This is a genomic window from Mesorhizobium sp. M1348 (genome assembly GCF_040317925.1).
Taxonomy (GTDB): Bacteria; Pseudomonadota; Alphaproteobacteria; order Rhizobiales; family Rhizobiaceae; genus Mesorhizobium.
In genome coordinates, this window is sequence record NZ_JAMYLH010000001.1 from 654709 (window position 1) to 765987 (window position 111279).

The window sequence follows — 111279 nt, forward strand, 5'->3', positions numbered from 1 at the left end:
TGTAGCCCGCCGAAGCCGCGAGCGTGCCCACCTCGGCCACCACCGGCTTGTCGGCGGCGAGCTTGCGCACTGCCTCATAGATCGACTCGCCACCGACGGTGGTGCCGCCGGGTGAATCGATCGACAGGATCACAGCCTTGACGCGCGGCGACTGACGGATGGCCTCCAGCCGCTTGATCAGTTCTTCGTCTTCGGTGATGGTACCTTCGATCTTGACCTTGGCGATGTGGTCGACAGCCGCGCCGGTGAAGTCGTCACCATAGATCCACGCCGAAAAGGCGATCAGCCCGGCTGCGGCGACGATGATCGCCGCAACACGCCAGAATGTCAGCTTGCGGCGCAAGCGGCGGCGGTCGATCAGGTCGTCGGCTCTCAATGCCATGGTCAGCCTCGTAGTCGGTGGGAGCAGATGCTTTTAAAGCAACCATTGGCGCCCGGCTACCGTTTCCTGACGGCCTTGCGCCAAAGGCCGTTAGGCATTCGCGGCAAGCCTCAACCTGTCACGTTCCACAGGCTCTAACACTGTGCCCCCATATCTGGTATGAGGTACAGGCTGCGCTGGGGCCATTTTCATAGTACAGGGGCGGCTGTCACATTTTTGCGGTTTTCCTCGGCTTGTGCTTGCTTGAGGGCGCCGGCACCCCACCTATAGGGCGGCCTGGCGGGCAGGGGTTTAGAAGAAGCAGTCATGTTAGCGGGACCAATCGAACCGACCAACACCGAGACGGAGTTGGCTCCCAAGGCCGCAGGCCGGGCGCGGGTCGACGCGTTTGACATTGCGCAGCGTCATTCGCGCCGGGTCCGGATCCTCAAGCTGGCCGTGCCGCTGGTCGCTGCCGTGATCGCGGTCGCGTTTCCGGTCTATTCCTATCTCATGGCTCCCGTTGCAATCGAGGTGCAGGCCGACGGCGGCGCTTTTGCCGATGGCAAGCTGGTGATGGCCAACCCCAAGCTCAACGGCTTCACCAAACAGAACCTGCCCTATTCGATGACAGCCCTGCGCGCCATACAGGATGTCAGCAAACAGGGCATCATCGATCTGGAAGGCATCAAGGCCAAGCTGCCGATTGCGGCCGACAACACGGCCGCCATCGATGCCACGCACGGCACCTACGATCGCGACGGCAACACGCTCAGCCTGACCAGCGACGTGACCGTGTCGACCACGGATGGTGTGGTGGCAAAATTCAAATCAGTCTATCTCGACATGGGCGAAGGCACTATGAAGACAAGCGAGCCCGTCGATGTCAGCCGCGGCGGGTCGCGGATCAGGGCGGATTCGATGTCGGTCCAGGACAATGGCAAGGTCCTGGTTTTCGAGAACAAGGTGCGCGTCGACATCGATCCCGCCAGTTTGAAGGCGGCAGAGGCAAAGAGCGGAGAGACCAATGCGGTTCAGTAGTTCGGCACGGCGCCTCGCCGCGATTTCGGCGTTGACGCTTGGGTTGCCCTTGGGGCTGACCTTCGGGACGGCGCCGTCGCTGGCCCAATCCAGTGCCACCAGCCAAATGTCCGGCCTCAGGCTGTCGGGCGACAAGCCTATCCAGATCGAAAGCGACAAGCTCGAGGTGCGCCAGGCGGAAAGCGTCGCCGTCTTCACCGGCAACGTCAACGTCGTCCAGGGTCCAACCGTGCTCAAGGCCGGCAAAATGACGGTCTATTACGTCAGGGATGCAGGCGCCGCTAAAGGCGCCCAGCCCGCGGGTGCCGCGGCAATGACCGGATCCGCCAACATCGACCATCTCGAGGTCGACGATAAGGTCTACATCAAATCGGACAATCAGGTTGCCACTGGCGACCGCGGCACCTTCGACATGAAGACCGAAGTGCTGGTGCTTTCGGGCAGCAAGGTCGTGCTCTCGCAAGGCGACAACGTGCTTGTCGGCTGCAAGCTTACCGTGCAGATGAAGAGCGGCCTTGCCCAGGTCGACGCTTGCGGCGGCCGCGTCATGATGTCGATCACGCCGCCTGCGAAGTCTGGAGCAGCGAAACCCTGATGACCGGCATATCGTCGCTGCTGGCGCGTCTTCCAGGGCGCGCCGCCAGCAAACTTGCGGCACCGGCCAGGATCACCGTCGAAGCGGCAAAGTTCAAGGGAACCTTGATCGCCAAAGGGCTGACCAAAAGCTACAAGGGCCGCAAAGTCGTCAGCGGCGTGACGCTGGGCGTGCGCGCCGGCGAGGCGGTTGGGCTGCTCGGCCCCAACGGCGCCGGCAAGACGACCTGTTTCTACATGGTGACCGGCCTGGTGCCGGTCGATGAAGGCACGATCGAAATTGACGGTTTCGACGTCACGTCGATGCCGATGTATCGCCGCGCTCGTCTCGGCATCGGCTATCTGCCGCAGGAAGCCTCGATTTTTCGCGGCCTGAATGTCGAGCAAAACATCCGGGCCGTGCTCGAAGTGGTCGAAAAGAGCCGCAAGGAGCGTGAGCGCCTGCTCGACGAATTGCTCGAGGAATTCCATATTAGCCATCTGCGCAAGGCTCCGTCGCTGTCGCTCTCCGGCGGTGAGCGGCGACGCCTCGAAATTGCTCGTGCGTTGGCAACCCGCCCTGCCTACATGCTGCTCGACGAACCTTTCGCCGGCATCGATCCGATCGCCGTCGCCGACATCCAGCAGCTCGTGCGCCACTTGACGGCACGTGGCATCGGCGTGCTGATCACCGACCATAATGTCCGCGAGACGCTTGGCCTGATCGACCGCGCCTACATCATCCATGCCGGCCAGGTGCTGACCCATGGGCGTGCCGACGAAGTGGTGGCAAATGCCGATGTGCGGCGGCTTTATCTCGGCGAGGGATTTACGCTCTAAGTGCGAAATTCCGGTTCGAGCGGGATTTCCGGCGTAGTCCAGCAGCTTTTTCTTCAATTTTCTGCCTGAAAACGCGCCGGCAGGCGAGTTTTACCGCTCCTCGCCTTGACAAGCAAAAGCCGGGCCAGTTTCTATGCTGGCCTGGAAAATTCCTTCCAGCAGTGCGGGTGCGTAGACGGAGCGTTTGAAACCGAACCATGGCGTTGGCGGCAAAACTACAGCTACGACAGTCGCAGTCGCTGGTGATGACGCCGCAGCTGATGCAGTCGATCCGCCTGCTGCAGTTCACCCATCTCGAGCTGGAACGCTTCATCGACGACGAGATCGAACGCAATCCCCTGCTGGAACGCGCCGAACCGCAGGAGGACGCCGCCAGCGACCAGGCGCAGAAGGGCGACGCTGCACCGGAACCGGCTGCCGACGGCGACTGGTTCGAAGCGGAGACGGCGTGGAGCGCCGAGGCGATCTCGGAAAAGCTCGATACGTCGCTGGAAAACCTGTTTCCCGACGATCCTGGTACGAGCGAGCGGCTCGGGCCCGACCTGACGGCGCAATGGAAATCGGCGTCCGGCAACGGTTCCACCTCTTCCTCCGACGGCTTCGACGTCGCGGATATGGCGGCGGCTGCCATCACGCTGCGCGACCATGTCGGCGAGCAGGTGGCGCTCGCCTTTGCCGATCCGGCGACGCGCCTGATCGCTAGCGAGCTTGCCGACGGCCTCGACGAGGCCGGCTACATGCGTGCCGACATGGCCGAGATCGCGGCCCGCCTCGGCGCGGACGCCACGGCGGTGGCAAAGGTCCTGGCGGTCTGCCAGACATTCGAGCCGGCCGGCATCTTCGCCCGCGACCTCGCCGAATGCCTGTTGCTGCAGCTTGCCGTGCGCGACCGGCTCGATCCGGCGATGAAGGCGCTGATCGCCAATCTCGAACTTCTGGCACGTCGCGATTTCCAGACGCTGAAGCGGATTTGCGGTGTCGACGAGGAGGATCTGCTCGACATGCTGGCTGAGATCCGGGCGCTCGACCCGCGGCCGGGAATGGCGTTTTCGCGCGGTGCCAGCGATGCGATCGTGGCCGACGTTGAGGTGCGCGCAGCCAATGACGGCAGCTGGACGGTCGAACTCAATGCCGAGACGCTGCCGCGTGTACTGGTCGATCACATCTATTTCGCCCAGGTCACGCCGCATGCGAAAAACCAGGCCGAAAAGGATTTCCTCGCCGAATGCCTGCAGAACGCCAACTGGCTCACGCGCAGCCTCGACCAGCGGGCGAAGACCATTCTCAAGGTGGCCTCCGAGATCGTGCGCCAGCAGGACGCTTTTCTCGTCCACGGCGTGCGGCACCTGAAGCCGCTCAACCTGCGCACGGTGGCGGACGCCATCGGCATGCACGAATCAACGGTCAGCCGGGTCACGGCAAACAAATACATGCTGACGCCGCGCGGTGTGTTCGAGCTGCGCTATTTCTTCACCGCCTCGATCGCTTCGTCTGGTGGCGGCGATGCGCATTCGTCGGAAGCGGTGCGCGACCGCATAAAGCAGTTGATCGACGAGGAGAAAGCCGTCGATGTGCTTTCCGACGATGCCATCGTGGACATGCTGCGGGAAAGCGGCGTCGACATCGCCAGGCGCACGGTGGCCAAATACCGGGAAGGCATGAACATACCCTCTTCGGTGCAGCGGCGGCGCGAAAAACGCGCTTTGGCCAGCGCCGGCCGTTGAGCTCCGGCGGAATTTCCACGGCTTTCGCCCTTCATTGACAAGCGGCAACGAAGTGGCTAGAAGCCCGCCCGCATGAGACGGGCTGGCGAGTGGATTTGAGTTCGCTGATGCCCGCACGAGAGATGGTCCGTCACGACGTAGGCCACGGGACGGCCAAGAAGGCGGCTTGTGATCAACCGGAAAGTTCGGATCTAAAATCGGCGCAAGTGACGCCGCAAAAGCTTGTGCGCACGGACCACGAGTATAAACTCGGGACAGTTTGAAGCCTGAGCAAGGAAGGTCAGTTTTCAGATGACACTGCGCATATCGGGAAAACACATGGATATCGGCGATGCGTTCCGTACGCGCATCAACGACCGTGTCGGCGAAGTGATCGGGAAATATTTCGATCGGGGCTTTTCAGGGCAAATCGTAGTCGTCAAATCGGGGTCGCGCTACACGGCCGATTGCATGATCCGGCTGGATTCCGGTGCTTCGCTGCAGGCGACCGGCGATGCCCAGGATCCAACGCTTGCCTTCGATACCGCGGCAGACCGTCTGGAAACACGCCTCAGGCGCTACAAGCGCCGGCTGAAGTCGCACAATTCAGGCAACAGCAACGGCGAGCTCACCGACGTCGCCTATACGGTGATGGCGCCGCTTGCCGACGACGAGGAGGACATACCGGAGAATTTCGCGCCGGCCATCGTCGCCGAATCGACCATGACGCTGCGGACCATGTCGGTGGCGTCAGCAGTGATCGAACTCGACACCAAGGACAGCCCGGTCCTGGTCTTCCGCAATGCCGGAAACGACCATCTCAACATCGTCTATCGCCGGCCGGACGGGAATATTGGCTGGATTGACCCGTCCACGGCCAAGGTCGCGCAGGGGTAAAAACCAGCCGCACGCGAGCGTGGGGACTGGCGACGGCAGGCGAACAAGGGATTTCAAGCATGGATCTGAGCGATCTCGTCAGCGTTCCGGCAATCATGCCGACGTTGAAGGCGAACTCCAAAAAGCAGCTGCTGCAACTGCTGTCCGAAAGGGCGGCGGCGATTTCCGGCATTCCGGAGCGAGAGGTGTTCGACACCATCCTGCAACGCGAGCGGCTCGGCTCGACCGGCGTCGGCAACGGCATCGCCATTCCGCACGGCAAGCTGGCCGGGGTGAAGCGGATCGCCGGCGTTTTTGCCCGGCTGGAGACACCGGTGGACTTCGAGGCCCTCGATGATCAGCCGGTCGACCTGGTGTTTCTGCTTTTGGCTCCCGAAGGTGCCGGCGCCGACCACCTCAAGGCGCTGTCGCGCATCGCGCGGGTGCTGCGCGATGCCGACACGGTTGCCAAGATCAGGGGCACGCGCGACGCCGTGGCCATCCATGCGCTGCTGTCGGACACGCAGGCCTCGCACGCCGCCTGAGGTTTTGATTAAATCCATTGAAGGGCCGCCGTGAGCGGCCCTGTCCGTTGCCAACCAGATCGCTGCGCCGTATTTGTCAGTGGATAGCGACGTTAGTGGATAGCGACCGGGGTCAGATCGTTTTCCAGCGCGCCAGCCAGTGCCCGGTCGCGAGCGTCCGAAAGCAGGATCGGCTGGCCATTGGCGGCAAACAGGGCCCACAGTTCCAGCCCGGGGGCGATTTCGCCGAGACCCGGGAAACGGCCGCGCAGATCGTCGCTCGACACTTTCCTGAGATAGGCGACCGAACCTTCGCCGAGATGGGCGAATTCGCCGCTGGTCATAATGATATTTTCGTTAGTTCTGGTCATTTCAAGCCTCCTTGCCGCGAGACGCCGCTCAAGGCCATCCCGCATGAGAGCTATCGGCAAAAATCAGTCTTTCACCGATATGTTTATTTTTCGTACCAGCCGTTCGGATTCCGGCCGATCGAGATCGATCGACAGAAGGCCGTTCTTCAATTCCGCCGCAATCACCCGCATGCCGTCGGCCAGCACGAAGCAGCGCTGGAACTGGCGCGCGGCGATGCCGCGGTGGAGGAATTCGCGCTCGGTGTCGTCGTTCTGACGGCCGCGCACGACCAACTGGTTCTCCTCCGTTGTGACATCGAGATCGCTTTCCGCGAAACCGGCGACAGCGAGCGTGATACGCAGCCTTTCGGTTTTGCCGTCGGCACCGCTGAGGCGCTCGATGTTGTAGGGAGGATAGCTGTCACCGGACTTTGCCAACCGCTCCAGCGTCTTTTCCATGGAATCGAAACCGAGGAGAAGCGGGCTGGAAAAAGGCGTCATTCGGCTCATGTTACAGTGTCCTCTCAAGAGCGACATAAAGTGGAAAAACCCGGATGGCATTTTTCCCGATGGTCTTGATATGGTCCGCCGCCCGGCAGACTTCAAGCCGTCACACGTCCCGCCCAAAAAGACTTGCCAAAACAAGGAATTGAAATGCCCCAATCCCGCAGGATCATCATCGACACTGACCCCGGCCAGGACGATGCCGTCGCCATATTGCTGGCGCTGGGCAGCGCCGAGCTGGAGATCGTCGGCATCACCGCGGTGGCCGGCAACGTGCCGTTGAAACTTACCGAAAAAAACGCCCGCAAGATCTGCGAGCTGGCCGGCCGGCCGGACGTCAAGGTCTATGCAGGCGCCATCCGGCCGCTGGCGCGCGAACTGGTCACCGCCGAGGAAGTGCATGGCAAGACCGGCCTCAACGGACCACAACTGCCCGAACCAAAGATGAAGCTGCAGGACGAGTATGCGGTCGATTTCATCGTCGAGACGCTGATGAGGGAGGAGAGCGGCACGATCACGCTTTGCGCGCTCGGGCCGCTCACCAACGTTGCGCTGGCGCTGATCCGCGAGCCGAAAATCGCGCCGCGCATCAAGGAGATCGTGCTGATGGGCGGCGGCTTCTTCGAGGGCGGCAATGTCACGCCGACCGCCGAATTCAACATCTATGTCGACCCGCATGCCGCCGATGTCGTGTTCAAATCGGGCATTCCGATCGTGATGATGCCGCTCGACGTCACCCACAAGGCGCTGACCACCGCCAAGCGCACGAAGGCCTTCCGCAAGCTCGGCACCAGGGTCGGCACGGCCACCGCGGACATGCTGGAATTCTTCGAACGTTTCGACGAGGAAAAATACGGCACCGATGGCGGCCCGCTGCACGATCCTTGCGTCATCGCCTATCTGTTGAAGCCGAAGCTGTTCAAGGGCCGCAACTGCAATGTCAGCGTGGAAACCGCCTCGGAGCTCACCATGGGCATGACGGTTATCGACTGGTGGGGAGTGACCAAGCGGCCGAAGAACGCGATGGTGATGCGTGACATCGACCATGATGCGTTTTTCGAGCTGTTGCTGGAAAGGCTGGGGCGGCTTTAGGGCCGTCTTTCATTCCCGAAGCAGACGATACGTTTCGGTTTCGTTCACGCGACGCTGTCGCTCAATCAAAACTTGCGAGCCGATGGCGCGCGGCGCGCTCGGGTCGCCATATACGAACACCAAGAGATTATTTTCTTCGAGGCGGATTCCGTAGAGATAGCGGAATCCGTCACCGACCGCACCTTCGGGATTTGGGGAAGCGTTGAGGACGTTAACCACAGTGCCTGGCACGCGCTCCACATCGATGATGGGGCTGCTCCGCCTTGCAATCAGTGCGCCGATTGCCAAAATGCAGACGCCCACCACAAGGCTGGTGGTGATGATGCCCCGGAGGTTTTCCCGCAGTATCAGCAAGGTGAAGGCCAGCCGCGCTCTTGTCATGGTTCAATTTGCAAACCGGTAAAAGACGAAGCCATTGTCGCGCGTTACCCGCTCGATGCCGACGCGCGAGTCGATCAGATGCGGGAGGTCGTCGTAAACCAGGACCGTCGAACCGTTCTCAAGGACCAGCAGATATTGGATATTCTGCCCTTTACCCTGTCCACTTTTGATCGTTGCATCGACCGGGTCGACCGACCGGATCGGACTTGCGTCATTCGCCCATTTGTTCAGAACCGACGGAACCATCGCCGCGAACAAAGCGATGAACAGAATCACGCCAAACGCGTTCCTTTTCAAATCCGCATTAGTCCACGGCATAGACATGAATCCCCACTGTTGATTCATGTGGTGGCCTGAAGGCCGACTTTCAATCGGCCTTCCTATTCCAGGATGTTGCTGTTGGCGTCGCCGGACTCGCGGCCGTTACTTCGCCTTGGAAAACGCCAGCCAAAGGCCGCCGCCGACCAGGAAGCTGCCGCTGATTCGCGACAGCAGCCTGACGCGGCCGGCCGACAGCAGGCGTCCGGCGCGGCCGGCGGCCAGCGCGTAGGTCGAATCCGAGACGGCGGCGAAGATCATGGCGGTGAGACCCATGACGCCGATCTGTAATGCGTAATTGCCTTCAGGCGCGATGAACTGCGGAAAGAAGGCGCCGAAGAACACCAGCGTCTTCGGATTGCTGATCGCCACCAGCAGCCCCTGCAAAAAGAAGCCGCCGCGCGGTCTTTTTGCCGATCCGTCGGCGTTCAGCTTGCCTTTCGAGCGAAACATCTGCACGCCCATCCAGATCAGGTAGGCAGCGCCAATCAGCCGGACCCATTCGAACCAGTGGCCCATGCCGGCGATCAGCGATGTCAGCCCGATGCCGACGATGGCGATCATGATGGCCAGTCCGGCCTGGGTGCCGGCGACATCGGCGAGCCCGGCGCGCGAGCCGTGGCGGATGCTGTTGGCGATGATCAGCGTCACCGTCGGCCCCGGCACCAGGATGATGACGATGCAGGCGACGACATAGGTGGCGTAGAGTTCCAGCGACATTTTTTCCCTCCGCAGAATGCCGCTCGTGCGGCGCGCTGTTGCGATCAATGCATGGCGATGAGTTGCGTGCAAGTCGGCGAGGCGCCGACAATGCGGAGCTGATGTCAGCAGGCGCCGGCCTGCCACGGCAGTGTTGCCTCATAGGCGGCAGCCGCCATCAGCACCGAGAGGTCACCGCGCGGCCGCCCGATCAATTGCATGCCCATTGGCCTGCCCCTGGCGTCGAAGCCCACCGGCACGTTGACCGCCGGGCAGCCGCCCAGCGTGGCGAGCGCTGAGACCTGCATCCAGCGATGATAGCTGTCCATGGCACGCCCCGCCACTTCCCTTGGCCAGTGGGTGACGACATCGAAGGGAAAGACCTGTGCGGCTGGCAGCGCAATCAGGTCGAAACGCTCGAAGAGCGATAGCAGCATTCGATGCCAGGACGAGCGCCTCACCGTTGCGGCGTGGATCTGTGGCGCGGTGAGGCGCAGTGCATGTTCCACCTCCCACACGGCCTCCGGCTTCAGCAGACTGCGTTTCAAGGGATCGTCGTAATGCGCCTTGAGCGCACAACCGCTGCTCGCCTGGCGAAGCGTTACAAAGGCCTGCCACAGCGCTTCGAAGTCGAATTCCGGCATCAGCGGCTCGGCCTCGAAGGATACATCCGCGAATCGACCGAGTGCGGCCTCGCAAAGCTGTAGAATGCCTGCTTCAACCGGCAGGTGGCCGTCAAGATCGCCGAGCCAGGCGATGCGCCCGCCGGCCGCCGGTGCTTCCAGCCCTTCGAGGAACGAGCCTGGCCTATCATGCGACAGCGGCGCGCGAGGATGATAGCCGGCCTGAACGTCGAGCAGCAACGCCATGTCGCGCACGTTGCGTCCCATCGGCCCTTCGACGCCCATCTGCGCCTGAAACACATCAAGGTCAGGGCCAGCCGGCACCAATCCCTGCGATGGGCGGAAGCCATAGACATTGTTGTAGGCAGCGGGATTACGCAGCGAACCGCCAAAATCGCTGCCATCGGCAACGGGAACCATGTCGAGCGCCAGCGCGACGGCCGCGCCGCCGCTCGAGCCGCCGGCGGTCAGCGCCGGGTCGAACGCGTTGAGCGTCTGTCCGAACACGGTGTTGTAGGTGTTGGAGCCAAGTCCGAATTCGGGAACGTTGGTCTTGCCGATGATGATGGCGCCGGCTTTGCGGACGCGCTCGACGAAGAAGTCGTCTTCCTCAGGCACGAAATCGGCGAAGATCGGCGAGCCGAAGGTGGTTCTCAGGCCTTTTGTCAGCGCAAGGTCCTTAATCGCGATCGGCAGGCCGAACAGCGATCCGGTATCTCCTCCTCGCGCCAGATGGGTGTCAGCGCTGTCGGCCTCGTGCAGGATGTCGGCACGCTCACGCAATGAAACGATAGCGTTGACCAGCGGGTTCACCGCCTCGATCCTGTCGAGGAATACCGCGATCACTTCGCACACCGAAAGTTGCCGGCGCCTGATCTTCTCGGCAAGCTCCACGGCAGACAGGCGGCAGATGTCGCCGGGGGGCGGCACCGCATGCTTCGTGGTCGGGCGCACGGCTGTCATCCCGCTTTAGCCTGCAGATTTCTGCAAGGCGGCATCGACGTCCCTGGCCAGCGGGATGGCCGGCTGTGCACCGGCTTTCAGGCAGGCCAGCGAACCGGCTGCGGCAGCGCGGGCAAGCGCCTGGTCGAGCGGCAGGCCGGCTGCCAGCCCGGCAGCAAAATAGCCGCAGAACGTGTCCCCGGCGCCGACCGTGTCGAGCGGGGTGATCTGCAGCGCCGGAACCATCAGAAGATCGTCCGGCATTGCCGCCAGAACGCCGTCCGGGCCAAGCGTGACGACGATGGTGCGGCCGGTTCTCGCGGCATAGTCGCGCATCCGTGCCGGGCGGTCGCGGCCGCTCAATGACAGCGCCTCGCCATAGAGGTCGAACTCGGTTTCGTTGGCGACGAGATAGTCGGCCTTGCCGAGGAAGCCGGCCGCGTCACTATGGAAAGGTGCGGTGTTGAGCACGGTGATCGCGCCGGCCGTCCTTGCCGCGTCGAGTGCTGCCTCGACGGTCTGCAGCGGGATCTCCAGTTGCAGCAGCACGACGTCGCCGTTTTTCAGGAAAGCTTTGGAAAGGTCACCCGGCACGACCGAATCATTGGCGCCCGCCACAACGGCGATCACGTTCTCGCCGTCGGCGCCGACCATGATCAGCGCAGTACCGGTCGAGGCAAAGCTCTCGCCGACGCCGGACAGGTCGATCTTGCCGTCGCGCAGCAGCGCCAGAGCGTCGCTGGCGAAGCTGTCCTTGCCGACTGCGCCGACCATGCGCACCTTGGCGCCGGCGCGGGCGGCGGCCAGCGCCTGGTTGGCGCCTTTGCCGCCGGGGGCAGTGGCGAAACCGGAGCCGCGCACGGTCTCGCCGGGACCGGGCAAGCGGTCGACACTGGCGATGAGGTCGAGATTGATGGAGCCGATGACGACGATCAAGAAGTGCCTCCCGCTAGCGCATATCACTCTAATTGCGCGGGAAGCTACTCCGTAAGATCGCTGCTTGTCACCCTAGCGGTCCTTGCATCGCTCCTGTCGTTCCATTCGTTGGCTATTCAAGAAGAGACCTGTCCCGCCTCCCAGCCGAGGATGGCGCGTTTGCGCGTCAGGCCCCAATGGTAGCCGGTGAGCGCGCCGGACTTGCCGAGAGCCCGGTGGCACGGCACGACGAAGGACATCGGATTGGCACCGACCGCGGCACCGACAGCCCGGCTGGCGCTCGGTGCGCCGATGCGCGCGGCGATCGAGGAATAGGTGCAGGCCTGGCCCATCGGAATACGCAGCAAGGCCTCCCAGACACGGACCTGGAAGTCAGTGCCGATCATGACGACGCGCAGCGGCTGGTCGGCGCGCCACAGCGACGGATCGAAGATGCGCGCGGCATAGGGCGCCGTCGCCGCCATGTCCTCGACATAGGTCGCATTCGGCCAGCGGCTGGACATGTCGGCAAAGGCCGCACGCTCGCCGCCGGGGTCGTTGAAGGCGAGGCCGGCAAGGCCGCGGTCCGTCACCATGATCAGCGCGATGCCGAAAGGCGAGATATGATAGCCGTAGCGGATGGTGAGCCCGGCGCCGCGGGTCTTGTAGTCGCCCGGCGACATCGCTTCGTGGGTGACGAACAGATCGTGCAGCCGGCCTGGGCCGGACATGCCGAGTTCGAACGAGGTTTCAAGCAGCGGCATGCCGGCATCGAGCAGTTTGCGCGCATGATCGAGGGTGACGGCCTGCAGAAAAGCCTTGGGCGACAGGCCGGCCCAGCGGGTGAACAGCTTCTGCAGCCCGGTCGGCGTATCGCCGACCTCCTCGGCCAGCACTTCCAACGAAGGCTGGTCGCGATAGTCGAGGCTGATCTTTTCGATGGCACGACGGACGATTTCGTAGTCGCCGCCTTCAGGCGTGATGTCTTTCTGAAGGATTGCTGTCGTTTTGAGAGGCATTTGGGCGTTCATGGCAGTATCTCCTTGAGTGCGAATATCGTCTTTCGCGGCGCCGATCACCACCCGAAACTTGCTTTCCCGCGGCATGTACCCAGATAGAGCTGGCTTTGAATGGGAGGACAATCATGGCCGGCGAGAAGGTGCAGCTGACCAAGGAAAAAGAAACGCTGCTGATCACCGTTTATGGCAAGGCGCTGGAAAGCCGGCTTCCCAACTCGCTGCTGAAAGACCGCTTCGCGGACGAGGCGGTTCGCCGCATCGACTACGACTTCTCGCGGCTCAAGGTCGACAACAATCTCGGCGTCGGTCTGGCGATCCGGGCCAAGACGCTGGACGACTGGGTTTCGGTTTTTCTGGCGAACAACCCGAACGCCATTGTCCTGCATCTCGGCTGCGGGCTGGACACGCGAATATTCCGCATCGATCCGCCGCCCGGCGTGGACTGGTTCGACGTCGATTATGCCGAAGTCATCGAGCTCAGGCGCAAGCTCTATCCGATGCGCGAGCATTATCACCTGATCGGATCATCCGTCACCGAGCCTGGCTGGCTGGACGAAGTGCCCGGCGATCGCCCGGCGATGGTCGTGGCGGAGGGCCTGACACCCTACCTTGCCGCTGACGAGGGCCCAAGGCTGGTTTCGCGGCTTGTGTCGCATCTGGCCAGCGGCGAACTTGTCTGCGATGCCTACAGCGACCTGGGTCTAAAGCTCGTGCGCCTCAACCCGTCGTGCCGCGCCACTGGCGCCGAACTCCACTGGGCCATCAACGATCCGCGCGACTTGGAACGGTCAGTGCCCGGCCTGCGGTTGGTCGAGGAAACCATGGCTTACAAACCCGAACATGCCGCCCGTGTGAGCTGGTTCGCCGGACTGGTCTTTCGCCTCTGGAGCCACATTCCGGCTCTTCGGAGGGTCGGCAGGCTATTGAGATTTCGGTTCTGATCGTCAGCGCGCCTTGGCGGTCGCCAGAGCGCGCGAAAATGCGGCGGCAAAACTCTCGCGGTCGTCGGGGTTGAGAAAGCCGCCGATCGAGACGGTTTTTCCTTGCGCCTCGACCGCCATTCTGGTGATGCCGATCTCGGCGTGGCGGGCGATCGAAAAGCGTGCCCAGAATGGATTGAAGCGATGTGCTTCCGATTTGCCTGACGGGGCAGTCTTGCGGATGTCGAGGCTGGTGCGCGACACCGACACCTCCTCGCGAGCCCGGGCGGCACGATAATTGGCGCGGAAGGCGATATAGACGGCAATAACGTCGAGGCCGAAGAAGCCGAACACCGGCCAGGCGCCGCGCGACAGAAAAAACGCTCCGGTCACCAGCCACCCGAACAGCAGGGCGCCCATCAGGATGGCAAAGCCGGTTTTACCCAGCGACCGGTGCGGTGTCAGCAGCGCCTGGAAGAATGGCTCGTCGGCCTGAAATGAGGCGTTTGTGTCGCTCATTGCAGAATATTATAGGAAGGCAATGACAAGCCCCAAGCCCAAAAACTCTTCGGCGCTAAAAAAAGACCTGTTGCCCGGCCGCCGCGACGGCTCGAACGTCAAGCCGCGTCCGCGGCCGGCAAGATCCCGGGCGCTTTACAGCCTCGCCGAGGTGCATGAGATTTTCCGGCGCTTTTCCGTTCAGCGGCCGGAGCCGAAAGGCGAGCTCGAACATATCAACGCCTTCACGCTGTTGGTGGCGGTGGTGCTTTCGGCGCAAGCGACGGATGCCGGCGTCAACAAGGCGACGCGGGCGCTGTTCAAAATCGCCGACACGCCGCAGAAAATGCTGGCGCTGGGCGAGACCAGGCTCGGCGACCATATCCGCACCATCGGGCTGTGGCGCAACAAGGCCAAGAACGTCATCGCGCTGTCCGAGGCGCTGATCCGTGACCATGGCGGCGAGGTGCCTGAGGATCGCGATCAACTGGTCGAGCTGCCGGGTGTCGGCCGCAAGACCGCCAATGTCGTGCTGAACGTAGCCTTCGGGCAGCATACGATGGCGGTCGACACGCACATCTTCCGCATCGGAAACAGGCTCGGGCTGGCGCCGGGCAAGACGCCGGAACAGGTGGAGCACGGGTTCCTGAAGATCATTCCGGACGAATATATGCGGCATGCCCATCATTGGCTGATCCTGCACGGCCGCTATGTCTGCAAGGCGCGCAAGCCGGATTGCCCAGCCTGCGTCATCGCCGATATCTGCAAGGCCAAGGAAAAGACGACCAGCGTGCCTGCACCGCTGGTCGAGATCGCGCCGCTCGGGTCAGTAGAAGCGGCTGCTGAATCAGTGCCCGCCAAGTGACTCTGAAGTTCCTCCTATGTGGCGCCGTCCACGTTCAGGAACTCTCTTCGACGAACACCTCCTCGCGCTTCTTCCTGACCGCGGGGAGAAACACGATGACGAGCACCGCAAGCGCGATGAGGAGCAGGCTGGCGCTGATCGGCCGCGTCACGAAGGTGCTCGGATCGCCGCGCGAGAGAATCATGGCGCGGCGCAGGTTTTCCTCGAGCAGCGGGCCGAGCACGAAGCCGAGCAGCAGCGGCGCAGGTTCGCAGCGCAGCTTGGTCAGGAGGTAGCCAAGCAAGCCGAAGAAGGCGACGGCATAGAGGTCGTAGACGTTGGTGTTGACGCTGTAAACGCCGATCGAGCAGAACGCCATGATGATCGGGAAGAGCACATAGTAGGGGATCGTAAGAAGTTTCACCCAAAGCCCGATCAGCGGCAGGTTCAAGACAATCAACATCAGATTGCCGATCCACATCGAGGTGATGATACCCCAAAACAGCGCAGGCTGTTCGATGGCGACATTGGGGCCGGGCACGATGCCCTGGATGATCATCGCGCCGATCATCAGCGCCATTACCGGGTTGGCCGGAATGCCGAGCGTCAGCATCGGGATGAAGGAGGTCTGCGCGCCGGCATTGTTGGCCGATTCCGGCCCGGCGACCCCTTCGATGGCGCCCTTGCCGAATTCGCCCGGATTGTTCGAGACACGTTTTTCGACGGTGTATGAGGCAAAGGCGGCAAGGATCGCGCCGCCTCCCGGCAGGATGCCGAGCGCCGAACCGATGATCGTTCCGCGCACGATTGGAGCCGCCATGCGCCGAAAATCGTCGCGGGTCGGCATAAGGCCGGAGATCTTTCGAATCAGCACGGAACGCTCATGCTCGTTTTCGAGGTTGCGCAGTATCTCGGCGACGCCGAAGACGCCGACCGCCACTGCGACGAAATTCAGCCCGTCGGCATATTCGCGGATGCCGAGCGTGAAGCGGGGCGTACCGGTGTAAATATCCGTGCCGACAAGTCCCAGCAGCAGGCCGAGCACGACCATGGCCAGCGCCTTGACGATCGAGCCGTGGGCGAGCGCGACGGACGAGACCAGGCCGACGATCATCAGCGAAAAATATTCGGCCGCGCCGAATCTCAGTGCTATCGCCGTCAGCGGTGGGGCAAAGATGGCGACGAGGAAGGTCGACACCGTGCCGGCAAAGAACGAGCCTATCGCCGCGGTCGCCAGAGCTGCTCCGGCGCGGCCGTTCCTGGCCATCTGGTAGCCGTCGATTGCGGTGACTGCCGACGAGGATTCGCCGGGCATGTTGATGAGAATGGCGGTCGTCGAGCCGCCATACTGCGCGCCGTAATAGATGCCGGCGAGCATGATGAGAGAGGAAACCGGGTCGCCGATCTGGAAGGTGATCGGCAACAGCATGGCGATGGTAGCGGTGGCGCCGATGCCGGGCAGGACGCCAATCAGCGTGCCGAGAAGGACGCCGATCAGGCAGAAACCGAGGTTTGCCAAAGATGTGGCTGTCGAAAAGCCGAGTGCGAGGTTGTTGAGGAGTTCCATTTCATCTCCTCACAACGATAGTGGCAGCCATGGGCCGAAACGCCGGAACGGCAGGCCGAGTGCGTAGCTGAAGACGACGAATGCGAACAGCGTCAGGCCGGCTGACAGGACGAGTGCGGTCAGCGGCTTCATACGGCCGCTACCGAACGATGCGATCAGCGCCGTCAGGAAGATCGACGGGATGAAACCGAGGCCGCGCACCGTCAGGCCGAAGAAGATCGGAGCAGGCAGGATGAAAAGCATGCCGCGCCACGCAATGTAACCGATCGGCTCGCTCTCGAAACGCACTGCTTGGACGAGGATGGCGGCGCCAAGCAGGATCAGCACGATCGCCAGCACCAGCGGGAAATAGCCCGGCCCCATGCGAAAGGCGGTGCCGATTTCGAGGCCCAGCGACTGCAGCGCGAAAAAGGCGCCAATAAAGATCAACAGCGCGGCGCATATGCCGTTGGTTCTGTCGATTGCGAAAGGTTTCATGGCGTCCTCCCGGCATGCCTCACGGGCGTGCCGATGCCGATGTAAAAAACGGGGCGCTGGCGGCGCCCCGTTAAAATCTTTAGTCGGCGTACTGGCCGGCCGCTTCGATGATCGGCTTCCAGCGCATGATCTCACTTTCCAGCTTGGCCTTGAGCGCGCCCGGCGTGGCATCGGCCCCGGGCGACGGCTTGGTGCCCAGTTCGGCAAATCGGGCGACGACGTTCTCGTCCGTCAGCGCCACCTGCAGAGATTTCGACAGGCGTCCGGTGATCTCGGCCGGGGTGCCCTTGGGTGCATAGATGCCGTGCCAGATGCCGACCTGCACCTGGGGAAGGCCGGCTTCTATCGTCGTCGGCACGTCCGGCAGCACGTCTAGGCGTTGTGGCGAGGTTACGGCATAGGCCTTGATCGTGCCGCCCTGGATCTGCTTGGTGGTATTGGTCGTCTGGTCGCACATGATATCGACCTGGCCGCCGAGAAGATCGGTCATGGCCGGGCCGGTGCCCTTGTAGGGCACGGTGACCAGCGGCGTGCCGATGGCGCTCATGAACAGCATGCCGCACAGATGCGAGGCCGCGCCGATCCCGGCATTGGCGACGGTGACGGTGTCCTTGTTGGCCTTGGCGTAGTCGACCAGTCCCTTCAGATCGGTCGGCTCGAGGTCCTTGCGGGCGACAATGGTCATCGGCACCTCGGTGACGAGGCCGACATATTCGAACGCGTTCAGCGTGTCGTAGGCGAGATTCCTATATAGCGTCGCACTGGTCGCCATGCCGATGTGATGGAGGAGCAGCGTGTAGCCGTCAGGCTCGGCATTCGCGACGCGGCCGGCGCCCAGTGTGCCGCCGGCGCCGCCGACATTCTCGACGATAACCTGCTGGCCGAGGTCCTTCGACATGGCTTCCGCGACAAGACGCGTGACGGTGTCGGTCGGACCGCCGGCCGAAAACGGCACGACAATGGTGATGGTGCGTTCGGGGTAGGTCTGCGCGCCAGCGGCCGACGGATAAAGCATGGCGGCCGCAGCGACAGCCAGCGCGGCGATGAATTTTCGCATCGTGTTTCCTCCCAGAATATGATTACCAACCGCTGCGCGGATTCCTCTAGAACCGACTGTAGATGGAGCAATAACTAGCGCAACCCGACAAATGACAATCGGGCTCAAACGGCAAACTGCACGTTTGTCCGCGCAAATGAGTGGGAAGGTTGGGCCATGCGATGCCCTTCCTCCAACCTATTCTAGTAGCCGTAGCCGCGCGCCATCGCCGCCGCGAACATCGGGATCAATAGGAAGATCAAGGCCTCGGTGCGGACATAGGTGCGAACGGACGCTAGCTCCGCCCCAGGCACCTGGAAGGCCGGATTGGCGACTACCTGCCTATTCCAGGACAGGAAACGGATGGTCGGGACAGTCGACAACAGGCCGACAATGGCGAAAGCGGCCATCTTTGCCCAGAACATCCAATTGTAGACGTAGAATTCCCAGCCCTTGAGACCATAGATGACGCGGCCGATGCCGACGATGATGATCAGCATCGCAATGATGCCGTAGTGGCGGTCGATGCCGACAAGCCGCTTCAGCGTCGCGGCGGACAAGTCGCTGCGGATTAGGACGAATTCGGCGCCGATGATGCCTGCTAGCGAAAACACCAGCAGATGATGGAAGATGGCAAGCACAAGGTCGGTGGTGTCCATGCTGTTTTCCCTGTGTCGGACGGCAGCGCCGAAACCGAACGCGCCTGAACCAGATACTGGTGAAAAACTAACACCGCTTGGCAGGATTCACATCAGCTGGAAGATGATCTACACAGCCTTGTCTCTTGTTTTGCGCAACGGATTTGGATTTCCCGTCTCGTGCATGTCGCTGTCCCAACTTTTGCAAGACCTGCATTGGGCACCGGCAACACAACCGAGACATGACCATGGCCAGTCCGCAGACAATTGTCGCTCCAGTGATTGAGACCTCGCGCACGGTCCTGCGGCCGCATCGGCTGGACGATTTCGACGCCTATGTCGCTATGTGGGCCGATCCTGTCATCACCCGCTTTATCGGCGGCAAGCCGCGCACGCGGGAGGAAAGCTGGATGCGCGTCCTGCGCCATGCCGGCCTGTGGTCGCTTCTGGGCTACGGCTTCTGGGCGATCGAGGAAAGGGCGACCGGCCGCTTCATCGGCGAGGCCGGCTTTCACGACCTGAAACGCGACATGACGCCGTCCATCGAGGGCATTCCTGAGGCCGGATGGGCTCTGGTTTCGGGCGTGCATGGCCAGGGGTTGGCCAGCGAAGTCGTCGCACGGGTGCTTGCCTGGGGCGACGAGACGTTCGGCGCCGCGAAAACCGTCTGCATCATCGATCCGGAAAACACCGGCTCGCTGAACGTCGCGGCAAAATGCGGTTATGGCGAAGTGCTGCGAACCGTCTATCAAGACAAGCCGACCATTCTGCTCGAGCGGCAACCCTGACGGATGCTGTCAGGCCTCTGCCTGCCACGTTGTCGTCGGGCGTCGAGTTCGCCAGCCTGAAAATCGCACAGGCCAATTGTGCCGCATGCAGCGTGTTCTGTCTTTGACAGGAGGACGCAAACTCTGCATGAATTTTATCGAGCGGGTCTGAAGTCAGGCCACGTTTCTGGCAGGCACCGGAGGAGGTGTCGCGATTTGGAGGAATCCCATGCTGAACAGACGCCGATTCTTGATGAGCACCGCGGCAGCAGGTGCTGCCGGACTCGCGGTATCGCATTTTGTCCCCGCCTTCGCGCAGGACGCGCCCCAGCTGCAGATTTTCGTGCCGGCGGCGCCGGGCGGCGGCTGGGACCAGACGGCGCGTGCCATGGACCAGGTGCTGCGCAGCGAAAAGCTGATTTCCGGCTCGCAGATCACCAATGTCGGCGGCGCCGGCGGTACAGTCGGCCTGCCGCAATTCGTCAACCAGTGGAACGGCAAGGGCAATGCGCTGATGGTGGCCGGCATGGTCATGGTCGGCGCCATTATCGCCAACAAGGCGGCTAACAACCTTACCGAAGTCACGCCGATCGCCCGCCTCACCGGCGAGTTCGAGGCGCTTGTCGTGCCGGCCGCCTCGCCGTTCAAGACGGCCGCGGACTTTGTCGCTGCTCTCAAGGCTGACCCGACGCAGGTTCCGGTCGCTGGCGGTTCGGCCGGCGGCTCGGACCACATCTTGTTCGGCCTCATCGCCAAGACCGTCGGTGTTCCGGCCACCAATCTCTCCTATGTGCCGTTTGCCGGCGGCGGCGAGGCGCTGTCGGCGCTGCTCGGCAACCAGGTCGCGGCCGGCATCTCCGGCTATGGCGAGTTCGCCGAACAGGTCAAGGCGGGTGCGCTGCGGCTACTGGCCATCTCCGCGGACAAACGCCAGGAGGGGATCGATGCGCCGACGATGAAGGAAGCCGGCATCGATGTCGAGCTGTTCAACTGGCGCGGCGTCTTCGCACCGCCCGGCGTCTCGGACGCCGACAAGGCAGCAATGATCAAGCTGATCGAGACCATGGCCAAGAGCGACGCCTGGGCGACCGAATGCAAGAACCGCAACTGGACGCAGATCCTGCTCACCGGTGACGACTATGCGAAATTCGTCGCCGAAGACACGGCCCGCATCGGGACGATCCTCAAGGACCTCGGCCTGGCGTGATGCTCTCGGCAAGGGGCGGCCTGCGCCGGCCCTTGCCGACTTTCGCCAGCCGCATGGACATACGCGGCGCCGGAGGTGAAACTACGCCGAGATCGGCCGAGTGAGACCGGTCCAAGGAGAACCGGCCCCAAGGGACCGACATTGGGAGGACGATCATGAGCACCAGCGACCAGCAGGCGCCGCCGCGCCTTGCAGTGCCCGAACTGCTGATCGGCGTTGGGCTCCTCGCCTGTGCGGGTGCGGTTGCCTGGCAGACGCTGGCAATCCCGGTGTCGCCGCTCTATTCCAAGGTCGGTCCGACCGTCTTTCCCTACATCACCATGACCGGGATGGTGATCCTGTCGCTGCTGCTCATCATTGCCGCCTTGCGGGGCGGATGGCAGCCGGAGGACGAAAAGGAGACGCCGACCGACTGGAAGGCGATGGGCATCGTCGCCCTCGGACTGATCGCCAACCTCGTGCTGATCCAGCCGCTCGGCTTTACCGCCGCATCTGTCATCATGTTCGTTCTCATCTGCCACGGTTTCGGCAGCCGGCGTCCGCTGCGTGACGTGCTGCTCGGTCTGATCCTGGCGCTGGCCGCCTATTTCGGCTTTGCCAGGGCACTCGGCGTCAATATCGGCGCCGGCTTCATCGAAAACCAGCTGAACGCGATCGTCGATTCGGTCGTTGCCATGCTGAGGGGCTGACGCCATGGAAACGCTCGGCCATCTCGCGCACGGATTTTCGGTCGCCTTCTCGCCGATCAATCTCATATGGTGCCTGGTCGGCACCACGCTGGGGACTGCGATCGGCGTGCTGCCCGGCCTCGGGCCGGCACTGACCATCGCGCTGCTGTTGCCGATAACCTATCAGGTGGCGCCGGAGGCGTCGTTCATCCTGTTTGCCGGCATCTATTACGGCGCCATGTATGGCGGCTCGACGACATCGATCCTGCTCAACACGCCTGGCGAAAGCGCCACTATCGTCACCGCGCTGGAAGGCAACCGGATGGCCCGCTCCGGCCGCGGCGGTGCGGCCTTGGCAACCTCGGCGATCGGCTCCTTCGTCGCTGGCACGCTGGGCACTATCGGCGTTGCCTTCCTGGCGCCGATCGTCGTCAAATTCGCGCTGGCTTTCGGTCCGGCCGAATATTTCTCGCTGATGGTGCTGGCCTTCATCACGGTTTCGGCGGTGCTCGGCTCGTCGTCGGTGCGCGGCCTGACCAGCCTGTTCGTCGGCTTCGTCGTCGGCATGATAGGCGTCGATCTGCAGACGGGGCAGCCGCGCTTCACCTTCGGCATGAGCGAATTGTTGGACGGCGTCGACGTCATCGTCGTCGCGGTTGGCCTGTTCGCCGTTGGCGAGACGCTTTACATGGCCTCGCGCCGCTATGCCGGCAAGGACGACATCGTGCCGTTGAAAGGGTCGCTCTATATGACCGCGGCTGAATGGTCGCGCTCCTGGAGGCCATGGCTGCGCGGCTCCCTGATCGGCTTCCCGATCGGCGCCATGCCGGCCGGCGGCGCCGAAATCCCGACCTTCCTCTCCTATGCCATCGAGAAGAAACTCTCCAGACACAAGGAGGAGTTCGGCACGGTCGGCGCCATCGAGGGCGTTGCCGGGCCGGAAGCGGCCAATAATGCATCCGCGGCCGGCGTGCTGGTGCCGATGCTGACGCTCGGCCTGCCGACCTCGGCGACGGCCGCGATCATGCTGTCGGCATTCCAGAGCTACGGTATCAATCCGGGGCCGCTGCTGCTGACGACGCAGGCCGACCTGGTGTGGGGGCTGATCGCCAGCCTGTTCATCGCCAACGTCATCCTCGTCGTCCTCAACCTGCCGCTGATCGGGCTTTGGGTGCGATTGCTGAAGATCCCGGCGCCGCACCTCTATGCCGGCATCCTGGTGTTCGCCACGGTCGGCACCTACGGCATCTCGCAATCGCCGATCGACCTCGTCATCCTCTATCTGCTCGGTGCAGCCGGCTTCCTGATGCGGCGTTTCGATTTCCCGACCGCGCCGGTCATCATCGGCATGATTCTCGGGCCGCTTGCCGAAACGCAGTTCCGCCGCGCGATGACCATCTCGAACGGCGATTGGACGGTGTTCTACAAGCATCCGCTGTCGCTGACGCTGCTGACGCTGGCCTTCATCGGGTTGGTCGGACCGCATATCTGGGCCTACATCGAGCACAGGCGCATGCGCGGACCGGAGCACGTGCCGGGCGATGCCTGAGCTGTTCGTGACGTCATGACAGACCTGCTTTCCGGCATCCGCATCCTTGACCTGACCAATGTGCTGGCCGGCCCCTATTGCGCCTACCAGCTGGCGTTGCTCGGGGCCGACGTCATCAAGGTCGAGACGCCGCAAGGCGGTGATCTGGCGCGCCAGCTCGGCGCCTCTCCGGAGCTCAACCGGGCGGGCATGGGCGCTTCGTTCCTGGCGCAGAATGCCGGCAAACGCTCGGTGGCGCTCGATCTCAAGCAGGAGGCCGACCGCGAACGCTTTCTCGATCTGGTCGCTTCGGCCGACGCGCTGGTCGAGAATTTCCGCCCCGGCGTAATGGACCGGCTGGGGCTTGGCCATGCCAGGCTGAAAGAGGTCCGGCCAAGCCTTGTCTATTGTGCGATATCGGGCTTCGGCCAGACCGGGCCGATGCGCGACAATCCAGCCTACGACCAGATCATCCAGGGTCTTTCCGGCATTATGAGCATCACCGGTACACCGGAAACGGCGCCGCTGCGTGTCGGCTATCCCGTCGCCGATACGCTTGGCGGGCTGGTCGGGGCATTCGCCATTACCGCCGCATTGGTCAAGCAGAAGACGACAGGCGAGGGCGCGTTCCTCGACGTCTCGATGCTCGAATGCACGCTTTCTGCGCTCGGCTGGCCGGTGTCGAACTATCTGACGGCGGACGTCGAGCCGCAGCCGATGGGCAATGAAAACATGACGGCCGCACCGTCTGGCGCGTTTCGCACCGGCGACGGCTTGCTCAACATCGCCGCCAACAAGCAAGAGCAGTTCGTCACACTGTGCCGGTTGATCGGTCGACCGGAGCTGGCGTCGGATGTCCGCTTTGCCGAGCGCGAAACGCGCAAGCAGAACCGCATTGCATTGAAAGCGCTGATCGAGGATGCCTTGGCGAGCGGCTCGGCCGCCGCCTGGGAGGAGACGTTCAATCGCGCCGGCGTGCCGGCAGGCCGGGTACTGACAATCCCGCAGGTCCTGCAAGAGCGACAGGTGATCGAGCGCGGCATGACGGCGCGCTTCCCGGCTGTGTCCGGCATGGACAGGCCGCTGACCGTGGTGCGCGGCGGCTTCATGGTCGATGGCGAGGCACCTTTGCCGAGCAGGCCGCCGCCGGGGCTGGGCGAGCATATGGACGAGGTTTTTGCCAACCTGCCGCCACGCGCCAAGAAAAGAGCGAAGGCATGAGCGGCACGGAAAGAAGACATGAGCGACACGGAAAACAAGACTGGCCGCGCGCGCGGCGAGGAATGGTGGCAGACCGGCATCATCGAGATGCGGCCCGGCGTCATCCGGCTGCGCGGCTATGAAATCCAGAATCTGATCGGCCGCGTCAGCTTTCCGGCAATGATCTGGCTGATGCTGCGCGGCGAACTGCCAAGCGAGGAGCAGGCGGCGCTGCTTGGCATCGCGCTGGGTGCCGCCGTCGACCACGGGCCGCAGGCGCCGTCCATCGCCATCGCCCGCATGGCGATCACGTGCGGTGTCGGCATCAACAGCGCCATGGCGTCGGCCGTCAACGTGCTTGGCGACGTGCATGGAGGCGCCGGCGAACAGGCGCTCTCCTTTTACGGAGACATCGCCGCCGAACTGGACGCCGGCGTGCCGCTCGCGGACGCGGTGTCGGCGCGGGTTGATCGTGTCCTTGCTGGGGAAGACGGCTATGTGCCGGGGCTGGGCCACCGCTTCCACCCGGTCGACCCGCGGGCGCCGCGCCTCATCGAACTGACCCGCGACTTTGCCGCGCGCGGCGTCGTCAGCGGGCGCTTCGCCGACATCGCCGAGATGGTCGAGGCGGAAGTTGCGCGGCGCAAGGGCAAAAAAATCCCGCTCAATATAGACGGTGCGACGGCCATCATCTACGGCGAGCTCGGCTTCCCGCCGCCGCTGACGCGCGGCCTTTTCGTGCTGTCGCGCTCGGTCGGCATCCTCGCACATGCGTGGGAACAGTCGCAGGAAAGCGACCGCAACAAAGGGCCACTGCCGCGCGAATGGCTGTGGGCCTATACCGGCACGCCGGCGCGGCCTCTGCCCGAGGAAGACGATGGCAGTCAGTGAGGCATCGGTTCAAGAGACGGCGGCGGGCGCTGGAACCAATTCCATCCCGACACACACAGTCGGGGCAGGCCCCCATCTTTTATCGAGTGTGATCTTTTCCGAACGCCGGATTCTGCTTTTTGGGATTGTGCTCCAGTTCGGCAATCCTGATGTTCCTCACTAGCGTCGAAAGATCCGGCTCGTCGATCAGCAACGCCGCGTCGGTCGGCGTCAGCCATGCCCGCTGCCGTCTCTCGGCTTCTTGCCAATTGGCAAGTTCCTCGGTTACTTCCAGCAAATAGACGACGACGTCGACGCGAACGAACCGGTTCGCCAGCCGCTTCCAGTAGTGATAGGTACCGGCCGGCTGTTTCAGTGTCTTGCCGAGAACACCGGCTTCTTCCTGTGCTTCGATGGTGGCTGCCTTGCGGCCGCTCTTGCCCTTCATCGGCCAGCCCTTCGGTACGATGAAGCGCCTCGTCGTTCGCGATGTGACCAGCATCACCTCGACATCGCCATGCTCGTTCAGCCGAAAGGGAATCGCCGCGACCTGGCGAACCCCGTCGCCCTTCCTTGCCTTGCGTACGACCTTCTTCTTGCTGGCTGCCATTCGATAATCCAGTCGAAGCGGTGCCCAGACGGCAAGGGCAGCGTTGCAAAGTCGGCCGCCCTCAATGGGGCGCAAGCGGAGCGGTTTCCCCAGTATATAAGTCGGCTAAATAAATGAAAGGGGCCGGTCGTCAGCGGCAGGTGCTGACAAAGCCGCTCCCCGACGGCAGCAACTGGCAAGTTGGCCTCATCTGCGGCACCTCCTGCCGTTGCGGTATTGGGATTTGGCGATCCTGGGCACGGTACTGCTGTTGCTGCTGCTGGTATTGCTGCCGCCGCAGCCTGTTCTCCAACATCTGCAACTGGTCTTGCTGGATCAACACGTTGCGATCGGCGGGGCTGACGACCTGTGCCGATGCAGCAGGATTTACGCCCCACAGCAGCGCCGCAGTCAGCATTGCCGACCCAAAAAACTGCAGTAGGAGAAGCCGTGGCATCCGTTCATTCCCGCACAAAACCGTTCTTCCCTTAATATAGGGCTTTTGTCGAACGACGCCATGGCCGCCGCTGATTTGAAGCGGATTGGAAGAGGCATTTCGGCTTCGGACGCCCGTCGCGTCAATCGACTTCGCGCAGCCGGTATCCGACGCCGGTCTCGGTGGTGATATAGCGGGGCTGGTCGGGCGTTTTTTCGATCTTTTGCCTGATCTGCCGGACGTAGACTCTGAGATATTGAACGTCGGTGGAATCGCCCCAGACCTGCTTCAGCAGGAACTGGTGGGTGAGAACCTTGCCGGCGTGCTGCACCAAGGTGCGAAGAATGTCGTATTCCTTCGGCGAGAGCTTTATCTCCCTGTCCTCGACCTTGACGATGCGCTTCACCAGATCGACGGAGAGGTCGCCGGTTTCGAACACCGGTCTCTCACCCTGCTTCTGGAACTTGTGGCGAAGCGCTACGCGGATGCGTGCGACAAGCTCGTTCATACCGAACGGCTTGGTGATATAATCGTCGGCGCCGAGTTCGAGGGCCGAGACGATGCCGGCCTCGTCGGTGCGGCTGGATAGGATGACCACGGGAATATCGAGGCCGTCGTCGCGCCATTTGCGCAGCAAATCATGACCGCTCATGCCGGGCAGGCCGAGATCGAGCAGGATCAGGTCCGGTTTTTCCGCCTCCATGAGTTCGATCGCCACGTTGGCGTTCGGCGCCTCGCTGATCGCATAGCCCTGGCTGCCGAGCCCGACGCGAAGCAGTTTTCGGATCGGCGGTTCGTCGTCGACCACCAATATCCTGACGTCCAGGCTCGTCATGCCAGATCGTCCATATTCTGATGGCCTGCATCGGGTTCGCCGAGGTTGGGCAGCTCTGCCGGCACCACCTGCATCCAGATGGTGAAAACCGCACCAGAGCGGTCGGTTCTGTTTGCCGCCGAGAGAGTCCCGCCCATCGCTTCGATGAAGCCACGGCAAATCGACAATCCGAGCCCGGTGCCGGCACGCACCTGGTCACCCTTGCGCACACGGTAGAATGTATCGAAAACGCGCTCCAGATCGGCTGGCGGAATGCCTGGTCCCTCATCCATGATCTGCAGGATGACGAAGCCGTTGTCCGTCCAGGCCTGCAGGCGGATCGTCGAGCCTAGCGGCGCGTATTTTGCAGCATTGTCGAGGAGGTTGAACAGCACCTGTTCAAACAGAACGGGGTCGAGCCGCAACATCGGCAGATCCGATGGAATATCGATCTCGGTCTTGTGCTCGCCGACGATTTTGCGGGCCCGATGCAGGGCTGAGCCGACAATGTCGCCGACATAGTGGAACGCATAATTCGGCTCCATCGTGCCGGATTCTATCTTGGTCATGTCGAGCAGGTTGGCGATGAAGCGGTTCAGCCTTTCCGATTCATCAAGCACGGTCGACAGCAGTTCCGCCCGGTCCTCCTCGGGAAGTGCGGCCTCGAATTCCCTGAGTGTTCCGGCCGCGCCCATGATGGCGGCAAGCGGCGTCTTCAAATCGTGGGAAATGGAGGTGAGCAAGGCCGAGCGCAGACGGTCTGCCTCGGCCGCAAGCTTGGCCCGGTCAACATCGGCGACGAGCTGGATACGCTCGATGGCGACCGCCGCCTGGTCGGCGAGCGCATCGAGCAGACGCTGTTGCTCGGGTGTTAGCAGCGGACCTTGCTTGTCGTTGTCGAGGCCGACAACGCCCACCGCCGTGCGTCCGGTCCGCAGGGGCAGATAGAGGCGTTTTGCTCCGGGCAGGGTGTCGGCGCCGCGCCCGGCGGCGCGGTTATGTTCCCACGCCCAGCGGGCTGCTGCGATGTCGGCCTCGGCCAGCGTGTCGTCGGGTGGGTAGCCGGCTTTGACCGCGATTGTGCCGTCCTCGGGCAAAAGCAGCACCACGCGCAGCTTCAGCATCAAGGCGATCTGGAAGGCAGTGGCCCATAGCACGTCGTCCAGGGTACCGGCGCCGGCGAGCTTCTTTGAAAACTGATAGATGTCTTCCGTGGCGCGCGCCCGTGAGCTGGCGGCAATCGCCTGACGCTGCACCCGCGCCGTCAGATTGCTGGCGATAACGGCGACAACAAGGAACACGGCAAGCGCAACGATGCTCTCCGGATCCCTGATCGTCAATGTGTAGCGCGGCTCTAGGAAAAAGTAGTTGAATGCAAGGGCGCTGACGACACAGGCGTACAACGCTGGCCAGAGCCCGCCCGTTACAGCCGATGTGAGCACCGCCAGCAGAAAGACAATGGCCAGATTGCGAACGTCGAGAAACTGGTCGAGAACAGTGCTGAAGGCGAGGGAGCCCATGACATAGGCTGTGGCTAGCAGGTAGGGCCTAACCTGAAACTGCTTCTGCTCGGTTGCCGCGCTGACATTTTTCGAGGGTGCGTCGGTGCCCTGGTCGGTTCCCGAAATTACATGGACGCTGATGTTGCCGGCGTCGCGGATGAGATCATAGGTGAGCGAGCCTTCGATCAATTCGCGCCAGCGCGATCGGGTCGGCCTGCCGATCACGATATGGGTGAAGTTGTTCGCCGTCGCGTGGCGAACGATGTCTTGCGCGACATTCTGACCCGGAATGGTCGTCACCTCGGCACCGAGCTGCTCGGCAAGGCGCAGCTGCGTCGCCAGCCGATCCTTGTCCTCCTCGGGCATGGCGGCTGAGCGAGGGGTGTCCACATGAAGCGCCGTCCAGGGGGCGCGGAGCCGGTCGGCCAGCCTGCGTGCATAGCGGATGCGAGCCGCTCCGCCCGGACGTGCGTCGACGCAGACGAGAACCCTTTCTCCGGCCGCCCACGGTCCCGGGATCGCGTGGGCCTGCATATGGTTGAGCAACTGCTCGTCGACACGCTGGGCGGTGCGGCGGAGCGCCAACTCCCTGAGAGCCGTCAGATTGCCCGGCGAGAAGTAGTTCTCGATGGCGCGCTGGGCGGTGTTGGAGAAGTAGACCTTGCCTTCCTCCAGCCGCTTGATCAGGTCGTCGGGGGTGAGGTCGATGATCTCGATGTCGTCGGCCTGGTCGATGATCGAGTCTGGAACCGTCTCGCGCACCCTGACGCGCGTGATCTGCGCCACGACGTCGTTCAGGCTTTCGACGTGCTGGATGTTCAGTGTCGTGTAGACATCGATGCCGTGCGTCAAGATTTCCTGGACGTCGAGATAGCGCTTGGGGTGACGGCTGCCGGCGACGTTGGTGTGGGCGAGTTCGTCGACCAGAACCAGCGCCGGGTGCCGGGCGAGGATGGCGTCGAGATCCATCTCCTCGAGGATCCGCCCCTTATAATCGATCTCAAGGCGAGGAATGACCTCGTAGCCTTCGACCAGCGTCTGGGTTTCCTTGCGGCCGTGCGTCTCGACGATGCCGATCACCACGTCGACCCCGTCGGCCAGCCTGGCGCGGCCCGACATCAACATCTCGTAGGTCTTGCCGACACCGGGGGCGGCGCCGAGAAATATCCTCAGGCGACCGCGCTCCTCCCGCTCGGCATGCGCGAGCAGCGCGTCGGGAGACGGCCTGGTTTCGGCGGTGCGGCTGTCGTCTGGCATAAGGGTCAATCATGAACGGCGCCGGCTTCGGTGTCGATCCCGGCGCCGCCTTTCATTGTTTCATCGCATCGTCCAGCGCAAGGTTGAGGGCCAGCACATTGACCACCGGCTCGCCGATGAAACCCAACTCGCGATCCTCGACTTGGCTGTCGACAACCGATTTGATCCGGGATTCATTGACGCCCCTGGCCTTGGCCACCCTGGCAACCTGAAAATAGGCCGCATCGGGGCTGATATGCGGATCGAGCCCGCTGCCGGACGTGGTGACCAGATCCATCGGCACCGGCTGGTTCGGGTTTTCTGCTCTCAACTTTTCGGCGTCGCTCTTGATACGGTCGATGAGCTTCGGGTTGGTTGGGCCGAGATTCGAGCCGCCCGAGGCGGCGGCATTGTAGCCGTCGCCGGCAGCCGACGGGCGGCCATGGAAATAGCGGTCGCTGGCGAAAGCCTGGCCGATCAGCTCGGAACCGACGAGCTTGCCGTCCTTCTCGATCAGGCTGCCATTGGCCTGGCGCGAAAACAGCGCCTGGGCAATGCCGGTCATGCCGATCGGATAGACCAAACCCGTCAGAACGGTGAAGAAGACGATCATGACGATCGCGGGCCTGATTTGATTGAGCATCGACGTGGTTCCTTATGCGAGACCGAGAGCAGTGATAGCCATGTCGATCACCTTGATGCCGACGAAGGGGACGACGACGCCGCCGAGACCATAGACAATGAGATTGCGGCTGAGCAGCGCACCGGCGCCGACCGCGCGGTATTTGACGCCCCTTAGCGACAGCGGGATCAGCGCGATGATGATCAGCGCGTTGAAGATGATGGCCGAGAGGATAGCGCTCTGCGGCGTCGCCAGATGCATGACGTTGAGCGCTTGCAGCGGCCCGGCGGTCTGGCCCGGGGCGATGTAGAAGACGGCGAATATTGCCGGGATGATGGCAAAATACTTGGCCACGTCGTTGGCGATGGAGAAGGTGGTCAGCGAACCACGCGTCATCAGCAGCGCCTTGCCGATTTCGACGATCTCGATCAGCTTGGTCGGATCGCTGTCAAGATCGACCATGTTGCCGGCCTCGCGCGCCGCGACCGTGCCGGTGTTCATGGCAACGCCGACATCGGCCTGCGCAAGGGCCGGCGCATCGTTGGTGCCATCGCCGCACATCGCGACCAGCTTGCCTTTGGCCTGCTCGTCGCGGATCAGCTTCAACTTGTCCTCGGGCGTCGCCTGGGCAAGGAAGTCGTCGACGCCGGCTTCCGCCGCGATCGCCGCCGCGGTCATCGGATTATCACCGGTGATCATCACCGTGCGGATGCCCATGCGGCGCAATTCGGCAAAGCGTTCTGCGATGCCGCCCTTGACGATGTCCTTCAGATGGACGACGCCGAGCAGGCGCCCGTCGCGCTCGACCGCCAGTGGGGTGCCACCCGATTTGGCGATCTCGGCGGCGATCCCCTGGAGGTCGCGGACGGTGTCGCTGCCGGGGCGCGTACTGCCTGTGGCAACGGTCGAGAGGTTGACGTGGGCAAGCACCGCATCGACTGCGCCCTTGCGGACCGAGGAGCCTTCCAGATCGACGCCGCTCATGCGGGTTTGCGCGGTGAAGGGCACGAACGTCGCGTGCAGGCTTGCCATGTCGCGGGCGCGGATGGCGTATTTTTCCTTCGCCAGGACGACGATCGAGCGGCCTTCCGGCGTTTCGTCGGCAAGCGAGGCAAGCTGGGCCGCGTCGGCCAGTTCCTGTTCGGTGACGCCCTTGACCGGACGAAATGCCGTCGCCTGACGGTTGCCCAGCGTGATGGTTCCGGTCTTGTCGAGCAGCAGCGTGTCGACATCGCCGGCCGCCTCGACGGCGCGGCCCGACATGGCGAGTACGTTGAAGCGCACCAGGCGGTCCATGCCGGCAATGCCGATGGCCGACAGCAGGGCGCCAATTGTGGTCGGGATCAGGGTAACGAACAGGGCGACCAGCACGGTCACCGAGATATAGCCGCCCGAATACGAGGCGAAGCTCGGGATCGTCGCCGTCGCCAGCACGAAGATCAGCGTCATGCCGACGAGCAGGATGTTAAGCGCGATCTCGTTGGGTGTCTTCTGGCGCTCGGCGCCCTCGACCAACGAGATCATGCGGTCGAGGAACGTATGGCCGGCAGCCGCAGTGATGCGCACGCGGATCCAGTCGGACAAGACCTGCGTGCCGCCGGTCACCGCCGAACGATCGCCTCCGGATTCGCGAATGACCGGTGCGGATTCGCCGGTGATGGCCGCCTCGTTGACTGAAGCCACGCCTTCGACCACCTCGCCGTCCGAGGGGATGATGTCGCCGGCTTCGACCAGCACGATGTCGCCGACCTTCAGGCTGGTGCCGGGCACCAGTTTGAACTTGCTGCGGTCGCCACCGTTCAACAGCTTGGCCTGCGTCTCGGTGCGCGCCCGGCGCAGCGAGTCTGCCTGCGCCTTGCCGCGGCCTTCGGCCACCGCTTCGGCGAAATTGGCGAAGAGCACGGTGAACCACAGCCAGATGATGATCTGCAGCGTGAAGCCAAGATCGCCGCCGCCGGTAACGAGATCCTTGACGAACAGCACGGTGGTGAGCGCCGAGACGACGGCGACGACGAACATCACCGGGTTCCGCATCAAGGTGCGCGGGTTCAGTTTTCTGAAGGAACCGCCGATAGCGGGCCACAGAATGCGGGTATCCATGATGCTCACGGATTTCGACGGGCTCATTTGGTGGCTCCAGTGTCGATGTTGTTGACCGGTCGATCGTGTGCCGAACGAAGGTGCGGCGGCCCGTAAGCCAGCAGCCAGATCATGATCAAGGCTGCCGCAATAGCGAGGAATGTGGACAGCGTCGGGAAAGGAGGGGGCGTTTTCTCCCCCTCCGGCTCGGGGCGATGCCGGACCTTTCGAGGTATGATCTTGAACCAGGGCATCGCCGTTTCAGAATGTCTGACCGTGAATCATCGCCAGGTGCTCGACGATCGGTCCGACCGCCAGGGCAGGGAAGAAGGTCAGGCCACCGACGATCAGGATGACACCGGCCAGCAGTCCGACGAACAGCGGACCGTCCGTCGGGAAGGTGCCGGCGGAGGCAGGGACGGTCTTCTTCGCAACCAGCGAGCCAGCAATCGCCAACGCCGGAATGATGACCAGGAAGCGGCCCATCAGCATGCCGATGCCGAGCGTTATGTTGTACCAGGGCGTGTTGCCGCTGAGACCGCCAAAGGCGGAGCCATTGTTCGCCGCGGCCGAGGTGTAGGCATAGAGAACCTCGGAGAAGCCGTGTGGACCGGCGTTGGCGATGGAAGCAACGCCGGTCGGCAGCACCACCGCGATAGCGGTGAAGATCAGCATTGCCAGCGGCAGGCAGAGCACGGCCAGTATAGCCATCTTGACCTCCTTGGCCTCGATCTTCTTGCCGAGATATTCGGGCGTGCGTCCGACCATCAACCCGGCGACGAAAACGGCAATGACGATGAACATCAGGATACCGTAGAAGCCGGCGCCGACGCCGCCGACAATGACCTCGCCGAGCTGCATGTTGATGATGGGGATCATGCCGCCGAGTGCGGTGAAGCTGTCATGCATGGCATTGACCGCGCCGCAGGACGCGGCCGTGGTGATGACGGCAAACAGTGCCGACAGGGCGATGCCGAAGCGGCTCTCCTTGCCCTCCATGTTGCCGCCGTCGATGCCGAGGGCATGGACCAGAGGATTGCCGGCGGCCTCGGCCCAGTAGCAGACGGCAACGCCGGCGATGAACAGCACGCCCATAGCCGACAGAATTGCCCAGCCCTGGCGCTGGTTGCCGACCATGCGGCCGAAGACATTGGTCAGCGCCGCGCCGAGGGCAAAGATCGTCACCATCTGGATCAGGTTGGAGATTGCATCGGGATTTTCGAAGGGATGCGCTGCATTGGCGTTGAAGAAACCGCCGCCATTGGTGCCGAGCATCTTGATGGCGATCTGCGATGCGACCGGCCCGACCGCGATGGTCTGTTGCGCGCCTTCGAGCGTGGTCGCGTTGACGTAGGCAGCGAGCGTCTGTGGCATGCCGAGATAGACATAGACGAGCGTCAGGACGATGCAGAACGGCAAAAGCAGATAGAGCGTGCAGCGGGTCATATCGACCCAGAAATTGCCGATGGATTTGCCTGAGGCCCTGGCAAAGCCGCGGATCAGTGCGACCGCAATGGCGATGCCGGTCGCCGCCGACAGAAAATTCTGCACGGTCAAGCCGGCCATCTGCACGAGATAGGACATCGTGCTTTCGCCGCCGTAGTTCTGCCAGTTGGTGTTGGTCATGAAGCTGGCGGCGGTGTTGAAGGCCAGCCCAGGTTCGACGGCGGTCATGCCGGCCGGATTGTAGGGCAGGCCGCCTTGCAGCCGTTGCAGCAAATAGAGCACCAGGAAGCCGGCCAGGTTAAAGAACAGCAGGGCCGCCGCATAGGAGGTCCAGTGCTGCTCCTCGCGCTCGCTGGTCCCTGATATGCGGTAGAGCCCGCGCTCGAGCGGGGCCAGAATTGACGATAGGAATGTGCGCTCGCCGCTGAAAACGCGATGCATGTAGCCGCCGAGCGGCTTGGCCAGCAAAACTACGATCCCGCAATAGACGAGGATCTGCAGCCATCCGTTGATTGTCATGGGGTTGGCTCCTTGCCAGCGGAGATCAGAAGCGTTCCGGGCGAACGAGGGCGTATGTCAGGTAAGCGAGAAGAAACAAGGTCACGGCGCCGCCGAGGATATAGTCGAAAAGCATGTTACGATCCCTAAACTTACGGCTTGTCGCAGGCTTTGATGTAGCCAAAGCATAGAGCAAAGAACGCGATTCCAATCCCGACAACAACGATGTCCATCGTGCATTTTCCTTATAATGGTGTTTGTTCTTTTCAACTTGGACAAAACTATCCGAGCCTGTCGCCGCATCACATCGGCGGCCGGATACATCGCTTCGGCGAATATGGATCAAAGTGCCATAAAGGTTCGAGACGGGACGCGGAGCAAAGAAATCAAAATCCCATAAGGATTTCGCCGCCTCGGCGCTGGCCACAGCTTCAGGAGGGAGGTGCGCACCGGCGCGCGAAGCTGCCGGGGATCAGTCCGCGCGGGTGTAGATCACCGCGTAGTCGTCCGCATAGGCCCGCTTCCAGCCCAGTTCCTCGAAGAACGGAATGCGGCTGTCGTCGGCGGTCAACAATGCCCAGCCTACCGTATATTTCTCGAGTTGGGCTTTCAGGATCGGCTTGCCCCGGCTGTGCCCAGTCTGCTCATCCGTTTCCGTAAAGCCATTCAGGAAGAGCTGATCCGCGCGGCCGTCGATAAACGTCCTGATGCCATGGAAAATCAGCGTGCCGCCGAAATTGTAGGAGTTCAGCAGATTGCCCGACAGTTTATGGGTTTGGGCGAATGCCAGCGCGTCCCTCGCCGAGGTCTTCTGGCTCGGCACCACCGGATACGCCATGAACGCCGCAGCCGCCAAAACCACCAAAACGGCAATTCCAGCGCAAATCCTGGAAAATTGCCGTGCGAAAAAATGTTCAAGTCCGTCGCGCTTTTCAGCCGCCCATTTTGCGGCTGAAAGCGCTGGATATTGTTGCGCGACCTCGACGGCAAGGACGACCGGGACAAGAAGAAAGAACAGGTACATGAACCGTATGTGGGTGAGATAGACGTGCAACGTGAAGACAAGGAACAGCGCCTTGGCCCAGCCAATGCGCAATCTCGACACGAGCAGCCCGAAAAACGCCACCAGCAGGGCCACCTCCTGGAGGGTATGCCGCGAGGCGTCGAACGGCTGCCACTCCGCAATGTAAGGCACCGCCTCATTGCCATAGGCCACGGTGAATGTGGCGAGTATGGCCTTGACGCCATAGGGATTGAGCAGGCTGATCAGCGGGCAAAGCAGCCCGAAAGCGATCCACTTGGCCAGCAGCCGGGGGTTCGACAAGCGCGTGCGCATGACGAGGTCGAGGCCGGCGAAGGCGGCGATGACGAAACCGAAGGTGAAGGTGGCGTGGAGATTGGCCCACAGGCAAAGCAGCGCCAGCAGCCATAAAGGCGGCGCTTTCTCGTTGCGTGCGGCTTCGAAAAGACCGGCGGTCCAGACGACGATAATGGGCAAGGTAAAGATGTGCGGCCGGGCGACATAGATCGGCCCGATCAACAGCGCGAGCACCAGCGTCAGTCCTATCGCCAGCGTCGGCTTCAACCACGCGCTGAGATACCACGACGTCAAGAAGACCGTCAGCGCGATTACTGCAGTCGCCAGCAGTACCACGCCGTTCCAGCCGCCGGCTTCAAAGGCAATTGCAAGGAGAACCTGGCTAAGCCATTCCTTGGCGATCCATGGCTGGCCGGCAAAAGTGTAGGAATAGATGTCGACGGTGGGGAATGTGCGGCTTGCCAGCATATCCATGCCGACCTTGATGTGCCACCAGCTATCGGGATCCTGCAGGAGGGAGGTGGCAAAGGCGAGGAGCGCCGCCGCCATCACGACGGCCGCCAACAGGCAAAACACCAGCCTCACATGCCGTATGTCGTCTATCGACGGCCTCGCCTCACCAGATATCCCGCGCATGTGGCATCCCTGAGCCGCGATAGCGGTAGGGATAGGCCGAATTTGTTAGAAAACCGATAAGCTGCAGGATTGCGGCCACAATCCTGTGCCGCGCGTCCAACCGGCTCGGCGCGTTCAGCCCTCGGCCTTGAAGTTCTTGGCTTCCTTCTCGACCTTCGGGCTGTCCTTGCCGTGCTTGCGCATCAGATCCTTCGCCTGCTTCGGCGAAACGTCGGTGGTTTCAGCCAGACGCAGAGCCTCCTTTTCGTCCGCATCGCGCGTCTTGCGGTCGGCCATTGCGGTTTTCTTGTCAGCCATTACGACGCTCTTATGCTCTCGGCGATTTCGTTCAGCACCTTGCGATCGGTGCCGTGGCGCTTGATCAGCGTGCGTGCCTGATCCGGGGTAATGCCCGCTTCCTCGGCGAAGTGACGTACCTCGTAGTCTTCGCCGCCCGCCACTCGTGAGCGGTCGCGACTGTCGGTCTTGGTTTTGTCGTCGGCCATGACAGCTCTCCTCATCTCGACGAGGGCATAACGGGCAAGATTTCAGCGAGTTCCTTCGAGCGTGTCGCCCAATTACCGCGTTCGGGCATGACCCGGCATGAGCAGCGGTTTTGCTCAAAGCAAGGGCTTGGTGCCAGGCCGACCTTCACGCACAAACAGGCTGGCCTCTTTGGCGGCGCTGCCAACCGCCCGCCACTGCTCCTGGGCGCAGCCTGATATTCGTTCCGGTTTGCTAATGGGAGCGATGGTCGAACACGACGCCCATGGTCCTACCAACGGCCGTCATGACGATAAGCTCGACCAGATCGTCGTCACTGTTGCCGCAGGCCGGGGCCGTCCTGCGAACGATGTCCAGCATCGCCCTCGTCGATATGGTGTCGCCGGCACCGAACCGTGAAAGCGCAGATGAAACAAGCTCTTGGGCCGTCAAGTCGGCGACAGTCACCCTCTGCACCACGTTCATTGGCTTCCTCCCACCATGAACCCTCTCCCGGGAGAATGATACGCCGAACGTCGGGTTTCGCCAGCGAAATGGTGGTCCTACCAGCACGTGGTCGGCGACCGAAATCGTCGGTTTTGCGTGAGGCAATCCGGGCGCGAGGCGCCAGTGCTTTTGTGCCATGCGACTTCGACAAAGACCGATCCCGGCGGCCGGGATCGGTCTCAATTTTATTTACTTTGCAGTCTGATACTTGGCAGTGTGGTCTGCTCGGTTGCGGCCGAAGCCAGCGCAGCAAGAACCACGGTTCGGGCAGGACTGGAACGGTTCGTCGTTTCACGGAAACGCCGAACCGGTCTGTCTTTTTTGTTTGACGCAATTCCGGACGGAAAACCGTTCACACGTTTTCCCGGAATTGCTTGTCTTATGACTCTAGGCGGCCAGGTCGCTCGGAAGCTTGCCGCCATTCTCGGCCAGCTTTTTCATCAGTGCATCATGCAGCCACAGATTCATCGTTACGGTGTCGTTCATGTCGCCGGTGTAGTTCAGCTCGTGGGCAAGCTCCTTGCGGGCGCCGAGGCTGCTGTCGATATTCAGAGCCTTCATCAGGTCGACGATCGAATTCTTCCAGTTGAGCTTTTGCCCCTTCGCGGCCACCGCCTTGTCGAGAATGGCAGCGATGTCCGGGGCAGAGGACGGCGCGGCCGGCGCGGCCGGAGCCGGGGTTGCAGCCGGGCCGGGTCGGGTAGGCGCCGTCGGCTGGGTGGCCGTGTTCGAAGCAGGCGCGGGAGACGGTTGCGCCGTCGGCGCTTCGGCCGCAACCGCGTTTCCGAAAATCGCACCTTTGATACTGTCGAAAATGCCCATTGCTATCTCCTGTGTTGGCTTGACGGTGTGTTGCCTTGACGGTCGGTGAGGCGACCGTTGCCGAATGCCGCATTGAACGCCATGGTTGTACCTGACCACGAACGCAACGCAGGGGCAACTCCAAACTGGCTGAAAGGTAAAGGCTTGGTTGCGTTAGAAAATCGATCGAGACGGCAGCAGTTCGGGCTAGATACAGCTCGAGAGACCGTCAAGTGCAATGGATGGCGGCCTAAATGAAGGCTCTCAGCATGCATCCAGCTAAATTAGAAGTTGCAAATAAATCTGCGGATGCCGAGCGGTTCCGTACGAGTAAGATCAGTGTCAGTGGCCAATGGAGGCATTGGAGCGGTACCTGGAGGGAGACGCTCTTGATGATGAAAGCAGAAAGATCGTCTAGGTTTCGTATTCGCATCGTTGAGGGGAGCGAACCATGATCCCGGTTGTCGGAGCTGAGATGAGCATGCGCGCGGCAGGCAAGCGGCTTGGCATCGTCACGCGCCTGCGTCACCGGCGGACCGGCTGATGGCGCCCGTCAAGATCGACCCCGCCAAGGTGCGCGAGTTCAGGGATGCCGAAAGCTTCCATGCCTGGCTTGGCGAGCATCACGTCAGCGAGGACGAAGTCTGGATCAAGATACATAAGCTCGATTCGGGGCAGCCGTCGATTACGCCGAAGCAAGCCATCGACGTGGCGTTGTGCTGGGGCTGGATCGATGCGGTGCGCAAGGCGTTGGACGGCAAAAGCTACCTGCAGCGCTACACCCCGCGCGGCAGGAAGAGCACCTGGAGCCAGATCAATGTCGACAATGTCGCCCGGCTGATCGAGGAGGGCCGGATGACCGAGCTCGGGCTGAAACAGGTCGAGGCAGCCAAGGCCGATGGCCGCTGGGCGCGCGCTTACAAGAGCGGCAAGGAGATGAAGATCCCCGACGATCTCCAGGCGGCAATAGACGCCGAGCCCAGGGCGAAAGAGATGCTGGCAAAGCTCAGCGGGCAAAACCGCTTCGCACTCGCCTTCCGCATCCACAACATGAAAACCGAAGCGGGACGCAAGAAGAAGATCGCGGCGTTCGTGGAGATGCTGAAGCGCGGCGAGACCATCTATCCGCAGGGCAGAAAGTGACATCTGACGAGGCGTGCCGGCGCTGCGTCTTGTGCTTGTCCCTGTCGGCGAGCCCCGAATGCTGCCGGATCGCTGCTCAGGCGCACCTTCGATCCTGGCGATGTCGCCGACGATTTGTTTTCGACGAGCGTCGCCCGGCACTTCGACACCAGCTCTCATTCGTTTAGTTGATGCAGGAAAAAAGTCCCGTCCTCACAGTCGGCATAGTATATTAGCAGGCGCTGTTATGAGGTTTTTGCCCGTTCAGGAGCCGACTGGCACGTGGGCCGTGTTTGATGCGACCGTGGACGTGCCTGCGGATTTCGCTGGCAGTTGCCTTATCGGCTTGCCGCGGGAGCGGGCGGAGTGGCTCGCAGCAAGAGCCAATCGAGATGCTGCAAAAGGCACTTCGATTTGCCGGTTGTCAGCTGCCGGACCGGCACAAGTTCTTAGACTTAGACCGTTAGGAGAGATTTCGATGATGCACGAACAGGTAATGGAAGCTGCGTTGGCAGCCAGAAATCAGGAAGTGGATATTTGTGGTGTCTTCGACATCACCAACAAAACCGATGCGCCAATTGGCTCTCGCCGATTGGGCGAGGCTATCCACTTTGTCGCCAATGCACCTATCGTTGGCTATGATGTTCACGCCGCCGTCATCAGGTATGGGCCACTCGGAACCCCCAGCCTCAGAGCAACAGATTGCGCACAGCTGTGGGAGAAGTTTGGCGAGGCCTTGCTGCAACACTGACGGGCAGACCTTCGGCGCGTATGACACCACCATCTTGCAGGACACTTCGCTAGCGAGAACGACGTGGAAGCCTGGCGGGTGATGTTGCAATTAAATTAGCCTGAGCGCATATTTTTTACCGGCTGGACTCGCAACCGGCCAGGCCCGGCGGCCGGCCGCCAACGGGCTGTCAGGCCGGGGACAAATGGCTCCGCAGGCCCGACGGTCCCCTTGGCAGGTCGCTGGAACCAAAGCATGATGCGGCGGCAAAAACGGTTTGGGGGAATGACATGCCTAAGGTTTCGGAACTCTTTTTCAAGACAGCCATCGTCTTTCTAATTCTGGGAATTGCAGCTGGCCTGCAGATGGCAATTTCAGGAGATCACGGCGCGTTTCCGGCTCACGCGCACATCAACCTGCTGGGGTGGGTCACCAGTGCAATATTCGGCGGCTACTATGCGCTGAACCCGGCAAAGGCTGCCCGCAGGACGGCGATGATCCACTACGGCGTGTACAATCTCGGCCTGGTGGTGATGCTGCCGGCGCTTTACCTGATGCTGCAGGGAAATCCGGCGCTCGAGCCGATCGTCGCCACCGGCTCGATGATTGTCGCTGCCGCCGTGCTGATCTTTGCCTTCGTGGTTTTCTCCAGCGAAACAGAGCGCTCAGTCTCGGGAATACAAGCGGTTCCGCGCTAGACGGGTCGGCGATGGTGCCGAGCCTGTCAAAGCCCGTGCTCTGGTGGAGAGCGCGGGCCAGTCGGGTTGTGGGCTGAACTGGGTGGGAGCCCGGAGATATCGACGTGGCGAAGAGAGCGGGACACCTAGAAGGAGAAGAGGGCGCTTGTGAAGGCTGTGAAGCTGTCACCATCTTATTGATCGACAGTCGGTGCAGTAAGTAACGGAGGCTCCACTAATTTTCGCCAAACAACCTCGGTTTTTTCGAAACTCTGCAACTGCACTTTGAGTATCGCTGTGCCTTCTAAGAAGGCCACAATTGAGGTCTCCCTCGCAAACGAATCAATAAGGCTGACAGTGGCTTGGTCTTTTGGCCGTCGAGTGAGTGTTCCCTCGAAAGCGTTCCCAAATTGTCGGATTCGGAGTTCGATTATCTCGGTTCGCTGTCTCGGATATGTCGAAAACAGCCCAGCGAGGGTATTCCCGGTCAGGGCATTTCCAGTTGCTTCACGCTCGAATTCTTCGGTTGCTTCGTAGGACCCGTCAGACCTTTTGCAAACGTTCAGAACCCCATCAGCAGTTTCCCACTTGCCTACAATGTCGGAATCGTCTGACTGCAGTGCCGCGCAACCGAGTTCCAGCAGGAAGACTTGCCTCGTTTTGGCAATGGCGCGGGCTTGTGTCACCTTATCCTCCTGTTCTCTGGAAGCTGAATCTAAGGAGCTTAAGGCGTCTACTACATTAGTATGGTGATCGGGCATTGCTACAGCAGCTTGAAGCCGCTTACGAGCCTCACCGAAGAACCCGCCTTGAATTAAGCCAAAGGCTAGGTTTGCATCCGCCAACGTTTCTCCCTTTGATGAGGCCTCTTCATAAGCGGCTACTGCTTCACCCGTAATTTTCAATGTGGAATAGGCCACTCCCAAGTTGTTCCAAGCCATCCCCGTTCTTTCTCGCACAGGAATGCTCTCATAGTGCATCAAAGCCAGCTCTGTGTCGCTTTGGCCATAGCTATGGGCTAAATCGAATCGAAGTGAAGTGTCGTCGGGAGTCTCTTTTAAGCGAACCTCATCTATCGCGTTCGCTATTTGTTTGAGGCTATTGGCGCTGGCTAAGCTTCGCAATGTACGCCTTAACAAGGCGTTCTTTGTGGGCTCTTCTCGTGAGAGCGCAAGAAGTTTTGACTTAATTCCAGCATAGTCTAACTCTTCACTTACTCCATCGAGTGTAACAAGACTGCTGACGGCGGCTGAGGCCTGTTCAATGCTCGCGGCGCAGTCAAGTGCCTTCGCATGAGCACTCACTGCACCTATGGTATCTCCATAGTATGCAAGAACGTCTCCGAGCATGTCATAGAGGCGGGAGTTGTTCGGGAAGGTTGCCACCTTTGCCTGGATGGTCTCTAAGGCTCCTGATTTTCCGACCCTCATGTTGAGATACGCTCGCCAACTGTCCCATACTGCTAAAGCTTCCTCCGAATCTGCCAATTTGCAGGCTCGAAATGCACTATCGATCTCGGATTGTTGGGTCTCGTCTTCGTGGAAGACGGCGAGCATAAAGGCATCTTCATACTGCCACAGCTGCCAGTCGTCCGCCGGCTCAAAAGTCCTTAGCAGCTTGTCGGCGTCAGCGTCCGCTGGAACCTTCTCCGGCGCCTTTTCCGCTTCGACACGACCCGCATTCTCGGGGGCAGGCCGTCTGCCTCCCACCCGGATGGCTTCAAGGATCGAGTGCGTTGCTGGCCCAAGTGCGGCGGCTAGATTGTCATCTGTTCTGGACGGTTCGTAGTCTACGGGCGTAATCCCTATTAAGTCTGACGGAAAGTTTATCTCTATCCCCCGAGGTCTAACAATAAACGTACGCTTTCGTGTTAATCGGCCGATAAATAGCCCTAGCTCAAATAGAACGTTATCTCGGACGGTTTTCCTGGTTTCACCACGCATCACGGTAACATCATCGGGAATAAACACGAAGACTGCAAAGTCTGCTCTGTCTAGATGCCTTTCTAGCGCCTCCAGTGGATATTCGGAGTGCCCAAACGCGCTCTCTGTCCAGACTATTGTCTCCGCGTCGTAGCTCAGACCGGCAGCTATTGCCTTGGCTGGTCGCAAATTTTCGCTAGATGAACCTATGAAGATAAAAGGCTTGTTCACTCTTTGACTCTTCTATCCCGTTCCAAAGCTTCGTTGGCTCGTGATACCAAAAGATGGATGCCGCGACTCTTGCGGATCGGGAACCCGTATGCCAACCGCAACTCTTCAGCCAGCTTTATGGCGGCTGCGGCGTGACTGACAATGAAGTCATCGGTTCTCACCTCTATGAAGCCAGCATCAATCACATCCTTGCTAATGCTCTGGCGGATCGCAACCTCCCTCCTAAAATTCATTGATTGTTCGGCAAGAGATTTTCGCAAAGACTGCCAAGCGGTAGGATCGTCGGGATAGGCCGGAAGGTTCGGGGGCATCAGGGCTCCGGGTGACATCTTGTATATGTCCTGCCGGACCAGCACTCCTGCGCACTGATCCCCGTATTCCTCGAGAATTACTGCAATGCAAAGCGCTAAATGTTCAGCCTTGCGCCGGCGCTCCATATATTCTCGATAGCCGCCAAACATCCCGTTAATGGCAGCAGTCCCCAAGCCTGCACTCAGGAAAATCTGGACAATGGCAATCCAATTCCAGTGCGTCAGGTCCCAATTCATGCGCGTGCTGCTTTGCAGTTTGAGAGTATGGAACGGGATGCAAAATGAAATTTGGGTCTCACATATCAGACGCCGCCTCGCGAGACCCTTCGCCCATGCCCCTCCAGGCATTTCGTTTTGCCGTCCTAATGCCCGCCCGGCGACGACTTAGTGCCCTTCCGCCCGCAGTCACGCCCGATCAAGCGTTCGCACTGCCACTGCCACCAAGCTGACCGCCACGATAGGCCCGACGTCTCCGATAGTGAAGCCAGCGACGAGCTCCAGGCTATTGGCGGTCGAGACCGCCTATACTCAGAAGTCCTCGAAAGAGCGCCGTACCCATTCCGCTTGCGTGGCTGTTGATGCTGGCACCGGCCTCCATAATGCTAACCGCGAACGGCGGGGACCGTTGAAGAAATGATAGGAAAACCAGTGCCACCCTGCCTTGCGCAATTCTTCCTACGCGATGATCAACAGGTCTCCAAATTCCTTAGGGGTGATAGTCAATTCCCCAGCTTAAAGTAAATTGTTTTGGGGAAGGGCGCCAGCCAAATAGCTTAAGCAAAAAAATGGTCAAATGTCTTACAAAATATTCGTGTTGCTGGCGGAGAGAGCGGGATTCGAACCCGCGTTACGGTCTCCCGTAAACACACTTTCCAGGCGTGCGCCTTCAACCACTCGGCCACCTCTCCGTCTTTAGCATTTTCGCTGCGGCCGGTTTCGCCGCGCGGGTTGGGGAGATGCATCTCCCTTGGGGATTCCGGACCGGAATTCCGGCCGTGGGCGCCGTCAACCAGCGGATACCCTTTCCCCGCACCTGAGCCGTCAAAGCAACAGGCGCGGGGCTCATCTAGTCGATCCGGTGCCGAATGCCAAGACATAACGACAGTCTATTCGCTTTGCCGGATACGGATGCTCACCCCATGTTACCGGAGCACCCGTTGGGAGCCTATCGAAAGGGGCGGCGGAGGTGTGCTCGCCGTCCGGCGCGCCGCCGGTTCCGGCGAACCGGCGGTCGCGGGTTCAACTTCGCGTGTCGCGATTGCAGGCGAAGCAAGTAGATCCTATCTAACAGTCCGATACGACATTCTGATAATCTCCTGGGGAGGAAGGGTCTGGATGTTCCGCTTCATCTTTCGTCTCGCTGCAATGGTCGCGCTGTCGGTTTCGGTCATCATGGCCGTGCTCGATGCGACCCGGTCGGTGGCGGCTTCGGCGCTGGTGATGACCCCGCTTAATACCAGCTGGCTCGCGGTCTCGCCGGATACGCGCAGCGCCTTCGAAAGCTTCGTCCGCGACAAGGTCAATCCGCTGCTGTGGGATGGCACCATCGCCTGGGTGCTCAGCCAGCCCGGCTTCGCCGTGTTCGCGGTGCTGGCGTTCATTCTTTACGCCATCGGCTACAGGCGGCAGCGCCCCAGCGGGCGGTTCGCCGCGACCTGAAATTCCAGCCTGACCCGGTGTTCCCGTAGCGGGGAGGCTCAACCAAGAAGAAAAGGAAACCGCACTATGTTTCTCAGCGACATGCTGAACAAGAAGCTCAACCTGCCGAAGCCCTCCGAGGCGCTGCCCGGCCGCGACCGGCCGATCCCGACGGCATCGAAGCACTTTGTCTCGAACAGGCCGCTCAAGGGTCCCTATCCCGAAGGGCTGGAGACGGCGATGTTCGGCCTGGGCTGTTTCTGGGGCGCCGAGCGCCTGTTCTGGCAGGTCGAGGGCGTCTGGGTCACGGCGGCCGGCTATGCCGGCGGCGTCACGCCCAACCCGACCTACCAGGAAACCTGCACCGGGCTCACCGGCCATGCCGAAGTCGTGCTCGTCGTCTACGACCCCAAGATCGTGTCTTATGCCGAGCTCTTGAAGCTGTTCTGGGAAAGCCACGACCCGACGCAAGGCATGCGCCAGGGCAATGATGTCGGCACCACTTACCGCTCGGCGATCTATACGTTCAACGACGCGCAACACCAGGCTGCGATCGCCTCGCGCGACGCCTACGAGGCTTCGCTGCGCGGTGCCGGACGCGGCAAGATCACCACCGAGATCGCGCCGGCGCCGGAATTCTATTTCGCCGAGGAAGACCACCAGCAATATCTGGCGAAGAACCCCTACGGCTATTGCGGCCTGCAGGGAACCGGCGTCTCCTGCGCCATTCCGGCCGCCGTATCCGCCTGATTTTATGACCCTGACGCAAGGAATATGCTGTGACGCCGCGATGCGGCGCCACGCTTTTCCAAAGGGTCAAAATTCCACGTGAATTTTGTTTCGGGCCGTGCCAGATTGGCCCGAAGCGGGAGGACGACACTCCTGCCTGACGCCGCGTGCCTGCCGGAGAACCGGGCCGGCATGCGGTGCATAATGGACAAATAACCGACAGGGGTGTGGATCACATGAAACGTATCGTTCTCGGCCTTATGGCCGCAGCTGCAATGGTTCTTCCGGCCTTCGCCGCGGACATTCAACCCGCGCTTCTCTATGATCTCGGCGGCAAGTTCGACAAGTCGTTCAACGAGGCGTCCTTCCACGGCGCCGAAAAGTTCAAGACCGAGACCGGCATCCCCTATGTGGAATTCGAGGTCAGCAACGCCACCCAGCGCGAGCAGGCGCTGCGCCGTTTCGCCGAGGACGGCCGCAATCCGATCGTCATGGCGGGCTTCTCCTGGTCGGATGCGCTTGACAAGATTGCCACCGAGTTCCCCGACACCAAATTCGCCATCATCGACATGGTCGTGGACAAGCCCAATGTCCGCTCCCTGGTCTATAAGGAGCAGGAAGGCTCGTACCTCGTCGGCGTGATGGCGGCGATGGCTTCCAAGACCAAGAAGGTCGGCTTCGTCGGCGGCATGGACATTCCGCTGATCCGCAGGTTTGGCTGCGGCTATGTCGGCGGCGCCAAGGCGGCCGGCGCCACCGACGTCATCCAGAACATGACCGGCGATACGCCGGCAGCCTGGAACGATCCGGCCAAGGGCGGCGAGATCGCCAAGACGCAGATCGACCAGGGCGCCGACGTGGTCTACGCAGCGGCAGGCGGCACCGGTGTCGGTGTGCTGCAGGCAGCGGCCGACGCCGGCAAGCTCGGCATCGGCGTCGATTCCAACCAGAACGGCCTGCAGCCCGGCAAGGTGCTGACCTCCATGGTCAAGCGCGTCGACGTTGCCGTCTACAACACCTTCATGGATGCCAAGGACGGCAAGTTCACGGCCGGCATCAACGATCTCGGCCTCAAGGAAGGCGGCGTCGACTACGCCATGGACGACAACAACAAGGCACTTGTCGACGATGCGATGAAGGCGGCGGTCGAAAAAGCCAAGGCCGACATCATTGCCGGCACCATCAAGGTGCACGACTACATGTCGGACAATGCCTGCCCGTATTGATCGATTGCCCTTATTGATCGACTGGCACTGCTGAACTGACGAGCCGCCGGGTGAAAGCCCGGCGGTTTTGCATTGTCAGCCGCTCACCAGTGCGGCGGCTTGGTTACCGGCACGTCGGGTGCGGCCTGTTCCTCCAGCGCCAGGAAGCGCTCGGCCAGCGCGTCGAGCTTGCGCTGCATGCGCTCGATCACCTTCCACTGTTCGGCGATCTGGCCGGACAGTTCCTCAATGGTCTTCTCCTGCTCGGCGGCGCGGATTTCCAACGTCGTCAGCCGGTCCTCGGGCATGGTCATTTGAAATCCTCGATCAGGCGATTGTGCAGGCTGCGGCCACGTTGGAAATTGACAAGCATGGCGGGATTTGTCGAGAGTGAACGCTGCTCCGGCCAATTGGCGCAGACCCAATTGGCACAGACTGGGCGTCATGCTAGGCGTTTGACCAAGCGGTAAAAAAATAACAGTGGGAACAGGCTGCATGGCGCAAGCCGCAATCGAGCTGATCGGCATCGACAAGAGCTTTGGCGCCGTGCGCGCCAACCGTGACATCAATCTGGAGATCATGCGCGGCACCATCCATGGCATCGTCGGCGAAAACGGCGCCGGCAAGTCGACGCTGATGTCGATCCTCTATGGTTTCTACCAGGCCGATGCCGGCGAAATCCGTGTCGGCGGCCAGCCGGCATCGATCAAGACGCCGAACGATGCGATCGCGCTCGGCATCGGCATGGTGCATCAGCATTTCATGCTGGTCGACAATTTCTCGGTCCTGGAAAACGTCATTCTCGGCGCCGAAAGCGATGCGCTGCTGAAGAAGAGCATCGCCAAGGCGCGTTCCGAGCTGGAGCGGCTCGAGCGCGAATACGGGCTCGAAGTCGATCCCGACGCGATCATCGAGGAATTGCCGGTCGGCCTGCAGCAACGCGTCGAAATCCTCAAGGCGCTCTATCGCGGCGCCGAGATCCTGATTCTCGACGAGCCGACGGGCGTGCTGACGCCGGCCGAGGCCGACCATCTGTTCCGCATCCTCAGGCAGCTGAAGGAGCAGGGCAAGACGATCGTGCTGATTACCCACAAGCTGCGCGAGATCATGGCGATCACCGACACGGTCTCGGTGATGCGCCAGGGCACGATGGTGGCGACACGCGAAACCAGGAAGACCACGGTCGAGGAGTTGGCCGAGCTGATGGTCGGCCGGCGCGTGCTGCTGCGCGTCGAAAAGGGCGAGGCGAAGGCCGGCGGCGTCAAGCTCGCGGTCAAGAATCTGACGGTGAAGGATTCCCGCGGCGTCACCATGGTCGACGACGTCTCCTTCGACGTCCACGCCGGCGAGATCGTCGGCATTGCCGGCGTCGCCGGCAACGGGCAATCCGAACTGCTCGAGGCGATTTCCGGCATCAGGCATGCCGTGTCGGGCTCGGTTATGCTGGACGGAAAGCCGATCGACCTGACCGGCGCCGCCGACCCTGGCGAGCTGCGCGAGCGCGGCCTTGCCCATGTGCCGGAGGACCGCCACCATGTCGGCTTGGTGTTGGCCTTCGAGGAGAACGAGAATTCGATCCTCGGCTACCAGGACGACGAGCGCTATCTGAAGGGGCCGTTCCTCGACATCGACGCCATCCGTAACGATGCCAGGGACAAGATCGTCAAATACGACATCCGCCCGGCCGACTGCCGCCTCAAGACCGCCAATTTCTCCGGCGGCAACCAGCAGAAGATCGTGCTCGCGCGGGAAATGGAGCAGGATCCCGGCGTGTTGATCGTCGGCCAGCCGACGCGCGGCGTCGATGTCGGCGCCATCGAATTCATCCACAAGCGCCTCATCGCGATGCGCGACCAGGGCAAAGCGGTGCTGGTGGTTTCGGTCGAGCTCGACGAGATCCGTTCGCTTTCCGACCGCATTCTGGTGATGTTTGCCGGCCGCATCGTCGGCGAGCGCGGCCCCGACGCGACCGAGGGCGAACTCGGTCTGCTGATGGCCGGCGTCGAGCACCGGGAGGCGGCCGAGTGAGCACTCCCTATGCCAAGCTGCCGGCCTGGGCCGATTACGTGCTGATCCCGCTGATCAATCTGTTCGTCGCCTTCGTCGTTGCCGGCTTCGTCGTCATATTGGTTGGCGAGAACCCGCTGCGCGCAGCCGTCGTCCTGGTCGAGGGCGCCTTCGGTCGCGGCCAAGGCATCGCGTTCACGCTTTTCTATGCCACCACCTTCATCTTCAGCGGGCTTTCGGTGGCGGTTGCGGCGCATTGCGGCCTGTTCAACATCGGTGGCGAGGGCCAGGGCTATATCGCCGGTCTCGGCATCGGCATCGTTTGCCTGGCCTTCGACAGCGTGCTGCCCTGGTGGCTGACCTTCCCGATTGCCATTGTCGCCGCAGCGGCGATGGGCGCGCTGTGGGCGCTGATCCCGGCCTATCTGCAGGCCAAGCGCGGCTCGCACATCGTCATCACCACCATCATGTTCAATTTCATCGCCGCCAGCGTCATGGTCTATGCGCTGGTGGGCATGCTGAAGCCGCCCGGCTCGATGGCGCCGCAGACGCGCACCTTCCTCGAAGGCGCACAATTGCCGAAGCTCAACTGGATCATCGAATTGTTCGGCGCCAAAATCCGTTCGGCGCCGTTCAACGTCAGCTCGCTGCTGGCGCTGGCCATGGCCTTTCTCGTGTGGGTGCTGATCTGGCGCACCAAGCTGGGCTACGAGATGCGCACCTATGGCCATAGCCCGAAAGCGGCGCGCTATGCCGGCATTTCGGAGATCCGCATCATCATCATCGCGATGATGATCTCGGGCGCACTGGCCGGCATGATGGCGCTCAATCCGACGATGGGCGACCAGCATAATGTCGCGCTCGAATTCGTTTCGGGCGCCGGTTTCGTCGGCATCGCAGTGGCGTTGATGGGCCGCCTGCACCCGGTCGGCATCGTGCTTGCCGCAATACTGTTCGGCATGCTCTACCAGGGCGGCGCCGAGCTCGCCTTCGAGATGCCGGCGATCAGCCGCGACATGATCGTCATCATCCAGGGCCTCGTCATCCTGTTCGCCGGCGCGCTCGAGCATATGTTCCGGCCCTACGTCCAGGCGCTGTTCGCCTCGCTCAGCCCGAGATCGGTTGGTATGGAAGCGGTCAAGGGGAAGGGTGCCTGAGATGGATTTCTTCAATGCCATCGTGCAGGTCCTGGACTCGACCATCCGCCTGTCGGTTCCCTTGCTGCTCGCCTGCCTCGCCGGCCTCTATTCGGAGCGCGCCGGCGTCTTCGACATCGGGCTCGAGGGCAAGATGCTTGTCGGCGCCTTCGCCGGTGCCGCCGCCGCCTCGGTCTTCCACTCGGCCTATCTCGGGCTCGGCATGGCCATCCTCATCTCGGTTGCCTTCGCGCTGATCCACGGCTTTGCCTCGATCACCCATCGCGGCAACCAGATCGTCTCCGGCGTCGCGATCAATTTCATTGCGGCCGGATCGACGATCATGCTCGGCCAGGCCTGGTTCCAGCAAGGCGGGCGCACGCCAGCGCTGGCCGCCGGCGAGCGCTTCGAGGCAATCATCTGGCCGGGCGCGGATGCGCTCAGGAGCGTTCCGATCCTCGGGCCGATCTATTCGGAACTCATCTCCGGCCACTCCGTGCTGGTCTATCTCGCCTTCCTGGCCGTGCCGTTCACCTGGTGGGTGCTGTTTCGCACCCGCTTCGGCTTGCGCCTGCGCGCCGTCGGCGAGAACCCGGCCGCGGTCGATACCGCCGGAATATCCGTCGCCTGGCTGCGCTACCGGGCGCTGATCTGCACCGGCGTGCTCACCGGCATTGCCGGCGCCTATCTGTCGATGGTGCAGAATGGCGGCTTCGTGAAGGACATGACCGCCGGCAAGGGCTACATCGCGCTGGCCGCGCTGATCTTCGCCAAATGGAAACCGGTCAACGCCATGTTCGCCTGCCTGCTGTTCGGCTTCCTCGACGCGGCGTCGATCCGCCTGCAAGGCACGCCGCTGCCGCTGATCGGCAAGGTGCCGGTGCAATTCATGCAGGCGCTGCCCTATGTCCTGACGGTCATCCTGCTTGCCGGCTTCATCGGCAAGGCAATCCCGCCGCGCGCCGGCGGCGTGCCTTATGTCAAGGAACGCTGATCTATCATGGCTCATGATCTGTTCGAAGCGGCGAAAGCCGCCATGGCCAAGGCCTATGCGCCCTATTCGAAATTTCCGGTCGGCGCGGCGTTGCGCACCGAGGACGGCCGTGTCTTCACTGGCGCCAATGTCGAGATCGCGTCCTATCCGGAGGGCTGGTGCGCTGAAACCACCGCACTTGCCAACTACATCATGGGCGGCGGCGGCAAGATCACGGAAGTCGCCGTGATCGCCGAACGCGTGGCAAAATGCTCGCCCTGCGGCGGCTGCCGGCAGCGGCTGGCGGAATTCTGCCGGCCGGAAACGAAGTTCTATCTCTGCGATGACAGTGGCGTGGTCGAGACCGTGACCATGGGCGAGTTGCTGCCATACGGATTCCAGGGCGATGTGCTGAAATGAAAGAAGCGCTCGATCACCTCGTCGAAAGGCTGGACGGGCTGGCGCCGACCACCGCTTTGGTGCTGGGATCGGGGCTTGGCGGGCTTGTCGACAAGGTCGAGGATGCAGTGCGCATTTCCTACGCCGACTTGCCGGGGTTTCCCAGAAGCGGCGTCAGCGGCCATGCCGGCGAGGTGGTGGCGGGGCTCTTTGCCGGCACGCCGGTGCTGATGCTGTCCGGCCGCGCACACTACTACGAGCACGGCAACGCGGCGGCGATGCGGCCGGCACTCGAGGTGCTTGCCGGCCTCGGCATCTCCAAACTGATCCTCACCAACGCCGCCGGTTCGGTCGATTCCGGGATGGGGCCGGGCTCGGTGATGCTGATCACGGACCACATCAATTTCTCGGGCTCCAACCCGCTGATAGGCGAGCCGAGCGACCGCCGTTTCGTCGGCCTGACCGAAGCCTATGACGCCGGTCTCCGCTCCGCCATCGAGCAGGCGGCGAAGGCCACCGGTACCACGCTGCACAAGGGCGTCTATATGTGGTTCTCCGGCCCATGCTTCGAGACGCCCGCCGAGATCCGCATGGCGCGCGTCATGGGCGCCAACGCGGTCGGCATGTCGACGGTGCCGGAGGTCATTCTCGCCCGCTTCCTCGGCCTGCGCGTCGCCGCCTGCTCTGTCGTCACCAACCTTGCCGCCGGCATGACCGGAGCCGAGCTGTCGCACCAGGAGACCAAGGACATGGCGCCGGTCGGCGGCGCGCGGCTGGCGACCATCCTGCAGCGCGTTTTTCAGGACGGGCTTCCGGAGCACAGGGTCGACGCCTGATGCTTCCCCAGGAAATCATCCGCCGCAAGCGCGATGGCCAGAAGCTCTCGGCTGAGGAGATCGCGTTCTTTATCGAGGGCCTGACCGCCGGCACCGTTACCGACGCGCAGGTCGGCGCCTTCGCCATGGCGGTGTTCTTCAACGGCATGAGCCGCGACGAGGCGGTGGCGCTGACAATAGCGATGCGCGATTCCGGCGATGTGCTCGACTGGTCGGATCTGCCTGGGCCGGTCACCGACAAGCATTCGACGGGCGGCGTCGGCGACAATGTCTCCTTGATGCTGGCACCGATCGTCGCTGCCTGTGGCGCCTATGTGCCGATGATTTCCGGCAGGGGTCTGGGCCATACCGGCGGCACGCTGGACAAGATGGATGCCATCCCCGGCTATATCAGCCAGCCGGACATTGCACGCTTCCGCAAGACGGTGCTGGAAACCGGCTGCGCCATCATCGGCCAGACCGCCGATCTGGCTCCCGCCGACGCCAGGCTCTACGCCATCCGCGATGTGACGGGAACAGTGGAATCGGTGCCGCTGATCACCGCCTCGATCCTATCGAAGAAGCTGGCCGCCGGCCTCAATTCGCTAGTGCTGGACGTCAAGGTCGGCAACGGCGCCTTCATGGAGAAATCGCGCGATGCAACCGCGCTGGCCAACAGCCTGGTCGACGTCGCCAATGGCGCCGGCCTTAAGGCCTCGGCGCTGGTCACCGGCATGAACGAGCCGCTGGCATCCGCCGCCGGCAATGCGGTCGAGGTGCGCAACGCCGTCGATTTTCTCACCGGCCGCTTTCGCGACCGGCGGCTGGAGGACGTGACGCTGGCGCTGGCCGCCGAAATGCTGCAATCGGCAGGCCTGGTGTCGTCCAACCAGAACGGCCTGCGCCGCGCCGCCGAGACGCTGGCCGGCGGCCGCGCCGCTTCCATCTTCGCGCGCATGGTGGCGGCACTTGGCGGTCCCGCCGACTTCATCGAAAATCCGGAAAAATATCTGCCGAAAACGGCAACGGAATTTGCCGTCAAGGCGAGCGCGAACGGCTTTGTCACCGGCATCGCGACCCGCGAGATCGGGCTTGCGGTGGTCGGGCTTGGCGGCGGGCGGACGCGGCCGGACGACAGGATCGATCACGCCGTCGGCATCACCAGGCTGTTGCCAGTCGGCGCTGAAGTGCGGACCGGCGAAGCGCTGGCGCTGGTCCATGCCCGCAATACCGGGGATGCCGAAGCGGCCGCCGCCGCCGTGCTTTCGGCCTATACGATCGGCACTTCCAAACCGGCCACGGAGAAAACCGTCATCCGGCGGATCCTGCCGCGCGGGTAGAGCCCATTCCGATGGGTATCGGATGGGCTCTATCTCTCTTGGACCATGATCTTGTCCGAAAACCGGTTCCCTCTTTTCGCTGGCGCGGACCTGCGGTTCGGGATCACGGTCTACTGAACCAGCAGCAGCGTGCCGTCTTCGACCTGGTATTTTTCGAGCCGCTGCAGAAAGCTCATGCCGATCAGGTTGGTGTGCAGCGCCCTGTCGTCTAGCACGACGGCCTCGACGCCCTCGACGGTGATCCTGCCGATCTGCAGGCGGTCGATCGTCACCACGGCGGCCTTGATCGCACCGTTGGCGGTGTTGACCTGATGGCTGAAGTCCGACGAATTGAGCGAGATGCCGATCCTGCGTGCGGTCGAGCTGTTGATGGCGACGAGCGTCGCGCCGGTATCGATCATGCCGTCGATCTGGCGGCCGTTCAACTTGAAGGCCGACATGAAATGCCCGCGCGCGTCCGCGGTGACGACGACCTTGCGGCCGAGCGGCTGCGGCGTCGCCGGCCTGTCCGGAACGGCGGCGAGGTTCAGGTCGGTTTGTGTGTCGGCCGGCTTGGTTCCGACGGCGGATTTCAACAGCCGCTCGATTACCTGTGGATTCGACTGATAGACGATCGGCAGCGATGCCGACGTTCCGGCAAATACGCCAAGGATGAGAAGCTTGCGCAGCATGGACCGGCCTTTGTGGTTGCCGATCCTTAGTCCGATATGGTGTTTGCCGCTTTAACGAATGCGGAAACCAGCCGTTTGCGTAAACAATCGGTAAACGGACCTATTTGGTGCCGTACATGCGGTCGCCGGCATCGCCGAGACCGGGCATGATGTAGCCCTTCTCGTTGAGTTGGCGGTCGATGGAAGCGGTGAAGACCGGAACATCGGGATGCGCCTGGGTAAACCGCTCGAGGCCCTCTGGTGCCGCCAACAGGCAGAGGAAGCGGATGTTGGTGGCGCCGCGGCCTTTCAGCTTGTCGATCGCCGCGATCGCCGAATTGGCGGTCGCCAGCATCGGGTCGACGACGATCACCAGCCGGTCGGCGAGGTCGCCCGGCGCCTTGAAGAAATATTCGACAGCCTCCAGCGTCTCATGGTCGCGGTAGAGGCCGATATGGGCGACACGCGCCGCCGGCACCAGATCGAGCAGGCCTTCGAGCAAGCCGTTGCCGGCGCGCAGCACCGAGGCGAAGACCAGTTTCTTGCCCTCCAGCGTCGGCGCCTCCATCGTCTCGATCGGCGTCTCGATCGTCGTCGTCGTCAGTTCGAGGTTACGGGTGACCTCGTAGCCGAGCAATAGCGAGATCTCGCGCAGCAGCCGCCGGAAACCGGCCGTCGAGGTTTCCTTCTTGCGCATGATGGTCAGCTTGTGCTGGACAAGCGGATGGTCGACGACGGTGACGCCCTTCATGGTGTTCTCCGAACTGCGCAGGTGAATAGTGGATGGTGAATGGTGAATAGTGAATAGTGAACTGGTTTGCCAGTCCTTGGTTGCGCGGAAAAACTCGCGATTGATGGACCGAAGCGCCGGGTGAACCATTCACTATTCACCATTCACCTGCCCTTGGCGCCGAGCCTGCCCAGCAGCGCCGCCCTGGTCTTCCTGTCGACGAAGGCTGCCTCGATGGCCGTCCTGGTGACGGCGGTGAGCGCCTTGTCATCCATGGCAAAATGCTCGGCGGCGATGTCGTATTCGCGTTTCAGCGAGGTCCAGAAATAGGGCGGGTCATCGGAGTTGAGCGTCACCTTGCAGCCCGCCGCGCGCAAGGCGGGAAAGGGATGGTCGGCGAAGCTGTCGAAGATTTTCAGGGCGATGTTGGAGCCGGGGCAGCATTCGAGCACGACGCCTTCGTCGGCGATGCGCCGCACAAGCTCGGGGTTCTCGATGGCGCGCACGCCATGGCCGATGCGAGACGGGCGGATGTGGTCGAGTGCCGCCTCGACGCTTTCCCAGCCCAACAATTCGCCGGCATGAACGGTGATGCCGAGGCCGGCCTCGCGGGCGATCTCGAAGGCCCTGACATAATCTTCCAGGTCGCCGATCCGCTCGTCGCCGGCGACACCGAAGCCGGTGACGAGCGGATGCCCGCTGCGGGCCGCGAAACGCGCCGCCCGCTCGATCGATTCGACACCGAAATTGCGCACGCCAGTGACGATCATGCGGCCTTCGATGCCGGTCTTCGCCTTGGCGCGGGCCATGCCTTCGCCGAGCGCGTCGGTATAGGCCTTCGGCGACAGCCCGGCCTTGCTGGCATGGTCGGGCGAGGTGAAAACCTCGGAATAGATGGCGCCGTCGCGGGCAAGGCTGGTCAGGTAGTGATCGGCCAGCCGCGCATAGTCTTCTTCAGTGCGGAACAGGTCGGAGGAGAAGTCGTAGGCGGCGAGGAAAGAGGTGAAATCGTGCCAGACGAAGGAGCCGTCCTGGATGTAGGGCGAGGCATCCTTGCCGTATTTCTCAGCCTGGCGGAGGACGAGTTCAGGCGCCGCTGCCCCTTCGATGTGGCAGTGCAGTTCTGCTTTCAAAGGCATTCGATTATCCCGTCAGGCTTTTCTTATGACGCAAGTTCTTGTCGGAAAACCGTGTGACACTTTTCCGGAACCTGCTTCGAAGCGCGGCCGAACACCGCGCCTTAAACAATAGCGCCCGCACCATCGATCGGCTATGGTCCCGCCGATTTTATGGCGGATCAAAACGATGTCGGTTGAAAGAACCACTGCTGCGGGCGGCATGGAAACCTCCTATGGTTTCAAGCGGGTAGGACCAGGCGACAAGCAGTCCCTGGTCAATGATGTTTTCCACAAGGTGGCGAACCGCTACGACCTGATGAACGACCTGATGTCGGCCGGGCTGCATCGGTTGTGGAAGGACGCCATGGTCGCCTGGCTCAATCCACCGAAGCGGCCGGGCTGGAGCGTTCTCGACGTTGCCGGCGGCACCGGCGATGTCGCCTTCCGCATCGTCGAGGCGAGCGGCAGGCACACTCATGCAACTGTTCTCGATATCAATGGCTCGATGCTCGCCGTCGGCCGCGACCGGGCCGAGAAAAAGGGCCTGTCGGCAAATACCGATTTCGTCGAAGCCAATGCCGAGGAACTGCCTTTTGCCGACGCTGCTTTCGATGCCTACACCATCGCTTTCGGCATCCGCAACGTGCCGCGCATCGATGTGGCGCTTGCCGAAGCCTATCGCGTGCTGAAGCCTGGCGGGCGCTTTCTCTGCCTTGAATTTTCCGAGGTCGAGATGCCGCTGCTCGACAAGGTCTATGAAGCATGGTCGTTCAACGCCATCCCGCGGATCGGCAAGGTGGTGACCGGCGATGGCGAGCCCTATTCCTATCTGGTCGAATCGATCCGCAAATTTCCCAATCAGCAGAATTTCGCGGCGATGATCTCGCGCGCGGGCTTTGACCGCGCCTCATTCCGCAATTATTCCGGCGGCATCGCCGCGCTTCATTCGGGCTGGAAGCTTTGAGGCTGGCCCGCATTTTCATAACCCGACGTGCCTTTCGCCAGTTCGGGAAACCGGCAGGGCAAAGCCAGCCATGAGCAGCATCGGCGCTGGTTTCAGGCTCGTGCGGGCCGGCTGGGTGCTGGTCCGCGAAGGGGTCATCGCGGCTTTGCCTGGCGACGAACTCTTCGGCCTGCCGAAATTCGGCTGGCGCATGGCCCGGTTGTTCACCCGCCGGCGCGCGCTTGCCTATGAGCGCGGCGACAGGCTGGCCAAGGCGGTCGTGCGGCTCGGCCCGTCCTACGTCAAGCTCGGCCAGTTCCTGGCGACACGGCCAGACGTCGTCGGCAACGATATCGCGCTTGATCTCGCCATGCTGCAGGACAAGATGCAGACCTTTCCCAAGGCCGAGGCCATAGCGGCGATAGAAGCATCGCTCGGACGCAAGGTCGGTGAGCTCTATGCCAGTTTTGGCGAGGCCGTCGCCGCCGCCTCGATCGCGCAGGTCCATACCGCCGAAACGATGCAGGACGGCGTCGTTAGGCGAGTGGCGGTGAAGGTCATCCGGCCGGGCGTGCGCCGCCGCTTCTTTCGCGATCTCGAGAGCTATTTCCTCGCCGCCCGGCTGCAGGAAAAGTACATCCCGTCGTCGCGCCGGCTGCGGCCGGTCGAGGTGACGGAGACGCTGGCCCAGACCACCAAGATCGAAATGGATTTGAGGCTGGAGGCGGCGGCTTTTTCGGAGCTCGGCGAGAACACCAAGGACGATCCCGGCTTTCGCGTGCCGTCGGTCGACTGGGAGCGCACCGGTCGTGACGTGCTGACCATGGAATGGGTCGACGGCATCAAGTTGAACGATATTGCCGGCCTCGCCGCCGCCGGCCACGACCTGAAGGCGATTGCCGCCAACCTGGTCCAGTCGTTCCTGCGTCATACGCTGCGTGACGGTTTCTTCCATGCCGACATGCATCCGGGCAACCTGTTCGTCGAGGCCGATGGCACCATCGTCGCTGTCGATCTCGGCATTGCCGGCCGGCTCGGCAGGAAGGAGCGTCGCTTCCTCGCCGAAATCCTCTACGGCTTCATCACGCGCGATTACCAGCGCGTCGCCGAGGTGCATTTCGAGGCCGGCTACGTGCCGCGCCAGCACAATGTCGCAGCTTTCGCCCAGGCGATCCGGGCGATCGGCGAACCGATCCACGGCCAGCCGGCTGAGACCATCTCGATGGCCAAGCTTTTGACGCTGCTGTTCGAGGTGACCGACCTCTTCGACATGGCGACGCGATCCGAGCTGGTGCTGCTGCAGAAGACCATGGTCGTCGTCGAAGGCGTCGCCCGCACCCTCGACCCGGCCTTCAACATGTGGAAGACGTCGGAACCTGTGGTGAGCGGCTGGATTACGCGCAATCTCGGCCCGCGCGCTTTACTGGCCGATGCGCGCGACGGCGCCAACGCGCTGCTGGCGCTGGCCCGCCAGGCGCCGGACCTCGCTGCCCGCACCGAGCGGCTGTCGCGTGAGATCGACCTGATGGCCGAACACGGCCTGCGCTTCGACGAAAGGACCGCGCACGCAATCGGCAGGGCCGAGGCGCGCTACACCCGCTCCGGCCGGCTGGCGCTGTGGGTAATCGCATTGACGCTGGTGTATATCGCCTGGAAGCTGCTCTAACGCCTTGTTGTCGATTGATTGCATTGCTATCATTGCCTTCGGCGATTTCGGATAAAGTGCAATCACATGGCCAGCATCACGATCCGCAACCTTGATGACGAGGTCAAGGATATGCTGCGCCGATTGGCTGCGGAGAATGGCCGGTCAATGGAAGACCAGGCGCGGGTCATGATCCGCGCAGCGGTCGAAGGTCAACTCGGTTCGTCCGGCCGCATCGACCAGATCGAGAAAACGTTGCGCGAACTGATAAGCTTGCAGAATCCTGCAGCTCCGGTGGTCGCGGTCCCCAGCCAAGTCGCGCGAGGTGTCCTCTCCGGCAAGCGCATCCTGCTCATCATCGGCGGAGGCATCGCTGCCTACAAAGCGCTCGACCTGATCCGCCGGCTGCGCGAGCGTGGTGCTTCGGTGCGCGTGGTGATGACGGCTGCGGCGCAGGAATTCGTGACCACGCTGTCGGTCGGGGCGCTGTCGGCCGATCATGTCTTCACCGATTTGTTCGACCGCAATGACGAGCACGATGTCGGCCACATCCGCCTGTCGCGCGAGGCCGACCTTATCGTCGTGGCGCCGGCCACCGCCGACCTGATGGCGAAGCTCGCCAACGGCCACGCCAATGATCTTGCCTCCACCGTGCTCATCGCCACCGACAAGCAGGTTTTAATGGCGCCCGCCATGAACCCGAAGATGTGGGCGCATCCGGCGACCCGGCGCAACCGCTCGACGTTGCAGAAGGACGGCATCGCATTTATCGGCCCGTCGAAGGGCGAGATGGCCGAGAGCAACGAGGCGGGCGAGGGCCGCATGGCCGAGCCGCTGGAGATCGTCGCCGCGATCGAGGCGCTGCTCGACAGCCGGCCAAAGCCGCTGGCGGGAAGAAAGATCATCGTCACTTCCGGACCGACGCATGAACCGATCGACCCGGTGCGCTACATCGCCAACCGCTCGTCGGGCAAGCAGGGCCATGCGATCGCGGCGGCGCTGGCCAGGCTTGGCGCCGACGTGCGTCTCGTCTCCGGTCCGGTCGGCGTTGCCGATCCGGCCGGCGTCGCCACGCTGCATGTCGAAACTGCCGTCGAGATGAAGGATGCGGTCGAACAGCTGCTGCCGGCCGACGCGGCAGTGTTCGTCGCGGCTGTCGCCGACTGGCGCGCTCAAAGCTCGGCCGGGGAAAAGATCAAGAAGGTGGCGGGCGAGGGTCCGCCGGTGCTGCAGATGGTGGAAAATCCCGATATTCTTGCCGGTGTCGGGCATCACAAAAAGCGGCCGATGCTGGTGGTCGGTTTCGCCGCGGAGACGCAGGACCTGGTCAGGAATGCCGAGGCCAAGCTTGCGAAAAAGGGTGCCGATCTTATCGTCGCCAATGATGTCTCGCATGAAGGCGGTTCTCCGGGCGTGATGGGCGGCGACCGCAACAAGGTGCGGATCGTCTCAAAGGCCGGCGTCGAGGAATGGCCGGAGATGAGCAAGGACGAGGTGGCGACGCGGCTCGCGGCACTGATCGCTGACCGGCTGAAGACGGTCGTGGTCTAGTCAATCCCCGACGGAGATTGGCAGCTTCGCCGGCTGCGCGTCGCTCGTCCCCGATATCCGCAAGGCGGCGAGGCATCCCAGGATTCCGAGCGGGATGAAGGCGAGGAACAGCCAGGCGGCGACATTTGCCGCGGCCTCGCGGTTCAGACCTTCGGAAAAGCCGCTGGCATTGGCGACGATGCCGGTCAGTGCCGCACCCACGGCATAGCCGATGCGCTGCATGGTCGGCACGGCGGCCGAGGCGACCGTCTGCTCGCCTTCCTTGGCCGATGCCACGATGACACGCGTGACGAACGGCCAGGCGATGCCGAAACCGCCGCCTTGCAGCAAGGCGCAAAGCAGGATCAACGGGATCGAGCCCGCCGGCACCGTATAGGCGAAACCGGCGATGCCCGTGGCGATCATCAGCGCTCCGCCGACGATGATCAGCCGCTCGCGCTCCGGCGGCGCATTGGCGACGAGGATCGACAGGATCGACCAGGCGATCGATTCGGCGGCGATGATGTAGCCGGTGGTGAGGATCGGAATGCCGTGGAGGCTGGTCAGGAGCAGTGGCCCGTAGACCGCGAACGAGCAGGTCGCCACCGAGAACGCCGCGACCATGGTCATGCCCGCGCCGACCGGCGAGCGCCATGAGAACAGCCGCGACGGGAACAGGCGCGAGCGCGGCTTCAGCGCGTCGATATGGATAAACAGCGCCAGGCCGATCAGGCCGAGGGTGAGCAGCAGCGACGAGCGCAGCAGGGCGATGTCGACGCCGGCGGTGGCGATCAGCACGACGCTGACGGCAAGGCAGCCAAGTGCTGCAAACGGGAAAGGCGGCGCTGAGCCGCCGGTCGCCTGCGGCCTTGTTGCTTCAGGCGTATCGAGCACGATGAAGCTTGCCAGGGCCATGGCCGTGCCGCCGAGGGTGAAGACGCCGAAGGCCCAGCGCCAGGACAGCAATTCGGTCATGACCGCGCCGAGCACCGGCCCGCTGAAGGCGGCGACACCCCAGATCGCCGACATGACGCCGAAAAGCTGCGGCCAGATCGCGCGGGCAAACAGCCGCTCGACCGAGACGAAGGCCAGCGACACCAGCGCGCCGCCGCCGAGCCCCTCGATCAGGCGGCCGCTGAGGAACAGCGGCATCGAAGGCGCGGTGGCGCAGACCAGCGCGCCGCCGGCATAGAGCATTGCGGCGACCATCATGTTGGTACGCAGCGCGACATAGCTCACCAGCCGTCCGGCGGCCGCACCGGCAACGATGGCGCCGAGCTCGTAGATCGCCAGCGACCAGCCGACCAGTTGCACACCGGCGAGCTCGCCGACCATGGCCGGCATGACCGTTGCCACCATCGTTTCGTTGGTGGCGTGCAGCAGGATGCCGAGGCTGATGAAGCAGAAGCGCGCCAGGTCGCCGCTCGCCCACAGCGCGCGCCAGTCAACTCTATTTGTGCTTGTTTTGGTCACCCCGTCCTCCCGAATTTTCTTGGGCGCCGATCTAAGATACTGAGCATTCGTCGCGTCGAAATGGACGCGCGCCGCCTCGCGGGAGGGCTTGTAGAACCTCAACCACAGTTGAGATCAAGCGGTTTTGATCGCCGTTGTCGTGGCGGATGTCAAAATTGTGCGATGGGGGGACGATCACGAGGCATTGAGATTCTGGTCAGACCGAAGACGAGCAATATTGGATCGCCGCAATCTTCGGTCACGGTAACGGCATGAACACAGTTGCCATGCCGTGATCTTCGAGCGCTGCAACTTTGAACATCAGGGCGGCCCATCCTCTGCGGAGTGGGCCTGCCGGAATCCATGAGCTTTCGGCAGCTATTCGCAGGCCGACACCTACGCTCCCCGCCGCTCGGGGAGCCATGCTACGCCGTTACTTGAACGAGTGGATCAGGTCCAGCGACGTGACGGCGACCGCCAGGTTGACGCCGGTCTGTGCCTGGACGCTGAGCGGCTGCAGCGAAAAGGCGCTGTCGAGGCCGCCGACCAAGAGATTGGCGCCGCCACCGGTGACCACGCTGGCCTCGGCATTCACGCCATAGTAGCTGCCGGCAAGGTCGCCCTCATCGTGGTTGCGGGTCGCCGCCAGAACCGCCCATACCAGCTGGCCCTGGTGCGTCCGGCCGACATCGACGCCGAGCTTGGAAATCACCCCGGTATAGACTTCGGAGGGACCGCCACGATGCGGACGAAAGACACAGGAAACACCCTTGTTGGAGGTGACGAGATAGGCCGTGCCGCCGTCGATGGTGCAGTCGAGCACGCCGAGCTGGAGCTTGCTGGCGCTGGCGGGAGCGACAACGACGGTCGTCGCCAGAGCGGCGGCACAGGCGAGTTTCTTGATCATGGCAGGGTCCTTTCCAATGGCTTTGTACAAACGGCTGAGCACGCCGAGCGTTCCGCCGAAAACTTGGCGCCAGCAAGGCAAGGGTAAACGCAGGGTTGTCGGGGTGCGGAAAGGGCGGCCCGATAAACCGGCCCGCTCAGCCGGCGCTGGTGCGAGCCAGGCCGTCCTTGGCCGGCTGGTAGGTCGGATTGAGGTGCACGGCCTCGCGGTAGGATTTCGCGGCCCTGACCTTGTCGCCGCGCCGTTCGTAGATTAGCGCCTGGTTGGACCAGGCCTCGGCGTTCTTGCCGTCGAGCTTTATGGCCATGTTGAAGTCGGCGAAGGCGTTGTCCTCGTCGTTCATGGCAAGGTAGGAGAGGCCGCGTCCGTTGTAAGGCTCGGAAGCATCCGGCGCTAGCGAAATGGCGGTCGAGAAATCCTCGATGGCAAAGGCGTGCTGGCCCTGGCTCTGGTAGATCAGGCCGCGATTGTGATAGGCGCGCGCGTCGGTCGTGTCGAGCTGGATGGCCTTCTGGAAATCGTTGAAGGCTTCCTGGATCCGGCCGGCCCTGCGGTAGAGATTGCCGCGGCCGATATAGGCGGCGTCATAATTGGAATTGATCTGGATCGAGCGGTTGTAGTCGGCCAGCGCGCTTGGCTGGTCACCGAGGAAGCGCTGGATGAGCGCCCGGTTCGAATAGGCCTGGTAGAAATTCGGATTGAGCTGGATGGCGGTGTCGAAGTCCTTCAGCGCCGCCTGGTACTGGCCGCCGCGGCCATAGGCCGAGCCTCGCACATTGTAGGCTTCCGGATCCTGGGGGTTGCGCTGGATCACCGCCGACAGCGAGGAGATGTTCTCGCTCGAGGCTTGCGCCTTGTCGATGTTGTTGAACTCGCCGGTTGGAACGCTCTGGCAGCTGGCAAGCGCCATCCCGGAAAGCAGGGCTGCCGTCAGGGCGAGGCCGCGCCACGCGGTTCTGCGCTCTACGGTGATTGCGTCCATGTCTGCCCTGTCCTTACTGCGCCGTCTGGTCCGTGGCCCCTCCGAACCGGCATCTCTCCCAACCGGTCCTCTCGGACCGGGTCGAACTCACAACAAAAAGGTGGCGGCGATTCCGCATCGCGCCACCTTGGATATCCTTGGAAAAGGACGAAAAATTGACGTCAGAACCGCGGCGGACGCGGAGCACCGGCACCGGCAGCACCGGCCGCGACCGGACGCGGCGTCATCGGCAGCAGGCCTTCGCGCTGGGCGCGCTTGCGGGCCAGCTTGCGGGCACGGCGCACGGCTTCCGCCTTTTCACGGGCGCGCTTCTCGGAGGGCTTCTCGTAATGTCCGCGCATCTTCATTTCGCGGAAGATGCCTTCGCGCTGCATCTTTTTCTTGAGCGCGCGAAGCGCCTGATCAACATTGTTGTCGCGGACGAGTACCTGCACGTGCAATCCTGTCTTTCGGTTTGAAATCAACAGGCAAGCGGCCATAGCCACAAGCCTCCGCGGCGCGTTACACCACGAATTGGGGCGGCTGATAGCAGAATCAAGGGGCGCTGTCCACAGCCGATTGAGAGACGGTGCCGACCCCGAAACGAAAAACCCGCCTCGGCGGCGGGTCTTCGGTGTGAATCAGCACCATATCGAAATTAATAGCATAGCTGCCGGCACAAAGCAAGAACAAAATTCACCTTGGACCAGATAGGCGCCGCTACGCTGTGGCCAGGTGGAGCTGCTCGAAACCCTCGAAGAATTCGCCGTAGTCGCAGGTTATCTCCTCGCCGGCGGCGATGTCGCGGGTCGCGGTGGCCCCGCCATGCTGCGAAAAGTCGGTGTTCGGCTTGTCGGCGTGGTTCATGAAACGGCCATTGTCGACCTCATAGACCATGAAGCCCGGCCGGTCCGGACTGGGATAGGCATATCTGTCGAGCAATTCCTTGAGGTGCGGCGGCGCAGTCTCGTATCTTTCGACCGGGATCAGCCGGTCAAAGTCCGGATCGAGACGCCAGATCTGCGCGCCTTTGCGGACCGGCTCGGCGGCGAACACGCCGACGCCTTCGATTGCGCTTGCAGCGATATAGGTCCTGATCAGCAGCATGTTTCCAACCCGTTTTCGAGGAGAAGACGGAATCGTCAAATCGCCGGAAAAAGCAAGACCGGTTTTTTTGACGTTGGCTTGCGCGCCGATGCGCCGACCGCGAAACGCTTCACGTCCGGGTGATCGAGACGCCGCCGTCGGCGAACAGTGCCGTGCCGGTGGTGAAGCTCGATGCATCGGAAGCCAGGTAAAGCGCCGAGCGGGCGATCTCCACTGGCTCGGCGACGCGCTTCAAGGCATGCAGGTTTTCGACGAAGGCTCGCGATTCAGGTGTCTTGAACGTTGCCGAGGGCGTGTCGGTGCCGCCCGGCAGCAGCGCGTTGACTCGAATGCCCTTGGCGCCAAATTCGGCCGCCAGCACCTGCGTCAATCCGACCAGACCGGCCTTGCTTGCGGCATAGCTGGTCATGCCGGGCATGCCGACCGTGTAGCCGACGAAGGTGGAGGTGAAGATCAACGAGCCGCCGCCGCGTTCGACCATCGCCGGCACCTGGTATTTCGCGCCGAGAAAGGCGCTGGTCAGATTGGTATCGAGCGTCTCGCGCCAGCCCTCCAGCGACAGCTCCGAAACCGGCCCCATCCTACCGACCGAGCCGGCATTGTTGAAGGCGATGTCGAGCCCGCCGAATTTCCCGACCGCCAGGTCGACGAGGGCTTTTGCGTAGGCTTCGTCGCGTACGTCGCCGGGAAGGGCAATGGCCGTGCCGTCGGCGTCTTCGATTTCGGCAACCAGCGCATCGAGCTCCGCCTGGTGACGGGCTGCGACGACCACCTTGGCGCCTTCCTCCGCAAACACCTTGGCCGTGGCGCGGCCGATGCCGGAGCTGGCGCCGGTGACGATGGCAACTTTGTTGGCAAGTGCAAGCATTTTTTTGCATCCTTTTTTCGCGCCGGCCGTTGCCGGCAATCGGGATGCTTGGTCGCAAATCGGGGCGGTGCGAACCACCCGATACCTGCGAAGGCATCTGCGAAGATTCCTTGACGCCGGATGGGCACCGGGCTACCAAGTCGCCATTCAACTTTGCGGGTGGACGCGCCACCCATTCCAATGACCCCCCAAGACATAATGAGCAAGTTGTTGGCCCCCGGCTTCGAGGGTGACAGCGAGTTGACGTTCGCTCTTCAATCGGAATTCAACAAGGGCTTTCCCCTCGAAAACCTCCGGCCGCTGCTGGTCTCCAGCAACGCCCGGACACAAGCTGCAGCGGTGTTCATAGCGACCGAAAATGGGCTCCAGGCTGAGCTACAAGCTAAATTGTGTTGTCGCCGAGATAGCCGATCTGCTCGATAGCAAAGCTTCTCATCTCCGCTTCGATGCAATCGGGGCGCTCAGGGGCTGTACCACGCCGGCCGATGGCGCCATTCTCGGCCGCGTCATGCTGCGGCTGGGTGACGAACATGCCGGTGTTCGATGGAAAGTCGTCCAGTTCGTCTGCTTTGCGGAGCGGTGGCAGCTGCAGCTCGCGGTGGAAAATGCCGCAGCGCTGCGTCCCGACTCGGCTTTTGCGACGTTGGTCAACGCTTACGGACGGCATTTCATGCCGAGAGCCAAGGAACTGCAGCGGTTGCTCGAGCATCCGGACGCACTGTTGCGGCGCTTTGCGGCGGCAGTGGCCATCAGGCCGCGCCAGGTGATCGTCGAGCGCTTCGTGGCCATGGCGGAGCAGTCGAACGATGCGGAAGTTCGTAAAATCGCGGCCGATTGCCGTGAGGGTTATTTGCGATCGATCTATGCAATCGGGCCGTCCATCTTGAAGCGCGCGTCCTCTGAAACGTCAAAAGGCGAAACGCAGAACAGCGGCCGTTGAAAGGCACGGCGCAAAACGGCAAGCGCCGTCGCAAACAGTGCAAGGCTGGCAGCACGGTTTCGCTAGTGATACAGCTCGCGCGCCGGGGTTGGCTGATCTGCCCGGCCGCCATTTGCGAGGCCTGCAACGTTGAAGAAATACTCGGTATTTGCCATCGCCCGCGAGGCCATGCGCGGTCATAGAGGCTGGGAGGAACAGTGGTCCTCGCCGGAGCCGAAAAAGGAGTATGACGTCGTCATCGTCGGCGCCGGCGGCCACGGCCTGGCCACGGCCTATTATCTCGCCACGGTGCACGGCATCACCAACGTTGCGGTTTTGGAAAAAGGCTGGCTCGGCGGCGGCAATACCGGCCGCAATACCACCATCATCCGCTCGAACTATCTCTACGACGAGAGCGCCGGCATCTACGACCATGCGCTGAAGCTGTGGGACGGGCTCAGCCAGGAGCTCAACTACAACGTCATGTATTCGCCGCGGGGCGTCATGATGCTCGCCCACAACATCCACGACATCCAGGTGCTGAAGCGGCACGTCCACGCCAACCGGCTGAACGGCATCGACAATGAATGGCTGACGCCGGAACAGGCCAAGGAATTCTGCCCGCCGCTCAACATTTCGCGCGATGCGCGCTACCCGGTTATGGGTGCTGCCCTGCAGCGCCGCGGCGGCACGGCGCGCCACGATGCCGTCGCCTGGGGCTATGCGCGCGGCGCTTCGGCGCGCGGCGTCCACATCATCCAGAATTGCGAGGTCACCGGCGTCAAGCGGGCGCCGAACGGCGCGGTTACCGGCGTCGAGACGACGCGCGGCTTCATCGGCGCCAGGAAGGTCGGCGTGGTCGCCGCCGGCCATTCCTCGGTGATCATGAACATGGCCGGCGTGCGCATGCCGCTGGAAAGCTATCCACTGCAGGCGCTGGTATCGGAGCCGGTCAAGCCGGTGGTGCCTTGCGTGGTGATGTCGAACACGGTGCATGCCTATATCTCGCAGTCCGACAAGGGCGAGCTGGTCATCGGCGCCGGCACCGACCAATATGTCTCCTATTCGCAGACCGGCGGCCTGCACATCCTGCAGCATACGCTCGACGCGATCTGCGAGATGTTTCCGATCTTCACCCGCATGAAGATGCTGCGCTCATGGGGCGGCATCGTCGACGTGACGCCGGACCGTTCGCCGATCCTGGCCAAGACGCCGGTGCCCGGCCTCTATGTCAATTGCGGCTGGGGCACGGGCGGCTTCAAGGCGACGCCGGGTTCGGGCCATGTCTTTGCCCATACGATCGCCAGGGACGATCCGCACCCGATCAACGCGCCCTTCACCATAGAGCGCTTCCGCACCGGCCGGCTGATCGACGAGGCGGCGGCGGCAGCGGTGGCGCACTGATGATGACCGAGATGGCTGTCGCCATGCCGCTGATGCTCGCCGGCGAGCAAGGCCTGTTTCATATCCCGACGCCAGAGGAGGTGCGCCTGCAGCCCATCAGCCGCGCCGGCAATGAAGCGGATTGGCCGTTTTCCGTCGACGAGGGTGTACTCGCCTGCGCCTGGAGCGCCGGTCAGAGAGTGGTCACCTTTATGGAGAACCGGCCAGCCGATCTCGAGGAAGGCGAAAAATTCGAGCGGCGCTACGTCATCGTGACGACCGAACCGATGACGCTTTCGGTCGGCAATATGGCGTATCGCGACCTTTTCCGCCCGGTAGCCAGCATCGAGGAGCGCATCCGGCTGGTCGCGCCCTTCGTGACGATGGGCCAGAGGCTTTGCGACCAACCTGCCGGCGCTCGCGTCGGCCACGGCGAACTGTAGGACCAACCATGCTTCTCATCCGCTGCCCCTATTGCGAGGAAGAGCGTCCGGAGCTCGAATTCCGCAACGCCGGCGAGGCGCATATTGCGCGTTCCCCAAACATCGCCGGCGAGAGCGACGACGATTTCGAAAGGTTCTTCTTCATCCGCTCCAATCCCAAGGGGATCATCTATGAGCGCTGGCGGCACATGCATGGCTGCGCGCGGTTCTTCAACGCCGTGCGCGACACCGTCAGCGACAGGTTCCTGATGACCTACAAGGCCGGCGAGCCGAAGCCCACGAAGCTGCCGGGAGCCGCCAAATGAGCGCCACGTTCCGCATTGCCGGCGCTGGGCGGCTCAAGCAGGCAAAGATAGCTGGCTTCAGCTTCGACGGCCGCCCCTATACCGGGATCGAGGGCGACACGCTGGCCTCGGCGCTGCTTGCCAATGGCGTCCACCTTGTCGGCCGCTCGTTCAAGTACCACCGGCCGCGCGGCTTCCTGTCGGCAGGCGCCGAAGAGCCGAACGCGCTGGTCGAGATCAAGCGCGACCAGGCACGCAAGACACCGAACGTCCGCGCCACGGTGCAGGAACTCTATGACGGGCTGACCGCACAGTCGCAGAACCGCTGGCCGTCGCTCGCTTTCGACATCGGTGCACTCAGCAGCATCGCCTCGCCGATGCTTTCGGCCGGCTTCTACTACAAGACCTTCATGTGGCCGAAGGCTGCGTGGAAAAACCTCTACGAGCCCAAGATCCGGGCCGCCGCCGGTCTCGGCGTCGCCCCCAACCAGCCGGATCCCGACCATTATTCGGCGCGCTTCGCCCATTGCGAGGTGCTGGTGCTTGGCGGCGGTGCCGCGGGCATCGCCGCGGCATTGGCCGCGGCCGAGACCGGCGCGCGTGTCATCCTTGCCGACGAGCAGGCGGAATTCGGTGGCAGCCTGCGCTTCGAGAGCGGCGCGAAGATTGAAGGCCAGGACGGCTTTCCCTGGGCGCAATCCGCTGTCGCTAAGTTGAGGGCGATGGACAATGTCCGCGTGCTGCCGCGCACCACGGCCTTCGGCTATTACGCGCAGAATTTCGTCGGGCTGGTCGAGCGCGTCAGCGACCATCTGCAGAACCCCGGCCGCGACCTGCCCCGCGAGCGGCTGTGGCAGGTTCGCGCCAAACGCGTGGTGCTGGCGACCGGCGCCATCGAGCGCCACATGGTGTTTGCCGACAACGACCGGCCGGGCATCATACTGGCATCGGCGGCGCGCACCTATCTCAACCATTACGGTGTCGCCGTCGGCAGGAATGTCGGCGTCTACACCGCGAACGATTCCGCCTATGCGGCGGCGATCGACCTGAAAAAGGCCGGCATCAACGTGGCGGCCATCGTCGACCTGCGCGACAACCCGACCGGGCCGGTGATCGACGAGGCGAGGGCGCTCGGCATCGAGGTCAATTTCGGCCGCGCCGTGATCCGCGCCGGCGGCAAGCTGCGGGTGTCGTCGATGACCGTGCAGCCGAAGAATGGCGGCGGCGAGCGCACCATCCCGGTTGACGCGATTCTGATGTCGGCCGGCTGGACGCCATCGGTGCATCTGTTCTCGCAATCGCGCGGCAAGGTCGCCTTCAATGACGAGACCAAGCGCTTCGTGCCCGGCATCTACGCGCAGGACTGCGTCTCCGTCGGCGCCTGCAACGGTACGGACGGGCTGTCGGCGACGATCGAGGAGGCCTATGCAGCGGGTGCCAAGGCGGCCAAGGACGCCGGCAGCAAGCCAGCCAAGGGCACGAAGCCGAAGGTCGATGCCGGCGAGAGCTGGTCACGCGGCATGCTGGGTGCGGCACCCGGCGCCGGCGCGGATACGACGGTAAAGGCGTTCGTCGACTTCCAGAACGACGTCACCGCCAAGGACATCCGCCAGGCGGTGCATGAAGGCATGCGCTCGATCGAGCACGTCAAGCGCTTCACCACCAACGGCATGGCGACCGACCAAGGCAAGACCTCCAACATGCACGGCCTGGCGATTGCCGCCGAGACGTTGGGCAAGCCGATCCCGCAGGTCGGGCTGACGACGTTCCGTGCGCCCTATACGCCGGTGACATTCGGCTCGATCGTCGGGCACGCGCGCGGTCCCCTGTTCGACCCGACCCGCAAGACGGCGATCCATCCCTGGGCAGAGCGCCAGGGCGCGATGTTCGAGGATGTCGGCCAGTGGAAGCGCGCCTGGTACTTCCCGAAGCCGGGCGAGGACATACATGCGGCCGTCGACCGCGAATGCGTCACGGTGCGCAAGACGGCCGGCCTGTTCGACGCCTCGACGCTGGGCAAGATCGAGGTGGTCGGGCCGGATGCGGCCAAATTCATGGAACTGCTCTACACCAATCCATGGGAGAAACTGGAGCCCGGTCGCTGCCGCTACGGCATCATGCTGCGCGAGGACGGTTTCATCTATGACGACGGCGTGGTGGGAAGACTGGCTGCCGACCGTTTCCACGTGACGACGACGACCGGCGGCGCGCCGCGCGTCATGAACCATATGGAGGATTATCTCCAGACCGAGTTCCCGCATCTCAACGTCTGGCTGACCTCGATCACCGAGCAGTGGGCGGTGATCGCCGTGCAGGGACCGAAGTCTCGCGACATCATCGCGCCGCTGGTCGAGGGCATCGACATGTCGGATGAAGCGCTGCCGCATATGTCGGTGCGCGAAGGCCGGATCTGCGGCGTTCCGACAAGGCTGTTTCGCATGTCGTTCAGCGGTGAGCGCGGCTTCGAGGTCAACGTGCCGGCCGATTACGGCGAGGCGGTCTGGGAAGCGCTATGGGCCGAGAGCCAGAAGCATGGCGCCTGTGCTTACGGCACCGAGTCGATGCATGTGCTGCGCGCCGAAAAGGGCTACATCATCGTCGGCCAGGATACCGACGGCACGGTGACGCCGAACGACGCCGGGCTCGACTGGGCGGTCGGCAAGAAGAAGACCGACTTCGTCGGCATTCGCGGCATGGCGCGGCCGGACCTGGTCGCCAAGGGCCGCAAGCAGCTTGTCGGCCTGAAGACCAGGGATCCCAAGGTGGTGCTGGAGGAGGGCGCGCAGGTCGTCGCGGACCCGAAGCAGGCAATCCCGATGAAGATGATCGGCCATGTCACCTCGAGCTATTGGTCGCAAAATTGCGGCCGCTCGATCGCGCTGGGGCTGGTCGCCGGCGGCCGCGATCGCATGGGCGAGACGCTCTACGTGCCGATGCCGGACGGGGTGGTCGAGGTGGAGGTCACCGGCATGGTGTTCTTCGACGAGAAGGGAGAGCGCCTCAATGGCTAAGGCCGCTTTGAAAACTGCCGCCGCCGGACCCTCGGTCGAACGCCGTCCGGCGCTCGCCGGCCAGTCGCTTTCCGGCGCCGGCGTCACACTTGCCGTGCTGCCGCCGGCCGAGCGCATATCGCTGCGCGCGCCGGACACCTCGATCGCGGCACTTTCGAAAGCGCTCGGCGTCGTCCTGCCGCAGAGACCGAAAACCTCGGCGGCAAAGGCCGGACGCACGGCCTTGTGGCTCGGGCCGGACGAGTGGCTGGTCATCGATGAGAGCGGCAAAGACCCGCTCGCCGATTGCGCCAGGGTTTCCGCGCTGCATTCGGCGGTCGGCATCTCGCACCGCAACGTCGCCATATCGGTCACCGGTCCGGCTGCCGCGGCGACGATCAATGCCGGCTGCCCGCAGGATTTGTCGCTCGACGCCTTTCCGGTCGGGGCGGCGTCGCGTACCATTCTCGGCAAGGTCGAAATCGTGCTGTTGCGCACCGCGGCCGACGCGTTCCGCGTCGAATGCTGGCGTTCGTTCTCCGATTATGTCTTTACTTTTCTGTCGGAGGCAGCGCGCGACGCGGCAGCATAGGCATGTTCGCCGTGCCCGACCGTTCTGCGACAGCGAGCCGAGGGAGAATGCAAATGCCGTCGAACTCCGCGCCGAAGTCGCCGGCCAAGACGCCGGCCGTGCGCTCTTTCGAAGGCGAGCAGCGCACTGGGACGGATATTGAAGAGGAACTCGAGGAAGGCCTCGAGGATACATTCCCGGCCAGCGATCCGGTGTCGATCACCGGAACGGCCATTCCCGGCGCACCCGCAAGACCCGGCAAGCCCAAAAGCGTGGCGGGACAGAAGCGCAAGAGATAATTTCTATCGGCCCGGCGGAGCCGGCCTCGACCAGCAGGTTTGCGCGGTTCCATGTGGATATGCGTTCCAGCGTCGATGATTGGCGAAAGCCCGAACGAGGGCGATCTCCCACGCAAGGGCAGGCCTATCGCAGGTGGAAAGCCGAGGCTTTCACTCTACGATGTACCCCCACCCCAACCCCTCCGCCACAAGGGGGAGGGAGACTTCTGTTGGCGCTAACCTCGGGCAAATGGCCTGCCTTTCGGCGCCAAAGCGGAAGGAAAGGCGCGCGGCAGCGTTCCCTCCCCCTTGTGGGGAGGGTTAGGGTGGGTCCATCTTCGCAAGAATCCAAATGCGATTGCCCAGCCTGCAAGTGGGGAGATCGGCAGCTTCGCCGATGGCGCCCATTTCGGTGCCGGCATCGACCAGCCACGAGGACGGGCAATCAGGATATCCTGCCGCTCCTCATCTTCATGCCGCTCGAAGTCCTCAGAAGCTGCTTGGCACGATCCACGGGTCAATGCCGATGCCGAGCCTCGGGCCCTTGGTGTCGGCCTTGTGGGTCGCGGCATCCACCTTTTCAAGCGATCCGGTCGGCGCGCAATCGAGCTTCACATCGGTCTTGGTGCCGATGCAGGTCGCTTCCTGCTTGGCTGGCTGACTGCCGCCGGCAAATGCGGCGCCAGAGAGCGCCAGCAGGGCGGCGAGCGTGAGGATTGCCTTCTTCATGGTCTGTCTCCGGTCCAGTTATTGGATTCGTACATGTACGGCATTGCGTACAGATACGCCCAGGACTTAGGGAGTTCAAGCAAAATCGTACATGTACGGAGAAGTTGAGCGCAGGAATTGCCGAACGCTCGGCGCCGGAGCGCGGATCGTTCGGAGAAGATCCTACAGATCGGGAGAAGCGCCGCTCTTCAGCAGTTGACCGGCGGCGTGAGCGGCGCGATCTCGTGCGCGGCGATGGCTTCGAGCATGATGTCGCCGATCCGTGTGATGAACGTCTTTTGGTCGCCGAACGGGTAGAACGGGAAGGTGATCAGCAGCGAGATGGCGCCGTGGCCGACTGCCCACAACATGGTGGCGATGGCGCGTGGATCGCCTTTGAGTCTGCCGGCGGCAACGCAGGCTTCGACCCTCTCGATCAGCACTTTCATCGCCGGGTTGCCGCTCTCCATATCGGCGAACGTCTTTCCGGCTGGCGGCCTGACTTTTTCGGTCATGAAAACGGTGCGGTATTCGTTGGGATTTTCCAGCCCGAAGGCAGCGTATTCGACAAGCACCGCCTTGAGCGCCTCGATCGGGTCGTCGGCCGTGTGACGTTCGATGCGCCTGGCCAAGGTCTCGAACGCGTCCTCGGCCAAGGCGAACAGGATATCCTGCTTGTCGGCGAAATAGGAATAGACCGACATCGGCGCATAGCCGACGCGCTTGGCGAGCTTGCGGATGGTGAGGCCGTCATAGCCTTCTTCCTGGACAAGCTTGTGCGCGGCGTCGACAAGTTCGGAACGCAGTTCGGCCTTTTGTTTTTCGCGGCGCTCCTGGACGCTTAGCTGCAATTGTTCGACTGCCTTAAATGAATGATGGCTGGATGCAGCATATATACGCTGTACGGCGTCGGGCAAGGTGGCACGAAGCAGAAGCTTGACTGTCACAAAACGATGTAACCCGGCAATAAAGCCGGCAACATCGGACTGTTACAGACAAAGACTAATTCGCGGCTCTGCAACAATTGTGATCTGGGAGGCCAACATGGCCCCGACTGAGCTTTCGTCCGGCGTGCCGGACGTGGACCCGCTTTCCCATCGCGCCAGGATGGCGCTCAGGCGCGTCGTCATGGTTGCATGGCTGGCGATCGCGCTCGGCTTCGCCATGGAAGCTCTCATTCTGACCGTCAGATTTGCGGCAGGTGCCTATCCGGCGACGACACAGGTTCTGATCGAACTGGCGCAAGGCGTGACCTGGTCGTTCTTCGTCTGCGCCGGCGTCAGCCTCGGCACGGCGCTCACCAAGGTGCGAGCCTCGTTCGGCGGCTTAGTCAGCGCGATTTCGGCGCCACTGGCGATGGGCATCGCCAAAGGGACGCAAAAGGTGATGGTCAGCGCGCTCGATGCGGCCGCGAAGCCGGCCATCCTGTCGCTCACCACGCTGGGCGTGCTGCGTGCGATCGAATACGGGCTGCTCGGCTGGATACTGGCGTCGCTGGCATCGAAGGAAGAACCGCGTCCGCTTCATTTCGCGCTGGCGGGCGCCCTGATAGGTGCGGTATTCGGCGGCGGCATCACGGTGCTGACGATCGAGACGGCCGCGGCGAACGACGCTGCTCTCGCAATGCCACAGGCGATCGCAACCGGCCTCAACGAGATCGTGTTCCCAATCGGTTGTTCACTGGTCGTCTACATTGCGCTGCAGGTCAGCCGCCACATGAAGTACGTCGCGGCCGAAGCCAAATAGACTTAGAGCGGTTCATCGTTTCACGGAAACGCTGAACCGCTCTATCTCTTTGTTTTTGCGCAATTCCGGACAGAAAACCGCTTCACACTTTTCCTGGAATTGCTCTAGGTCCCCAGGCTCGGATGCCAGTCAAACCGCTTCCGGCTGGCGTTCGATCAGCGTCAGGGTCAGCCAGCGGGCAGTCAGCGCCGGTTTTTTCGAGCCCTCGATCTCGATCGTCACGTCGTGCGCCGTCTGCACCCAGCCCGACGGCCTGACCTTGACGTCGGCCAGCACGAAGCGCGTGCGGATGCGCGAGCCGGTCTTCACAGGCGCCAGGAAGCGCAGCGAATCGAAGCCGTGATTGACGCCCATCTTGCTGTTTTCCAGCGGCGGCATGGTTTCGAAGGTCATCGCCGACAACAGCGAAAGCGACAGGAAGCCATGCGCGATGGTGCCGCCGAACGGCGTCTCGCGGCTGGCGCGTTCCGGATCGCAATGGATGAACTGATGGTCGTCGGTGGCATCGGCGAACTGGTCGATCATGCGCTGGGTGACCACCCGCCATGGCGACACGCCGACTTCCTTGCCGACATTGGCCAGAAGCACATCGAGACTGATCGGTTCCACGCTGATGTCCTCCATCTTCACCCCCGGCATTTCACTCGCCGGATGGCGTGCGTCTCATTCCTTGAACAATGTCAGCCCGTGTTGCACCGACTGCCCGCCATCGATCGGCAGGATGGCGCCGGTGACATAGCTGCCGGCACGGCTGCACAAATAGAGCGTTGCGCCGGCAATGTCATCCGGCGCGCCGATGCGGCCGATCGGTACATGGTTGCCGATATGTCTTGCCTGGTCCTCGGTGCCGGTGGCGAAGGCCGTCATCCGGCTCTGGAAAGGGCCGGGCGCAAAGGCGTTGACGGTGATGCGGCGGCCGGCGAGCTCGATCGCCAGGATGCGCGTCAGGTGGTGAACCGCAGCCTTCGAGGCAGAGTAGGAGTAGGCATCTTCGGCCAAAGGCTGCGTGCCCATTACCGATCCGAGATTGATCACCCGTGCCGGGTCGGCATCGCTGGCGGCGGCTTCGAGCAGAGGCAGCAATTCGCGCGTCAGGTGGAAGACCGCGGCAACGTTGACGCCGAACACCTTGGCCCAGGCATGGTAGGGAAAACTTTCCAGCGGCGAGCCCCAGGAGATGCCGGCATTGTTGACCAGGATATGCAGCCGCTCGGTCCGTGTCCTGACCTCGGCTACGAGCGCCGCAATGCCGGCCTCACTGGAGACGTCGGCGGAGAAACCCTCGGCCCGGCCGGAGGCGCCAAGGCCGTTCAACTCGCCGGCTACCCTGACGCAATCCTCGCCCTTGCGCGAGGCGATCATCACCGAAGCGCCGGCCTTGACCAGAGCGGTCGCCGCCATGCGGCCGATGCCGGTCGCGGCGCCGGTGACCAGCGCCGTCTTGCCGGCGACGGAAAACAGTTCGTCCAGATAGCTCATCGAATTCCTCCGCGCAGTTCACCGCGCTTTGACTGGTGGTTCAAGGAAGCGGCTTCAAGTCGACAAGGCTAGCCGAACTACGATCATCCTTGCCACGGCTAAAGTACCCGGACTGGGGCGATGGCAGGGTTTGCGGCTGAATTGGTTAGGCGCCAGCGGCAAGGTGTTCATTCGGCCGTGACATGGGTCGGATGAATGATGCGGCCATCCCCGTTAGCGAGCACCTTGGTAAGCTGTTCATTTCGCGCGTGAACCAGTCGTCATTACTCCTCCGCCCAAGCCGCAGGCGGGTCTTGAGGAGTCGGGAGGGTGGCCGAGCAGTGGGGCGAGACTGACGTTCGTATTCGTGGACGGGGACTATGCTTTCAAGGCGAAAGCTATGGGTAAGAAACAACGCACCGTCCTGCTGGCAGCGGTCTTTGCGTCTGTCTTTGGCGTTTTTTTGCTGATCCTGATTCTGCAGATGGTCAGCCTTTTGGTTGACTAGCCCAGCCAGCAAGCGTGCCTTTCCGAAAGCCTGTGCTACCGCAGGCTTTCCAGTTCGCGGATGCGTTTGGCGCCGTCGGCCTCGAGCTGCCTTGTGACGGCGCCGATCAGCGTTTCGGCAACGACGAAAAGTGCGGCGGATGAGTCCCAGGCCGAAGGCACGGCGGTGCGCCCGGCGATGACGTGGCGGGCGAAGCGGGCGATCGGCGACAGCCACTGGTCGGTGAACAGCACGATCTGCACGCCGCGCTGGTTGGCAGTCTCGGCGAAACGGACCAGGCTGTCCTGGTAGCGCCTGATGTCGAAGATCACCAGCACGTCGCGCTTGCCCATGTCGATCAGCCGGTCGCGCCAGACGCTTTCCTGGCCGGCGAGATGGAAGACATTGGGTTGGATGATAGCGAGGTGGGCGGCCATGTAGCGCGCCAGCGGGTCGGTGAAGCGGCCGCCGATCAGGAATGTCTTGCCGCGCCGGTCGGCAAGCTTGGCGACGATGTCGGCAAGCTGCTTGTCCGAGAGATGCCGGAATGTCTCGCGCATATTGTCGAGCGTCGCCTCCAGCATCGGCGAGACGGCGCTGCTGCCCTGCGATGGGGGATTGAGCGTGCGCGAGGCCGGCGACTGCAATTGCGCCGCCAGCTCGTCCTGCAGCGCCGACTGGAATTCCGGGTAGTTCTGGAAGCCGAGCCGGGCGACGAAACGCAGGATCGTCGGCGACGATACGCCGGCCGTGGTCGAGAATTCGGCGACCGTCTTCAGCCCGATCAGCGGATAGCTGGCGATCAGCGTTTGCGCTGCGCGCCGTTCGCCGGCCGGCATGGTGCCGATGCGGTCGGAGATCAGTTCGGCAATGCTCGAAACCATGTTTTTCCCCACCCTGGCCGGGCCGTTACCGCGTTATCGAAATCGCGTTTGACAAAGCCGGCCAAACTGTATGAAATCATCCGCAGGGACGCAATGAGGCAAAATACGTAACATACGGTACAGCGCTCCCCGGGGACAGCAGACAATGGAGACAGCACGGCCCGCCAGCCTTGCATCGCCTGAAACCGTAAGGGTGACGAACCCCGGCGGATCAAGCCCTTTCGTGCTGACCTGCGACCACGCCTCCAACTTCCTGCCGCCGGAATTCGGAACGCTCGGCCTTGCCGCCGAGGAGCTTTCCCGCCACATCGCCTGGGATCCCGGCGCCTTGCCGGTGGCGCGCCGCATGTCCGAGGTGCTCGATGCGACGCTGGTCGAGACCTGCATTTCGCGGCTCGTCATCGACTGCAACCGACCGCTCGACGCGCCGGACCTGATAGTGACGATCAGCGCCAGCGAAAAAACCGTTGTCCCGGCCAACCAGGGGCTTTCCGCCGACGAGCGGGAGGCGCGCATCGCGCTGGCTTGGCGGCCGTTCCACGACCGGATCGCGACGATCATCGACGAGCGCCTGGCGGCCGGGCGGGAGACGCGGCTGGTGTCCATCCATTCCTTCACGCCGGTGTACAAGGGCAAGTGCCGGCCCTGGCACATCGGCATCATCCATGACGAGGACCGCCGGCTGGCGGCGCCACTGATCGCGGCGCTGCAGCAGCTTGCCGGTGTCACCGTCGGCGTCAATGAACCCTATTCGCCGGCCGACCGCGTCTATTTCACGCTGGAACGTCATGCCCGCTCGCGCGGGCTGCCCTGCGCGATGATCGAAATCCGCAACGACGAGATTTCCGGCGCAGCCGGGCAACGGAAATGGGCGGATCTGCTCACGGGTATTTTTCTCAATCTGGAGCCCGAAGCGGCCAAGGCCTCCAGACCAAGCGCAGTCGGAAAGTCAGTTCAATCGGCCAGCTAAGAAACCAAAAGGGGACTTCAAAATGGTAGCACCGGGTTACAGCGAAGGTGACAAGAAGGAGGACCTGAAAGTTCTCCACGGAATGGGCTATGCTCAGGAACTGTCGCGAAGCATGAGCCGCTTCTCGAATTTCGCGATCTCGTTCTCGATCATCTGCATCCTCTCAGGCGGCATCAATTCCTTCGCGCAGGCGACGTCGTCCATCGGTGGCGCCGGCGCCGGTATCGGCTGGATCGTCGGGTGCATGGTTTCGGGATTTTTCGCGCTCGCCATGGCCCAGATCGCCTCGGCATTTCCGACCGCCGGCGGCCTCTATCACTGGGCGTCGATCCTCGGCAATCGTTTCACCGGCTGGCTGACCGCCTGGCTCAACCTGCTCGGCCTGATCACCGTTCTGGGCGCCATCAATATCGGTACCGCATTCTTCTTCGTTGGAACGTTCGGGAGCTGGTTCGGCATTACTGGTACTCCGGGCGAAATTGTCGGATTTGTTGCCGTCATCACTGTGATCCAGGCGCTCTGCAATCACTTCGGCATCAAGCTGACCGCCATGCTGACTGACGCTTCCGGCTTCCTGATCCTTGGCGCAACAGCTGTGCTGATCGTTGCCTGCCTAGTGTTTGCGCCTGCGATCGACATCACGCGGCTTTGGACCTTCACCAACTATTCAGGTGATGCCGGGGGCGGTGTCTTCCCACAGTCGGATTCCATGAGCTACCTGTTCCTGCTCTGCCTGCTGCTGCCGGTCTACACCATCACCGGATACGATGCGTCGGCGCATACTTCGGAAGAAACGCTGAAGGCAGCGCATTCCGTTCCGCGGGCGATCATTTCGTCCGTGCTCTGGTCGTCGCTGATCGGCTGGGCGATGGTCTGCGCGATCGTTCTGGCAATTCCGGACCTGGCTGCCGGCGCCAAGCAGGGCTGGAGCGTATTCTTCTCGACAATGGATGCAATCCTACCGGGCTGGCTGAAAGAACTGCTCTATCTGGCCATCCTGATCTCGCAGTTCCTCTGCGGCCTCGCCACGGTGACCTCGGCCTCGCGCATGCTGTTTGCCTTCTCTCGCGACGGCGGCATGCCGGTCGGTTCGGCCGGGCTCGCCAAAGTCAGCCCAACCTGGCGCACGCCGGTCAACGCCATCTGGACCGCTGCGATCCTCGAGATCATCTATGTCTTTCTTGCCCAGTTCATTTCGATCGGCGGCACCAACATCTATACCATCGTCGTCAATTCGACGCTGGTGTTCCTGTTCCTGTCCTTCACGATTCCGATCGCGCTCGGCATGATGGCTTTCGGAACGGCGAAATGGCCGAATCCCGGCCCGTGGAATCTCGGCGCAGGACTGTTCAAGCTGTTTTGCGTCCTGTCGGTCATCGGCATGGCGATCATCTTCTACATCGCCATCCAGCCGCCGAACGACAAAGTGCTCTATATCACCCTGGGCTTCATTGTACTGACCGCGGTCCTTTGGTTCGGTTTCGAGAACCGCCGCTTCCAGGGTCCGCCCATCGGCGACCAGATCGCAAAGCGCCAGGCGGCGATCAAGGCAGCCGAGATAGCCGTCGGCGAAGCCGGCGCCTGACGCTCTCTCGTGACCATGGCCGGCATCGCGCCGGCCATGGTTTTCATTCCCTTTTCAAAACGACAAACGCTGGAGTGCCGTAAGAATGGCCGGAAATTTCTCGTTCGATCAGTTGAAGCAAGCGGTCTCCAGCGGCGAGGTCGACACGGTGCTGGCCTGCATCGTCGACATGCAGGGGCGGCTTGCGGGAAAGCGGTTCCTGGCCCGGTACTTCGTCGATTCCGCGCATGACGAGACGCATGGCTGCAACTACCTGCTGGCCGCCGACATCGATATGGAACCGGTGCCCGGCTACAAGGCGGCGAGCTGGTCGAAGGGCTATGGCGATTTCGTCATGAAGCCGGACCTTGCGACGCTGCGGCTCGTTCCGTGGCTGGAGAAGACGGCGCTGGTGATTTGCGACGTGCTCGACCACCATACCCATGACGACCTGGCGCATTCGCCGCGCGCCATACTGAAGAAGCAGGTCAAGCGGCTGCAGGAACGCGGCTATATCGGCTATTTCGCTTCCGAGCTCGAATTCTATCTGTTCAGCGAAACCTACGATTCCGCCCGCAAGAAGCACTGGCAGGGCCTCGAGACGGCATCGCCCTACATCGGCGACTACCAGATCGGCATCACCACCAAGGAAGAAGGCGTCATGCGCCGGCTGCGCAACGAGATGGAGGCGGCCGGCATCCCGATCGAGAATTCGAAGGGCGAGTGGGGTCCCGGCCAGGAAGAGATCAATGTCCGCTACGCCGAGGCGCTCGACATGGCCGACCGCCACGTCATCCTGAAGAACGGCGCCAAGGAAATCGCCGAGTCCGAAGGCAAGGCGATCTCGTTCATGGCCAAGTACAATTACGGGCTCGCCGGCAATTCCAGCCACATCCATAATTCGCTGTGGAGCGCCGACGGCAAGACGCCATTGTTCTACGACAAAAATGCCGAGTGGACGCTGTCTACGCTCGGCCAGCAATGGGCGGCCGGCCAGCTCAAATATGCCAAGGAATTCACCTGGTTCCTGGCGCCCTACATCAACTCCTACAAGCGCTTCCAGGCCGGCACCTTTGCGCCGACCAAGATCATGTGGAGCGAGGACAACCGCACCGCCGGTTTCCGTCTTTGCGGCGAGGGCACCAAGGGCATTCGCATGGAATGCCGCATCGGCGGCGCCGATTTGAACCCCTATCTGGCTTTCGCCGCTCTGATCGCGGCCGGGCTTGCCGGCATCGATGAAAAGCTTGAACTGCAGAAGCCTTTCATCGGTGACGCCTACCAGGCCTCGCAGCTGCCTGAAATTCCAAAGACATTGCGCGATGCCACGGCGACGCTGGCGGAATCGAAGATGCTGAGGCAGGCGCTCGGCGACGATGTGCTGGAACATTACGTCCACACGGCACACTGGGAACAGTTCGAGTACGACCGCCGGATTACGGACTGGGAACTGCACAGAGGGTTCGAGCGGTATTAGATGACCTGGCAATGTCAGCACCGCCCGCCCCTCACCTCTACCCTCTCGTGAAGAACGGGGAGAGGGGGGTCGCCAGCGCTGGAGCTTGTCCCTTCTCCGTCGCTATAGGCGGAAAGGTGCCGGCAGGCGGATGAGGGGCGGCGTGACCAACGAGAATTATTGTAGAATGCGAGGACCCAAGGCATGACCGAAACGGTCAAGATAAAATCCCCCGTCGACGGTTCGATCTATGCCGAACGGCCTCTGGCGACGGACCAGGCGATCGGTGCCGCGGTCGAGCGCGCCAAGGCGGCGCAGGAGAAGTGGGCGCAGACGCCGGTCGTCGAGCGCGGCAAGTACATGCTTGCCATGCTGGAAGCGCTGGTCGCCATGACAGACGAGATCGTGCCGGAGATCGCCTGGCAGATGGGTCGGCCGGTGCGTTATGGCGGCGAGTTCGGCGGCGTCAGAGAGCGCGTCTCCTACATGGTCGAGATCGCCGAGGCGGCACTGAAGCCGGTCATGGCCTCTAATCCGAAGGACGGCTTTCGCCGCTATGTGAAAAAAGTGCCACTCGGCGTGGTCATGGTGATCGCGCCGTGGAACTATCCCTATCTCACCGCCGTCAACACCATCGTGCCGGCGCTGATGGCGGGCAGCGCCGTCATCCTCAAGCACGCGGCACAGACATTGTTGGTCGGCGAACGTTTTCAGCAGGCGTTCGACAGAGCCGGCCTGCCCAAGGGCCTGTTCCAGAACCTCGTCCTGAACCATGCGCAGACCGAAAGGCTGCTCGGCTCCGGCAAGATCGACCATGTCAACTTTACCGGCTCGGTCGCCGGCGGCCGCGCCATCGAAAAGGCGGCGGCGGGCACCTTCATGACGCTCGGCCTCGAGCTTGGCGGCAAGGATCCGGCCTATGTGCTGCCGGATGCCAAGATGGACCATGCCGTTGCCAATCTGGTCGACGGCGCCTTCTTCAATTCCGGCCAGTGCTGCTGCGGCATCGAGCGCGTCTATGTCCACGAGAAGGTCTACGACGAATTCGTCGAAGGCTTCATCGCCGAGACCAGGAACTACGTCATCGGCAATCCACTCGACCAGGCGACCACCATGGGGCCGATGGCGCAGGCGCGCTTCGCCGACCTGATCCGTGAGCAGAAGGCCGAGGCGCTGCGCAAGGGCGCCAAGGCGCACATCAATATGAAGGTGGCCAACGACAGGCAAGGTTCGCCCTATCTGGCGCCGGAAGTGCTGACCCAGGTCGACCACCAGATGAGCGTCATGCGCGAGGAAAGCTTTGGCCCGATCGTCGGCATCATGAAGGTGCGCAACGATGAGGAGGCGATCGCGCTGATGAACGACAGCCCCTATGGGCTGACCGCCTCGATCTGGACGCGCGACACGGACCATGCAGCGGCGATCGGCGATCGCGTCGAGACCGGCACCGTGTTCATGAACCGCTGCGACTATCTCGATCCGGCGCTGGTCTGGACCGGCGTCAAGGACACCGGCAAGGGCGCGGCACTGTCGGCCATCGGCTACGACAATCTGACCAGGCCGAAATCATACCATCTACGCGAAGCGATCTAAGGTGGCGATCGACAAGCATACGATCGCTGTTGAGGGGGAGTAATGGCGGATACGCAACAATCGGCCCTGCCAGATCGTGAAGGTCCCGAGGGTATCGGCGGATGGCTTGTCCTGCCGATGCTCGGGTTGATGCTCACGCCGATACTGGGGCTGATGCAAATGTTTGGTGTCGACTATCTCGGCTTCGACTGGCAGGCCTTCAGTTTTTCTCAAGGTGCGCTGCTCGTTGCCGAACTGGTGACAGCAGGCGTTCTAAGCTTTACAGCCCCGGCCCTGTTGTTGTTCTTCATGTTCAAGCGCTGGGAGATATTCCCCGGCTGGTACATGATTTGGGCAGTCGCGATGCCGGTATATGCCATCCTCGACCCATGGGCCGGGCATCTGGTTTTTCCCGAGACCTTTCCAACCTTGGCTGATGCGTTCGACAGGGAAACGATGCGCGGAATTTACCGCTCCGTCTGGGCCGCAGCCATCTGGATTCCGTACATGATGCGCTCAGACCGTGTGGCCAATACCTTTGCGAATTAACGACATCCGAGAGCATGAAAGCAGTCAAGAAGGTCGAAATGACAAAACTCGTTTCCAAATGGAATTACCCGACGACCGTCCGCTTCGGCGCCGGGCGCATCAAGGAGCTGCCGGAGGTGCTGGCGGCGACCGGCATCAAGCGGCCGCTGTTCGTCACCGATCCAGGACTGGCCAAGCTGCCGGTGGTGGCCTCGACGCTGAAGATCCTCGACGACGCCAAGGTGCCGTATGGCGTGTTTTCGGAGGTCAAGCCGAACCCGGTGGATTCCAACCTGACCGCCGGCATTGCCGTGTTCAAGAAGGGCAAGCATGACGGCGTCATCGCCTTTGGTGGCGGCTCGGCGCTCGACCTCGGCAAGCTGATCGCCTTCCAGGCCGGGCAGACACGTCCGGTCTGGGATTTCGAGGATGTCGGCGACTGGTGGACGCGCGCCGATGCCGATGCGATCGCGCCGATCATCGCGGTGCCGACCACGGCCGGCACCGGCTCGGAGGTCGGCCGCGCCGGCGTCATCACCAATGAAGCGACCCATACCAAGAAGGTCATCTTCCATCCGAAACTTTTGCCGGCGATCGTCATTGCCGATCCGGAACTGTCGGTCGGCATGCCCGGCTTCATCACCGCCGGCACCGGCATGGATGCGCTTGCCCATTGCCTCGAAGCCTATTGCGCGCCGGGCTATCACCCGATGGCCGACGGCATTGCCGTGGAAGGCATCAGGCTGGTCTTCGAAAACCTGCCGAAAGCCTATGCCAACGGCAAGGATCTGGTCGCCCGGGCCAACATGATGAGTGCCGCCGCGATGGGGGCCGCCGCCTTCCAGAAAGGGCTTGGCGCGATTCATTCGCTGTCGCATCCGATCGGCGCGCTCTACGACACCCACCACGGCATGACCAACGCCGTGTTCATGCCCTATGTGCTGGCCTTCAACCGCGAGGCGATCGAGCCGCGCATCGCCCGGCTCGCCGCCTATTGCGGCATCAAGGGCGGCTTCGACGGCTTTGCCAAGGCGATCATCAAGCTGCGCAAGGAGCTCAAGGTGCCGCACGCGCTGCCCGACCTGATCAAGGGGCTCGACATGGACAAGAAGCGCAAGGGCCTGATCGCCGACATGGCGGTGGTCGACCCGACCGCCGGCGGCAACCCGGTCAAGCTGACCAAGAAGGCGGCGCTGACGCTGCTCGAAAATGCCATCGCCGGCGCCGTCTAAGACAACTTCAGCATTGGAAATCCACTTGGGAAAAGAGGCGAAGAAAGGGGGAAAGGATGAAAGGCAAGGCCGAAACTAGTTAGCCGGAAAAATAACGGCGCAGCGATTGCTACAGCCGGTTAAAAAGAGTTTACTTTTTCGTACTGCAGGGCGTCGCTTTCACAAAGCTTTCATCTGGCTGTCACACGAAAACGATACCGCATCGCAGGCGTCCAACGGCGTCAGTTCAACGGAGAGAACACATGTTCAAATTCACGGGAAAACTGTTTTCCCTTTCGGCCGTCGCCCTGATGGCGACCTCTGCCATCTCGTCGGCCCAGTCCATGGATGAACTGGTCGCCGCAGCCAAGGCTGAAGGCCAGCTCACGGTCATCGCGCTGCCGCATGACTGGTGCGGCTACGGCGCGGTCATCGACGGCTTCAAGGCGAAATATCCGGAACTCACCATCAACGAACTCAACCCCGATGCCGGCTCCGGTGACGAGGTCGAGGCGATCAAGGCCAACAAGGACAACAAGGGCCCGCAGGCGCCCGACGTCATCGACGTCGGCCTGTCGTTCGGCCCCACCGCAAAGAAGGATGGCCTGATCCAGGCTTACAAAGTATCAACCTGGGACTCGATCCCGGACAGCGCCAAAGATGCCGATGGCTTCTGGACCGGCGACTATTACGGCGTGCTTTCGTTCCTGGTGAACAAGGACCTAGTCAAGGAAGCGCCGGCCGACTGGGCCGACCTGCTGAAGCCGGAATTCGCCAATACCGTTGCGCTCGCCGGTGACCCGCGCGCTTCGAACCAGGCCATCCAGGCCGTCTATGCCGCCGGCCTTTCCGGCGGTGCGGCTGCCGGCGAAGCCGCCGGCACGGCTGGTCTCGACTTCTTCAAGAAGCTCAACGCCGCCGGCAATTTCGTGCCGGTCATCGGCAAGCCCGCGACGCTTGCCCAAGGCCAGACGCCAATCCTGGTGACCTGGGATTATAACGCGCTTGCCGGCCGCGATACGCTGAAGGGCAATCCGCCGGTCGACGTCGTCGTGCCGAAGACCGGTGTCGTCGCCGGCGTCTATGTTCAGGCGATTAGTGCCTACGCGCCGCACCCGAATGCTGCCAAGCTATGGCTGGAATATCTCTATTCGGACGAAGGCCAGATCGGCTGGCTGAAGGGCTATTGTCACCCGATCCGCTTCAACGACCTCGCCAAGAATGGCAAGCTCCCGGCTGACGTGATGGCCAAGCTGCCGCCGGCCGAGTCCTATGCAGCCGCGGTGTTCCCGACGCTCGACGAGCAGGGCAAGGCCAAGGAAGCCATCACCAAGAACTGGGATGCCGTCGTCGGCGCCAACGTCAAGTAAGACTTGAGATCAGCCGGGCGGCTTAGATCGCCGCCCGGCATACCTCCAGGACGGTAGCCGGCGCATGACCGATATCTCGTTGTCCGATCACGCTGTTGCCGGGAAGACCGCGCCTCCTGCCGACGCCCGCAGCATGAGGCTGCCGACGCAATGGCTTGGCGTTGCGCCTTTCTTCATCTTCGCCATCATGTTCCTGATCCTGCCCACGCTCTATCTGATGCTGGGCGCATTCCGGAACGATGCCGGCGAATTCACTTTCGAAAACATAGCGGCCTTGGCGCAGCCGTCGATCGTTGCCGCCTACTGGATCTCAATCAAGGTCAGCCTCGCCTCGTCGCTGATCGGTGCTTTCGCGGGGCTTGCCATTGCCATCGCCATCGTGCGCGGCGGGCTGCCGGACTGGATACGCTCGGCGACGCTGACCTTCTCCGGCGTGGCCTCCAATTTTGCCGGCGTGCCGCTGGCCTTCGCCTTTCTCGCGACGCTCGGCCGGCTCGGGCTCGCCACGGTGCTGCTCAACGTCTTGGTCGGCTTCAACATTTATGCCCATGGTTTCAACATCCTGTCGTTCTGGGGCCTGACGCTGACCTATGTCTATTTCCAGATCCCGCTGATGGTGGTGATCATCGTGCCGGCGATCGATGGGCTGAAGAAGGAATGGGGCGAAGCGGCGGCAACGCTTGGCGCGACCCAGGCGCAGTTCTGGCGCTTGGTCGTCATTCCGGTGATCTGGCCAAGCTTCCTCGGCACCGTCATCCTCTTGTTCGCCAACGCCTTCGGTGCCATCGCCACCGCTTACGCTCTGACCGGCTCCGCGCTTAATATCGTTCCTATCCTGCTCTACGCGCAGATCCGCGGTGACGTGCTGCACAATGCCCATCTCGGCTACGCCATCGCCTTCGGCATGATCGTCATCACCGGGCTGGCCAATGTCTTCTACATCTGGTTCCGGACGCGCTCTGAGAGGTGGCTCAAATGAAGTCCGGCAGATTCTGGGCCTGGATCGTCTTCGCGCTGGGCGCTGCCTATTTCTTCATTCCGCTCATCGCGACCGTGGAATTCTCCATGCGCATGCGGCGCGGCGCCTATTCCTTCGATGCCTATCAGGTCGTGCTCGGCGATCCCCGCTTCCAGGCGACCTTCATCTATTCGGTGGTCGCCGCCATCTTCACCATCGTCCTTGGCGTGCTGGTGGTGGTGCCGGCGGCGTACTGGATTCGTCTGCGGCTGCCGCAGCTAAGGCCCGTCGTCGAGTTCATCACGCTGTTGCCGCTGGTCATCCCGGCCATCGTCATCGTCTTCGGCTACATCAGAATGTACGGGTCGAATTCACCGCTGCCGTTCCTGGCCAGCGACACAGGAGCCAATGCCTTGCTGGTCATCGGTTATGCGACACTGGCGCTGCCCTATATGTATCGCGCCGTCGACACCGGGCTTCGCACCATCGACGTGCGGACACTGACCGAGGCGGCGCAGATCCTCGGCGCCGGCTGGGGCACGATCATCACCCGGGTCATCCTGCCCAACGTGCTGATCGCGGTGCTGTCGGGCGCCTTCCTGACCTTCGCCATCGTCATCGGTGAATTTACCATGGCCAGCCTGCTCAACCGGCCTGCCTTCGGACCCTATCTGCAGAACGTCGGCGCCAACCGCGCCTACGAGCCGGCGGCGCTTGCCATCATCGCCTTCGCCATCACCTGGGGCTGCATGTCGCTGATCCAGATCCTGTCGCGTTTCGCGCCGCGATCGGCGAACCGTCCGAACTGACCCGAAGGAAAAAGCCATGACCGAGCCCTTCCTCTCAATCCAGCATGTGCGAAAATCCTTCGGCCCCATCACCGTGGTGCAGGATTTCAACCTCGACGTCGAGCCAGGCGAATTCGTCTCCTTCCTCGGGCCATCGGGCTGCGGCAAGACGACGGTGCTGCGCATGGTCGCCGGTTTCGAGGAGCCGTCCGCCGGCAAGATCGTCGTGGCCGGCAAGGACATCACCCGGCTGAAGCCCAATCAGCGCAATGTCGGCATGGTGTTCCAGGCCTATGCGCTGTTTCCGAACCTCACCGTGGCGCAGAATATCGGCTTCGGGCTGAAGGTCGCCGGTATGCCGAAAGCCGATGCCGACAGGCGCGTGGCCGAAATGCTCGACATCATCAAGCTGCCGCAGATGGGCGACCGCTATCCCTATCAGCTTTCCGGCGGCCAGCAGCAGCGCATCGCGCTGGCGCGGGCGATTGCGCCCAAGCCGAAGCTGTTGTTGCTCGACGAGCCGCTGTCGGCGCTCGACGCCAAGGTGCGCGTGTCGCTACGCGAGGAAATCCGCTCGATCCAGAAGAAGCTCGGCATCACCACCATCTTCGTCACCCACGACCAGGAAGAGGCGCTGTCGATCTCCGACCGCATTGCTGTCATGTATGGCGGCAAGGCCGAGCAAGTCGGCACGCCGTTCGAGATCTACAACCGGCCGGCAACCAAATTCGTCGCCAATTTCGTCGGCACGCTGAACGTGCTCGAAGGCACGGTCACCGACGCGGCTTCGGGCAAGGTTCGCGTCAACTCGCAAGAGGTCTCGCTCAAGGGCAAGCTCAACGGCTCGAAGTCCGGCGACACGCTGTCGCTGGCGTTGCGGCCCGAGGCGATCTCGCTCGGCCGCCACCCCGGTCGCGATTCCAGCCTTTCGGGCGAAATCGCCGAGGTGCATTTCCTCGGCTCGGTCATCCGGGTGCGCGTCGGCATCGGCGGCAGCACGGTCTCGCTCGACACGTTCAACAGTCCGGCCACACCGCCACCCGCTGTCGGCGAAAAGGCCGAGATTTCGTTCTCGTCGGGCGACATGCTGGTGCTGCATTAGGGAATAGTGAATAGTGAATAGTGAATAGTAAGAGGGCACTTTACGCGCCGAAATTTCTCTGCAAGCAACCATTCACCATTCACCATTCACCATTCACCATTCACCATTCACCAGCAGCCAAAGCCGTGGCCGTTTTTGCAGTGCCAATCGCCCGGCTTCACCGCTACGATAGGACATGGCGCTTTTTGAACTCACCCTTGTCCTGCTTCTCATCGCGGTCGCCCTGACCGCGCTGTCGCGGCGTCTGCAGATTCCCTATCCGTCATTGCTGGCGCTGGCCGGCGCCGGTATCGCCTTCCTGCCGTTTGCACCGACCATCGAGATCGACCCGGAACTGGCACTCGCTCTGTTCATCGCGCCGGTTCTGCTCGACGCGGCCTACGACACGTCGCTGCGCGATCTCAACCGCTACAAGGTTTCGCTCATCCTGCTGGCGCTTGGCGCCGTCATCTTCACCACCGTGACGGTCGCGCTGGTCGGCTGGACGATGGCAGGCCTGCCCATTGCCGCCGCCATAGCGCTTGGCGCGATCGTAGCGCCGCCCGATGCCGTGGCAGCCGCGGCCGTACTCGGACAATTCAAGGTGCCGCACCGCATCACCGCCATCCTGGAAGGCGAGAGCCTTCTCAACGACGCCACGGCGCTGTTGATCTACAGGATGTCGGTTTCCGCAGCCGCCGGCTCCATCCTGTTGAGCAGTGCCGTTCCAATGATCCTGCTGTCGACGGTCGGCAGCCTTGCCGCAGGCTATGTGCTCGGCCGGTTGTCTCTCGCGATACTCGGCCGCATCGACGATCCGGCGAGCGGCACAGTGGTTCAATTCGCCTCAACCTTCGGTGTCTGGATCCTGGCCGACAGGATAGGGCTTTCCGCCATCATCACGATCGTCGTCTATGCCATGACGATCGCACGTACGTCGCCGCGCCGCATGCCGGCAAGGAATCGTGTCAGCTCCTACTCGGTCTGGGAGACGGCGGTGTTCGTGCTCAACGTCCTGGCCTTCGTCCTGATGGGCCTGCAAGCGCGATCGATCGTCGGCCGACTTGCCGAACAAGGGCAAAGCGAGGCGTTCGTCTTTGCCCTGGCCGTGCTGGCCGTCGTCATCGTATCGCGGCTTGTCTGGGTGCTGGGCTGCGGCGCGATCCTCAGACAGCTGGCACGTCTGGGCGACGAGGACAGGCGGAAGGACGCACCGACATTCCGCGGCGGCGTGCTCATCGGCTGGTGCGGCATGCGCGGCCTGGTGACGCTTGCGGCAGCCTTCGCCTTGCCGGCCGACTTTCCGGGCCGTGATCCGATCGTGCTCGCCGCTTTCACGGTCGTGCTCGGCACATTGGTGCTGCAAGGCGTCAGCCTGAAACCGTTGCTGCTTCTGCTCAATCTCGACCTCGACCGGACGGTCGACCGGGAGGTGGCGCAGGCGCGCGTCGCCATCATGCAGGCGGCGCTCGACGTGCTCAGCGGCAAGACATCGAGCGCGGCAGGGGCGGTGCGAGAGCAATATGCCGCCCAGCGCGCCATCGCCGAAAACCCGGAGAATGCCCAGGCGGCGACCGAGTATGACAGACTGCGTCTTTATGCCATCAAGAGCCAGCGCGATGCGCTGGAGCGCTTGCGCATCGACGGAACGATCGGCGACGAGGCCTACCACCGCCTCGAGGAAGAGATCGACTGGTCGGAACTGGCAGCATCCCCGCCCGGTCGGTTCCAGCCGCTGACCACTTAGCATCTGGCCCAAGCTGCCTCTGTCCGGCTGCACATTGCAACCAATCCAGCGAACGGCTACTGCCAGCAAGAAATTGAGCCGGATAAGCAATGAAGCTGGTCAGCTATAACATCCAGTACGGCTTCGGCAGCGATGGCCGCTACGACCTGGCGCGCTGTGCCAATGTCGTGGCCGGTGCCGACATTATCGCCTTGCAGGAAGTGGAGCGGCACTGGCGGCGCAGCAACGAGGACGACCAGTCGGAACTTCTTTCGCAATTGCTGCCCGACTACCATTGGGTCTACGGTCCGGCCTTCGACATGGATGCCAGCGAGCGGCGTGACGGCCGCGTCGCCAACCGGCGGCGGCAATTCGGCACCATGGTTCTGTCGAAGCTGCCGATCGTCTGGTCGCGGCTGCATACGCTGCCGCTCAGGCGCACGCTGCGTCCGCTCAACACCCGCAACGCGGCACTCGAATGCATGATCCGCACCCCTGCCGGCCCGGTGCGGGTGCTGTCGCTGCATCTCGCGCATATCGCCGCCGAGGAGCGGCTGGAGCAGATCGAATACCTGCTCGCCGAGCATCGCCGTACGCCCTCCGAGGGCGGGCCATGGAGCGGCGCCGACGACGAGCCGGCGCGCAACTGGAGCAATGGCGAACAGGAGCCGGAAAACCCCGTGGCGGCGATCTGGATGGGCGACTTCAACATGGAGCCGGGCAGCGCCGAGTACCGGCGCATCGTCGGCAGCACGCCCTATCATCGCGGTGCCGCCTATCTCGACGGTTTTGTCGATGCCGCCGCCGTCGCCAGCGAACCGACGTCGGACTTTCATACCCATGTGAAGACCATCGACGGCAGGATCGCAAGGCGCCGGCTTGACCATTGCTTCGTCGGCGGCATGTTTGCGGGGCGCGTGCGCTCGGTCAGCGCCGATATCGGCCAAATCGCCTCCGACCATTTTCCGCTCTGGGTGGATATCGACCTGGAGACGCCGATCGCCATCGGAACGGGCGGCGGATGAACCGACGATGAGCCTGTTTGTCTTTTTCGCGGTGCTCGCCGCCGCTTCCATGCATGCGATCTGGAACGCGCTGGTCAAGGTCCATCTCGACCGTTTCCTGTCGATCACGCTGATGACGCTCGGCATGGGTGCCGCGGCGCTGGTGACGTTGCCCTTTGTCGAGGTGCCGAAGCCGGAAGTGTGGCCGTACATCCTCGCCTCGGTTGTCTTCCACATGGGCTACAGGACGTTCCTGATCGGCGCCTACAAGGCCGGCGATTTCGCCCAGACCTATCCTCTGGCGCGCGGCACCGCGCCGTTGCTGGCCGCTTTGGGGGGCATTGTGGTGGTTGCCGAGATGCCGGCGCCGCTCGCCATCGTCGGCATCCTCTTGTTGTCGGCGGGCACGCTGGTGCTGTCGTTTCGCGGCGGCGCGCATCTGGAGAAATTGAACCTGCGCGCCGTCGGCTTCGCGCTGGGCACATCGATCTTCATCGCCAGCTACACGCTGTCGGACGGCAGCGGCGCGCGGCTGGCCGCCACCGCGTCGAGTTATGCGGCCTGGCTGTTCGTCTGCGATGCGCTGTGGGCGCTGGTGCTGTGCGTCGTCTTTCGCGGCCCACAGGCGCTGCCGGTGCTGGCGCGCGACTGGAAGGCGGGAATCTATACCGGCGTGCTCAGCGGCGGCGCCTACTGGATCGTCATGTGGGCGATGACCAAGGCGCCGATCGCCTCGGTGGCGTCGCTGCGAGAAACATCGATCCTGTTCGCCATGATGATCTCGGTGTTCGCACTCGGCGAGAAGATGACGGCATGGCGAGGTGCCGCGGTGCTTAGCATCGTCGCCGGCGTTGTTGCGCTGAGAATGGGATAGTCACACGATCTCCAGGTCGAACACCATCAGCCCGTCGATGCCGCCTTCGAGCGCCGCGACCAGTCTTGCGCCGGCTCGCTGATGCGCTTCATGCTCGAGATAGCCATCGCGTGCCGCAGCGTCGCGAAAGTCGATGGTGAAGCCGTGTGTGAAGCCGCGAGCGAAGGGTTCCGGGCTGGTATTGGCGCTGAATTCGACCTTGCCCATGCCGTCGATCACCGACCGCAACGCTTCGAGATCGGCATGGATTGCCGCGCGCTCGGCGTTGGCGACATCGTCGCGGAATCTGACGAAGACACAGTGCCTGATCATTCCTTGTCCTTCATGCCGCTCGGTTGGTGGAAAACACTGCCGGCGGCAGCGGCTCGCGGCCAAGGATCAGATCGGCGCCCTTTTCGCCGACCATGATCGTCGGCGCATTGGTGTTGGAGGAGGGGATGCGCGGCATCACCGAGGCGTCGCAGACGCGCAGGCCCTCGATACCGCGCAGCCTGAGATCGGGCGTCACCACGCTCATCGCATCGTGGCCCATGCGGCAGGTGCCGACCGGGTGGTGGTCGGTCTTGGAACTGCGGCAGGCGTAGTCGAACAACTCGTCGCCGCTCTGCAGGTCAGGTCCCGGCAGTACCTCGCGCAGCACATAGGGCTGCAGCGCCTTCTGCCGCATGATCTCGCGCGCCAGCCTCAGCCCCTTGATCGACATGTCGCGGTCATAGGGATCGGACCAATAGTTCGGATCGATCAGCGGGCGGTCGGCCGGGTCGGCACTGTTCAGCCGCACCGTGCCGCGCGAGCGCGGGCGCAGGAAGGCCGAGTTCAATGTCACGCCCGGATTGTTCAACTTCTCGACGCCGGCCTCGATGCCGGAGCCGAGGCCGAGATGCAGCTGGATGTCGGGAGAGGCGGCGGTCGGATCGGCGTACCAGAAGCCGCCAGTCTCAAACAGGCTGGAAGCCACCGGGCCTTTCTTCAGGAGCAGATACTGCAGGCCGGCCCAAGCCGTCCAGTGCAGCTTGGCGTAGTTGTCGTAGGTGTGATCGCCGGTGCATTCGGCGATGACGAACAGGTCGAGATGATCCTGCAGGTTGGAGCCGACGCCGCGCAGATCGTGCACCGGTGTGACGCCGACCGCCTTCAGATGGTCGGCCGGGCCGATGCCCGACTGCATCAGAAGCTTCGGCGAGCCGATGGCGCCGGACGAGACGATCACCTCGCGCTCGGCGCGCAGGATCGTTGGCTGGCCGCCCGGCCTGTCGACGATCTCGACGCCGATGGCGCGGCCCTTGTCGACGACGATGCGCGTCACCAGAACGCCGGTCCTGACGGTGAGATTCTTGCGCTCGCGGATCGGCCGGAGATAGGCGACCGAGGCGGAGGAGCGCTTCGCGTCCTTCTGCGTCAGCTGATAGTAACCGACGCCCTCCTGGGCTACCCCGTTGAAGTCGGGATTGAAGGGCATGCCCATCTCTTGTCCCGCGCGAAAATAGGCCTCGCAGATCGGCAGCGGCGCGATCGGGTTCGACACGCCGAGCGGGCCCTGGTCGCCGTGAAAATCGTTGGCATAGCGTTGGTTGTTCTCGGCGCGCTTGAAATAGGGCAGCACGTCACGATAGCCCCAGCCGGCAAGGCCTTCTTCCTTCTCCCAGGCATCGTAGTCGCGGGCGTTGCCGCGCGTGTAGATCTGGGCGTTGATCGACGAGCCGCCGCCTATCACCTTGGCCTGCGTGTATCGGAAGACGCGGTCGTTCATGTGCTTTTGCGGCACCGTCGACCAGCCCCAGGCGGCGATGCCCTTGGTCATCTTGGCAAAACCGGCCGGCATATGGATCAGCGGATGCCAGTCCTTGCCGCCGGCTTCGAGCAGCAGCACCTGATGCGACGGATCTTCGCTCAGCCGGTTGGCGAGTACGCAGCCGGCCGGGCCGGCGCCAACGATTATGTAGTCGGTCATGGGATGTAGCCAGTCATGGGATGTAGTCCGTCATGGCGTCACCTGTTCATAGCCTCGGCACCGACAGCGCGCCGTCGACATTGATGACCGAGCCGGTCGAAAAGCCGAGCTTGCCGCCGGCGAGCGCCGCCACGGCGGCACCGATATCTTCGCTCTCGCCCCAGCGCATCGCCGGCACCAACCCGCCGTCGATCAGCCCGTCATATTTGGCGGTGACACTTGCGGTCATGTCGGTGCGGATGATGCCCGGCCGCACTTCGAACACCGCGATGTTTTCAGTGGCAAGCCGCAGTGCCAGGTTTTTCACCCACATCGAAAGCCCGGCCTTGGAAATGCAGTACTCGGAACGTTCCGGCGAGGCCATGGCGGCGCTGACCGAGGTGATGGTGATGATCGATCTCGCACCATCGCTCGGCAGGCCGAGCATCGCTTTGGCAACGGCCTGGCCGAGGAATACGGTGCCGCGCAGATTGATGCCGAGCACCCGGTCGAAATTTTCCGGCTTGAGCTCGAGCAGGTCGCCGCGCAGGACGGCGCCGATGCCGGCACTGTTGACCAGGCAATCGATGCGGCCGAAGGCATTCAATGCAGCATCGACAAGTGCCGCATGGCCGCCGAGATCGGCGATGTCGCTGCTGGCATAGGCGAATTTCGCGCCGCGCCCGGTGATGTCGGCGGCGAGCCCGTCGGCGGCTTCGTCGGCAAGGTCGGCGACGAGGATGTCGAAGCCGGAATCTGCGAGCGCTTCGGCGCAGGCAAGGCCGATGCCGCGCGCGCCGCCGGTGACGATCGCTGCCGGGCGGCTCATGTTGCAAGCTCCGTCTTGCGGATATGATCGGCGACGCGCAGCGCCTGTGCGGCGATCGACAGAGCCGGATTGACGGCGGCCGAATTCGGCAGGAAGCCGGCATCGACGACGAACAAATTGCTGTGGTCGAAGGAGCGGCAGAACGGGTCGAGCGGCGAGGTCGCCGGATCGTTGCCCATCTTCACCGTGCCGCACTGATGCGAGGGCGTGCGCTTGTCGAACGGCCGCGACAGGACGATCGGATAGCCGCAGGCGCGGAAATTCTCGCGCATCACCTTGGTCAGTCCGTCGAGCGACTGCATGTTGGAGCGCCGCCACTGCATGACGATGTCCTTGCCGTCGACCATGATGCGGCTCTCGGGATCGGGCAGGTCTTCGCACATCAGATACCAGTCGACGGCGTGGCCGGCCATGAAATCGAGCGCGAATTTGGGCGCGCGCCTGACATTGGCCTTGAGGATGTTGCCGTCGATCTTGCCGAGGAGCTGGACGTTGCCGAGCGGCTTGCCGCCCTTGCCGTCGGACAGATAATAATCGTTCAGCATCAGCGTCTTCTGGTAGACGGATTTGTTCCGGCGGCGTGGATCGATCGCCAGCATGGCGCTCGAATTGTGGTTCATGAAGTTGCGGCCGACCTGGTCGGAGCGGTTGGCCAGGCCTTTGCCACCGCCTTTGCCCTCAGGGGTGGGCGAGCGCAGCAGGATGGCGGCGGAATTGACCGCGCCGGCCGATAGGATGACCAGTTTCGGCGCGACTTTCTTCAGCGTACCGTTCTGTCGATAATGGACGGCGGCGATTGTCCTCGCATCCGGCGATGCCTCGAGATGTTCGACATGGGCGCCGGTCTCGAGCTTGATGTTCTGGTCGGCAAGTGCGGCGGCCAGCGGTCCCGTTTGGGCGTCGACCTTGCCGGCGCCTGTGTTGGGAAACGCGTCCCACGGCGTGCTGCCGTCCTTCAGCCAGGCTTCGATGTCGACGCCGAGCGGCAGCGATGCCGGGTGCAGGCCTAGGCTCCTGAGCTCGGCGCGCGCTCGCGCGATCGGCGGCTCGTCGGGCACCGGCCCGAAAGGGTAGGGCATCGAGTGGAACGGCTCGGTCGGGTCTTCGCCGAGTGCACCGCGCACGCGGAAAAGCTGCTCGGCCCTGGAATACCAGGGTTCGAATTCCTCATAGGAAAACGGCCAGGCCGGCGAGATGCCGCCATAGTGCTCCATCTCCGAAAAGTCTTGCCCGCGGTAGCGGATCAGCACGGCGCCGTAGAATTTCGAATTGCCGCCGACATAGTAGTAATTGCCGGGATTGAACGCAGCACCTCCGGCCTCGAGCCACATCTCCTTAGGCCGATAATGGCCGTCGACGAAGATTGCGCGGGTGTCGCGTGTGTGCGGCGTTAGCGGCAGTGGTTCGCCGCGCTCCAGCATCAGGATCGAGGCGCCACTGCCGGCAAGGCCGGAGGCGATCGTGGCGCCGCCTATGCCGGAGCCGATGATGACGATGTCGGGATTTGTCATGGCCGTCAGACGATGCGTTTCTCGGTCGCCGGATCGAAGAACACCGCCTTGGTCAGGTTGAAGGCGAGCGGCGTGACCGTGCCGGGCTGGATGTTGGCGTCGGCGCGCAGCCGCGCGACCACCGCCTTGCCGCCGAGATTGGTGACCGCGAAAGTATCCGAGCCGGCCGGCTCGATGACCTCGATGTGACAGTCGGCGCGGGCGATGTTCGAGGCGTTGCGTTCGGCACCTTCGGGGTCGGTCAGTGCTTCCGGGCGGACGCCGAAGATGATCGGTTTGCCCTGGAATGCCGACAGGCCGACCGGCGCATTGGCCAGCGGCAGCGAAATCGGCTGGCGCGCCTCGCGCTCCATGACGACGGAGAAGCCGCTGCCGTTGCTGCCGATCGTAGCCGGGATCAGGTTCATCGCCGGCGAGCCCATGAAGTCGGCAACAAACAGGTTGGTCGGATTGTTATAGATTTCGGCCGGCGTGCCGAACTGCTGCACCTCGCCGTCGCGCATCACCGCGATCTTGGTGGCCAGCGTCATCGCCTCGATCTGGTCGTGCGTGACGTAGACGATGGTGGTGCCGGTGGTGGCGTGCAGGCGCTTGATCTCGATGCGCATGTCGACGCGCAGCTTGGCATCGAGGTTCGACAAAGGCTCGTCGAACAGGAACAGCTTGGGATCGCGCACCAGCGCCCGGCCCATGGCGACGCGCTGGCGCTGGCCGCCGGAAAGCTGGCTTGGCTTGCGCTTCAGCAAATGGCCGATCTGCAGGACCTTCGCCACCTTGTCGATCGCCTTCTGGCGCTCGCCGACCGGCACGCCGCGCATCTCCATGCCGAAGGCAATATTCCCGGCGACCGTCATGTTCGGATAGAGCGCGTAGCTCTGGAAGACCATCGCGATGTCGCGCTTGGAGGGGTGGAGATCGTTGATCGTGCGTCCGTCTACACGGATTTCGCCTTCGGTGATGGTTTCCAGGCCGGCAATGGTGTTGAGCAGCGTGGACTTGCCGCAACCGGACGGCCCGACCAGCACGAGGAAGCCGCCCTTTTCGAGATCGAGGTCGATGCCTTTCAGGATCTCGACCGATCCGAAACGCTTCTTCAACCCGTCAATTTCCAGAAAAGCCATCCGATTATCCTTTGACGGCGCCGGCCATCAGGCCGCGCACGAAATAGCGGCCGGCGAGCACATAGACGAGGAGCGTCGGCAGCGCGGCGATCATCGCCGCCGCCATGTTGACGTTGTATTCGACGACGCCGGTCGAGGTGTTGACGACGTTGTTCAGCGCCACCGTCATCGGCATGACGTCGCCTGAGCCGGCATAGGCGGAGGCGAAGAGGAAATCGTTCCAGATGTTGGTGAACTGGTAGATGACCGTCACCACGATGATCGGCAGCGAGTTGGGCAGCATGATGCGCCGGAAGATCTGGAAGAAGCTGGCGCCGTCGATCTGCGCCGCCTTCACCAATTCGTTCGGAAACGCCTCGTAATAATTGCGGAAGAACAGGGTGGTGAAGCCGATGCCGTAGACGACGTGGACGAATACCAGGTTCACCGTCGGATTGCCGAAGCCGAAGGTGAGGCCGGTCGCGTTCTGCAGCTTGACGCCGAACCGGCCGAGGCTGCCGAGGATCGTTGCCATGGGCAAGAGGACGGACTGGAACGGGATAAAGCAGGCAAACAGCATCAGCCCGAATACCAGCGTCGCCCCGCGAAAGCGCCACTTCGTCAGCACATAGCCGTTGAGTGCGCCGAGCAGGGTCGAGATGACGACGGCCGGAACCACCATCTTGATCGAATTCCAGAAATAACCCTTCATGCCGACGCAGGTGAGACCCGAGCAAACTTCGCTCCATGCCCTTATCCAGGGTGCGAAGGTCGGCGCCTGCGGCAGCGCCAGCATGTTGCCGTTCTGGATTTCGTCCATGGTCTTGAACGAGGTCACCAGCATGACGAACAGCGGCATCAGGTAGAACAGCGCGAACAGCGCCAGCAGCCCGTAAATGACGATACGGTTGACCGTCCTGGCGCTGATACCGCCAGTGCTCTGGCGAGCAGGAGTGGCTATAGCGCTCATCGCGGCTTCTCCCGAAGCTCGGAATAGAGATAGGGAACGATGATCGCGGTGATGGTCATCAGCATGATCACGGCGCTGGCCGAGCCGACGGCCATCTCGTTGCGCTTGAAGGTGTACTCATACATGAAATTGGACGGCAGCCAGGCCGAACCGCCCGGCCCGCCGCTGGTCAGCGCGACGACCAGATCGTAGGACTTGATGGCGAGATGCGCGAGCACGATCAAGGCCGAGAGAAAGATCGGCCGCAGCAGCGGGATAACGATGCGGCGGTAGAGCTGGAAGGTGGTGGCGCCGTCGATCTGCGCCGCCTTCAGGATCTCGCCGTCAATGCCGCGCAGGCCGGCCAGGAACATCGCCATGATGAAGCCCGACGCCTGCCAGACGCCGGCGATGACCACCGTGTAGATGACAAAATCTTTGTTCTTGATCCAGTCGAAATGGAAGCTCGTCCAGCCCCATTGGTGCAGCGTCTGCTCGAGGCCGAGGCCGGGGTCGAGAAACCATTTCCAGGCAACGCCGGTGACGATGAACGACAGTGCCATCGGGTAGAGATAGATCGGCCGCAGCACACCTTCGCCGCGGATCTTCTGGTCGAGCAGGATCGCCAGGAACAGGCCGAGCGCCAGACAGATGGAAATGTAGAGGAAGCCGAAAATCCCCATATTGGTGATCGACGTGTACCAGCTGGACGGCGGGTCGCTTTCGAAGGTCCAGCGCCAGAGCCGCTGATAGGCGCGTGGCCCGGTGATCGCATAGGACGGGAAGGTCTTGGAATTGGTGAAGGACAGATAGATCGTCCACAGGATGAAGCCGTAGACGAAGACGACGGTGGCGGCAAAGCTTGGCGCCAGCACGAGCTTCGGCAGCGCGTCCTGAAGGCGCGAGCGCACCGAGGCGCCCGGACGGGCACCGTGCTCCGGCGTCAGCGTGATACTGGTTTCAGCAACTGTGCTCATCTGTCCATTCCGTATCGCGGGTCCGGAATTCTGTCGTCGCGGCCTCTGCGGCACGAAAGCGTGCCGGTCGGCGCAACCGCAAACCCCACCGCAGAGGACTCTCCCCGGCTTGCGCCGGGGAGATCATTCACATCGGCGGGCGCTTACTTGGCGTCTTCGATCGCGCTGACCAGTTGGGTCACGGCCTCGTCCGAGGTCTTGATCTGGCCGTGGACGAATTTCGAGACGACATCCTTGTAGGCGTTGGCAACCGCCGGAGGCGCGCCATAGCCCTGCGCCAGAGAGCCGAACAGCGTGCCGCCTTCATTGGCGGCCTTCAGGTCAGCCATGCCCTTCTTGCCGCAAGCGTCGAAATCGGTATCCGGCACGTCGGTGCGGGCCGGAACAGAGCCCTTCACGACGTTGAAGGCCGACTGGAAGCTCTTCGACAGCGTGGCGGTGGCCAGGGCGATCTGGGCGGCCTTGCGGTCCTCCGGAACGTTGAACATGCCGAACATGTCGGAGTTGTAGACGACGCTGCCGTCGGTGCCGGGGAAGCGGTAGCACAGGAAGTCGGTGCCCGGGACCTTCTTGGCGGCGTTGAATTCGCCCTTGGCCCAGTCACCCATCACCTGCACCAGCGCATCGCCCTTGATGACCATGGCGGTGGCGAGGTTCCAGTCCCGGCCCGAGAAGTTCGGGTCGACATAGGTGACGAGCTTGGCGAGATTGTCGAACGACTTCTTCATCGTGTCGGACTTCAGCGACTCCTCGTCGAGGTCGTTGAAGGCCTTCTTGTAGAACTCAGGCCCGCCCGTCGACAGCACGACCGAGTCGAACATGGTCGCTTCCTGCCAGTTCTGGCCGCCCAGCGCGAGCGGGACGACGCCCGCCGCCTTGGCCTTGTCGAGCAACGCGATGAAGTCGTCGAAGGTCTTGGGCTCGGTGCCGCCGATCTTGTCCATCACCGCCTTGTTGATCCACAGCCAGTTGACCGAGTGGACGTTGACCGGAGCCGCGACCCACTTGCCGTCATAGACGGAGAATTTCTGCAGGGCCGCGGGAACGGACTTGTCCCAGCCTTCCTTTATCGCCGTCTCGGTCAGATCGCCCATGACGCCGGCTGCGGCATAGTCGAGCACGGTGTAGCCAAGCATTTGCGAGGCGGTCGGGTAGTTGCCGGCCGCCACCATCGCCTTCAGCGCGGTCATGGCGGCGTCGCCGCCGCCGCCGGCCACCGGCACGTCCTTCCAGGCAAAGCCTTCCTTGGCCAGATCCTGCTTGAGCACGTTCAGAGCGGCAGCTTCACCGCCCGACGTCCACCAATGCAGCATCTGGACTTCCTTGACGTCCTCGGCATGGGCCGCGAACGCAACGCCTGATGCGAGAGCCGTCCCGATAAGCAGTTTGCGCAACATGTACTTCCTCCCTTGTTGAACCTACACGACCGGCGGATGCCCGCCGGGTTCTTCCCAACTCAGCCGACCCACCATCCGGTGCGCTGGCCGCGATGAAACTGGATTGTCTTTTCCTCGGTATAATCCTCGACGGCGCGCTTGCCGAGTTCGCGTCCGAGACCGGACTGCTTGTAGCCGCCGAAAGGCAGTTCGGGGTAACCCTCCATGAACGTGTTCACCCAAACGGTTCCCGAACGCACATTCCGCGCCACCGACATGCAGGTATCGATGCTGGCGCTCCACACGCCCGCCGACAGACCATAGGGCGTGTTGTTGGCGATGTGCAACGCCCTTTCAATCGACTCAAAAGTCAGCACCGAGAGCACCGGCCCGAACACTTCCTCGCGCGCAATGGCCATGTCTTCGGTGACGTCGCCAACGATGGTCGGATCAAGATACTGGCCGGCGCTCGAAGCAAGCTGCTTGCCGCCGCAATAGATCCGGCTGCCGCCGCTCTCCGCTGCCGTCACGTAGCCGGTAACCTTGGCCACATGGTCGGTGGAGATCATCGCGCCGACCTTGGTGCGGTCGTCGAGCGGGTCACCGACAGTCACCTTGGCGGTGAGTGCTTTGACGGCGCCGAGGAACTCGCCGGCGATCGCCTCATGGACGATCAGCCGGCTGCCGGCATTGCAGCATTCGCCGGCATTGAAGAAGCCGCCGAAAACCGCCGCGTCGGCGGCGGCCTCGAGGTCGGCGTCGGGAAAGACGATCTGGCCGTTCTTGCCGCCGAGCTCCATCGCGACTTTTTTCAGCGAGTTGGCGGCAGACGCCATGGTCATCTTGCCGACGCGGGTGGAGCCGGTGAACGACACCATCTCGACCAGCGGATGGCTGACCATCGGTGCGCCGACATCGGCGCCCAGCCCGGCAAGGATGTTGACGACGCCATCCGGCAGGCCGGCCTGCATCAGGATCTCGCCGAGTACGAAAGTCGAGGCCGAGGTCATCTCGCTCGGCTTGACCACTGCCGTGCAGCCGGCGGCGAGCGCGAAGGGCAGCTTCTGGCTGACGATCAGGAAGGGAAAATTCCACGGCGTGATGATCGAGACGACGCCGATCGGTTCGCGCAGCACGACGCCGAGCATGGCGTCGCCGAGATTGGCGTAGCTTTCGCCGTGAAGCGTCCGCGCAAGTGCCGCGGCATAGCGCCAGATGTCGACGGCGCCGCCGATCTCGCCGCGCGCCTGGGCAATCGGCTTGCCGGATTCCAGTGCGTCGAGCCGGGCAATCTCGTCCAGCCGCGCCTCGATCAGGTCAGCCGTCCTGAGCAGGATCGCGGCGCGCTCGGCGGCCTTCATGCGCGGCCACGGGCCGGTCTCGAAGGCCTTGTGCGCGGCCTGTACCGCCGCCTCCACGTCCGCCGCGCCGGCCTGTGCATAGCGCGAGACGGTGAAGCCGTGGCCGGGGCTGCTGCGCTCCAGTGTGCGGCCGTCCTGGGCGTCGATGAACTTGCCGCCGATCAGCAGCCGGTAGCTTTTCGGCGCTGCGGCTGCCTCGGCGGGCATGGCGATGTTGAGAGGTGCGTTCATGTGAGTTTCAGGTTCCTAAGATCTTGAGAACGCCGGCTTCTGCTTGGCCTTGAAAGCCTCGACGCCGGCCCTGAGATCGCTTGTCAGCGCGATGAAGCCGCTGGCCAGCGCTTCGGTCGCGGCAGCACTCTCTTCGCCCTCGGCGATGGCAATCATCAGCTTGGCGGCTTCGGTCGCGAGCGGCCCGCGCTCGGCGATCTTGCCGGCCCAGGCCTTGGCTTCGGCGAACGCCTTACCGGTCTCGACCACCCGGTCGACAATCCCCAGAGCAAGAGCCTCGGTCGCCAGAAACACCTCGCCGCCGAGCGCCATCCGCCGCACCGCCTGCGCACCGAAGCGGCGCACGGCGCGCTGTGTGCCGGACCAGCCGGGAACGACACCGATCGAGGTCTCCGGGAACCCAAGCTTCACCTGCGTTTCCGCCACGCGAAAGTCGCAAGCCGCCGCCAGTTCCAGCCCACCACCCAGCGCATGGCCGGCAAGAATGGCGATCGTCGGCTGCCGCAGCCGCGCCAGCCGATCAAAGACGCGGTGGCCGTAGCGAACCCATTGCACCTGGAAATCGGCGGCGCTCATTTCTGCCCATGCCTCGACGTCGCCGCCGGCGCAAAAGCCCTTGCCTTCGCCGCAGATCAGCACGACGCGGACGCCGTCCGCCGCCTCGGCCTCATCGAGTGCTGCTTCCAGCGCCCGCAGCATCGGAATGTCGAGGGCGTTGAATTTCTCCGGCCGGCGCAGCGTGACAATGCCGATGGCGCCGTCGGTTTCAAAGGTGACGAGGCGCTCAGCCATGGGCGCCTCCAAGCGAGGCGCCGCCATTGAGCGACAGGCCGATCGGCCGGTCCCTGTAGAGCGCATCCGGCGTCACTTTGAGATCGTTGGCTACGGCGAGCGGGATCTCGGCCTGCGCCAGCACATCGCGCTCCAGGTCGATGCCCGGCGCCAGCTCCGTCACCATCAGCCCTGCTGGCGTCAGCTTCATCACGCAGCGCTCGGTGACATAGGTGATATCCTGTCCCTGCGCGACGGCACGCTTGCCCGAGAAGGAGATATGCTCAACCTCGCCGACGACTTTCTTGACCTTGCCCTCCTGGTCGATGCGGATGCCGCCATCAGCAAGCGACAGCTTGGCGCCGGCATTGAAGAAACCTGAAAAGACGATCTTCTTCGCCCGCGCGGTGATGTCGACGAAGCCGCCGGCGCCGGCGGTGACGTGGGGCCGCGCCGAAAGCTTCGACACGTTGACAGAACCATGGCGGTCGATCTGCAGGAAGGACAGCAGCGAGGCGTCGAAGCCGCCGGCCTGGAAATAGATGAACTGGTGCGGCGAGGGCATGAAGGCGTCGGCGTTCGACGAGCAGCCGAACTTGAAGTCGAGCAGCGGCACGCCGCCGACCGCGCCCTGTTCGATGACCCAGGTGACCTTGCCGTGCTGGCCTTCCTCGAGCAGGATCCGCGGCACATTGGCCGAGATGCCGAAGCCGATATTGACCGCCATGTCGTCGGCAAGCTCCATGGCGACGCGGCGCGCAATGACCTTCTGGACGTTCATCTCGGCGTTGCGGAAGCTCGACAACGGCCGGAAGATCTCGCCGGAGATGGCCGGATCGTAGGGCGTCAGCGTCGTCTGCAACTGGTCGGGCGCCACCACGATATGGTCGACCAGCACGCCGGGCACGCGCACATCGTGCGGTTTCAGCGTGCCGTTCTCGACGACGCGCTTGACCTGCGCGATGACGATGCCGCCATTGTTGCGGGCGGCGAGCGCCTGTTCGAGGCCGCCGAGATAGGCACCCTCATGCTCATAGGTGAGGTTGCCGCGCTCGTCGGCCGTGGTGGCGCGGATGATCGCGACCTGCGGCACGATCGAGCGAAAATAGAGCCACTCCTCGCCGTCGAACTGCTGCACCGAAACGATCGGCTCGCTGGCGGCCGCGTTCATCGCGCAACCCTGATGGCGCGGGTCGGCAAAGGTATCGAGCCCGACCTTGGTCAGCACGCCGGGGCGCTTGGCGGCGGCCTCGCGATGCATGTCGAACAGGATGCCGGACGGCACGTTATAGGCGGCGACCGAATTGTCGCCGATCATCTTCCAGATCTGCGGCGGCTCGGAAGATGACGGCCCGGATGGATAGGAGCCGCACAAAGTGCGCTTCAACAGGCCGGGCTTGGCTAGATGGTCGATGCCCTTGATGCCGTACATGTCACCGGCGGCGATCGGGTGCAGCGTCGTGATGTCCTTGGGATGGCCTTCGGCGTCGAAGCGCTCGCCGATGGCGGCAAGCACTGCATCCGGGCAGCCGAGGCCGCTCGACGACGATACGGAAACGACCATGCCATCCCTGATCAGGCCGGCGGCCTCAGCCGCGGAGACGAGCTTGCTCACGCAGCACCCCCGAGCTTCGAGTCGATGGCGACGGCCTTGCCGGACTTGGCCGATTGCAATGCCGCCTCGGCTGCGGTCAACGACCAGACGCCGTCCTCGCCGGTGGCGGACGGCTGGCCCTCGCCACGTATCGCCGCGTGGAATTGGCGCAGCGAACGGGCATAGAGGTCTTCGCGGTCGAAGCTCAATTCCTCCTCGCCCTGTGCCGTTCGCAGCAACACCGAGCCGACCGGCTTCTGCGTCATCACATCCTTGCCGATCAGCGAGCCTTCGCTGCCATGCACCTCGAAGCCGGTGCCGGCGAATTTGGTGGTGAAGCCCTCATGCGATTGGGCAATGACCCCCGATCCGAAGCGCCAGAGGCACATGGCGCCGTCTTCCAGCCCGCCGGCGGCCATGCCGGCCGATTGCGTGAATGCCGAGATCTCGACCGGATCGTCGCCGAGCACGAAGCGCAGCGTGTCGGCATCGTGCACGGTGATGTCGAGCACCACGCCGCCGCCGGCGTCCGGCCTGGTGATGCGCCAGCCCTGCAGGTTTTCCGGCAGATAGACGGAGTGGAAGACGCGCGCAGCGATCGGCCTGCCGATGCGGCCGGCAGCGATCGCTTCGCGCATCGCCCGATGCGAGCCGGCATTGCGCAGATGGTGGTTGGTGCCGAGCACGACGCCGGCGGCCCTGGCGGCGGCGACCATCTTGCGCGCGTCGGCGCTGGTCAGCGCCAGCGGCTTTTCGCACAGCACATGCTTTCCCGCCTCGATGGCGGCGAGTGCCTGTTCGAGATGCAATTCGTTGGTGGTCGAGATGTAGACGGCGTCGATATCGGATTTGAGCAGGGCGTCCAGCGTCGAGACCGCCGCCTGAATACGGTTTTCGCTGGCATAGGCGGTGGCGCGCTCCGGGCTGGAGCTCATCACTGCGGCGATTTCGCCGTCCGGCTGCGCGCGGATGGCGCCGATCATGAACTGTCTTGCGATCGTGCTGGCGCCGATCAGCCCCCAACTGACGGTCATGCCGCGTCTCCCATTCCTGCGCAGCCATGCTCCTTGCGATCGGGGCCGCAGCTTTCCCTGACCACGAGGTTGACGGCGCCGATATGATCCTCGGCGCGCGTGGTGCGCGATTGGATCATCTTCAGCACGACATGGGCGGCGCGCTCGCCGAGGCCGGCGGTGTTCACCGACACGCTGGTCAGCGCCGGCATATAGTGCTCGGCCTCGGCCACGTCGTCGAAGCCGACGACGGCAAAGTCCGCGCCGGGTTCCAGGCCGCGCTTGCGCAGCGCCAGCAAGACGCCGAAGGCGACCGCATCGTTGAAGCAAAGGGCTGCAGTCGGCGGCGCGGCCATGGCGAGCGCGGTTTCCAGGCAGGCAATGCCGCCCTTGCGGCTGGTTTCGCCCTCGAAGACCAGCCTGTCGGCCGGTGCGATGCCGAGCGCTTCACAGGCCTCGCGAAAGCCGCCCAGCCGCTCGTGATAGACGACAAGGTCGGACGAGCCGCCGAAGAAGGCCAGCCGGCGGTGGCCCTTACCGATCAGATGGGCGGTGGCGAGATAGGCGCCGCGATGATTGTCGGGTGTGATCACCGGGATGCGGCTTTCGGGAAGGCGGCGCATGACGAAGACGACCGGAACGCCCGCGGTCTCAAGGCGGCGGAACGCGCCAGGCGTGGTGCCGCGCGCCGGCGACACGACGAGCCCGGCGACACCCTGCTCCATCAGTGATTTCAAAACCTCTTCCTGGCGCACCGGGTTTTCAGCGGTATTGGCGATGAAGGGCACGACGCCGGCCGACTGGAAGACGCGCTCCATGCCGACCGCCAGTTCGGCGAAAAACGGATTGGTGAGATCGTTGATGACCATGCCGATGACATTGGAATGGGCCTTGCGCAGATTGGCGGCGCCGCGGTTGTAGACATAGCCGACATCCTCGATCGCCTTGCGCACCTTCAGCGCGGTTTCAGGCCGGATCAGCCCGCTACCTTGCAGCACCAGCGATACCGTCGATTTGGACACGCCCGCCTCACGGGCGATGTCGAGTATCGTTGCCTTGGCCCGGCTGGCCATCCAGATCTGTCCTCCCGGTGGTTTCTTGTGCGATTTATTGGAACGATCTAATCCCTGCGGCGCATTTGAGTCAATCGCGTTTTTTCGAACCGGAGAAAAATGCGGCTCAATAGGCGCAATCCTCCAGCAAGTACGGCTTTCACCTGCTGCGATGCAGCAATTTGACCGGCGCGACGAAGGGCGGCAAAGTATCTTGATTTATTGGAACGTTCCATTTAATAGGCGCTGGGAAGGAGAGAGCCATGGACATCACCTTGCCCGGGGAAGGCGGCGGCCGTATCCGCTACCGGCTTGTCGGCCAGCCGGTGCAGCCTGTGGCCGGCGCGCGGTTCTCGCGCATCGCCTACGCCGCCGCCCATGTCGTTGCCGATCCCCTCGCCATGACCGATCCGTGGTCGAGGCCCGCGGTCGACTGGGACAAGACAATGGCGTTTCGCCGTCACCTTTGGCGGCTCGGCTTTCGCGTCGCCGAAGCGATGGACACCTCGCAGCGCGGCATGGGTTTCGACTGGGCAAATGCCAAGGAATTGATCCGCCGCTCCATTATCGAGGCGCGCAGCGTCGAGGGCGCCGATCTCGCGTCAGGCGCCGGCACCGACCATCTGGCGCCGGGGGCCGCGAGCACGCTCGACGATGTCATCGCGGCCTATGAGGAGCAGTTCGGCTTCATCGAAGGGCTTGGCGGCAAGGCGATCATGATGGCCAGCCGGGCGCTGGCGGCGATCGCCAAAAGCCCCGACGACTATGTCAGCGTCTACGACCGCATCCTGTCCCAGGCATCCGGCAAGGTCATCCTGCACTGGCTGGGTGACATGTTCGACCCGGCGCTGAAAGGCTACTGGGGCAGCAGCGATTTCGAAACCGCGCTCGAGACGGTGATCGCGATCATCGAACGCCATGCCGGCAAGGTCGAAGGCATAAAGATATCGCTGCTCGACGCCGGCAAGGAGATCGCGCTCAGGGACCGGCTGCCCGAGGGCGTGGTGATGTTCACCGGCGACGACTTCAACTACCCCGAGCTGATCGCCGGCGACGGCGACAGACATTCGCACGCGCTGCTCGGCATTTTCGATACCATCGCGCCGGTCGCCAATGCGGCGCTGGCAAAGCTGGCCGACGGCGACCGCGCCGGCTATGACGCGCTGATGGCGCCGACAGTGCCGCTGTCGCGCAAGATCTTCGAGGCGCCGACCGAATACTACAAGGCCGGCATTGTCTTCATGGCCTGGCTGAACGGCCATCAGGACCATTTTTCGATGGTCGGCGGCATGCAGTCGGCGCGCGGCATACGTCACTATGCCGATGTCTTTCGCCTTGCCGACCAGGCAGGATTGCTGGCCGAGCCGGAGCTTGCCATTGCCAGAATGACAAGCCTCTGCGCGGTAGCGGGCGTCTGATCGCAAGACATTGCAGCGTCCAATCTGCAAGCCCGGTTTCGGGTGGCTTTGCGATTTGGCTTGTCTGGGCAAATCTGTATGCGGTATGCGTCCAACAGAGAAGCCGATCCGGCGCTCTGCCGGCCAACCGGCAAAGCTGCCGTTCTGCATTGGGATAAGCTGATGACCTTCGACCTTCGGGGCAAGCGCGTTTTCGTGGCCGGACATCGCGGCATGGTCGGCTCGGCCATCCTGCGCCGATTGGCCGACGAGGATTGCGAGGTTCTGACCGCCTCGCGCGCCGAGCTCGATCTTCTCGACCAGGCCGGCGTGCGGCGCTGGATGGCCGACCGCAAGCCGGATGCAGTGGTGATGGCGGCGGCCAAGGTCGGCGGTATCCTGGCCAACAACAGGCTTCCCGTCGATTTTCTGCAGGACAATCTCGTCATGCAGAACAATGTCATCGACAGCGCCTTCCGCAACGAGGTGCAGAAGCTGCTGTTTCTCGGCTCGTCCTGCATCTATCCCAAATTCGCGGCGCAGCCGATCTCCGAGGACGCCTTGCTGACCGGCCCGCTCGAACCTACCAACGAATGGTATGCGATCGCCAAGATCGCCGGACTGAAACTGTGCCAGGCCTATCGGCGCCAATACGGTGTCGACTACATCTCGGCTATGCCGACCAATCTCTACGGCCCGGGCGATAATTTCGACCTCAATTCAAGCCATGTCGTGCCGGCCCTGATGCGCAAGGCGCACGAGGCCAGGCGCGCCGGCCGCAAGAGCCTGGAGGTGTGGGGATCGGGCACGCCGATGCGCGAATTCCTGCATGTCGACGACGCTGCCGACGCGCTGGTCTGGCTATTGAAGAATTATTCGGGCGACAGCCACATCAATGTCGGCTCTGGGGAAGACATCACCATTGCCGACCTTGCCCGCACCATCGTGTCGGTCGCCGGCGCCGATGCGGCGATCACATTCGATGCGACGAAGCCGGACGGCACGCCGCGCAAGCTGATGGACGTGTCGCGCCTATTCGCCACCGGCTGGCGCCCGCGCTACTCGCTGCGCAGCGGATTGGAACAGACCTATGCCTGGTTTCTGGAGCACGTCGAGACCGGGGATCTGCGCCTCGGCGCGGCCTGAGGCCGGTATTGGCGAGCTCGGCATCAGGACTGGATGAGGCTGAGAACGCCAGCCGATGAAAACACCGACGGCCAATTGAGGGATTATCTGGATGGTGGGCGTGACAGGGATTGAACCTGTGACCCCTGCAATGTCAATGCAGTGCTCTCCCGCTGAGCTACACGCCCATCCGAAGCCGCGCATACACCATTTTTGGTTCGGCACGTCAATAGCGGGAAAAGGGAAAGAATGGCTGGCTTGCCGCGTCGGTCAAGCGGCGACAAAAAGCGCGTCAGGCGGCCTGCAGCATCTTTTCGACCTCGTTGACGAGGTCGCGCAGGTGGAACGGCTTCGATAGCACCTTGGCGTCTTTCGGCGCTTTCGAATCGGGGTTCAGCGCGACGGCGGCAAAGCCGGTGATGAACATCACCTTGAGGTCAGGATCGATCTCGGTGGCGCGACGGGCGAGCTCGATGCCATCCATCTCGGGCATGACGATGTCGGTCAAAAGCAGCGAAAAAGGCTCCTCGCGCAGCCGCTCATAGGCACTGGCGCCATTGTCGAAATCGCTGACCTGATAACCGGCGCGCTCCAGCGCCTTGACGAGGAACCGGCGCATGTCGTCGTCGTCTTCCGCCAGCAGAATGCGTGCCATCTTGTCCCGTCCGAATCACCCAACCGACAATGCCGTGCGGCAAGCCCGTTAACCATGCTGTATATGAGGAGGTGACGGTAAACATCAAGTGAACGTTGGCCGCACAATCCTGATTTGGCTGGCACTTCGGCGGCTGGACATGCGGGCGGCGAGGTGGCACTTTCCTATCATGATGCATTGGTGTTTCCGGGTTCGTTCAAATTGAAAACGGCAGCCGAGGATTTTTCGCTCGTTCCACCCTTCGAAATCCGATCGGGCGCCGAACAGCGCGTTCCCTTCCTCTTCAACTCGCCGCATAGCGGCCGCTACTATCCGGACCGGTTCATGGCGATGGCCAAGCTGGACCGCAACGCCATCCGCCGCTCCGAGGACTGCTATGTCGAGGAATTGTTCGGCGGCGCCGTCGCGCTCGGGGCGCCGATGCTGGCGGCAAACTTCCCGCGCGCCTATCTCGACGTCAACCGGGAGCCGTGGGAACTCGACCCGCGCATGTTCGCCGAACCGGTGCCGTCATTCTGCAACATCCGCTCGGCGCGGGTGGCCGGCGGGCTCGGCACCGTGCCCAAGCTGGTCGGCGAGGGGCTCGACATCTATTCCGGCCGCTTGCCGCTGGCCGAAGCCGTGGCGCGCATCGAAGCGGTCTACAAGCCCTATCACGAGGCGCTGAAACGGCTTTTGACCAGAACCCATGCGCGCTTCGGCTACGCCGTGCTGATTGACTGCCACTCGATGCCGGCAAGCATAAGGGTCGGCGACAGCGGATTGCGGCCGGACTTCATCGTCGGCGACCGCTTCGGCATTTCCGCCGCGGCGGCGTTGACCGAGACGGCGATCGGCCTGCTCACCGGCATGGGCTACAGCGTCGCCCACAACAAGCCCTATGCCGGAGGCTTCATTACCGAGCACTATGGCCGCCCCGTGCGCCATCTGCATGCGCTGCAGATCGAGGTCAATCGCGGGCTCTACATGAATGAGCGGACGTTCCAGAGATCAGCTGGTTTCGACGCCCTGGCCGACGATCTGGCGCGGTTTTCGGCCGAACTGATGGCGATGCCCGATGACAATTTCATGGATCTGCCGCT

112 protein-coding genes and 2 tRNA genes (2 of these 114 cut by a window edge) are annotated in these 111279 nt (G+C 62.8%); 54 read left to right on the plus strand and 60 right to left on the minus strand.

Features of this window, described 5'->3' with window-relative positions; translation table 11 throughout:
- On the minus strand, window positions 1–382 hold the start of the coding sequence (gene sppA / locus NKH13_RS03290) for a signal peptide peptidase SppA (protein WP_292664965.1). 575 nt of this gene lie to the left of the window's left edge; 382 of the gene's 957 nt are visible here — the first part of the coding sequence; it begins with the start codon at window positions 380–382; the stop codon falls past the left edge of the window.
- Window positions 383–688: 306 nt separating this feature from the next.
- Here sppA and lptC point away from each other — a divergent pair, with 306 nt between their 5' ends.
- The 6 genes from lptC (at window position 689) to ptsN (ending at window position 5939) form a co-directional block, all read left to right on the plus strand.
- Window positions 689–1402, plus strand: coding sequence for an LPS export ABC transporter periplasmic protein LptC (gene lptC / locus NKH13_RS03295; protein WP_352910622.1), 714 nt, complete (start codon window positions 689–691; stop codon window positions 1400–1402).
- The gene (locus NKH13_RS03300; RefSeq protein ID WP_292664963.1) at window positions 1389–1997 is read left to right on the plus strand and encodes an LptA/OstA family protein; all 609 of its coding nucleotides are present in this window, start codon (window positions 1389–1391) and stop codon (window positions 1995–1997) included. Before lptC ends, NKH13_RS03300 begins: the two co-directional genes overlap by 14 nt.
- On the plus strand, window positions 1997–2815 hold the full coding sequence (lptB, locus tag NKH13_RS03305) for an LPS export ABC transporter ATP-binding protein (protein ID WP_352910625.1): 819 nt from the start codon (window positions 1997–1999) through the stop codon (window positions 2813–2815). Before NKH13_RS03300 ends, lptB begins: the two co-directional genes overlap by 1 nt.
- A gap of 197 nt (window positions 2816–3012) precedes the next feature.
- On the plus strand, window positions 3013–4539 hold the full coding sequence (gene rpoN, locus NKH13_RS03310) for an RNA polymerase factor sigma-54 (RefSeq protein WP_352713817.1): 1527 nt from the start codon (window positions 3013–3015) through the stop codon (window positions 4537–4539).
- Between the two features lie 291 nt (window positions 4540–4830).
- A complete protein-coding gene (hpf, locus tag NKH13_RS03315; RefSeq protein WP_023675267.1) occupies window positions 4831–5415 on the plus strand; it encodes a ribosome hibernation-promoting factor, HPF/YfiA family in 585 nt (194 codons plus the stop codon).
- Window positions 5416–5474: 59 nt separating this feature from the next.
- A complete protein-coding gene (gene ptsN, locus NKH13_RS03320; RefSeq protein ID WP_292663270.1) occupies window positions 5475–5939 on the plus strand; it encodes a PTS IIA-like nitrogen regulatory protein PtsN in 465 nt (154 codons plus the stop codon).
- A 92-nt stretch (window positions 5940–6031) separates the two neighbouring features.
- On the opposite strand, the gene NKH13_RS03325 is transcribed toward ptsN, so the two are convergent.
- Entirely contained in the window at window positions 6032–6289 is a 258-nt protein-coding gene (locus NKH13_RS03325; RefSeq protein WP_023675269.1) for a BQ00720 family protein, read from the minus strand.
- Window positions 6290–6352: 63 nt separating this feature from the next.
- On the minus strand, window positions 6353–6778 hold the full coding sequence (locus NKH13_RS03330; RefSeq protein WP_023675270.1) for an Hsp20 family protein: 426 nt from the start codon (window positions 6776–6778) through the stop codon (window positions 6353–6355).
- A 144-nt stretch (window positions 6779–6922) separates the two neighbouring features.
- Here NKH13_RS03330 and NKH13_RS03335 point away from each other — a divergent pair, with 144 nt between their 5' ends.
- The gene (locus NKH13_RS03335) at window positions 6923–7864 is read left to right on the plus strand and encodes a nucleoside hydrolase (protein WP_352713814.1); all 942 of its coding nucleotides are present in this window, start codon (window positions 6923–6925) and stop codon (window positions 7862–7864) included.
- 9 nt (window positions 7865–7873) lie between these two features.
- On the opposite strand, the gene NKH13_RS03340 is transcribed toward NKH13_RS03335, so the two are convergent.
- The 6 genes from NKH13_RS03340 to NKH13_RS03365 all read right to left on the minus strand — a co-directional run bounded on the left by NKH13_RS03340 (window position 7874) and on the right by NKH13_RS03365 (window position 12773).
- On the minus strand, window positions 7874–8245 hold the full coding sequence (locus tag NKH13_RS03340; protein WP_352713812.1) for a hypothetical protein: 372 nt from the start codon (window positions 8243–8245) through the stop codon (window positions 7874–7876).
- 3 nt (window positions 8246–8248) lie between these two features.
- Window positions 8249–8590, minus strand: a complete 342-nt coding sequence (locus NKH13_RS03345; RefSeq protein WP_352910628.1) for a hypothetical protein — start codon at window positions 8588–8590, stop codon at window positions 8249–8251.
- A 78-nt stretch (window positions 8591–8668) separates the two neighbouring features.
- Window positions 8669–9283 (minus strand): LysE family translocator, encoded by a 615-nt coding sequence (locus tag NKH13_RS03350; protein WP_352910631.1) that lies wholly within the window; start codon window positions 9281–9283, stop codon window positions 8669–8671.
- A gap of 104 nt (window positions 9284–9387) precedes the next feature.
- The gene (locus tag NKH13_RS03355; protein ID WP_352713806.1) at window positions 9388–10848 is read right to left on the minus strand and encodes an amidase; all 1461 of its coding nucleotides are present in this window, start codon (window positions 10846–10848) and stop codon (window positions 9388–9390) included.
- A gap of 6 nt (window positions 10849–10854) precedes the next feature.
- A complete protein-coding gene (locus NKH13_RS03360) occupies window positions 10855–11763 on the minus strand; it encodes a ribokinase (protein WP_352910634.1) in 909 nt (302 codons plus the stop codon).
- Between the two features lie 116 nt (window positions 11764–11879).
- Window positions 11880–12773 (minus strand): methylated-DNA--[protein]-cysteine S-methyltransferase, encoded by an 894-nt coding sequence (locus tag NKH13_RS03365; protein ID WP_352713802.1) that lies wholly within the window; start codon window positions 12771–12773, stop codon window positions 11880–11882.
- Window positions 12774–12886: 113 nt separating this feature from the next.
- Here NKH13_RS03365 and NKH13_RS03370 point away from each other — a divergent pair, with 113 nt between their 5' ends.
- Complete coding sequence (locus tag NKH13_RS03370; RefSeq protein ID WP_352713800.1) at window positions 12887–13702, plus strand: class I SAM-dependent methyltransferase; 816 nt, start codon at window positions 12887–12889, stop codon at window positions 13700–13702.
- A gap of 3 nt (window positions 13703–13705) precedes the next feature.
- Here NKH13_RS03370 and NKH13_RS03375 read toward each other — a convergent pair whose 3' ends face one another.
- Entirely contained in the window at window positions 13706–14200 is a 495-nt protein-coding gene (locus NKH13_RS03375) for a DUF2244 domain-containing protein (protein WP_352713797.1), read from the minus strand.
- Between the two features lie 22 nt (window positions 14201–14222).
- On the opposite strand from NKH13_RS03375, the gene nth reads away from it, so the two are divergent.
- Window positions 14223–15044 carry an endonuclease III gene (gene nth, locus NKH13_RS03380; protein ID WP_352713794.1) on the plus strand — a complete coding sequence of 274 codons (822 nt, stop codon included), beginning with the start codon at window positions 14223–14225 and terminating at the stop codon, window positions 15042–15044.
- A 34-nt stretch (window positions 15045–15078) separates the two neighbouring features.
- Here nth and NKH13_RS03385 read toward each other — a convergent pair whose 3' ends face one another.
- The 4 genes from NKH13_RS03385 to NKH13_RS03400 all read right to left on the minus strand — a co-directional run bounded on the left by NKH13_RS03385 (window position 15079) and on the right by NKH13_RS03400 (window position 18762).
- The gene (locus NKH13_RS03385) at window positions 15079–16590 is read right to left on the minus strand and encodes a tripartite tricarboxylate transporter permease (protein ID WP_352713792.1); all 1512 of its coding nucleotides are present in this window, start codon (window positions 16588–16590) and stop codon (window positions 15079–15081) included.
- 9 nt (window positions 16591–16599) lie between these two features.
- Window positions 16600–17067, minus strand: a complete 468-nt coding sequence (locus NKH13_RS03390; RefSeq protein WP_292663247.1) for a tripartite tricarboxylate transporter TctB family protein — start codon at window positions 17065–17067, stop codon at window positions 16600–16602.
- A 79-nt stretch (window positions 17068–17146) separates the two neighbouring features.
- Window positions 17147–18124 carry a tripartite tricarboxylate transporter substrate-binding protein gene (locus tag NKH13_RS03395; protein ID WP_352910641.1) on the minus strand — a complete coding sequence of 326 codons (978 nt, stop codon included), beginning with the start codon at window positions 18122–18124 and terminating at the stop codon, window positions 17147–17149.
- A gap of 182 nt (window positions 18125–18306) precedes the next feature.
- Window positions 18307–18762, minus strand: coding sequence for a DUF2214 family protein (locus NKH13_RS03400; protein ID WP_352910643.1), 456 nt, complete (start codon window positions 18760–18762; stop codon window positions 18307–18309).
- A gap of 227 nt (window positions 18763–18989) precedes the next feature.
- On the opposite strand from NKH13_RS03400, the gene NKH13_RS03405 reads away from it, so the two are divergent.
- From NKH13_RS03405 to NKH13_RS03430, 6 genes are all read left to right on the plus strand, one after another.
- Window positions 18990–19529 carry a GNAT family N-acetyltransferase gene (locus NKH13_RS03405; RefSeq protein WP_352713784.1) on the plus strand — a complete coding sequence of 180 codons (540 nt, stop codon included), beginning with the start codon at window positions 18990–18992 and terminating at the stop codon, window positions 19527–19529.
- Window positions 19530–19737: 208 nt separating this feature from the next.
- Window positions 19738–20715, plus strand: coding sequence for a Bug family tripartite tricarboxylate transporter substrate binding protein (locus NKH13_RS03410; RefSeq protein ID WP_352910646.1), 978 nt, complete (start codon window positions 19738–19740; stop codon window positions 20713–20715).
- 155 nt (window positions 20716–20870) lie between these two features.
- Window positions 20871–21404: a tripartite tricarboxylate transporter TctB family protein gene (locus tag NKH13_RS03415; RefSeq protein ID WP_352713778.1), complete on the plus strand. Its 534-nt coding sequence runs from the start codon at window positions 20871–20873 to the stop codon at window positions 21402–21404.
- A 4-nt stretch (window positions 21405–21408) separates the two neighbouring features.
- Window positions 21409–22932: a tripartite tricarboxylate transporter permease gene (locus tag NKH13_RS03420; protein WP_352713776.1), complete on the plus strand. Its 1524-nt coding sequence runs from the start codon at window positions 21409–21411 to the stop codon at window positions 22930–22932.
- A gap of 15 nt (window positions 22933–22947) precedes the next feature.
- The gene (locus NKH13_RS03425; RefSeq protein WP_352910650.1) at window positions 22948–24132 is read left to right on the plus strand and encodes a CaiB/BaiF CoA transferase family protein; all 1185 of its coding nucleotides are present in this window, start codon (window positions 22948–22950) and stop codon (window positions 24130–24132) included.
- A gap of 18 nt (window positions 24133–24150) precedes the next feature.
- On the plus strand, window positions 24151–25002 hold the full coding sequence (locus tag NKH13_RS03430) for a citryl-CoA lyase (RefSeq protein ID WP_352713771.1): 852 nt from the start codon (window positions 24151–24153) through the stop codon (window positions 25000–25002).
- A 79-nt stretch (window positions 25003–25081) separates the two neighbouring features.
- Here NKH13_RS03430 and NKH13_RS03435 read toward each other — a convergent pair whose 3' ends face one another.
- The 13 genes from NKH13_RS03435 to NKH13_RS03495 all read right to left on the minus strand — a co-directional run bounded on the left by NKH13_RS03435 (window position 25082) and on the right by NKH13_RS03495 (window position 37948).
- A complete protein-coding gene (locus NKH13_RS03435) occupies window positions 25082–25591 on the minus strand; it encodes an NUDIX hydrolase (protein WP_352713768.1) in 510 nt (169 codons plus the stop codon).
- Window positions 25592–25721: 130 nt separating this feature from the next.
- On the minus strand, window positions 25722–26027 hold the full coding sequence (locus tag NKH13_RS03440) for a hypothetical protein (RefSeq protein WP_352910654.1): 306 nt from the start codon (window positions 26025–26027) through the stop codon (window positions 25722–25724).
- Between the two features lie 121 nt (window positions 26028–26148).
- Window positions 26149–26841 (minus strand): response regulator transcription factor, encoded by a 693-nt coding sequence (locus NKH13_RS03445; RefSeq protein ID WP_352713763.1) that lies wholly within the window; start codon window positions 26839–26841, stop codon window positions 26149–26151.
- Window positions 26838–29579, minus strand: a complete 2742-nt coding sequence (locus NKH13_RS03450; RefSeq protein WP_352910657.1) for a DUF4118 domain-containing protein — start codon at window positions 29577–29579, stop codon at window positions 26838–26840. Before NKH13_RS03450 ends, NKH13_RS03445 begins: the two co-directional genes overlap by 4 nt.
- Window positions 29580–29631: 52 nt before the next feature.
- Entirely contained in the window at window positions 29632–30201 is a 570-nt protein-coding gene (kdpC, locus tag NKH13_RS03455; RefSeq protein WP_352910659.1) for a potassium-transporting ATPase subunit KdpC, read from the minus strand.
- Window positions 30202–30213: 12 nt separating this feature from the next.
- Window positions 30214–32307, minus strand: a complete 2094-nt coding sequence (gene kdpB / locus NKH13_RS03460; protein WP_352713755.1) for a potassium-transporting ATPase subunit KdpB — start codon at window positions 32305–32307, stop codon at window positions 30214–30216.
- A 213-nt stretch (window positions 32308–32520) separates the two neighbouring features.
- Window positions 32521–34224 (minus strand): potassium-transporting ATPase subunit KdpA, encoded by a 1704-nt coding sequence (kdpA, locus tag NKH13_RS03465; RefSeq protein ID WP_352910662.1) that lies wholly within the window; start codon window positions 34222–34224, stop codon window positions 32521–32523.
- A 25-nt stretch (window positions 34225–34249) separates the two neighbouring features.
- The gene (gene kdpF, locus NKH13_RS03470) at window positions 34250–34630 is read right to left on the minus strand and encodes a K(+)-transporting ATPase subunit F (RefSeq protein WP_352910664.1); all 381 of its coding nucleotides are present in this window, start codon (window positions 34628–34630) and stop codon (window positions 34250–34252) included.
- Between the two features lie 45 nt (window positions 34631–34675).
- Window positions 34676–36157 (minus strand): hypothetical protein, encoded by a 1482-nt coding sequence (locus tag NKH13_RS03475; RefSeq protein WP_352910667.1) that lies wholly within the window; start codon window positions 36155–36157, stop codon window positions 34676–34678.
- Between the two features lie 114 nt (window positions 36158–36271).
- Window positions 36272–36454 carry a hypothetical protein gene (locus tag NKH13_RS03480; protein ID WP_352910670.1) on the minus strand — a complete coding sequence of 61 codons (183 nt, stop codon included), beginning with the start codon at window positions 36452–36454 and terminating at the stop codon, window positions 36272–36274.
- Window positions 36454–36642, minus strand: a complete 189-nt coding sequence (locus tag NKH13_RS03485) for a DUF3606 domain-containing protein (protein ID WP_292657372.1) — start codon at window positions 36640–36642, stop codon at window positions 36454–36456. The genes NKH13_RS03480 and NKH13_RS03485 overlap by 1 nt, the downstream gene beginning before the upstream one ends.
- A gap of 232 nt (window positions 36643–36874) precedes the next feature.
- Entirely contained in the window at window positions 36875–37105 is a 231-nt protein-coding gene (locus tag NKH13_RS03490) for a hypothetical protein (protein WP_023675303.1), read from the minus strand.
- 408 nt (window positions 37106–37513) lie between these two features.
- On the minus strand, window positions 37514–37948 hold the full coding sequence (locus NKH13_RS03495; RefSeq protein ID WP_352910673.1) for a DUF3597 domain-containing protein: 435 nt from the start codon (window positions 37946–37948) through the stop codon (window positions 37514–37516).
- A 522-nt stretch (window positions 37949–38470) separates the two neighbouring features.
- Here NKH13_RS03495 and NKH13_RS03500 point away from each other — a divergent pair.
- The 3 genes from NKH13_RS03500 to NKH13_RS03510 all read left to right on the plus strand — a co-directional run bounded on the left by NKH13_RS03500 (window position 38471) and on the right by NKH13_RS03510 (window position 40477).
- On the plus strand, window positions 38471–39070 hold the full coding sequence (locus NKH13_RS03500) for a YdeI/OmpD-associated family protein (protein ID WP_352910675.1): 600 nt from the start codon (window positions 38471–38473) through the stop codon (window positions 39068–39070).
- A gap of 457 nt (window positions 39071–39527) precedes the next feature.
- Entirely contained in the window at window positions 39528–39800 is a 273-nt protein-coding gene (locus NKH13_RS03505) for a hypothetical protein (protein WP_292657364.1), read from the plus strand.
- A gap of 269 nt (window positions 39801–40069) precedes the next feature.
- Window positions 40070–40477, plus strand: coding sequence for a hypothetical protein (locus tag NKH13_RS03510; RefSeq protein WP_352910677.1), 408 nt, complete (start codon window positions 40070–40072; stop codon window positions 40475–40477).
- Between the two features lie 173 nt (window positions 40478–40650).
- Here NKH13_RS03510 and NKH13_RS03515 read toward each other — a convergent pair whose 3' ends face one another.
- From NKH13_RS03515 to NKH13_RS03525, 3 genes are all read right to left on the minus strand, one after another.
- Entirely contained in the window at window positions 40651–42609 is a 1959-nt protein-coding gene (locus tag NKH13_RS03515; RefSeq protein WP_352910679.1) for a TIR domain-containing protein, read from the minus strand.
- Window positions 42606–43157, minus strand: a complete 552-nt coding sequence (locus tag NKH13_RS03520; protein ID WP_352910682.1) for a hypothetical protein — start codon at window positions 43155–43157, stop codon at window positions 42606–42608. Before NKH13_RS03520 ends, NKH13_RS03515 begins: the two co-directional genes overlap by 4 nt.
- A gap of 581 nt (window positions 43158–43738) precedes the next feature.
- Window positions 43739–43828 (minus strand) — tRNA-Ser (locus NKH13_RS03525).
- Window positions 43829–44255: 427 nt separating this feature from the next.
- Between NKH13_RS03525 and NKH13_RS03530 the strand changes: the two genes are divergently transcribed.
- The 3 genes from NKH13_RS03530 (at window position 44256) to NKH13_RS03540 (ending at window position 46513) form a co-directional block, all read left to right on the plus strand.
- Window positions 44256–44579: a hypothetical protein gene (locus NKH13_RS03530; RefSeq protein WP_352856920.1), complete on the plus strand. Its 324-nt coding sequence runs from the start codon at window positions 44256–44258 to the stop codon at window positions 44577–44579.
- A 66-nt stretch (window positions 44580–44645) separates the two neighbouring features.
- Complete coding sequence (gene msrA, locus NKH13_RS03535) at window positions 44646–45308, plus strand: peptide-methionine (S)-S-oxide reductase MsrA (protein WP_352856922.1); 663 nt, start codon at window positions 44646–44648, stop codon at window positions 45306–45308.
- Window positions 45309–45523: 215 nt separating this feature from the next.
- Entirely contained in the window at window positions 45524–46513 is a 990-nt protein-coding gene (locus NKH13_RS03540; protein WP_352856924.1) for a BMP family lipoprotein, read from the plus strand.
- A gap of 83 nt (window positions 46514–46596) precedes the next feature.
- On the opposite strand, the gene NKH13_RS03545 is transcribed toward NKH13_RS03540, so the two are convergent.
- Complete coding sequence (locus tag NKH13_RS03545; protein ID WP_031211352.1) at window positions 46597–46806, minus strand: SlyX family protein; 210 nt, start codon at window positions 46804–46806, stop codon at window positions 46597–46599.
- 181 nt (window positions 46807–46987) lie between these two features.
- On the opposite strand from NKH13_RS03545, the gene NKH13_RS03550 reads away from it, so the two are divergent.
- The 6 genes from NKH13_RS03550 to deoA are packed head-to-tail and all read left to right on the plus strand — an operon-like array spanning window position 46988 to window position 53162.
- A complete protein-coding gene (locus NKH13_RS03550) occupies window positions 46988–48520 on the plus strand; it encodes an ABC transporter ATP-binding protein (protein WP_352713676.1) in 1533 nt (510 codons plus the stop codon).
- Window positions 48517–49656: an ABC transporter permease gene (locus NKH13_RS03555; RefSeq protein WP_352465913.1), complete on the plus strand. Its 1140-nt coding sequence runs from the start codon at window positions 48517–48519 to the stop codon at window positions 49654–49656. The genes NKH13_RS03550 and NKH13_RS03555 overlap by 4 nt, the downstream gene beginning before the upstream one ends.
- A gap of 1 nt (window position 49657) precedes the next feature.
- Window positions 49658–50629: an ABC transporter permease gene (locus tag NKH13_RS03560; protein WP_352516902.1), complete on the plus strand. Its 972-nt coding sequence runs from the start codon at window positions 49658–49660 to the stop codon at window positions 50627–50629.
- A 6-nt stretch (window positions 50630–50635) separates the two neighbouring features.
- Window positions 50636–51028 carry a cytidine deaminase gene (cdd, locus tag NKH13_RS03565; RefSeq protein ID WP_352713673.1) on the plus strand — a complete coding sequence of 131 codons (393 nt, stop codon included), beginning with the start codon at window positions 50636–50638 and terminating at the stop codon, window positions 51026–51028.
- Entirely contained in the window at window positions 51025–51843 is an 819-nt protein-coding gene (locus tag NKH13_RS03570; RefSeq protein ID WP_352910687.1) for a purine-nucleoside phosphorylase, read from the plus strand. Before cdd ends, NKH13_RS03570 begins: the two co-directional genes overlap by 4 nt.
- Window positions 51843–53162, plus strand: a complete 1320-nt coding sequence (deoA, locus tag NKH13_RS03575) for a thymidine phosphorylase (RefSeq protein ID WP_352713667.1) — start codon at window positions 51843–51845, stop codon at window positions 53160–53162. The genes NKH13_RS03570 and deoA overlap by 1 nt, the downstream gene beginning before the upstream one ends.
- A 110-nt stretch (window positions 53163–53272) precedes the next feature.
- On the opposite strand, the gene NKH13_RS03580 is transcribed toward deoA, so the two are convergent.
- From NKH13_RS03580 to NKH13_RS03590, 3 genes are all read right to left on the minus strand, one after another.
- Complete coding sequence (locus NKH13_RS03580; RefSeq protein WP_352713664.1) at window positions 53273–53833, minus strand: TIGR02281 family clan AA aspartic protease; 561 nt, start codon at window positions 53831–53833, stop codon at window positions 53273–53275.
- A gap of 100 nt (window positions 53834–53933) precedes the next feature.
- Window positions 53934–54563 (minus strand): uracil phosphoribosyltransferase, encoded by a 630-nt coding sequence (gene upp, locus NKH13_RS03585; protein ID WP_023675320.1) that lies wholly within the window; start codon window positions 54561–54563, stop codon window positions 53934–53936.
- A gap of 143 nt (window positions 54564–54706) precedes the next feature.
- Window positions 54707–55681, minus strand: coding sequence for an adenosine deaminase (locus NKH13_RS03590; RefSeq protein ID WP_352713663.1), 975 nt, complete (start codon window positions 55679–55681; stop codon window positions 54707–54709).
- Between the two features lie 166 nt (window positions 55682–55847).
- Here NKH13_RS03590 and ubiE point away from each other — a divergent pair, with 166 nt between their 5' ends.
- The 3 genes from ubiE (at window position 55848) to coaBC (ending at window position 59799) form a co-directional block, all read left to right on the plus strand.
- The gene (ubiE, locus tag NKH13_RS03595) at window positions 55848–56624 is read left to right on the plus strand and encodes a bifunctional demethylmenaquinone methyltransferase/2-methoxy-6-polyprenyl-1,4-benzoquinol methylase UbiE (protein ID WP_352910692.1); all 777 of its coding nucleotides are present in this window, start codon (window positions 55848–55850) and stop codon (window positions 56622–56624) included.
- Between the two features lie 70 nt (window positions 56625–56694).
- A complete protein-coding gene (gene ubiB / locus NKH13_RS03600; protein WP_352713659.1) occupies window positions 56695–58269 on the plus strand; it encodes a 2-polyprenylphenol 6-hydroxylase in 1575 nt (524 codons plus the stop codon).
- A 66-nt stretch (window positions 58270–58335) separates the two neighbouring features.
- Window positions 58336–59799 (plus strand): bifunctional phosphopantothenoylcysteine decarboxylase/phosphopantothenate--cysteine ligase CoaBC, encoded by a 1464-nt coding sequence (coaBC, locus tag NKH13_RS03605; protein ID WP_352910694.1) that lies wholly within the window; start codon window positions 58336–58338, stop codon window positions 59797–59799.
- On the opposite strand, the gene NKH13_RS03610 is transcribed toward coaBC, so the two are convergent.
- The 6 genes from NKH13_RS03610 to NKH13_RS03635 form a co-directional block, all read right to left on the minus strand.
- The gene (locus tag NKH13_RS03610) at window positions 59800–61251 is read right to left on the minus strand and encodes an MFS transporter (RefSeq protein WP_352910696.1); all 1452 of its coding nucleotides are present in this window, start codon (window positions 61249–61251) and stop codon (window positions 59800–59802) included.
- Between the two features lie 412 nt (window positions 61252–61663).
- Entirely contained in the window at window positions 61664–62137 is a 474-nt protein-coding gene (locus NKH13_RS03615) for a DUF992 domain-containing protein (RefSeq protein ID WP_292657306.1), read from the minus strand.
- 136 nt (window positions 62138–62273) lie between these two features.
- Entirely contained in the window at window positions 62274–63119 is an 846-nt protein-coding gene (locus NKH13_RS03620) for a tetratricopeptide repeat protein (protein ID WP_352910698.1), read from the minus strand.
- 161 nt (window positions 63120–63280) lie between these two features.
- Entirely contained in the window at window positions 63281–63553 is a 273-nt protein-coding gene (rpsU, locus tag NKH13_RS03625; RefSeq protein ID WP_023675331.1) for a 30S ribosomal protein S21, read from the minus strand.
- Window positions 63554–63818: 265 nt separating this feature from the next.
- The gene (locus NKH13_RS03630; RefSeq protein ID WP_352713648.1) at window positions 63819–64205 is read right to left on the minus strand and encodes an SET domain-containing protein; all 387 of its coding nucleotides are present in this window, start codon (window positions 64203–64205) and stop codon (window positions 63819–63821) included.
- 109 nt (window positions 64206–64314) lie between these two features.
- Window positions 64315–65073, minus strand: coding sequence for an SDR family oxidoreductase (locus tag NKH13_RS03635; RefSeq protein ID WP_352910701.1), 759 nt, complete (start codon window positions 65071–65073; stop codon window positions 64315–64317).
- A gap of 358 nt (window positions 65074–65431) precedes the next feature.
- On the opposite strand from NKH13_RS03635, the gene NKH13_RS03640 reads away from it, so the two are divergent.
- From NKH13_RS03640 to NKH13_RS03670, 7 genes are all read left to right on the plus strand, one after another.
- Window positions 65432–66013 (plus strand): hypothetical protein, encoded by a 582-nt coding sequence (locus tag NKH13_RS03640; RefSeq protein ID WP_352910702.1) that lies wholly within the window; start codon window positions 65432–65434, stop codon window positions 66011–66013.
- Between the two features lie 129 nt (window positions 66014–66142).
- Window positions 66143–67396, plus strand: coding sequence for a sarcosine oxidase subunit beta (locus NKH13_RS03645; RefSeq protein WP_352709259.1), 1254 nt, complete (start codon window positions 66143–66145; stop codon window positions 67394–67396).
- The gene (locus tag NKH13_RS03650; protein ID WP_023675337.1) at window positions 67396–67818 is read left to right on the plus strand and encodes a hypothetical protein; all 423 of its coding nucleotides are present in this window, start codon (window positions 67396–67398) and stop codon (window positions 67816–67818) included. The genes NKH13_RS03645 and NKH13_RS03650 overlap by 1 nt, the downstream gene beginning before the upstream one ends.
- 8 nt (window positions 67819–67826) lie before the next feature.
- On the plus strand, window positions 67827–68123 hold the full coding sequence (locus NKH13_RS03655) for a sarcosine oxidase subunit delta (RefSeq protein WP_352713637.1): 297 nt from the start codon (window positions 67827–67829) through the stop codon (window positions 68121–68123).
- Window positions 68120–71113, plus strand: coding sequence for a sarcosine oxidase subunit alpha (locus NKH13_RS03660; RefSeq protein ID WP_352910704.1), 2994 nt, complete (start codon window positions 68120–68122; stop codon window positions 71111–71113). The genes NKH13_RS03655 and NKH13_RS03660 overlap by 4 nt, the downstream gene beginning before the upstream one ends.
- A complete protein-coding gene (locus NKH13_RS03665) occupies window positions 71106–71684 on the plus strand; it encodes a sarcosine oxidase subunit gamma (protein ID WP_352910706.1) in 579 nt (192 codons plus the stop codon). The genes NKH13_RS03660 and NKH13_RS03665 overlap by 8 nt, the downstream gene beginning before the upstream one ends.
- A gap of 53 nt (window positions 71685–71737) precedes the next feature.
- A complete protein-coding gene (locus tag NKH13_RS03670; protein ID WP_352713630.1) occupies window positions 71738–71962 on the plus strand; it encodes a hypothetical protein in 225 nt (74 codons plus the stop codon).
- Between the two features lie 468 nt (window positions 71963–72430).
- Here NKH13_RS03670 and NKH13_RS03675 read toward each other — a convergent pair whose 3' ends face one another.
- The gene (locus NKH13_RS03675; protein ID WP_352713628.1) at window positions 72431–72670 is read right to left on the minus strand and encodes a DUF680 domain-containing protein; all 240 of its coding nucleotides are present in this window, start codon (window positions 72668–72670) and stop codon (window positions 72431–72433) included.
- 188 nt (window positions 72671–72858) lie between these two features.
- Complete coding sequence (locus NKH13_RS03680) at window positions 72859–73500, minus strand: TetR/AcrR family transcriptional regulator (RefSeq protein WP_352910707.1); 642 nt, start codon at window positions 73498–73500, stop codon at window positions 72859–72861.
- Window positions 73501–73693: 193 nt separating this feature from the next.
- On the opposite strand from NKH13_RS03680, the gene NKH13_RS03685 reads away from it, so the two are divergent.
- Window positions 73694–74395 (plus strand): hypothetical protein, encoded by a 702-nt coding sequence (locus NKH13_RS03685; RefSeq protein WP_352713623.1) that lies wholly within the window; start codon window positions 73694–73696, stop codon window positions 74393–74395.
- 129 nt (window positions 74396–74524) lie between these two features.
- Here the strand turns inward: NKH13_RS03685 and NKH13_RS03690 are convergent, their stop codons facing one another.
- The 3 genes from NKH13_RS03690 to NKH13_RS03700 all read right to left on the minus strand — a co-directional run bounded on the left by NKH13_RS03690 (window position 74525) and on the right by NKH13_RS03700 (window position 77224).
- Window positions 74525–75019, minus strand: a complete 495-nt coding sequence (locus tag NKH13_RS03690) for a MaoC family dehydratase (protein ID WP_031211357.1) — start codon at window positions 75017–75019, stop codon at window positions 74525–74527.
- 39 nt (window positions 75020–75058) lie between these two features.
- Window positions 75059–75874, minus strand: coding sequence for an SDR family oxidoreductase (locus NKH13_RS03695; RefSeq protein WP_352713620.1), 816 nt, complete (start codon window positions 75872–75874; stop codon window positions 75059–75061).
- Window positions 75875–76396: 522 nt separating this feature from the next.
- Window positions 76397–77224, minus strand: a complete 828-nt coding sequence (locus NKH13_RS03700; protein ID WP_352713618.1) for a MurR/RpiR family transcriptional regulator — start codon at window positions 77222–77224, stop codon at window positions 76397–76399.
- Between the two features lie 145 nt (window positions 77225–77369).
- Here NKH13_RS03700 and NKH13_RS03705 point away from each other — a divergent pair, with 145 nt between their 5' ends.
- The 13 genes from NKH13_RS03705 (at window position 77370) to NKH13_RS03765 (ending at window position 92326) form a co-directional block, all read left to right on the plus strand.
- Window positions 77370–78194, plus strand: coding sequence for an N-formylglutamate amidohydrolase (locus tag NKH13_RS03705; RefSeq protein ID WP_352910711.1), 825 nt, complete (start codon window positions 77370–77372; stop codon window positions 78192–78194).
- Between the two features lie 22 nt (window positions 78195–78216).
- Entirely contained in the window at window positions 78217–79779 is a 1563-nt protein-coding gene (locus tag NKH13_RS03710; RefSeq protein WP_352713612.1) for an amino acid permease, read from the plus strand.
- An 85-nt stretch (window positions 79780–79864) separates the two neighbouring features.
- Window positions 79865–81235 carry a glutamine synthetase family protein gene (locus NKH13_RS03715; RefSeq protein ID WP_352713609.1) on the plus strand — a complete coding sequence of 457 codons (1371 nt, stop codon included), beginning with the start codon at window positions 79865–79867 and terminating at the stop codon, window positions 81233–81235.
- A 183-nt stretch (window positions 81236–81418) separates the two neighbouring features.
- Window positions 81419–82807: an aldehyde dehydrogenase family protein gene (locus NKH13_RS03720; RefSeq protein ID WP_352910713.1), complete on the plus strand. Its 1389-nt coding sequence runs from the start codon at window positions 81419–81421 to the stop codon at window positions 82805–82807.
- Between the two features lie 42 nt (window positions 82808–82849).
- On the plus strand, window positions 82850–83335 hold the full coding sequence (locus tag NKH13_RS03725; protein ID WP_352910714.1) for a DUF2569 domain-containing protein: 486 nt from the start codon (window positions 82850–82852) through the stop codon (window positions 83333–83335).
- Between the two features lie 38 nt (window positions 83336–83373).
- Window positions 83374–84546, plus strand: coding sequence for an iron-containing alcohol dehydrogenase (locus NKH13_RS03730; protein WP_352713600.1), 1173 nt, complete (start codon window positions 83374–83376; stop codon window positions 84544–84546).
- A 242-nt stretch (window positions 84547–84788) separates the two neighbouring features.
- Window positions 84789–85895: an ABC transporter substrate-binding protein gene (locus NKH13_RS03735; RefSeq protein ID WP_352713598.1), complete on the plus strand. Its 1107-nt coding sequence runs from the start codon at window positions 84789–84791 to the stop codon at window positions 85893–85895.
- Between the two features lie 64 nt (window positions 85896–85959).
- Window positions 85960–86874, plus strand: coding sequence for an ABC transporter permease (locus NKH13_RS03740; protein ID WP_352910716.1), 915 nt, complete (start codon window positions 85960–85962; stop codon window positions 86872–86874).
- Window positions 86871–87662 (plus strand): ABC transporter permease, encoded by a 792-nt coding sequence (locus tag NKH13_RS03745; RefSeq protein ID WP_352568166.1) that lies wholly within the window; start codon window positions 86871–86873, stop codon window positions 87660–87662. The genes NKH13_RS03740 and NKH13_RS03745 overlap by 4 nt, the downstream gene beginning before the upstream one ends.
- A gap of 16 nt (window positions 87663–87678) precedes the next feature.
- Entirely contained in the window at window positions 87679–88743 is a 1065-nt protein-coding gene (locus tag NKH13_RS03750) for an ABC transporter ATP-binding protein (protein WP_023675358.1), read from the plus strand.
- Between the two features lie 175 nt (window positions 88744–88918).
- Window positions 88919–90469: a cation:proton antiporter gene (locus tag NKH13_RS03755; protein WP_352713595.1), complete on the plus strand. Its 1551-nt coding sequence runs from the start codon at window positions 88919–88921 to the stop codon at window positions 90467–90469.
- Between the two features lie 89 nt (window positions 90470–90558).
- A complete protein-coding gene (locus NKH13_RS03760) occupies window positions 90559–91473 on the plus strand; it encodes an endonuclease/exonuclease/phosphatase family protein (RefSeq protein ID WP_352910718.1) in 915 nt (304 codons plus the stop codon).
- Window positions 91474–91480: 7 nt separating this feature from the next.
- Window positions 91481–92326, plus strand: a complete 846-nt coding sequence (locus tag NKH13_RS03765; protein WP_352465875.1) for an EamA family transporter — start codon at window positions 91481–91483, stop codon at window positions 92324–92326.
- Here the strand turns inward: NKH13_RS03765 and NKH13_RS03770 are convergent, their stop codons facing one another.
- The 13 genes from NKH13_RS03770 to NKH13_RS03830 all read right to left on the minus strand — a co-directional run bounded on the left by NKH13_RS03770 (window position 92327) and on the right by NKH13_RS03830 (window position 107041).
- Window positions 92327–92638, minus strand: coding sequence for a Dabb family protein (locus NKH13_RS03770; protein WP_352910721.1), 312 nt, complete (start codon window positions 92636–92638; stop codon window positions 92327–92329). It lies immediately after the preceding gene.
- 10 nt (window positions 92639–92648) lie between these two features.
- Window positions 92649–94277 (minus strand): GMC family oxidoreductase, encoded by a 1629-nt coding sequence (locus tag NKH13_RS03775; protein WP_352713590.1) that lies wholly within the window; start codon window positions 94275–94277, stop codon window positions 92649–92651.
- A 46-nt stretch (window positions 94278–94323) separates the two neighbouring features.
- Entirely contained in the window at window positions 94324–95085 is a 762-nt protein-coding gene (locus tag NKH13_RS03780; RefSeq protein ID WP_352910723.1) for a 3-ketoacyl-ACP reductase, read from the minus strand.
- Window positions 95082–96596 carry a GMC oxidoreductase gene (locus tag NKH13_RS03785; protein ID WP_352910724.1) on the minus strand — a complete coding sequence of 505 codons (1515 nt, stop codon included), beginning with the start codon at window positions 96594–96596 and terminating at the stop codon, window positions 95082–95084. The genes NKH13_RS03780 and NKH13_RS03785 overlap by 4 nt, the downstream gene beginning before the upstream one ends.
- A gap of 5 nt (window positions 96597–96601) precedes the next feature.
- The gene (locus NKH13_RS03790) at window positions 96602–97717 is read right to left on the minus strand and encodes an ABC transporter ATP-binding protein (protein ID WP_352713581.1); all 1116 of its coding nucleotides are present in this window, start codon (window positions 97715–97717) and stop codon (window positions 96602–96604) included.
- 4 nt (window positions 97718–97721) lie between these two features.
- A complete protein-coding gene (locus NKH13_RS03795; RefSeq protein ID WP_352713578.1) occupies window positions 97722–98666 on the minus strand; it encodes a carbohydrate ABC transporter permease in 945 nt (314 codons plus the stop codon).
- Window positions 98663–99622, minus strand: coding sequence for a carbohydrate ABC transporter permease (locus NKH13_RS03800; RefSeq protein WP_352713576.1), 960 nt, complete (start codon window positions 99620–99622; stop codon window positions 98663–98665). Before NKH13_RS03800 ends, NKH13_RS03795 begins: the two co-directional genes overlap by 4 nt.
- 143 nt (window positions 99623–99765) lie before the next feature.
- Window positions 99766–101019, minus strand: coding sequence for an ABC transporter substrate-binding protein (locus NKH13_RS03805; protein ID WP_352713573.1), 1254 nt, complete (start codon window positions 101017–101019; stop codon window positions 99766–99768).
- A 59-nt stretch (window positions 101020–101078) separates the two neighbouring features.
- Window positions 101079–102590 (minus strand): aldehyde dehydrogenase family protein, encoded by a 1512-nt coding sequence (locus NKH13_RS03810; protein WP_352910728.1) that lies wholly within the window; start codon window positions 102588–102590, stop codon window positions 101079–101081.
- Window positions 102591–102605: 15 nt separating this feature from the next.
- Window positions 102606–103382, minus strand: coding sequence for an enoyl-CoA hydratase/isomerase family protein (locus tag NKH13_RS03815; protein WP_352713567.1), 777 nt, complete (start codon window positions 103380–103382; stop codon window positions 102606–102608).
- Window positions 103375–104976: an acyl CoA:acetate/3-ketoacid CoA transferase gene (locus NKH13_RS03820; protein ID WP_352713564.1), complete on the minus strand. Its 1602-nt coding sequence runs from the start codon at window positions 104974–104976 to the stop codon at window positions 103375–103377. The genes NKH13_RS03815 and NKH13_RS03820 overlap by 8 nt, the downstream gene beginning before the upstream one ends.
- Window positions 104973–105989 (minus strand): Gfo/Idh/MocA family protein, encoded by a 1017-nt coding sequence (locus NKH13_RS03825; protein WP_352713561.1) that lies wholly within the window; start codon window positions 105987–105989, stop codon window positions 104973–104975. Before NKH13_RS03825 ends, NKH13_RS03820 begins: the two co-directional genes overlap by 4 nt.
- Window positions 105986–107041: a LacI family DNA-binding transcriptional regulator gene (locus NKH13_RS03830; RefSeq protein WP_352465863.1), complete on the minus strand. Its 1056-nt coding sequence runs from the start codon at window positions 107039–107041 to the stop codon at window positions 105986–105988. The genes NKH13_RS03825 and NKH13_RS03830 overlap by 4 nt, the downstream gene beginning before the upstream one ends.
- Window positions 107042–107283: 242 nt before the next feature.
- On the opposite strand from NKH13_RS03830, the gene NKH13_RS03835 reads away from it, so the two are divergent.
- Complete coding sequence (locus tag NKH13_RS03835; RefSeq protein ID WP_352713558.1) at window positions 107284–108438, plus strand: dihydrodipicolinate synthase family protein; 1155 nt, start codon at window positions 107284–107286, stop codon at window positions 108436–108438.
- Between the two features lie 162 nt (window positions 108439–108600).
- Window positions 108601–109563 (plus strand): GDP-L-fucose synthase, encoded by a 963-nt coding sequence (gene fcl / locus NKH13_RS03840; RefSeq protein WP_352910731.1) that lies wholly within the window; start codon window positions 108601–108603, stop codon window positions 109561–109563.
- Window positions 109564–109655: 92 nt separating this feature from the next.
- Here fcl and NKH13_RS03845 read toward each other — a convergent pair.
- Both NKH13_RS03845 and cpdR read right to left on the minus strand, forming a co-directional pair.
- Window positions 109656–109730: transfer RNA gene (locus NKH13_RS03845), tRNA-Val, on the minus strand.
- 104 nt (window positions 109731–109834) lie between these two features.
- The gene (gene cpdR / locus NKH13_RS03850; RefSeq protein ID WP_006199474.1) at window positions 109835–110197 is read right to left on the minus strand and encodes a cell cycle two-component system response regulator CpdR; all 363 of its coding nucleotides are present in this window, start codon (window positions 110195–110197) and stop codon (window positions 109835–109837) included.
- A 153-nt stretch (window positions 110198–110350) separates the two neighbouring features.
- Between cpdR and NKH13_RS03855 the strand changes: the two genes are divergently transcribed.
- Window positions 110351–111279, plus strand: partial view of an N-formylglutamate amidohydrolase gene (locus NKH13_RS03855; RefSeq protein WP_352910733.1) — the 5' portion only. Its footprint extends 13 nt past the window's final position; only the first 929 of its 942 coding nucleotides appear in the window; its start codon is at window positions 110351–110353; its stop codon lies off the right edge, out of view.

What these genes read in the sequence shown, in the direction of transcription:
- NKH13_RS03580 (WP_352713664.1), bottom strand. Translation starts at nt 53,833, where the DNA reads ATGCTGCGCAAGCTTCTCATCCTTGGCGTATTTGCCGGAACGTCGGCA.
- NKH13_RS03720 (WP_352910713.1), top strand. Translation starts at nt 81,419, where the DNA reads ATGACCGAAACGGTCAAGATAAAATCCCCCGTCGACGGTTCGATCTAT.
- NKH13_RS03670 (WP_352713630.1), top strand. Translation starts at nt 71,738, where the DNA reads ATGCCGTCGAACTCCGCGCCGAAGTCGCCGGCCAAGACGCCGGCCGTG.
- NKH13_RS03335 (WP_352713814.1), top strand. Translation starts at nt 6,923, where the DNA reads ATGCCCCAATCCCGCAGGATCATCATCGACACTGACCCCGGCCAGGAC.
- NKH13_RS03410 (WP_352910646.1), top strand. Translation starts at nt 19,738, where the DNA reads ATGCTGAACAGACGCCGATTCTTGATGAGCACCGCGGCAGCAGGTGCT.
- NKH13_RS03505 (WP_292657364.1), top strand. Translation starts at nt 39,528, where the DNA reads ATGATGCACGAACAGGTAATGGAAGCTGCGTTGGCAGCCAGAAATCAG.
- cdd (WP_352713673.1), top strand. Translation starts at nt 50,636, where the DNA reads ATGGCTCATGATCTGTTCGAAGCGGCGAAAGCCGCCATGGCCAAGGCC.
- NKH13_RS03825 (WP_352713561.1), bottom strand. Translation starts at nt 105,989, where the DNA reads ATGACCGTCAGTTGGGGGCTGATCGGCGCCAGCACGATCGCAAGACAG.
- NKH13_RS03300 (WP_292664963.1), top strand. Translation starts at nt 1,389, where the DNA reads ATGCGGTTCAGTAGTTCGGCACGGCGCCTCGCCGCGATTTCGGCGTTG.
- NKH13_RS03830 (WP_352465863.1), bottom strand. Translation starts at nt 107,041, where the DNA reads ATGGCCAGCCGGGCCAAGGCAACGATACTCGACATCGCCCGTGAGGCG.
- NKH13_RS03450 (WP_352910657.1), bottom strand. Translation starts at nt 29,579, where the DNA reads ATGCCAGACGACAGCCGCACCGCCGAAACCAGGCCGTCTCCCGACGCG.
- NKH13_RS03340 (WP_352713812.1), bottom strand. Translation starts at nt 8,245, where the DNA reads ATGACAAGAGCGCGGCTGGCCTTCACCTTGCTGATACTGCGGGAAAAC.
- NKH13_RS03440 (WP_352910654.1), bottom strand. Translation starts at nt 26,027, where the DNA reads ATGCCACGGCTTCTCCTACTGCAGTTTTTTGGGTCGGCAATGCTGACT.
- NKH13_RS03350 (WP_352910631.1), bottom strand. Translation starts at nt 9,283, where the DNA reads ATGTCGCTGGAACTCTACGCCACCTATGTCGTCGCCTGCATCGTCATC.
- NKH13_RS03520 (WP_352910682.1), bottom strand. Translation starts at nt 43,157, where the DNA reads ATGAATTGGGACCTGACGCACTGGAATTGGATTGCCATTGTCCAGATT.
- NKH13_RS03400 (WP_352910643.1), bottom strand. Translation starts at nt 18,762, where the DNA reads ATGGACACCACCGACCTTGTGCTTGCCATCTTCCATCATCTGCTGGTG.
- NKH13_RS03550 (WP_352713676.1), top strand. Translation starts at nt 46,988, where the DNA reads ATGGCGCAAGCCGCAATCGAGCTGATCGGCATCGACAAGAGCTTTGGC.
- NKH13_RS03615 (WP_292657306.1), bottom strand. Translation starts at nt 62,137, where the DNA reads ATGATCAAGAAACTCGCCTGTGCCGCCGCTCTGGCGACGACCGTCGTT.
- NKH13_RS03570 (WP_352910687.1), top strand. Translation starts at nt 51,025, where the DNA reads ATGAAAGAAGCGCTCGATCACCTCGTCGAAAGGCTGGACGGGCTGGCG.
- NKH13_RS03485 (WP_292657372.1), bottom strand. Translation starts at nt 36,642, where the DNA reads ATGGCCGACGACAAAACCAAGACCGACAGTCGCGACCGCTCACGAGTG.
- ubiB (WP_352713659.1), top strand. Translation starts at nt 56,695, where the DNA reads ATGAGCAGCATCGGCGCTGGTTTCAGGCTCGTGCGGGCCGGCTGGGTG.
- NKH13_RS03640 (WP_352910702.1), top strand. Translation starts at nt 65,432, where the DNA reads ATGGGCTCCAGGCTGAGCTACAAGCTAAATTGTGTTGTCGCCGAGATA.
- NKH13_RS03365 (WP_352713802.1), bottom strand. Translation starts at nt 12,773, where the DNA reads ATGAACGCCCAAATGCCTCTCAAAACGACAGCAATCCTTCAGAAAGAC.
- NKH13_RS03445 (WP_352713763.1), bottom strand. Translation starts at nt 26,841, where the DNA reads ATGACGAGCCTGGACGTCAGGATATTGGTGGTCGACGACGAACCGCCG.
- coaBC (WP_352910694.1), top strand. Translation starts at nt 58,336, where the DNA reads ATGGCCAGCATCACGATCCGCAACCTTGATGACGAGGTCAAGGATATG.
- NKH13_RS03735 (WP_352713598.1), top strand. Translation starts at nt 84,789, where the DNA reads ATGTTCAAATTCACGGGAAAACTGTTTTCCCTTTCGGCCGTCGCCCTG.
- NKH13_RS03385 (WP_352713792.1), bottom strand. Translation starts at nt 16,590, where the DNA reads ATGGAACTCCTCAACAACCTCGCACTCGGCTTTTCGACAGCCACATCT.
- NKH13_RS03370 (WP_352713800.1), top strand. Translation starts at nt 12,887, where the DNA reads ATGGCCGGCGAGAAGGTGCAGCTGACCAAGGAAAAAGAAACGCTGCTG.
- NKH13_RS03590 (WP_352713663.1), bottom strand. Translation starts at nt 55,681, where the DNA reads ATGCCTTTGAAAGCAGAACTGCACTGCCACATCGAAGGGGCAGCGGCG.
- NKH13_RS03345 (WP_352910628.1), bottom strand. Translation starts at nt 8,590, where the DNA reads ATGAATCAACAGTGGGGATTCATGTCTATGCCGTGGACTAATGCGGAT.
- NKH13_RS03780 (WP_352910723.1), bottom strand. Translation starts at nt 95,085, where the DNA reads ATGAGCCGCCCGGCAGCGATCGTCACCGGCGGCGCGCGCGGCATCGGC.
- NKH13_RS03330 (WP_023675270.1), bottom strand. Translation starts at nt 6,778, where the DNA reads ATGAGCCGAATGACGCCTTTTTCCAGCCCGCTTCTCCTCGGTTTCGAT.
- NKH13_RS03630 (WP_352713648.1), bottom strand. Translation starts at nt 64,205, where the DNA reads ATGCTGCTGATCAGGACCTATATCGCTGCAAGCGCAATCGAAGGCGTC.
- NKH13_RS03355 (WP_352713806.1), bottom strand. Translation starts at nt 10,848, where the DNA reads ATGACAGCCGTGCGCCCGACCACGAAGCATGCGGTGCCGCCCCCCGGC.
- upp (WP_023675320.1), bottom strand. Translation starts at nt 54,563, where the DNA reads ATGAAGGGCGTCACCGTCGTCGACCATCCGCTTGTCCAGCACAAGCTG.
- NKH13_RS03420 (WP_352713776.1), top strand. Translation starts at nt 21,409, where the DNA reads ATGGAAACGCTCGGCCATCTCGCGCACGGATTTTCGGTCGCCTTCTCG.
- NKH13_RS03560 (WP_352516902.1), top strand. Translation starts at nt 49,658, where the DNA reads ATGGATTTCTTCAATGCCATCGTGCAGGTCCTGGACTCGACCATCCGC.
- NKH13_RS03835 (WP_352713558.1), top strand. Translation starts at nt 107,284, where the DNA reads ATGGACATCACCTTGCCCGGGGAAGGCGGCGGCCGTATCCGCTACCGG.
- NKH13_RS03775 (WP_352713590.1), bottom strand. Translation starts at nt 94,277, where the DNA reads ATGACCGACTACATAATCGTTGGCGCCGGCCCGGCCGGCTGCGTACTC.
- NKH13_RS03675 (WP_352713628.1), bottom strand. Translation starts at nt 72,670, where the DNA reads ATGAAGAAGGCAATCCTCACGCTCGCCGCCCTGCTGGCGCTCTCTGGC.
- cpdR (WP_006199474.1), bottom strand. Translation starts at nt 110,197, where the DNA reads ATGGCACGCATTCTGCTGGCGGAAGACGACGACGACATGCGCCGGTTC.
- NKH13_RS03510 (WP_352910677.1), top strand. Translation starts at nt 40,070, where the DNA reads ATGCCTAAGGTTTCGGAACTCTTTTTCAAGACAGCCATCGTCTTTCTA.
- NKH13_RS03760 (WP_352910718.1), top strand. Translation starts at nt 90,559, where the DNA reads ATGAAGCTGGTCAGCTATAACATCCAGTACGGCTTCGGCAGCGATGGC.
- fcl (WP_352910731.1), top strand. Translation starts at nt 108,601, where the DNA reads ATGACCTTCGACCTTCGGGGCAAGCGCGTTTTCGTGGCCGGACATCGC.
- NKH13_RS03655 (WP_352713637.1), top strand. Translation starts at nt 67,827, where the DNA reads ATGCTTCTCATCCGCTGCCCCTATTGCGAGGAAGAGCGTCCGGAGCTC.
- NKH13_RS03415 (WP_352713778.1), top strand. Translation starts at nt 20,871, where the DNA reads ATGAGCACCAGCGACCAGCAGGCGCCGCCGCGCCTTGCAGTGCCCGAA.
- kdpB (WP_352713755.1), bottom strand. Translation starts at nt 32,307, where the DNA reads ATGAGCCCGTCGAAATCCGTGAGCATCATGGATACCCGCATTCTGTGG.
- NKH13_RS03785 (WP_352910724.1), bottom strand. Translation starts at nt 96,596, where the DNA reads ATGACAAATCCCGACATCGTCATCATCGGCTCCGGCATAGGCGGCGCC.
- NKH13_RS03635 (WP_352910701.1), bottom strand. Translation starts at nt 65,073, where the DNA reads ATGCTTGCACTTGCCAACAAAGTTGCCATCGTCACCGGCGCCAGCTCC.
- NKH13_RS03530 (WP_352856920.1), top strand. Translation starts at nt 44,256, where the DNA reads ATGTTCCGCTTCATCTTTCGTCTCGCTGCAATGGTCGCGCTGTCGGTT.
- NKH13_RS03805 (WP_352713573.1), bottom strand. Translation starts at nt 101,019, where the DNA reads ATGTTGCGCAAACTGCTTATCGGGACGGCTCTCGCATCAGGCGTTGCG.
- NKH13_RS03745 (WP_352568166.1), top strand. Translation starts at nt 86,871, where the DNA reads ATGAAGTCCGGCAGATTCTGGGCCTGGATCGTCTTCGCGCTGGGCGCT.
- NKH13_RS03425 (WP_352910650.1), top strand. Translation starts at nt 22,948, where the DNA reads ATGACAGACCTGCTTTCCGGCATCCGCATCCTTGACCTGACCAATGTG.
- deoA (WP_352713667.1), top strand. Translation starts at nt 51,843, where the DNA reads ATGCTTCCCCAGGAAATCATCCGCCGCAAGCGCGATGGCCAGAAGCTC.
- NKH13_RS03795 (WP_352713578.1), bottom strand. Translation starts at nt 98,666, where the DNA reads ATGAGCGCTATAGCCACTCCTGCTCGCCAGAGCACTGGCGGTATCAGC.
- NKH13_RS03660 (WP_352910704.1), top strand. Translation starts at nt 68,120, where the DNA reads ATGAGCGCCACGTTCCGCATTGCCGGCGCTGGGCGGCTCAAGCAGGCA.
- NKH13_RS03545 (WP_031211352.1), bottom strand. Translation starts at nt 46,806, where the DNA reads ATGACCATGCCCGAGGACCGGCTGACGACGTTGGAAATCCGCGCCGCC.
- NKH13_RS03395 (WP_352910641.1), bottom strand. Translation starts at nt 18,124, where the DNA reads ATGCGAAAATTCATCGCCGCGCTGGCTGTCGCTGCGGCCGCCATGCTT.
- NKH13_RS03790 (WP_352713581.1), bottom strand. Translation starts at nt 97,717, where the DNA reads ATGGCTTTTCTGGAAATTGACGGGTTGAAGAAGCGTTTCGGATCGGTC.
- NKH13_RS03430 (WP_352713771.1), top strand. Translation starts at nt 24,151, where the DNA reads ATGAGCGACACGGAAAACAAGACTGGCCGCGCGCGCGGCGAGGAATGG.
- NKH13_RS03715 (WP_352713609.1), top strand. Translation starts at nt 79,865, where the DNA reads ATGGCCGGAAATTTCTCGTTCGATCAGTTGAAGCAAGCGGTCTCCAGC.
- NKH13_RS03770 (WP_352910721.1), bottom strand. Translation starts at nt 92,638, where the DNA reads ATGATCAGGCACTGTGTCTTCGTCAGATTCCGCGACGATGTCGCCAAC.
- NKH13_RS03405 (WP_352713784.1), top strand. Translation starts at nt 18,990, where the DNA reads ATGGCCAGTCCGCAGACAATTGTCGCTCCAGTGATTGAGACCTCGCGC.
- NKH13_RS03700 (WP_352713618.1), bottom strand. Translation starts at nt 77,224, where the DNA reads ATGGTTTCGAGCATTGCCGAACTGATCTCCGACCGCATCGGCACCATG.
- NKH13_RS03490 (WP_023675303.1), bottom strand. Translation starts at nt 37,105, where the DNA reads ATGAACGTGGTGCAGAGGGTGACTGTCGCCGACTTGACGGCCCAAGAG.
- NKH13_RS03810 (WP_352910728.1), bottom strand. Translation starts at nt 102,590, where the DNA reads ATGAACGCACCTCTCAACATCGCCATGCCCGCCGAGGCAGCCGCAGCG.
- ptsN (WP_292663270.1), top strand. Translation starts at nt 5,475, where the DNA reads ATGGATCTGAGCGATCTCGTCAGCGTTCCGGCAATCATGCCGACGTTG.
- NKH13_RS03650 (WP_023675337.1), top strand. Translation starts at nt 67,396, where the DNA reads ATGATGACCGAGATGGCTGTCGCCATGCCGCTGATGCTCGCCGGCGAG.
- NKH13_RS03725 (WP_352910714.1), top strand. Translation starts at nt 82,850, where the DNA reads ATGGCGGATACGCAACAATCGGCCCTGCCAGATCGTGAAGGTCCCGAG.
- NKH13_RS03540 (WP_352856924.1), top strand. Translation starts at nt 45,524, where the DNA reads ATGAAACGTATCGTTCTCGGCCTTATGGCCGCAGCTGCAATGGTTCTT.
- NKH13_RS03390 (WP_292663247.1), bottom strand. Translation starts at nt 17,067, where the DNA reads ATGAAACCTTTCGCAATCGACAGAACCAACGGCATATGCGCCGCGCTG.
- lptB (WP_352910625.1), top strand. Translation starts at nt 1,997, where the DNA reads ATGACCGGCATATCGTCGCTGCTGGCGCGTCTTCCAGGGCGCGCCGCC.
- NKH13_RS03620 (WP_352910698.1), bottom strand. Translation starts at nt 63,119, where the DNA reads ATGGACGCAATCACCGTAGAGCGCAGAACCGCGTGGCGCGGCCTCGCC.
- NKH13_RS03495 (WP_352910673.1), bottom strand. Translation starts at nt 37,948, where the DNA reads ATGGGCATTTTCGACAGTATCAAAGGTGCGATTTTCGGAAACGCGGTT.
- NKH13_RS03800 (WP_352713576.1), bottom strand. Translation starts at nt 99,622, where the DNA reads ATGAGCACAGTTGCTGAAACCAGTATCACGCTGACGCCGGAGCACGGT.
- kdpA (WP_352910662.1), bottom strand. Translation starts at nt 34,224, where the DNA reads ATGACAATCAACGGATGGCTGCAGATCCTCGTCTATTGCGGGATCGTA.
- NKH13_RS03695 (WP_352713620.1), bottom strand. Translation starts at nt 75,874, where the DNA reads ATGAGCTATCTGGACGAACTGTTTTCCGTCGCCGGCAAGACGGCGCTG.
- NKH13_RS03765 (WP_352465875.1), top strand. Translation starts at nt 91,481, where the DNA reads ATGAGCCTGTTTGTCTTTTTCGCGGTGCTCGCCGCCGCTTCCATGCAT.
- NKH13_RS03325 (WP_023675269.1), bottom strand. Translation starts at nt 6,289, where the DNA reads ATGACCAGAACTAACGAAAATATCATTATGACCAGCGGCGAATTCGCC.
- NKH13_RS03685 (WP_352713623.1), top strand. Translation starts at nt 73,694, where the DNA reads ATGGCCCCGACTGAGCTTTCGTCCGGCGTGCCGGACGTGGACCCGCTT.
- msrA (WP_352856922.1), top strand. Translation starts at nt 44,646, where the DNA reads ATGTTTCTCAGCGACATGCTGAACAAGAAGCTCAACCTGCCGAAGCCC.
- ubiE (WP_352910692.1), top strand. Translation starts at nt 55,848, where the DNA reads ATGTCGGTTGAAAGAACCACTGCTGCGGGCGGCATGGAAACCTCCTAT.
- NKH13_RS03500 (WP_352910675.1), top strand. Translation starts at nt 38,471, where the DNA reads ATGGCGCCCGTCAAGATCGACCCCGCCAAGGTGCGCGAGTTCAGGGAT.
- kdpC (WP_352910659.1), bottom strand. Translation starts at nt 30,201, where the DNA reads ATGCTCAATCAAATCAGGCCCGCGATCGTCATGATCGTCTTCTTCACC.
- NKH13_RS03665 (WP_352910706.1), top strand. Translation starts at nt 71,106, where the DNA reads ATGGCTAAGGCCGCTTTGAAAACTGCCGCCGCCGGACCCTCGGTCGAA.
- lptC (WP_352910622.1), top strand. Translation starts at nt 689, where the DNA reads ATGTTAGCGGGACCAATCGAACCGACCAACACCGAGACGGAGTTGGCT.
- rpoN (WP_352713817.1), top strand. Translation starts at nt 3,013, where the DNA reads ATGGCGTTGGCGGCAAAACTACAGCTACGACAGTCGCAGTCGCTGGTG.
- NKH13_RS03375 (WP_352713797.1), bottom strand. Translation starts at nt 14,200, where the DNA reads ATGAGCGACACAAACGCCTCATTTCAGGCCGACGAGCCATTCTTCCAG.
- NKH13_RS03480 (WP_352910670.1), bottom strand. Translation starts at nt 36,454, where the DNA reads ATGGCTGACAAGAAAACCGCAATGGCCGACCGCAAGACGCGCGATGCG.
- NKH13_RS03705 (WP_352910711.1), top strand. Translation starts at nt 77,370, where the DNA reads ATGGAGACAGCACGGCCCGCCAGCCTTGCATCGCCTGAAACCGTAAGG.
- NKH13_RS03690 (WP_031211357.1), bottom strand. Translation starts at nt 75,019, where the DNA reads ATGGAGGACATCAGCGTGGAACCGATCAGTCTCGATGTGCTTCTGGCC.
- NKH13_RS03755 (WP_352713595.1), top strand. Translation starts at nt 88,919, where the DNA reads ATGGCGCTTTTTGAACTCACCCTTGTCCTGCTTCTCATCGCGGTCGCC.
- NKH13_RS03475 (WP_352910667.1), bottom strand. Translation starts at nt 36,157, where the DNA reads ATGCGCGGGATATCTGGTGAGGCGAGGCCGTCGATAGACGACATACGG.
- NKH13_RS03750 (WP_023675358.1), top strand. Translation starts at nt 87,679, where the DNA reads ATGACCGAGCCCTTCCTCTCAATCCAGCATGTGCGAAAATCCTTCGGC.
- hpf (WP_023675267.1), top strand. Translation starts at nt 4,831, where the DNA reads ATGACACTGCGCATATCGGGAAAACACATGGATATCGGCGATGCGTTC.
- NKH13_RS03435 (WP_352713768.1), bottom strand. Translation starts at nt 25,591, where the DNA reads ATGGCAGCCAGCAAGAAGAAGGTCGTACGCAAGGCAAGGAAGGGCGAC.
- NKH13_RS03730 (WP_352713600.1), top strand. Translation starts at nt 83,374, where the DNA reads ATGACAAAACTCGTTTCCAAATGGAATTACCCGACGACCGTCCGCTTC.
- NKH13_RS03815 (WP_352713567.1), bottom strand. Translation starts at nt 103,382, where the DNA reads ATGGCTGAGCGCCTCGTCACCTTTGAAACCGACGGCGCCATCGGCATT.
- nth (WP_352713794.1), top strand. Translation starts at nt 14,223, where the DNA reads ATGACAAGCCCCAAGCCCAAAAACTCTTCGGCGCTAAAAAAAGACCTG.
- NKH13_RS03740 (WP_352910716.1), top strand. Translation starts at nt 85,960, where the DNA reads ATGACCGATATCTCGTTGTCCGATCACGCTGTTGCCGGGAAGACCGCG.
- NKH13_RS03710 (WP_352713612.1), top strand. Translation starts at nt 78,217, where the DNA reads ATGGTAGCACCGGGTTACAGCGAAGGTGACAAGAAGGAGGACCTGAAA.